This window comes from Paenibacillus melissococcoides (assembly GCA_944800085.1).
GTDB classification, from domain to species: Bacteria; Bacillota; Bacilli; order Paenibacillales; family Paenibacillaceae; genus Paenibacillus_B; species Paenibacillus_B melissococcoides.
The window spans coordinates 229,637-344,979 of the sequence record CALYLO010000003.1; the positions used below are offsets into that span (position 1 = coordinate 229,637).

At 56.9% G+C, this 115,343-nt stretch carries 112 protein-coding genes (2 of these 112 running past the window's edge); 79 read left to right on the forward strand and 33 right to left on the reverse strand.

The window, feature by feature from the left end; all coding sequences use genetic code 11:
• The 19 genes from OCY70_RS12715 to OCY70_RS12805 form a co-directional block, all read left to right on the forward strand.
• On the forward strand, positions 1-316 hold the 3' portion of the coding sequence (locus OCY70_RS12715; protein WP_213427000.1) for a DUF2569 domain-containing protein. It extends 212 nt beyond the left edge of the window; 316 of the gene's 528 nt are visible here — the last part of the coding sequence; the start codon falls outside the window, past its left edge; the stop codon is at positions 314-316.
• A 27-nt stretch (positions 317-343) separates the two neighbouring features.
• Positions 344-1,516 (forward strand): GNAT family N-acetyltransferase, encoded by a 1,173-nt coding sequence (locus OCY70_RS12720; RefSeq protein ID WP_213426999.1) that lies wholly within the window; start codon positions 344-346, stop codon positions 1,514-1,516.
• Between the two features lie 171 nt (positions 1,517-1,687).
• A complete protein-coding gene (locus tag OCY70_RS12725; protein WP_213426998.1) occupies positions 1,688-2,653 on the forward strand; it encodes an alpha/beta hydrolase in 966 nt (321 codons plus the stop codon).
• Between the two features lie 13 nt (positions 2,654-2,666).
• A complete protein-coding gene (locus OCY70_RS12730; RefSeq protein WP_213426997.1) occupies positions 2,667-2,996 on the forward strand; it encodes a hypothetical protein in 330 nt (109 codons plus the stop codon).
• 140 nt (positions 2,997-3,136) lie between these two features.
• Positions 3,137-3,775 (forward strand): class I SAM-dependent methyltransferase, encoded by a 639-nt coding sequence (locus OCY70_RS12735; protein ID WP_213426996.1) that lies wholly within the window; start codon positions 3,137-3,139, stop codon positions 3,773-3,775.
• A gap of 100 nt (positions 3,776-3,875) precedes the next feature.
• A complete protein-coding gene (locus OCY70_RS12740; RefSeq protein ID WP_213426995.1) occupies positions 3,876-4,475 on the forward strand; it encodes an HD domain-containing protein in 600 nt (199 codons plus the stop codon).
• Positions 4,476-4,517: 42 nt separating this feature from the next.
• On the forward strand, positions 4,518-5,588 hold the full coding sequence (locus OCY70_RS12745; protein ID WP_249724668.1) for a BadF/BadG/BcrA/BcrD ATPase family protein: 1,071 nt from the start codon (positions 4,518-4,520) through the stop codon (positions 5,586-5,588).
• A gap of 82 nt (positions 5,589-5,670) precedes the next feature.
• Positions 5,671-6,033, forward strand: a complete 363-nt coding sequence (locus OCY70_RS12750) for a DnaJ family domain-containing protein (RefSeq protein WP_213426994.1) — start codon at positions 5,671-5,673, stop codon at positions 6,031-6,033.
• 1,052 nt (positions 6,034-7,085) lie between these two features.
• Positions 7,086-7,418: a hypothetical protein gene (locus tag OCY70_RS12755; RefSeq protein WP_143801063.1), complete on the forward strand. Its 333-nt coding sequence runs from the start codon at positions 7,086-7,088 to the stop codon at positions 7,416-7,418.
• Between the two features lie 25 nt (positions 7,419-7,443).
• Positions 7,444-11,454, forward strand: a complete 4,011-nt coding sequence (essC, locus tag OCY70_RS12760) for a type VII secretion protein EssC (protein ID WP_213426993.1) — start codon at positions 7,444-7,446, stop codon at positions 11,452-11,454.
• Between the two features lie 18 nt (positions 11,455-11,472).
• Positions 11,473-12,318, forward strand: coding sequence for a hypothetical protein (locus OCY70_RS12765; protein WP_213426992.1), 846 nt, complete (start codon positions 11,473-11,475; stop codon positions 12,316-12,318).
• Between the two features lie 5 nt (positions 12,319-12,323).
• Positions 12,324-13,517, forward strand: a complete 1,194-nt coding sequence (locus OCY70_RS12770; RefSeq protein ID WP_213426991.1) for a WXG100 family type VII secretion target — start codon at positions 12,324-12,326, stop codon at positions 13,515-13,517.
• 42 nt (positions 13,518-13,559) lie between these two features.
• Positions 13,560-13,862, forward strand: a complete 303-nt coding sequence (locus tag OCY70_RS12775; protein WP_213426990.1) for a DUF4176 domain-containing protein — start codon at positions 13,560-13,562, stop codon at positions 13,860-13,862.
• A gap of 107 nt (positions 13,863-13,969) precedes the next feature.
• Positions 13,970-14,245: a WXG100 family type VII secretion target gene (locus tag OCY70_RS12780; protein ID WP_213426989.1), complete on the forward strand. Its 276-nt coding sequence runs from the start codon at positions 13,970-13,972 to the stop codon at positions 14,243-14,245.
• Between the two features lie 125 nt (positions 14,246-14,370).
• The gene (locus OCY70_RS12785; RefSeq protein WP_213426988.1) at positions 14,371-16,317 is read left to right on the forward strand and encodes a hypothetical protein; all 1,947 of its coding nucleotides are present in this window, start codon (positions 14,371-14,373) and stop codon (positions 16,315-16,317) included.
• Positions 16,318-16,356: 39 nt separating this feature from the next.
• Positions 16,357-17,109, forward strand: coding sequence for a vWA domain-containing protein (locus OCY70_RS12790; RefSeq protein ID WP_213427024.1), 753 nt, complete (start codon positions 16,357-16,359; stop codon positions 17,107-17,109).
• A gap of 17 nt (positions 17,110-17,126) precedes the next feature.
• Positions 17,127-17,951, forward strand: a complete 825-nt coding sequence (locus tag OCY70_RS12795) for a hypothetical protein (protein WP_213426987.1) — start codon at positions 17,127-17,129, stop codon at positions 17,949-17,951.
• Between the two features lie 146 nt (positions 17,952-18,097).
• Entirely contained in the window at positions 18,098-18,649 is a 552-nt protein-coding gene (locus tag OCY70_RS12800) for a DUF402 domain-containing protein (RefSeq protein ID WP_213426986.1), read from the forward strand.
• Positions 18,650-18,721: 72 nt separating this feature from the next.
• On the forward strand, positions 18,722-19,003 hold the full coding sequence (locus OCY70_RS12805; protein ID WP_213426985.1) for a hypothetical protein: 282 nt from the start codon (positions 18,722-18,724) through the stop codon (positions 19,001-19,003).
• Here the strand turns inward: OCY70_RS12805 and OCY70_RS12810 are convergent.
• The 3 genes from OCY70_RS12810 to OCY70_RS12820 are packed head-to-tail and all read right to left on the reverse strand — an operon-like array spanning position 18,981 to position 20,566.
• Entirely contained in the window at positions 18,981-19,184 is a 204-nt protein-coding gene (locus OCY70_RS12810) for a hypothetical protein (RefSeq protein ID WP_213426984.1), read from the reverse strand. The genes OCY70_RS12805 and OCY70_RS12810 overlap by 23 nt on opposite strands.
• Positions 19,181-19,492, reverse strand: coding sequence for a hypothetical protein (locus OCY70_RS12815; RefSeq protein WP_213426983.1), 312 nt, complete (start codon positions 19,490-19,492; stop codon positions 19,181-19,183). Before OCY70_RS12815 ends, OCY70_RS12810 begins: the two co-directional genes overlap by 4 nt.
• Before the next feature lie 51 nt (positions 19,493-19,543).
• On the reverse strand, positions 19,544-20,566 hold the full coding sequence (locus OCY70_RS12820) for a polysaccharide pyruvyl transferase family protein (RefSeq protein WP_213426982.1): 1,023 nt from the start codon (positions 20,564-20,566) through the stop codon (positions 19,544-19,546).
• A 264-nt stretch (positions 20,567-20,830) separates the two neighbouring features.
• Here OCY70_RS12820 and OCY70_RS12825 point away from each other — a divergent pair, with 264 nt between their 5' ends.
• Positions 20,831-21,667 carry an HAD family hydrolase gene (locus OCY70_RS12825; protein WP_213426981.1) on the forward strand — a complete coding sequence of 279 codons (837 nt, stop codon included), beginning with the start codon at positions 20,831-20,833 and terminating at the stop codon, positions 21,665-21,667.
• A 159-nt stretch (positions 21,668-21,826) separates the two neighbouring features.
• Here OCY70_RS12825 and OCY70_RS12830 read toward each other — a convergent pair whose 3' ends face one another.
• The 6 genes from OCY70_RS12830 to OCY70_RS12855 form a co-directional block, all read right to left on the reverse strand.
• Positions 21,827-22,786 (reverse strand): ABC transporter ATP-binding protein, encoded by a 960-nt coding sequence (locus OCY70_RS12830; protein WP_213426980.1) that lies wholly within the window; start codon positions 22,784-22,786, stop codon positions 21,827-21,829.
• Complete coding sequence (locus tag OCY70_RS12835; protein ID WP_213426979.1) at positions 22,783-23,775, reverse strand: ABC transporter ATP-binding protein; 993 nt, start codon at positions 23,773-23,775, stop codon at positions 22,783-22,785. Before OCY70_RS12835 ends, OCY70_RS12830 begins: the two co-directional genes overlap by 4 nt.
• A 19-nt stretch (positions 23,776-23,794) precedes the next feature.
• Positions 23,795-24,742, reverse strand: a complete 948-nt coding sequence (locus OCY70_RS12840) for an ABC transporter permease (protein WP_213426978.1) — start codon at positions 24,740-24,742, stop codon at positions 23,795-23,797.
• The gene (locus OCY70_RS12845) at positions 24,739-25,677 is read right to left on the reverse strand and encodes an ABC transporter permease (RefSeq protein WP_213426977.1); all 939 of its coding nucleotides are present in this window, start codon (positions 25,675-25,677) and stop codon (positions 24,739-24,741) included. The genes OCY70_RS12840 and OCY70_RS12845 overlap by 4 nt, the downstream gene beginning before the upstream one ends.
• A 121-nt stretch (positions 25,678-25,798) precedes the next feature.
• On the reverse strand, positions 25,799-27,502 hold the full coding sequence (locus OCY70_RS12850) for a peptide ABC transporter substrate-binding protein (protein WP_213426976.1): 1,704 nt from the start codon (positions 27,500-27,502) through the stop codon (positions 25,799-25,801).
• A 304-nt stretch (positions 27,503-27,806) separates the two neighbouring features.
• The gene (locus OCY70_RS12855; RefSeq protein ID WP_213426975.1) at positions 27,807-28,304 is read right to left on the reverse strand and encodes a copper amine oxidase N-terminal domain-containing protein; all 498 of its coding nucleotides are present in this window, start codon (positions 28,302-28,304) and stop codon (positions 27,807-27,809) included.
• A gap of 289 nt (positions 28,305-28,593) precedes the next feature.
• Here OCY70_RS12855 and OCY70_RS12860 point away from each other — a divergent pair, with 289 nt between their 5' ends.
• Positions 28,594-30,192 carry a hydroxysqualene dehydroxylase gene (locus OCY70_RS12860; protein ID WP_261944928.1) on the forward strand — a complete coding sequence of 533 codons (1,599 nt, stop codon included), beginning with the start codon at positions 28,594-28,596 and terminating at the stop codon, positions 30,190-30,192.
• Positions 30,193-30,246: 54 nt separating this feature from the next.
• On the forward strand, positions 30,247-31,509 hold the full coding sequence (locus OCY70_RS12865; protein ID WP_213426973.1) for a sensor histidine kinase: 1,263 nt from the start codon (positions 30,247-30,249) through the stop codon (positions 31,507-31,509).
• A 120-nt stretch (positions 31,510-31,629) separates the two neighbouring features.
• Here OCY70_RS12865 and OCY70_RS12870 read toward each other — a convergent pair whose 3' ends face one another.
• Positions 31,630-33,804, reverse strand: a complete 2,175-nt coding sequence (locus OCY70_RS12870; protein WP_213426972.1) for a HelD family protein — start codon at positions 33,802-33,804, stop codon at positions 31,630-31,632.
• 348 nt (positions 33,805-34,152) lie between these two features.
• Here OCY70_RS12870 and OCY70_RS12875 point away from each other — a divergent pair, with 348 nt between their 5' ends.
• From OCY70_RS12875 to OCY70_RS12985, 24 genes are all read left to right on the forward strand, one after another.
• Complete coding sequence (locus OCY70_RS12875) at positions 34,153-34,752, forward strand: hypothetical protein (protein ID WP_213426971.1); 600 nt, start codon at positions 34,153-34,155, stop codon at positions 34,750-34,752.
• Positions 34,749-35,396: a contractile injection system protein, VgrG/Pvc8 family gene (locus tag OCY70_RS12880; protein ID WP_249724666.1), complete on the forward strand. Its 648-nt coding sequence runs from the start codon at positions 34,749-34,751 to the stop codon at positions 35,394-35,396. The genes OCY70_RS12875 and OCY70_RS12880 overlap by 4 nt, the downstream gene beginning before the upstream one ends.
• Positions 35,302-36,138 carry a hypothetical protein gene (locus tag OCY70_RS12885; RefSeq protein WP_249724664.1) on the forward strand — a complete coding sequence of 279 codons (837 nt, stop codon included), beginning with the start codon at positions 35,302-35,304 and terminating at the stop codon, positions 36,136-36,138. The genes OCY70_RS12880 and OCY70_RS12885 overlap by 95 nt, the downstream gene beginning before the upstream one ends.
• Positions 36,135-36,779 carry a hypothetical protein gene (locus OCY70_RS12890; RefSeq protein WP_213426970.1) on the forward strand — a complete coding sequence of 215 codons (645 nt, stop codon included), beginning with the start codon at positions 36,135-36,137 and terminating at the stop codon, positions 36,777-36,779. Before OCY70_RS12885 ends, OCY70_RS12890 begins: the two co-directional genes overlap by 4 nt.
• Before the next feature lie 4 nt (positions 36,780-36,783).
• Complete coding sequence (locus OCY70_RS12895) at positions 36,784-37,293, forward strand: hypothetical protein (RefSeq protein ID WP_261944891.1); 510 nt, start codon at positions 36,784-36,786, stop codon at positions 37,291-37,293.
• A 132-nt stretch (positions 37,294-37,425) separates the two neighbouring features.
• A complete protein-coding gene (locus OCY70_RS12900) occupies positions 37,426-37,854 on the forward strand; it encodes a DUF4280 domain-containing protein (RefSeq protein WP_249724660.1) in 429 nt (142 codons plus the stop codon).
• Positions 37,855-37,933: 79 nt separating this feature from the next.
• Positions 37,934-38,725, forward strand: a complete 792-nt coding sequence (locus OCY70_RS12905) for a hypothetical protein (protein ID WP_261944892.1) — start codon at positions 37,934-37,936, stop codon at positions 38,723-38,725.
• 30 nt (positions 38,726-38,755) lie between these two features.
• Entirely contained in the window at positions 38,756-39,058 is a 303-nt protein-coding gene (locus OCY70_RS12910; RefSeq protein WP_213426895.1) for a hypothetical protein, read from the forward strand.
• Positions 39,055-39,465: a hypothetical protein gene (locus tag OCY70_RS12915; RefSeq protein WP_213426894.1), complete on the forward strand. Its 411-nt coding sequence runs from the start codon at positions 39,055-39,057 to the stop codon at positions 39,463-39,465. The genes OCY70_RS12910 and OCY70_RS12915 overlap by 4 nt, the downstream gene beginning before the upstream one ends.
• 535 nt (positions 39,466-40,000) lie before the next feature.
• On the forward strand, positions 40,001-40,765 hold the full coding sequence (locus OCY70_RS12920) for an ABC transporter ATP-binding protein (RefSeq protein ID WP_168178751.1): 765 nt from the start codon (positions 40,001-40,003) through the stop codon (positions 40,763-40,765).
• The gene (locus tag OCY70_RS12925) at positions 40,740-42,626 is read left to right on the forward strand and encodes an ABC transporter permease (protein ID WP_213426893.1); all 1,887 of its coding nucleotides are present in this window, start codon (positions 40,740-40,742) and stop codon (positions 42,624-42,626) included. The genes OCY70_RS12920 and OCY70_RS12925 overlap by 26 nt, the downstream gene beginning before the upstream one ends.
• Positions 42,627-43,245: 619 nt before the next feature.
• Positions 43,246-44,481 carry a metallophosphoesterase family protein gene (locus tag OCY70_RS12930; protein WP_213426892.1) on the forward strand — a complete coding sequence of 412 codons (1,236 nt, stop codon included), beginning with the start codon at positions 43,246-43,248 and terminating at the stop codon, positions 44,479-44,481.
• Positions 44,482-45,133: 652 nt separating this feature from the next.
• Complete coding sequence (locus tag OCY70_RS12935) at positions 45,134-46,063, forward strand: ABC transporter permease (protein WP_249724637.1); 930 nt, start codon at positions 45,134-45,136, stop codon at positions 46,061-46,063.
• 31 nt (positions 46,064-46,094) lie between these two features.
• Positions 46,095-46,991 carry a carbohydrate ABC transporter permease gene (locus OCY70_RS12940; RefSeq protein WP_197256784.1) on the forward strand — a complete coding sequence of 299 codons (897 nt, stop codon included), beginning with the start codon at positions 46,095-46,097 and terminating at the stop codon, positions 46,989-46,991.
• An 88-nt stretch (positions 46,992-47,079) separates the two neighbouring features.
• On the forward strand, positions 47,080-48,768 hold the full coding sequence (locus tag OCY70_RS12945) for an extracellular solute-binding protein (protein ID WP_213426890.1): 1,689 nt from the start codon (positions 47,080-47,082) through the stop codon (positions 48,766-48,768).
• Positions 48,769-48,942: 174 nt separating this feature from the next.
• The gene (locus OCY70_RS12950; RefSeq protein ID WP_213426889.1) at positions 48,943-50,523 is read left to right on the forward strand and encodes a response regulator; all 1,581 of its coding nucleotides are present in this window, start codon (positions 48,943-48,945) and stop codon (positions 50,521-50,523) included.
• Between the two features lie 15 nt (positions 50,524-50,538).
• A complete protein-coding gene (locus tag OCY70_RS36125; RefSeq protein ID WP_390905255.1) occupies positions 50,539-51,033 on the forward strand; it encodes a hypothetical protein in 495 nt (164 codons plus the stop codon).
• Entirely contained in the window at positions 51,018-51,920 is a 903-nt protein-coding gene (locus OCY70_RS12955) for a sensor histidine kinase (RefSeq protein WP_390905256.1), read from the forward strand. The genes OCY70_RS36125 and OCY70_RS12955 overlap by 16 nt, the downstream gene beginning before the upstream one ends.
• A gap of 91 nt (positions 51,921-52,011) precedes the next feature.
• A complete protein-coding gene (locus OCY70_RS12960; RefSeq protein ID WP_213426887.1) occupies positions 52,012-52,602 on the forward strand; it encodes a hypothetical protein in 591 nt (196 codons plus the stop codon).
• Between the two features lie 55 nt (positions 52,603-52,657).
• On the forward strand, positions 52,658-53,155 hold the full coding sequence (gene lepB / locus OCY70_RS12965) for a signal peptidase I (protein WP_213426886.1): 498 nt from the start codon (positions 52,658-52,660) through the stop codon (positions 53,153-53,155).
• 297 nt (positions 53,156-53,452) lie between these two features.
• Positions 53,453-54,028: a hypothetical protein gene (locus OCY70_RS12970; protein ID WP_213426885.1), complete on the forward strand. Its 576-nt coding sequence runs from the start codon at positions 53,453-53,455 to the stop codon at positions 54,026-54,028.
• Entirely contained in the window at positions 54,003-54,428 is a 426-nt protein-coding gene (locus OCY70_RS12975; RefSeq protein WP_213426884.1) for a hypothetical protein, read from the forward strand. The genes OCY70_RS12970 and OCY70_RS12975 overlap by 26 nt, the downstream gene beginning before the upstream one ends.
• A 463-nt stretch (positions 54,429-54,891) precedes the next feature.
• Positions 54,892-55,929, forward strand: a complete 1,038-nt coding sequence (locus OCY70_RS12980; RefSeq protein WP_213426883.1) for a Gfo/Idh/MocA family protein — start codon at positions 54,892-54,894, stop codon at positions 55,927-55,929.
• 90 nt (positions 55,930-56,019) lie between these two features.
• Complete coding sequence (locus OCY70_RS12985) at positions 56,020-57,081, forward strand: DUF4261 domain-containing protein (RefSeq protein WP_249724633.1); 1,062 nt, start codon at positions 56,020-56,022, stop codon at positions 57,079-57,081.
• Between the two features lie 151 nt (positions 57,082-57,232).
• Here the strand turns inward: OCY70_RS12985 and msrA are convergent, their stop codons facing one another.
• Positions 57,233-58,207, reverse strand: a complete 975-nt coding sequence (gene msrA / locus OCY70_RS12990; protein ID WP_213426882.1) for a peptide-methionine (S)-S-oxide reductase MsrA — start codon at positions 58,205-58,207, stop codon at positions 57,233-57,235.
• A 360-nt stretch (positions 58,208-58,567) separates the two neighbouring features.
• Here msrA and OCY70_RS12995 point away from each other — a divergent pair, with 360 nt between their 5' ends.
• Entirely contained in the window at positions 58,568-59,287 is a 720-nt protein-coding gene (locus OCY70_RS12995; protein ID WP_213426881.1) for a TerC family protein, read from the forward strand.
• 169 nt (positions 59,288-59,456) lie between these two features.
• On the opposite strand, the gene OCY70_RS13000 is transcribed toward OCY70_RS12995, so the two are convergent.
• The gene (locus OCY70_RS13000) at positions 59,457-60,341 is read right to left on the reverse strand and encodes a LysR family transcriptional regulator (RefSeq protein WP_213426880.1); all 885 of its coding nucleotides are present in this window, start codon (positions 60,339-60,341) and stop codon (positions 59,457-59,459) included.
• 402 nt (positions 60,342-60,743) lie between these two features.
• Between OCY70_RS13000 and OCY70_RS13005 the strand changes: the two genes are divergently transcribed.
• On the forward strand, positions 60,744-61,796 hold the full coding sequence (locus tag OCY70_RS13005) for a YeiH family protein (protein WP_213426879.1): 1,053 nt from the start codon (positions 60,744-60,746) through the stop codon (positions 61,794-61,796).
• Positions 61,796-61,918, forward strand: coding sequence for a hypothetical protein (locus tag OCY70_RS13010; RefSeq protein ID WP_261944893.1), 123 nt, complete (start codon positions 61,796-61,798; stop codon positions 61,916-61,918). The genes OCY70_RS13005 and OCY70_RS13010 overlap by 1 nt, the downstream gene beginning before the upstream one ends.
• A 114-nt stretch (positions 61,919-62,032) precedes the next feature.
• Here OCY70_RS13010 and melA read toward each other — a convergent pair whose 3' ends face one another.
• On the reverse strand, positions 62,033-63,331 hold the full coding sequence (gene melA, locus OCY70_RS13015; protein ID WP_213426878.1) for an alpha-glucosidase/alpha-galactosidase: 1,299 nt from the start codon (positions 63,329-63,331) through the stop codon (positions 62,033-62,035).
• A 174-nt stretch (positions 63,332-63,505) separates the two neighbouring features.
• Between melA and OCY70_RS13020 the strand changes: the two genes are divergently transcribed.
• Positions 63,506-64,378 (forward strand): AraC family transcriptional regulator, encoded by an 873-nt coding sequence (locus OCY70_RS13020; RefSeq protein WP_213426877.1) that lies wholly within the window; start codon positions 63,506-63,508, stop codon positions 64,376-64,378.
• A gap of 159 nt (positions 64,379-64,537) precedes the next feature.
• Here the strand turns inward: OCY70_RS13020 and OCY70_RS13025 are convergent, their stop codons facing one another.
• From OCY70_RS13025 to OCY70_RS13080, 12 genes are all read right to left on the reverse strand, one after another.
• Entirely contained in the window at positions 64,538-65,026 is a 489-nt protein-coding gene (locus OCY70_RS13025; RefSeq protein ID WP_213426876.1) for a hypothetical protein, read from the reverse strand.
• 20 nt (positions 65,027-65,046) lie between these two features.
• Positions 65,047-65,880 carry a hypothetical protein gene (locus tag OCY70_RS13030; protein ID WP_213426875.1) on the reverse strand — a complete coding sequence of 278 codons (834 nt, stop codon included), beginning with the start codon at positions 65,878-65,880 and terminating at the stop codon, positions 65,047-65,049.
• A 503-nt stretch (positions 65,881-66,383) separates the two neighbouring features.
• On the reverse strand, positions 66,384-67,523 hold the full coding sequence (locus tag OCY70_RS13035) for a glycoside hydrolase family 88 protein (RefSeq protein WP_213426874.1): 1,140 nt from the start codon (positions 67,521-67,523) through the stop codon (positions 66,384-66,386).
• Positions 67,524-67,585: 62 nt separating this feature from the next.
• Positions 67,586-68,344: a 2-dehydro-3-deoxy-D-gluconate 5-dehydrogenase KduD gene (kduD, locus tag OCY70_RS13040; RefSeq protein WP_213426873.1), complete on the reverse strand. Its 759-nt coding sequence runs from the start codon at positions 68,342-68,344 to the stop codon at positions 67,586-67,588.
• A gap of 65 nt (positions 68,345-68,409) precedes the next feature.
• A complete protein-coding gene (locus OCY70_RS13045) occupies positions 68,410-69,162 on the reverse strand; it encodes a DeoR/GlpR family DNA-binding transcription regulator (RefSeq protein ID WP_213426872.1) in 753 nt (250 codons plus the stop codon).
• A gap of 28 nt (positions 69,163-69,190) precedes the next feature.
• Positions 69,191-70,024: a 5-dehydro-4-deoxy-D-glucuronate isomerase gene (gene kduI / locus OCY70_RS13050; protein ID WP_213426871.1), complete on the reverse strand. Its 834-nt coding sequence runs from the start codon at positions 70,022-70,024 to the stop codon at positions 69,191-69,193.
• A 225-nt stretch (positions 70,025-70,249) separates the two neighbouring features.
• Positions 70,250-70,414: a hypothetical protein gene (locus OCY70_RS13055; protein ID WP_213426870.1), complete on the reverse strand. Its 165-nt coding sequence runs from the start codon at positions 70,412-70,414 to the stop codon at positions 70,250-70,252.
• 54 nt (positions 70,415-70,468) lie between these two features.
• The gene (locus OCY70_RS13060; RefSeq protein WP_213426869.1) at positions 70,469-70,828 is read right to left on the reverse strand and encodes a hypothetical protein; all 360 of its coding nucleotides are present in this window, start codon (positions 70,826-70,828) and stop codon (positions 70,469-70,471) included.
• 97 nt (positions 70,829-70,925) lie between these two features.
• Complete coding sequence (gene nhaC / locus OCY70_RS13065; protein ID WP_213426868.1) at positions 70,926-72,365, reverse strand: Na+/H+ antiporter NhaC; 1,440 nt, start codon at positions 72,363-72,365, stop codon at positions 70,926-70,928.
• 358 nt (positions 72,366-72,723) lie between these two features.
• Positions 72,724-73,194, reverse strand: a complete 471-nt coding sequence (locus OCY70_RS13070) for a RidA family protein (RefSeq protein ID WP_213426867.1) — start codon at positions 73,192-73,194, stop codon at positions 72,724-72,726.
• Positions 73,195-73,313: 119 nt separating this feature from the next.
• Positions 73,314-74,474 carry an alanine racemase gene (locus OCY70_RS13075; protein ID WP_213426866.1) on the reverse strand — a complete coding sequence of 387 codons (1,161 nt, stop codon included), beginning with the start codon at positions 74,472-74,474 and terminating at the stop codon, positions 73,314-73,316.
• A gap of 24 nt (positions 74,475-74,498) precedes the next feature.
• The gene (locus tag OCY70_RS13080) at positions 74,499-75,143 is read right to left on the reverse strand and encodes a helix-turn-helix transcriptional regulator (protein WP_213426865.1); all 645 of its coding nucleotides are present in this window, start codon (positions 75,141-75,143) and stop codon (positions 74,499-74,501) included.
• 158 nt (positions 75,144-75,301) lie between these two features.
• Here OCY70_RS13080 and OCY70_RS13085 point away from each other — a divergent pair, with 158 nt between their 5' ends.
• From OCY70_RS13085 to OCY70_RS13105, 5 genes are all read left to right on the forward strand, one after another.
• Positions 75,302-77,095, forward strand: coding sequence for a cache domain-containing sensor histidine kinase (locus OCY70_RS13085; RefSeq protein WP_261944894.1), 1,794 nt, complete (start codon positions 75,302-75,304; stop codon positions 77,093-77,095).
• 24 nt (positions 77,096-77,119) lie between these two features.
• On the forward strand, positions 77,120-78,817 hold the full coding sequence (locus OCY70_RS13090; RefSeq protein ID WP_249724629.1) for a response regulator transcription factor: 1,698 nt from the start codon (positions 77,120-77,122) through the stop codon (positions 78,815-78,817).
• 208 nt (positions 78,818-79,025) lie between these two features.
• Positions 79,026-80,366, forward strand: a complete 1,341-nt coding sequence (locus OCY70_RS13095; RefSeq protein ID WP_213426863.1) for an extracellular solute-binding protein — start codon at positions 79,026-79,028, stop codon at positions 80,364-80,366.
• A 90-nt stretch (positions 80,367-80,456) separates the two neighbouring features.
• Complete coding sequence (locus tag OCY70_RS13100) at positions 80,457-81,338, forward strand: carbohydrate ABC transporter permease (protein WP_213426862.1); 882 nt, start codon at positions 80,457-80,459, stop codon at positions 81,336-81,338.
• A 33-nt stretch (positions 81,339-81,371) separates the two neighbouring features.
• Complete coding sequence (locus tag OCY70_RS13105; RefSeq protein WP_213426861.1) at positions 81,372-82,256, forward strand: carbohydrate ABC transporter permease; 885 nt, start codon at positions 81,372-81,374, stop codon at positions 82,254-82,256.
• Positions 82,257-83,848: 1,592 nt separating this feature from the next.
• Here the strand turns inward: OCY70_RS13105 and OCY70_RS13110 are convergent.
• Positions 83,849-84,853: a LacI family DNA-binding transcriptional regulator gene (locus OCY70_RS13110; RefSeq protein ID WP_213426860.1), complete on the reverse strand. Its 1,005-nt coding sequence runs from the start codon at positions 84,851-84,853 to the stop codon at positions 83,849-83,851.
• A gap of 33 nt (positions 84,854-84,886) precedes the next feature.
• Positions 84,887-85,045: a hypothetical protein gene (locus OCY70_RS13115; RefSeq protein ID WP_213426859.1), complete on the reverse strand. Its 159-nt coding sequence runs from the start codon at positions 85,043-85,045 to the stop codon at positions 84,887-84,889.
• A gap of 263 nt (positions 85,046-85,308) precedes the next feature.
• On the opposite strand from OCY70_RS13115, the gene OCY70_RS13120 reads away from it, so the two are divergent.
• The 11 genes from OCY70_RS13120 to OCY70_RS13170 all read left to right on the forward strand — a co-directional run bounded on the left by OCY70_RS13120 (position 85,309) and on the right by OCY70_RS13170 (position 94,036).
• The gene (locus OCY70_RS13120; protein ID WP_213426858.1) at positions 85,309-85,632 is read left to right on the forward strand and encodes a UxaA family hydrolase; all 324 of its coding nucleotides are present in this window, start codon (positions 85,309-85,311) and stop codon (positions 85,630-85,632) included.
• A gap of 50 nt (positions 85,633-85,682) precedes the next feature.
• Positions 85,683-86,846: a UxaA family hydrolase gene (locus OCY70_RS13125; protein ID WP_261944895.1), complete on the forward strand. Its 1,164-nt coding sequence runs from the start codon at positions 85,683-85,685 to the stop codon at positions 86,844-86,846.
• A 97-nt stretch (positions 86,847-86,943) separates the two neighbouring features.
• A complete protein-coding gene (locus OCY70_RS13130; protein WP_213426856.1) occupies positions 86,944-87,738 on the forward strand; it encodes an SDR family NAD(P)-dependent oxidoreductase in 795 nt (264 codons plus the stop codon).
• A gap of 9 nt (positions 87,739-87,747) precedes the next feature.
• Positions 87,748-88,419, forward strand: a complete 672-nt coding sequence (locus tag OCY70_RS13135) for a cyclase family protein (protein WP_213426855.1) — start codon at positions 87,748-87,750, stop codon at positions 88,417-88,419.
• The gene (locus OCY70_RS13140) at positions 88,416-88,640 is read left to right on the forward strand and encodes a hypothetical protein (protein ID WP_213426854.1); all 225 of its coding nucleotides are present in this window, start codon (positions 88,416-88,418) and stop codon (positions 88,638-88,640) included. The genes OCY70_RS13135 and OCY70_RS13140 overlap by 4 nt, the downstream gene beginning before the upstream one ends.
• Positions 88,637-89,023: a D-ribose pyranase gene (rbsD, locus tag OCY70_RS13145; RefSeq protein WP_213426853.1), complete on the forward strand. Its 387-nt coding sequence runs from the start codon at positions 88,637-88,639 to the stop codon at positions 89,021-89,023. Before OCY70_RS13140 ends, rbsD begins: the two co-directional genes overlap by 4 nt.
• A 203-nt stretch (positions 89,024-89,226) precedes the next feature.
• On the forward strand, positions 89,227-90,000 hold the full coding sequence (locus tag OCY70_RS13150) for an SDR family NAD(P)-dependent oxidoreductase (RefSeq protein WP_213426852.1): 774 nt from the start codon (positions 89,227-89,229) through the stop codon (positions 89,998-90,000).
• Between the two features lie 81 nt (positions 90,001-90,081).
• Positions 90,082-90,933 carry a fumarylacetoacetate hydrolase family protein gene (locus OCY70_RS13155; RefSeq protein ID WP_213426851.1) on the forward strand — a complete coding sequence of 284 codons (852 nt, stop codon included), beginning with the start codon at positions 90,082-90,084 and terminating at the stop codon, positions 90,931-90,933.
• 105 nt (positions 90,934-91,038) lie between these two features.
• On the forward strand, positions 91,039-91,770 hold the full coding sequence (locus OCY70_RS13160) for a (Fe-S)-binding protein (protein WP_213426850.1): 732 nt from the start codon (positions 91,039-91,041) through the stop codon (positions 91,768-91,770).
• Positions 91,767-93,239: a LutB/LldF family L-lactate oxidation iron-sulfur protein gene (locus tag OCY70_RS13165; protein WP_249724626.1), complete on the forward strand. Its 1,473-nt coding sequence runs from the start codon at positions 91,767-91,769 to the stop codon at positions 93,237-93,239. Before OCY70_RS13160 ends, OCY70_RS13165 begins: the two co-directional genes overlap by 4 nt.
• Positions 93,239-94,036, forward strand: coding sequence for a LutC/YkgG family protein (locus tag OCY70_RS13170; protein WP_213426849.1), 798 nt, complete (start codon positions 93,239-93,241; stop codon positions 94,034-94,036). Before OCY70_RS13165 ends, OCY70_RS13170 begins: the two co-directional genes overlap by 1 nt.
• Before the next feature lie 16 nt (positions 94,037-94,052).
• Here OCY70_RS13170 and OCY70_RS13175 read toward each other — a convergent pair whose 3' ends face one another.
• Positions 94,053-95,189 carry a GNAT family N-acetyltransferase gene (locus OCY70_RS13175; protein ID WP_249724623.1) on the reverse strand — a complete coding sequence of 379 codons (1,137 nt, stop codon included), beginning with the start codon at positions 95,187-95,189 and terminating at the stop codon, positions 94,053-94,055.
• 209 nt (positions 95,190-95,398) lie between these two features.
• Between OCY70_RS13175 and OCY70_RS13180 the strand changes: the two genes are divergently transcribed.
• Positions 95,399-95,542: a hypothetical protein gene (locus OCY70_RS13180; RefSeq protein ID WP_213426848.1), complete on the forward strand. Its 144-nt coding sequence runs from the start codon at positions 95,399-95,401 to the stop codon at positions 95,540-95,542.
• Positions 95,543-95,555: 13 nt separating this feature from the next.
• On the opposite strand, the gene OCY70_RS13185 is transcribed toward OCY70_RS13180, so the two are convergent.
• The gene (locus tag OCY70_RS13185; RefSeq protein ID WP_249724622.1) at positions 95,556-95,789 is read right to left on the reverse strand and encodes a hypothetical protein; all 234 of its coding nucleotides are present in this window, start codon (positions 95,787-95,789) and stop codon (positions 95,556-95,558) included.
• A gap of 57 nt (positions 95,790-95,846) precedes the next feature.
• Positions 95,847-96,806, reverse strand: a complete 960-nt coding sequence (locus OCY70_RS13190; protein ID WP_261944896.1) for a CapA family protein — start codon at positions 96,804-96,806, stop codon at positions 95,847-95,849.
• A 196-nt stretch (positions 96,807-97,002) separates the two neighbouring features.
• Here OCY70_RS13190 and OCY70_RS13195 point away from each other — a divergent pair, with 196 nt between their 5' ends.
• The 4 genes from OCY70_RS13195 (at position 97,003) to ric (ending at position 99,922) form a co-directional block, all read left to right on the forward strand.
• Entirely contained in the window at positions 97,003-97,377 is a 375-nt protein-coding gene (locus OCY70_RS13195; protein WP_213426847.1) for a winged helix-turn-helix transcriptional regulator, read from the forward strand.
• A 141-nt stretch (positions 97,378-97,518) separates the two neighbouring features.
• Entirely contained in the window at positions 97,519-98,034 is a 516-nt protein-coding gene (locus tag OCY70_RS13200; RefSeq protein ID WP_213426846.1) for a cob(I)yrinic acid a,c-diamide adenosyltransferase, read from the forward strand.
• A 211-nt stretch (positions 98,035-98,245) separates the two neighbouring features.
• On the forward strand, positions 98,246-99,106 hold the full coding sequence (locus tag OCY70_RS13205) for a DegV family protein (RefSeq protein ID WP_213426845.1): 861 nt from the start codon (positions 98,246-98,248) through the stop codon (positions 99,104-99,106).
• Between the two features lie 129 nt (positions 99,107-99,235).
• Positions 99,236-99,922, forward strand: coding sequence for an iron-sulfur cluster repair di-iron protein (gene ric, locus OCY70_RS13210; RefSeq protein ID WP_213426844.1), 687 nt, complete (start codon positions 99,236-99,238; stop codon positions 99,920-99,922).
• Between the two features lie 98 nt (positions 99,923-100,020).
• On the opposite strand, the gene OCY70_RS13215 is transcribed toward ric, so the two are convergent.
• Positions 100,021-101,073: a solute symporter family protein gene (locus OCY70_RS13215; protein ID WP_213426843.1), complete on the reverse strand. Its 1,053-nt coding sequence runs from the start codon at positions 101,071-101,073 to the stop codon at positions 100,021-100,023.
• 297 nt (positions 101,074-101,370) lie between these two features.
• Between OCY70_RS13215 and OCY70_RS13220 the strand changes: the two genes are divergently transcribed.
• The 5 genes from OCY70_RS13220 to OCY70_RS13240 all read left to right on the forward strand — a co-directional run bounded on the left by OCY70_RS13220 (position 101,371) and on the right by OCY70_RS13240 (position 106,966).
• The gene (locus OCY70_RS13220; protein ID WP_213426842.1) at positions 101,371-102,081 is read left to right on the forward strand and encodes a response regulator transcription factor; all 711 of its coding nucleotides are present in this window, start codon (positions 101,371-101,373) and stop codon (positions 102,079-102,081) included.
• Positions 102,078-103,133, forward strand: coding sequence for a sensor histidine kinase (locus OCY70_RS13225; RefSeq protein ID WP_213426841.1), 1,056 nt, complete (start codon positions 102,078-102,080; stop codon positions 103,131-103,133). The genes OCY70_RS13220 and OCY70_RS13225 overlap by 4 nt, the downstream gene beginning before the upstream one ends.
• 245 nt (positions 103,134-103,378) lie before the next feature.
• Positions 103,379-104,158, forward strand: coding sequence for an ABC transporter ATP-binding protein (locus OCY70_RS13230; RefSeq protein WP_213426840.1), 780 nt, complete (start codon positions 103,379-103,381; stop codon positions 104,156-104,158).
• Complete coding sequence (locus tag OCY70_RS13235; RefSeq protein ID WP_213426839.1) at positions 104,130-106,070, forward strand: ABC transporter permease; 1,941 nt, start codon at positions 104,130-104,132, stop codon at positions 106,068-106,070. The genes OCY70_RS13230 and OCY70_RS13235 overlap by 29 nt, the downstream gene beginning before the upstream one ends.
• A 155-nt stretch (positions 106,071-106,225) precedes the next feature.
• Entirely contained in the window at positions 106,226-106,966 is a 741-nt protein-coding gene (locus tag OCY70_RS13240; RefSeq protein WP_213426838.1) for a hypothetical protein, read from the forward strand.
• Between the two features lie 102 nt (positions 106,967-107,068).
• Here OCY70_RS13240 and OCY70_RS13245 read toward each other — a convergent pair whose 3' ends face one another.
• Together OCY70_RS13245 and OCY70_RS13250 are read right to left on the reverse strand one after the other, a co-directional pair.
• Positions 107,069-110,230 carry an alpha-amylase family protein gene (locus OCY70_RS13245; protein WP_213426837.1) on the reverse strand — a complete coding sequence of 1,054 codons (3,162 nt, stop codon included), beginning with the start codon at positions 110,228-110,230 and terminating at the stop codon, positions 107,069-107,071.
• Positions 110,231-110,754: 524 nt separating this feature from the next.
• Positions 110,755-111,999 carry an IS110 family transposase gene (locus OCY70_RS13250; protein ID WP_261944499.1) on the reverse strand — a complete coding sequence of 415 codons (1,245 nt, stop codon included), beginning with the start codon at positions 111,997-111,999 and terminating at the stop codon, positions 110,755-110,757.
• Positions 112,000-112,406: 407 nt separating this feature from the next.
• Between OCY70_RS13250 and nirB the strand changes: the two genes are divergently transcribed.
• The 3 genes in view from nirB to OCY70_RS13265 are tightly spaced (at most 47 nt apart) and all read left to right on the forward strand, a layout consistent with a single transcriptional unit that may run on beyond the window.
• Positions 112,407-114,830, forward strand: a complete 2,424-nt coding sequence (gene nirB, locus OCY70_RS13255) for a nitrite reductase large subunit NirB (RefSeq protein ID WP_213427810.1) — start codon at positions 112,407-112,409, stop codon at positions 114,828-114,830.
• Positions 114,831-114,849: 19 nt separating this feature from the next.
• Positions 114,850-115,200 (forward strand): nitrite reductase small subunit NirD, encoded by a 351-nt coding sequence (gene nirD / locus OCY70_RS13260; RefSeq protein ID WP_213427811.1) that lies wholly within the window; start codon positions 114,850-114,852, stop codon positions 115,198-115,200.
• A gap of 47 nt (positions 115,201-115,247) precedes the next feature.
• Positions 115,248-115,343, forward strand: partial view of a formate/nitrite transporter family protein gene (locus tag OCY70_RS13265; protein WP_261944898.1) — the beginning only. The gene runs 687 nt beyond the window's last position; only the first 96 of its 783 coding nucleotides appear in the window; the start codon lies at positions 115,248-115,250; its stop codon lies beyond the right edge, outside the window.

The following is a 115,343-nucleotide window of genomic DNA, read 5'->3' on the forward strand; positions in this document are numbered from 1 at the left end:
ATACTATCACTCCATGTGGTCGGTGCTTATTATTTTCGAGACAGTAGCCAACCTGCTGACGCTGATGCTCCTGGTTATGGTCTTCCTTCTGTTCTACCGGAAAAAGAAGCTGCTGCCGACGATGATTATCGTGTTGTACATATGGAACATTTTATCGTCCTTTGCGGACTATTATTTGGGCAGCCTGATTCCGGCAGTTCAGGATGCCGATGGCGCGGGCACCCTCACCCAATTGGTGCGCAGCTCCGTCGTCGGCGTCATCTGGATTATGTATTTCATCCGATCGAAGCGCGTCAAGGCGACCTTCGTCCATTAGCACGGCGCGGCCAAGGGGGGACTGACAATGTCTAACCTGTTGATTGAGCCTCTCCAAATCGAAGCGCTAACCTTCAACCAGCCGTTCTGCGCAGGCGTCATCCTCGAACGGGAAGGTCGCGTCGTCATGACGCTCAATGCGGACATGGATGCCGGCGACGGCCAGGCCGCTAACTCGGATCGCGTCCTGCGCATCGGCGGCATCGGAGGAGGGCAGGAGCCGGGCGAGACGATGCCCGCCTGCGCGCTGCGGGAGGCGAGGGAGGAGCTCGCAGCCGAACGGGTACGGTTGAAGTCCTCGCCCGTAACGTATTTTCATGATATGGACACCGGAGACATCCGAACGATTACGGTGCGCGACGAACTGGCGCCGTTCCTGCTTCAGCGAGCCGCCAATCCGGCGCCGGACCAGCCTTATAAGCCGGGTCTGCCTGTCGGCCCCTACATCTATTACGGCATATATGCGGCCGAAGCGGATGAATCGGAGCCGCTCGCTCCTGGAGACGATGTCGCGGCGCTGCTGTCCATTCCGATCGGGGGCTGGGATGTGATAGAGCAGGGGGTGACCTTGTCCGAAGCGCTGGCGCACGGCTGCGCCGTAACGGAAGCGGTCCCGCTGCCTCGGGATACCCGGCTGCATGTGCCCGAGTCCGAATCGATGCGCATGATCATGCGGCTGTATCCCCAATTCAAGGAAGCCTCCGGCATCGAGCTCCGGCCGCTCGCGCTGACGGACGGCAGCGATATTTATGAGATGCTGCAGAAGATGGGGCCCGGGGAGAACGGGTTCTCCAACAGCGGATACGGCCTCCGCCCGACACGGTTCCGCTCCTACTTGAAATCCTATATACAGATGTCGCAGGGGCGCCGGCTTCCCGCGCATCTCGTTCCCCAGAACGTGTACTGGCTGTATGTCCAAGGCTGGCCGGTCGGCATCGGCAAGCTGCGGCATGCGCTGACCGATGCGCTGCGGGAGCGGGGCGGGCATATCGGCTACGCGATTCGCCCTGAAGCGCGCCAGCGCGGGTACGGCACGATCATGCTGCGACTGCTGCTGGCCGAGGCGAGACGGATTGGCTTGCGGGAAGTGCTTCTTACCTGCGATGAAGACAATACGGCTTCCAGACGCGTAATCGAGAAGAACGGCGGCCGGTTGGCCGGGTCTGCGGACGGCATCTGCAAATACTGGATTGTCCTCTGAGCATATTAGATCGTGAGTGCCGCAAGGACGGGATTTTCTGCCGTCATCTGGGTAAAAGTGGAAAAATTGGTCGCTCATAGCCGCCGAGCTCCGGTTATAATATGGAGTAAAGGCAATCCAATATGAATGAGTTTGAGTTCATGATATCGTTGCAAAAAAAGGGATGATCGTATGTGGAGTTATGTGGCGGCGGGATGCGTCCTGCTTATCGTAATCGTGAGTGCGAATCTGCTGGGAAGCCATGTGTTCCGGCGCATGACGCTGGGCAGGCGCTCTCTTCCCGATGAATCGTTCGCCACGGTAGAAGGGATGGGATTGATGTCGCGGGACGAATTCGAAGCGCTGCCGAAGGAAGAAGCCTCCATTATATCGAAGGACGGTTTCCGGCTGCGAGGATATTATATCGAACCGCACCCCGAAGGCCGGAAGGTTGTCATTATCGTGCACGGATATACGGCGAATCACGGCTATTCGTCCCAATTCATCCGTCTGTTCGCAGACGAGGGCTTCAACGTGCTGCTCATCGATCAGCGCAGCCATGGACGGAGTGAAGGACGTTACGCCACCTACGGCTATTTTGAACGGGAAGATCTTGACGCCTGGATCGAATGGGTCCGGCGCCGCGTGGGCGAGGACGCCTATATCGGCTTGCACGGGCAATCGATGGGCGGGGGCACCGTGCTGATGCATGCCGGGATGGACCCGGACATCCGCTTCATCATTGCCGACTGTCCGTACTCGGACCTGGAGAAGCTGATCCGGTACCAACTGAAGGATTTGAACCGGGTGCCGCTGTTTCCCTTCATGGGCATGCTCGATCGGAGGCTGCGGCGCCGGGCGGCCTTCTCCATGCGCGACGTCAAGCCTGTAGACCGGATTCGGGAGCAGGAAATTCCGCTGCTGCTCATCCATGGCGGCAAGGATGATTTCGTGCCCACCTCGATGAGCGTCGAATTGTATCACGCGAAGACGAAGGGCATCCGACGGCTGCATATTGTCGATGATGCCGTGCATGCGGCGGCCTATCCCACCGATCCGGAGGGGTACCGGGAGGCTGTGCGCCAATTCCTCGCCGAGGTGCGGGAGCAAGAGCGCCGGGGACGGCTGCCGGAGAGCGCGGCCGCGGTGGAAGGCTGAGATTCCCGGCCGCATGGCTCCGTCTGGCAGCGAAGCGACCATTCAGACCGTTCCACGATCTCCCGCGGATACAGCGGATGAACGGTCACAGCGGCCTGCTGATTACGGCCCGGTCGTCACCTCAACGGGGCCCTGTTCCCGAACGGCCATATGCGGCTTCGAGCGCATTGGCTTGCTGCACGCTGTTGCCCTGCCGCTTGCCGCTCAGCTCAATCGGAGCGGAAGCTTCCCTTCTCATCTCTTCTCTATCCCGATCATCGCCTTGTCCCGCATTGCCGCTGTCCGCCGCATTCGGTGCGCCTTTTCGAACGACAGCAGGGCGTTAGTTGACGCCAGGGGATGAAATATGCGATGCTTCTTGTCAAGAAACGATATATTGTCCGTCGTGCAGGTCGTGCAGGTTGGGCGGCTGCTCCTTATCCGGCCATTATGGATTTATGCGAGGCGCAGCCGCCGTTATTTTTAATTAGAGGAGGACTGCATATGCCCAACAGAGCGATTCCCGAAGAATTGGAACAATGGTGCGAGCAGGTGAAGGCGGATACGGAAGCGGCTTATTTGTCGTATGGTGCGGATGAGCCTTGGAAGCAATCGGGAATGTCAGGACCGGAACAGCGCTGGAAGGCGCTGCGCAAGCCGGTGGCCGATGCCGTCGAGCATTCCGGATCCTTCCTGGATATCGGGTGCGCCAACGGTTATTTGCTGGAATCTGTCATCGAATGGACGAAGGAGCGGGGCATTGCCGTTGATCCGTACGGACTCGATATTTCCGAGAAGCTGATTGAGCTGGCGAAGGAACGTCTGCCGGCCTACGCGGATCATTTCTTTGTCGGCAACGCCTTCGCCTGGATACCGGAGCGGCGCTTCGATTATGTGGCGACAATGCTCGATATTGTGCCGGAGAAGTACGAAGAAGAGTATATTCATTTTCTGCTGGAGAACCATGTGGCCCCGCAAGGCAAGCTGCTTTTGCTGAAGACCGGAGCTTACGAAGAGCCGGAAGTGTGGCTCCATAAGCGTCTGGGCCGCTACGGCATCATTCATGGCCGGATACTGAACGGCTATGATCCGTTCAACAACCGCCAGACCAGCGTTGCTGTCATTCACCGGGACGAACGGTAAGGGCCGAGGAGCACGGGACGCGGGGGCCAGCCGCCCCCAAGGGGAGGAGCGCGGTCGTGCTCTCTCGGGAAATACAGCCATTGAAGGAGATTGAACGACCATGGCATCCATGCAGGATAGACTGGAAATGCAAATCGAATTCATCAAAGAAGTGGATAAATTGAAATCGGTCTTACGGCAATCGTATTTGCTGGATCGGAGCCGGCATGAGAATGACGCCGAGCACACTTGGCATCTGACAGTGATGGCGTTATTGCTCCACGAGTACGCCAACGAGCGGAACCTGAACCTGCTGCGCGTGCTCAAGATGCTCATCATTCACGATATCGTGGAGATTGACGCGGGCGACACGTTTGCCTATGATGCGCAAGGACAGGAAGACAAATTCGCCCGGGAGTCGAAGGCCGCGAAAAGGCTGTTCGGCATGCTGCCGGAGGAGCAAAAGGATGAGATGATGCAGCTCTGGATGGAATTCGAGCAGCGCCAGACGCCGGAGGCGCAGTATGCGGCCGCGTTGGACCGGCTGCAGCCGCTGATTCATAACTATACGACCGAAGGGAAATCGTGGCGGGAGCATGGGGTCACCAGCGAACGGGTGCTGGCCCGCATCGCCGGAATCAAGGAGGGCTCGCAGCAATTGGGCAGATTCGCCGAAAAGCTGGTCCAGCAGGCGGTCGAGCGTGGCTATCTGGCCAAATAAGCGGTCCTTCGGCTTCATCATATGAATATGGGGGATGCATGAATGGGCAACATGGTCATCGGCATCGATGGAGGAGGAACGACGACGCGGGTCATGACGGCTTCCTTGGACGGCACGGTCATCGCCTACGCCGAGAATGGCTGCTGCAATCCGAACAAGGATGTGCTGGCGAAGCAGCATGTCAGAGATGCGCTGCAGGAGGCGGCGGCGCGTTCCGGCGGCGCCCCGATTGCCGCACTCTGCGCCGGCCTGTCCGGACTCGAATCGGAACAGGATATGGCATGGGCCGAGGAGTTCACGGATGCGTTCGGCGCTGCAACCGCGTCAATCGTGCGTCGGCATGTCAATGACGGGATGGTGGCGCATGCGGGCGCCTTTCTTGGAGAGCCGGGGATTATGGCTGTGTCCGGAACGGGTTCCGTCGTGTTTGGGGTGAATGAGGCGGGCAGCATCGTGCGCAATCAGGATTTTCACCACTATGCGACGGCCGCCCGCTTTTTAGCCTATGAAGCCGTATATAAAATCATTGCCGGGTACGCGGTTGAGGCGGATCAAGTCTGGGCAGGCGAGATCCTGCGCTACTGGGGAGCGGCAAGCGTCGCTGAGCTGAGCGAGATCGGAGCCGTCGGGTTCGTTCGCGACGAGCATGAACGAATGCGGCGCTTCGGCGAGATGGCGCCCTATGTTACGAGGGCGGCCGGGGCAGGGGTCCCGCTGGCCCGGCTCGTCTGCGACGAGGCTGCCTCCGCACTCGAAGAGGGGATACGCATTGTCGGCTCGCGCTTCAGCGAGGCGACCCTATCCGTTGCGTTCGTCGGCAGCGTCATTCGCGATCCGTACATCCGCCGCATCGTCACCGAGCGGCTGCAGCAGGCGGCTGCGCCCGATCGCAAGCGCTTCCGGGTCATCGAGCCGGCGCTGTCCCCCTTGGCCGGAAGCGGACAAGCTGCCTGTCGAGGAATGGGAGCGGATTCCCTTCTTCCTCCGATATCGAAGCATCTACTCGTATCTGTATCATCGGACGAGCAAGCGCCGGAGGAATGGAGCGATCAGGAGCAGGCGATTTTGGCCCGCATGCGGGAGGATATCCTGAGCGGAGCCGCCCATGTATAAGGCGTTTGCCTGGCCTGGCTTCTGCAGTGAAGCCGGAGCGGCATACATATCGGATTGAAAGCAGAGCAGAGGGGGAGCGGAAATGAGTGAGCGGCACGGGGACTGGATGGATGAGATTTTCTCGAATTATGCGAAATCCGGCGGCATGAACGAACTTCCCGGCAAGGGCAAGCCGCTGGATGTGGCTAGCGGGGATGCGCTTCACAGCGTCATGAAGGAGGCTCATGTGCTCCCTTCCTGGCTGGAGCTTCAAAAAAAGATTCGCAATCAGCTTGAGCAGATGCTTCGTCAGATGGAGGAGCTTGGAAGCGAGCCTCAAGATCAGGCGATCGAGGAGCTGAACCGGAGCATCCGGACTTACAACTCAATGGTTCCGAATGCGCTGCTGCCAAAAGGAACAATTACGAAAGAAAACATACGGGCGCAGCGGACGAAATGGGAATAATTGGATGTTGGGGCTTCCGCCAGCCGGGAGCTTTTTTTAATCGGTTCGGGGGGGGCTGCGATTCCTTATGCCCAATCTCCCATGCAGTCAGGAAAAAGAATATGCGCAGAAAATTCCTTTTGTCCAAAATCCCATCTTGTCAGGAAGAGTAAGAAGGGGAACTCCTTTTGTTCGAAATCCCAACTCGTCAGGAAGAGTAAGAAGGGAACACTCCTTTGCGCAATATCCCATCTTGCCAGGAAGAGTATGAAGGTAAGCTCCTTTTGCCCAGTCTCCCGTCCAGTCAGTAAGCAAGGTTGCAGTTTATTTGTGTTGTATGATGGACCCGATTCAAGGACAAGGAACGGTTCAGACTCACGAGCGATCGAGGAAGGAATCGGGTGGTGGAATTAGTAATTTCTTAAATAGGGCTAGCTAATATAGTGAGAGGCATTCTGAACGAAGGGGAGAGTGAAGCAGAAGGACTACTGCTAAACCTGACTGATTGGGATAGTGGAGATAAGTAGAGACGGACTGATTAGTTGGGATAGCGAATATAAGAAGGTATGGAATGAGTTATCGGGAGAATGGTAAAAAGAGGTGTTCCGACTAGTCTATTGGGAGGGCGATGGAAGGAAGCTCCGGAATGGGCAATTGTGATGAACCAAAACAAGGACCTGACTTAGTGGGATAAGGAATGGAAGCAGACTTGGGCAGGAACCGGATCTGAAATCTGAACAGGCCAGTCTCCCGGCTACTCAGCTCCCGGCCCCCAGCCCGTTCGGGCGGGAACCGGGAAATAGCGAATGCCAGATCCGAGGATGGCTTTGACATTGTTTTTGGAGTTCTGTCACGAATTCCGTTCTTATGGCTCATTGCAACCGGGCAATTCCAATATATACTAAGTACGGATATGGTATAATCATGTATACTAGTCTGTCGTAGAAGCAGTCCTGTCCGCCCCCGGCAATCGGCGCCGCATAGCCTTGCATTGACCGCTATCCGCCGCGGGTGTAGAGTAAAATGAGACAGGCGGAGCCGGAGCGGCTCTGATCCGAAGGAGGGCGCTTGCGATGATGCTTACCGTATCGTCAGGAAGACAGGGCCAGGAGTGGTTCGACATTGATGTGTCGGAGGATTGCACGGGCCTGCAATTGAAAGCTATTCTCGGATTGAAATTGTTCGGCGAGCCGCCGCGCAATGATGTGCAATATATACTCGAGGCGAAGCAACCGGAAGGGTTGTGGTTCGTCGTACAGGAACAACAGCGGCTTGCGGAGGCCGGGCTGCGCGAAGGGGCGCATATCCGCATCCAACGGGCTTACTCCACGACAACCGACTCGCTTCCTGCATATGGCAGACGAATGCTGTTTCAACCAGAGAAGGACAGGGTAGCGAATAAGTAGCGATTCAGACGAGGAGTTGTTCGCCGTGAACGTACTGTACCAGAGATCACCTAGAATCAAGCCGACGCTGCGCAAGGATAGGCTTGAGATTTTGCGCCCGCCGGCGGAACCGACCCGTCCTACATTTTCGATTATTACGATTATCATTCCGATTATTATGACGTTGGTCAGTGTCGGTTTTTACATATATATGTCGATGTCAGGCAAGATGGGCAACAGCAATTATATGATGTTCCAGATGTTGACCATTTTTATGATGCTTACGTCGTATACTCTTCCTTTTTTTATGTATTTGAACAATAAGAAGGTGTACGAGCGCCGCAAGGTGGAGCGCGATCGGATGTACCGCGCCCAATTGGATAAGCATCGGGAAGAACTGCAGGAGAAGACAAGGGAGCAATTGGAGGCGATGCAGGCGATCCATGGCGATCCCGAAGTATGCTATCAGATCGTCAAGAACCGGAGCAGCAATCTGTGGGAGCGCGGCCCGGCGGATGACGATTTCATGCATGTGCGAATCGGCACCGGCGCGGTGCCATTCTATATGGAGATTGAAGTGCCTCGCGCGGATGGCTATGAGCGCGATCCGTTGATCGACGCTGCCCGCGAAGTCGCCGAAGAGTTCGAGCGGGTGGAGCAGGCGCCTATCGCGCTCCCCTTGTATCCGGCCAAGGTCATCGGCATCGTCGGAGGACGGGAAGCGGTAATGAATGCAATTCGCGTCATCACGGCCCAGTTGTCTACCCGGCATTCGCCGGATGAAGTGAAGCTGGCCGCCTTCTATGACGAGCGCGAAGCCGAGGAATGGAGCTGGCTTCGCTGGCTGCCCCATACGTGGGATGACGAGCGGACGCAGCGGTATTTGGCGGATCGCCGCAGCGGAGCGCATCAGCTGGCGGACCAGCTGTTCAGCCTGCTGAACCGGAGGAAAAGCTTCCGCACGTCCGGTCAGAAGAAGCAGCATCTTCCTTGTTATGTCGTTCTGCTGTCCGACACGCAGCTGGTGGAAGAGGAGCCGCTGTATCCCCTTCTTCTCGAGGATGCGGGCCGAATCGACGCCTGCACGATTGTGCTCTCGGAGAGCAAGGAGCGCCTGCCGATGCAGTGCCAGCTTATCGTGGAAGTGAGCGAATCCGAAGGAACCTATACGCATAAGACGGAAGAAGAAGGCATCGTTCGGCATGCCTTTTCCGCCGATCTTATGTCGCTGGAAGGGACGGACACGCTGGCCCGCTATATGGCGCCCATTCGCCTGAAGCGATCGGCCGCGTCCGACATCCCTACCGTGCTGCCGCTGTTCGAGATGCTGGGCGTGAAGGAGATCGGCCAACTGGACGCAGCTTCCCGCTGGCGGAAAAACCGCTATCCCGATACGCTGCCCGTTCCGGTCGGCGTGCGCGCGGGAAGCAAGAAGATCATGCTTAATCTGCATGACAAGATCGAGCGCAAGGGACATGGGCCGCACGGCCTCATCGCGGGCACGACCGGTTCGGGGAAGAGCGAGGTCATTCAGTCGCTCATCGCTTCGCTTGCCGCCGAGTTCCATCCGCATGAGCTTGCGTTCATGCTGATTGACTACAAGGGCGGCGGCATGTCGAACACGTTCGTCGATCTGCCGCATGTCGTAGGGACGATAACGAATCTGGACGACAGCTTGATCGAACGGGCCAAGGTGTCGCTCCGGGCGGAGCTGATCCGCCGGCAGCGCATCTTGAACGATGCCGGGAATTTGCAGCATATCGACGAGTATTACCGATCGGACCGGCGTGCGGAGCATCCGCTTCCGCATCTGGTCATCATTATCGATGAATTCGCCCAGTTGAAAAAGGATCAGCCGGAGTTCATGGATGAGCTGATCAGCATCGCCACGATCGGCCGGACGCTCGGCGTCCACCTCATCCTGGCAACGCAGAAGCCGGCGGGCGTCGTGGACGAGAAAATTTGGAGCAATACCCGCTTCCGCATCTGCCTCCGGGTTCAGAGCGAAGGGGACAGCCGGGATATGCTCAAAATACCGAATGCCGCCTGGATAACCAATCCCGGGCGAGGCTATTTCCAGGTTGGCAGCGATGAAGTGTTCGAAGAGATGCAGTTCGCTTGGAGCGGCGCGCCTTATCTAGTGAAGCGCAAGGACGAGGACGCCTCGCCTGTCCAGATATATGAGGTCCGGCTGAACGGCAAGCGGGAACCGCTGCTGACCGGAGAGGAACTCTCCTCCGCGCTGATGGAGAAGGAACCGCCGAAGCAGCTTCAAGTATTCATCGACCATGTGGCCAAGACGGCCCGCCGCGAGGGGATTGAGCAGCTTCCGGGCCCTTGGCTGCCCCCGCTGCCGGAGCATCTGGAATTGGATGAAGTTCTGGCGCTGCGACGGGAAGAACCAGCAGAACCGTGGCAGACGGAGCATCCGGAGACCGGGCTGCGGGCTGTGGTCGGCTTGGTCGACGATCTGATGCAGCAGCGGCAGGAGCCGCTCCATATAAGCATGGAGCAGGGACATCTCGCTGTATACGGCATGCCGGGCACAGGGAAGACGACCTTCGTTCAGTCGCTGCTGATGTCGCTGGCGAAGCAATTCACGCCGGATCGGTGGCATGGCTATGTCGTGGACATGGGGCGGATGATGAAGGACGCCGCCCAGCTGCCTCAAGTCGGTTCGGTCATGCTGGCGGAGGAGGAAGACCGCATCAAGCGGCTGTTCCGCTACCTCTCGCAGCAGCTGGCCGAACGCAAAGAAATGATATCGGAAGCGGGCGTCAAGACGATTGCCTCCTACCGGAGAGCGGCTCGCGAACAGGTGCCGCATATCGTCGTCGTCATCGACGGGTATTTGAACTTCCGGACGACCTATCCGGAGGAGAACGAGCTGTTGGAATACTTGCTGCGCGAAGGCGGAAGCCTCGCCATCACGTTCGTCATTACGGCGAACCGCGTAACCGATATTTTCGAGAAGGTGCGCAGCAATATTCCGCAGGCGGTGTCGTTCGAGCTTGCCGATCCGAGCGACTACTATTTTGCGGTCGGACGGCCGACGAAGGCGCCGGCGCAGCTTCCGCCGGGGCGCGGGCTGGTGAAGGGAGCCGTCCCGCCGCTTGAATTCCAGACGGCGCTGCCGTCCAGCGGACCGGACGAGACCGAGCGGATCCTGCGGCTTCGCGCCGAGATGAAGTCGATCAAGGAGGCGTGGAGCGGCGAGGAAGCGCCGCCGATTCGGCCGCTGCCGGAGATTGTCCGGCTGCCGGAGCTGCTTCAGGAGCCCGAGAGACGGGCGCCGGAAGGCAGCGAAGGCTTGTACCGGGTGCCGGTCGGCCTCCGTTCGGACGATCTGGAACCGTTCCTTATCGATTTGAAGGAAGGCCCTCATTTCGTGGTAGCCAGCCCGATGGAGAGCGGCAAGACATCGTTCCTGTCGAGCTGGGTGCTGTCGCTGGCTTATCATGTCTCGCCGGAGCGGCTTCATATCTATGCGGTCGATACCCGGTTCGGCGGGGAAGGAATCAGCCGGTTGTCCAGTCTTCCCCATGTCAAAGGAGTCGCTGCGCGGGAAGAAGAGATTCCATTCCTCGTGCAGATGATATATGATCAAGTACAGAACCGGACGAAGGAAGCGCATGAACCGGCCCTCTTGCTTGTGATGGACGATGCCGATGATTTATGCAAACAGTTGACTGATTTTTCTGTAAAGGATCAGCTGTCTGCCATCGTGCGGCAGGGCCGGGATCGGAATGTTCATGTCGTGCTGGCGGGAGTTCCGTCGGAATTCCCGACCTTCGGCGTCGATTGGTTCAACGATGTGAAGGCGTCCCAATCGGGATTCCTGTTCGGAACGATCGACGCGAACGACCTGTCCTTCCTGCGCCTGCCGATATCCGAATCGAACAGCGGGAGCTCCGGAACGAAGATGCTGCCGCCGGGACAAGGATATTTTATGCGACGCAAATTTACCAAATTGAAAGCCGCTTTTCCATATACCGAGTCGTGGACTCCAAATGAATGGTCAGAACGAATTCGCGAACAATGGAATGTACCGGTCTGATGGGGGGTGCATGAATTGATGACGACAGATGATGTTGAAAAAAAAGAGAAAAAGATGAGAGATAGCATTACGCTGGATGCGAAAGAGTTGTACTTTCTGACCGGTATTATCGGTTCTGACCGTTTATTGGGCATCGAAGATCCGTTTCGCGGATATTTGACGGACGAGATCGCGGAAGAATGGGACCGGGCCAAGTCAGCTCTGCTGAAAAAGGGATATTTGATGGAAGAGCCGAACGGGGTGGAGCTGTCCATGCCCCCGCATGTGTTTTCCAGCGTAGCCGTTACCGGGTTGGCCAAGCGGTCGTGCTGGGTCAGGTACTCCCATGCGGGCGAAGCGTTCGAAGGGTACCTCCACATGACGGACGATATGGTCATCCAGCGCGTGCGGTGCAATGAAGATCCGGATAGGTATACGCTCTATGAGATCGGATCGGTGGAAGAGGCCTGCCATGAGCTTATCGAGAGGATGGGCTGGGCAGACCAGCCGGAGACGGATATGACCTCGGTGATTTTGTCCAAAAGGCATTTTCACAAGCTGTATGAGCAGGCACCCCAGTTGACGGTCGAGCAAATGACCTGCCAATTGATGACGTTCGACGGAGAGGAAGAAGGGGCGCTCGCCCTGGCCCGCTCCATGAAAAATAAAGTGGCGGAAGGAGAGTTCCTCTTCCTGGTCTGGAATGAGCAGGATTGGGACGTCCAGGGGCTGGCGTTCATCATTGGCGCTTCATGCAACTGGCTGATCCGCAAAAGCTCTAAAGGTGACGAAGATTGGTTGACGGCCACGCCGACGACAAAGGAGCAATTTGCCCGAATGTTCGTGCAGTGGGACCGGCAGCTCGCAAAAGATGAGGGAAGGTGACAACGATGCGTATTCTCGTATATCCGGATGCGCTCCGTGATTTGGGCCGTCAGCTTCAAATTGCGGCGGAACAAATGCAATCTATACAATCGTCTCTGAGTCAGGCGCTGCACACGTTGACGTGGGAGTCTTCGATCAAGACCTCCGTCATGGAAGAATGGCAGCAGGCGTCGCGTCTGTCTTCCCAGATTCACTTGCTGCTGTTCGAGCTGGGCAAGCATATCAGTACGAAAGCGGAGCAATTCCAGACGGCGGATCAGCAGACGAACAGCATATTGCCGCCAGGGGCTAAAATCGGATCGGCGACGGCCATATTCAGCGGCATCATGATGGGAGGGACGTCTCTCATCCTTCCCGGGGTTGCGCCAGGGCTTGGCACGATCTCGAATCCGAATTCGGCCGTTCGCGCGATGAACGGAGGAGGAACCGCCATCGGGTTAAGCTGGAAGCCGACGGAAGCCCAATTATACGGTTTCGCCAAGGGCGCCTATGACATGGTGGGCATGCACCGCGACAAATTCAACGTGAATGTGCGGGGAGACGGCTATGTCACCATTAGCGGAGCCCGCTCCGATTATGCGCTGTCCGAAGGGATTCGCGGCACACGGTATACCGCTTCGAACGCGTCCAATCATCACAACGTATGGAAGTTCGTCGACCCGGGCATCGCGATGAAGGAAGCCTTCTCGCTCAAGGGATGGAGCGCGAAGCTCGGCTATGCCGGCCTCGCCTACGACACAGGCACCTCCGTCATGACGGATTACGAAGCAGGAGGAGCCAGCCGGGCGGTGGCCAGCGGCGTCGTGAACGGTTCGCTCGGCCTGGGCACGATGGCGGCCAGCGCGGCCGTGGGCGCTTATGTCGGCTCCGTCGTCCCGGTGGGAGGGACCATCGTCGGGGCAGGCGTCGGATTGGCCGCGGGCGCGGTCATTTCCATGGCCTCGGAAGTTACGATTAACGGCAAGTCATTGAAAACCTACGCGGTGAACGCGGCAGACAGCGCGGTGAACAACGTATCCGACTCGGTGTCAGGAGGGGCGAAGTCGCTCTCAACAAAAGCGCAATCTGCCTCGGACACGGTAGCTGACGGAGTGAAGGCGGTCAAGAGCGGAACGACAAAGACAGCGAAGCGCATCGCCGATTCCGTCTCGGACACGTTCGGGGGGCTCGGAAAATGGTTCCCGGGCACCGGCACTTAACAGGTCAGAGGCGCAATTGATCAGAGAAGGGAAGGGTGCGATTTGAAGAATCAAGCAGAACAACTCCGTCCTGCGCATGAAAAGACGTTACTGCCGCTCGGCTCGGTCGTGTTGCTGCGCGACGGAAGCAAGAAATTGATGATATATGGCCGCAAGCAGCTGCAAATCAAGACGAATCGTCTGTTTGATTATTTGGGCGTCGTCTATCCGGAAGGGTACATAGACGAGAACTTTTCCTTTTTATTCAATCATGAGGATATCGACGTTGTCGCCCATGTAGGTTTTTCGAACTATGAAGAAGAAGCGTTTCAAAAAATACTTAAGGAAGTTTCACCAGCTAAGTAAAAGGTAATATGGAAATTAGGTCCAGGGCCTCTTACCGAGTAGGAATGGAATTCATGTACAATTGACCTAGCATTTATCCTATCCATTTCCAAAGGAGGAAGTTAATAATGGCAGGCCGTATCTTAATTACACCTGAACAAGTGGACCAGGTCGCAAATCAATTCAAGCAGGGCGGAGAGCAAAGCCAACAGGTGGTCTCCAGCCTGACGCAAGCGATTCAAGGCATGGAAGGTCAATGGGAAGGGATGACGAAGCAACGCTTCTTCCAGGAGTTCCAGGAAGCCGGCAGACAGATGCAGGCTTTCGTTCAGACGCTGAACGGCATCAGCGAAGAACTGCGCGCGATTGCGAACAAGTTCCGCACAATCGACCAACAGCGATAATACGGAATGCGGGGCTGTGCCGCCGCTGCGTATGAACCTGATAAGAAAACCGGGCGTTGTAGCGACTCCCGGTTTTCTTGCAGTATGCCGCATTAGGTAACCTGAATCACCACTGGGGGATGGGAATGTCATTTCAGCCGAATCCGGGAGATTCGATCCGGCTGTACGGAACCGATTATCTCATTGGAGAGCACCCGGCTGCTCCCGGTCTGGCTTATGCGCAGGCCGGAAGGCAAGGAATCGTATACCAATTGATCCCGCATGACGGCGACATGCAGGAGATGAAGGCGCTCAAGGTGTTCTTTCCGAAATACCGCATACCGGCCATGGTCTATCAGTCGGAGCAGCTGGATGCGTACAGCGCCTTGCCCGGTCTGAGCGTATGCAAGCGGCACATCTTGACTCCTGAAAAAAACGGAGGAATCATCCAGGCGCATACCGACCTGTTGTACGCGGTGCTGATGCCATGGGTACATGGCCCTACCTGGTTGGATATGATCGCAGCCCAGCGGGCCCTAACCCGGCGGGAAAGCCTTGAGCTGGCGACCTCCCTCGCGGAGATCTGCTCGGGGATGGAGCAAAAGGGATTGGCTCACTGCGATTTGTCTGCGCCGAACGTATTGCTTCCGTTTTTTTCGGAAGTTAACAGGCATCGCAGCGGATCCAAGATCGAGCTCGTCGACGTGGAGCAGATGTACAGCCCGAAGCTGGACCGGCCGGACGTGCTTCTCGCCGGTTCGCCGGGATATGCGGCGCACCGCACCGTTCAGAGCGGATTGTGGAGCGCGTATGCGGATCGGTTCGCCGGGGCGATCATTCTCGCCGAGATGCTCGGCTGGTCCGACGACAGAGTTATCGGGCGCGCATGGGGAGAGAGCTTTTTCGATCAGCATGAAATGCAGACCGCCTGCGAGCGGTACGGGTTAATGAAGCGCTCGCTGGAGGAGCGCTGGGGGACGAAGGTTGCCGAGCTGTTCGTCCGGGCGTGGGAGAGCCAGGACTTGAGCAGCTGCCCGACCTTCGGGGAATGGCTCATTATTTTGTCCGGCGTGTCCGCTGACGAGCCGGTCGAGGTGCAGCCGTCTCAGTCTGCTGGGGGAACGCCGGCGGGCAAGCCGGATTCCGAACCGGCCGGGCAAGACCCGGTTCCGCCGTTGGCCGCTTCGCAAGCGGCCGGCCGTTCCGATCCGAATGTGGTGGATCGGCTGTTCAACCAGGCCAGGGAGCTGGAACAGAAGAAGCAATGGCAGAGCGCGCTTGAGGTGTATCGTTCGGCACATCATTTCGTCTCTGCCGGAAGCCCGATGGAGGTCGAATTGGCAGCGGCCATCGCAGGCTTGGAGGAGCGGCTGCGCGCGGCGCAAGCCCCGCCGGGGAAGCGTCCGGGCATGCGCCGCAGAACCGCCGCGCTGCTGGCGGCGGGTATCGTCGTCCTGCTGCTGGGCGCGAGTCCGCTTGTGTATAACATGCTGCAGGCCGACGCGCTGAAGGCGAAGGATCAGCAGGAGGCGCTGGCCGCGAAGCAGCGGGAGGAGGCGGAGCTGGCCCGCAAGCAGGCGGAGGAGGAAGCCCGCCGCAAGCAGGAGGTAGAGGCGCGGCTGGCGGCCCAGCGGGAGGAACAGGCGAAGAAGGAGCAGGAACGGAAGAAGCTGGAGCAGCAGAAGCTGGCTGAGAAAAAGCGGGCCGAGCAGAAGAAGAAGGAAGAAGAGCGGAAGAAGCTTCAGGAGAAGTATGATAAGCAGGCGAAATATGAGAAGTACCTCCAGTGGAAGCAGCAGCAGGCCGAGGCGCAGAAGCGCAAGCAGGAGGAAGAGGCCCGCAAGCGCAAGGAGCAGGAGGAATTGAAGCGGATTCGGGAGCGGGATGCGGTCCTGCTCGTGGCCTCCTATAACATGACCTATAATTCCGCCAAGCGGGATAATCACGAGAAGGCCCGCAAGAGTGCGCTGGAATTCGCCAAGCGCTACGAGAAGGATCCCGATTATTTCAATAAGAAGCCTGACATGTCCGCCCGGGCGGGACATATTTATAAATATTTGAAAAATCGGGAGCATGAGCTTCCCGATATTTAATCCGGAAAGCATGAGAGAACAGAGGTGACACCGAAGCGGATGAACTACACGATTCAAGCTTCCCAACGGACGCCGGCGCTCATTATTTATCTCATTGACATCAGCGCTTCGATGAATATGCTGATGGACGGCAAGCGCCGGATTGACATTGTATACGAAGCGTTGTCCTTGGCCATTCGGCAGATGGTATTCCGGTCCACCAAGGGCAACCGGCTCACGCCCCGGTACCGCCTGGCCATCCTGGCCTACAGCGATGATGTATACGACCTGCTGAACGGAATCAAGGGCATCGACGAGATCGCCAGCCTTGGCTCGCTGCCGGATCTGACGCCGATCCGGTTCTCCGATTCGGCCAAGGCGTTCCGGCAGGCGGAACGGATCCTGGAGGCGGAGCTGCCGAATATGCAGGACTGCCCGGCTCCGCTTGTCTGCCATATGACCGACGGGGTCGCGACCGGGGAGGACCCGGAGCCGATCGCGAAGCGGATTATGCAAATGAGCGTGCCGGACGGCAATGTGCTGGTGGAGAATATTTTCATATCGGATCATATTATGGGCTCGCCGATTGCGGAGCCGCGCCGCTGGAAAGGGATTATGGCGGATACGCCATTCAAGGATGAGCATGCCGAGAAGCTGCGCAACATGTCCTCCGTCCTGCCGGAGAGTTACCGGGAGATGCTGGTCGAAGCGGATTATCATCTCGCTCCCGGCGCGCGCATGATGCTCCCCGGAAGCTGCGCGGAGCTCGTGTCCATCGGGTTCCAGATGTCGGCAGCTACGCCGGTTCGGTAGGGATGGGGAGATTGGGCATGCGAATTGGCCGAAGAAAATCGTCCCGACATGACACCGCGGTGCAGCGAATCCTGTGCTCCCAGCATAGCGAGCATCCCGTAACGACCATTGAACACCCGTACCGGTGCAGGTACGGCTATGCGCGGGCGGAGGAGACGGTCCAACAGCGCGAGAACGGGCAGGACTACCTCGGACTGCATCTGCAGGGCCACGGCTGCAGCTTCGTGCTGTGCGATGGAGTCAGCATGAGCTATCAGGGCGACTTCGCCGCCCGGTTCCTCGGCGAGCGGCTGCTCGGCTGGCTGGCAGACCTGGGCGCGCCGCCAAGCGAGCAAGCCTTCCATGCCTATATCGGAGGGCTGACCCTCCCGGCGACGAAGGCGGTAGAAGGTCTGCCGATACCCCGTGGCACGCCGCAGCTGCTGAGGGAAGTGCTCGAAGAGAAGCGGCGCCGCGGCAGCGAATCGATGTTCATCTGCGGCCGCATCGAGCGCGCCAGCCGCAGCGGGCTTCGCAAGGGCAGGCTGTGGCTCGCCTGGCAGGGCGACTGCCGTCTGCGCCTGTGGGTGAACGGCACGGAAGTGAAGGCGCCGTTCCAGGACAAGATACGCATCGGCGAGCGCTGGTCCACGTTAACCGGCCCGGTCGGCGGTGCGCCGCATTTGTTCACGATGGACCTGCCCCGCTCCGGGACGTACCGGCTGCTCTGTTACACGGACGGCTTGCGCGAGCTCGACGGATGCAGCGGAACGCCATCGGATGCGGAGCTGCAGCGGATGCTGGATCAGCCGCAGGGCGGCGCGCTGACGGATGACGCCTCCTTTATCGAGGTGTCGTGGTGAGCAGGCCGCTCTGTTTATCATACGCCAAGGAAGGACATCGGAAGCGATGTTCTTTTTTTTTGCAGATTTTCGGGTTAAATAACGGTATAATGGAGGAGATTTACGGAGAACGCGCATTTGGAGAAGAGAGAAGAAAGGTTGACTTCATGAAACGAAAACATGCTGACCGCAGCGATTGGAAACGGATTGAATCGCGTGATTTTGCTATGATGCATCAGGAAACCGAAGATTTCTCGGGTTATGTGACGCTGATCCATTTCCATGCGGTGCGTGCGCCGCTTGTCAAAAAAATGGACGGCCGGAAGCTCGTGCTGGCGGACGCCGGCTATTATTGGATGCAGCATTTCCCGCAAGGCAAGCGCTATTCCGTGACGACAATGCTGAATGACAAGGAAGAAGTGGTCCAGTGGTATGTGGACATCTGCGAGCCTTCCGAACTGGACGAACGCGGAATTCCGTATTATGACGATCTATACCTGGACGTCGTCCTGCTGCCGTCAGGGAAGGTCTTTTTGCTGGATGAAGAGGAATTGGCCGAGGCGCTTCGCCTGAGACGCATTTCGGAGGAACAGTACCGGTTGGCGTCCGAGGAAGCGCATGCTTTGATGGAGCATATAACGGAGCTGGCCGCCGTGCGGAACGGCATGCATGATTTCCGCAAGCTGAAGCCGCTGCTTCGCCCTTATCCGAACGGATAAGGCGGAGCAACTTGTGTCTTAGTGGTCGGCGGGGAAGCACGTACTGAATCATGACAGGCGGTGGTGTCTCCGATGGATATCGGATTCGTTTCATTTTTTGGATTTATTCCGCTTTTGATTTATACGTCGGTCATCGTCCTTGGCATCTACATCAGTATTTTGTTCATCCGCGCGCTGCACCGGACCATCCGCGCGCTGCACCGGACCATCCGCTGGCTGGACTTGTCCATTCGGGAGAAGGAGAGCCGGAACAACCGGATGGGCCGGGGGATGGTCCGAGAGTTTACTGAAGCGCCGGGGCGCACGTTTGCGGTGCGCCCCGGCGTCATCATCATTTTGCGGGAATGCGGATGACTTCGATGGCTTGCAGCGGAATGGCGGCGATGTGCCCGGAAGGCCCGTTCAGAATCGGGGAAACCTTAAGGGTGAGAGTGGAGCTGCCGACGGATTGCAGCGTCCCCTCTGTCACGCCATGAGCGGTCATGATCTCGACCGCAGTCCCGATATAACTTCGCAGCAGTTGGCGAAAAATCATCGCGAGATCTCCTCTCTGCTTGCCGATGATTGGACATAGGTCACTTTGGAAAACGGTATGAGGGCGCGATCGCCGGTTGTCTCCCTTAGCTGCAGAACGCCGGCGCCTACGCTGAGGAGCACGCCCCGCACCGCAGCGCTTGGGGTGCAGACCATGATCTCCGTTCCCACCTTGAACTCCAGGAACCGTTTTAATTCTTCATTAGGGCCCGAAGCCGCTTCATCTGCGCCGCGAGCCAATTCCTCGACTTTTTCCTCCAGTTGGCGAAGCTTGTTAACAAGCCGGCCGTACCCGAACCAGAAGCCCATCTTGCTTCCTCCTCTCTTACGATCCATCTGGTCAATCTGTTCCGACAGCCATCACAACCAGCGATGCCGCCGGCATCGCTGCTCGATATCCGCCTTCAGGCGGCGAAGCTGGCGCACGCTCTCGCGTTCGGCCTGGCGGATGCGGGGCAGGGCCGCCTGCGCCTTGGTCTGGCCGTGTTCAAGGAAATCCTCGATTCTCTGCCAATCGTCTTCTCCCTGCTCCTCATCGGAGCAGACATATTTCTCCATCCCGAACGGTCTGAGCAGGCTGCGGAGCTTATTCATCTTGCTGAAGGCGAACACGGGTTTTCCGGCGCGCAGCGCCACAAGCGACGGATGGAGTTTGCTTGAGATCAGCATGTCCATCGATTGGATGATGCTGTAGGTGACGTCGAGCTCCATAAGCAGCGGAAGCGGTTCGGCGGAGGCGCGGGGATGGCGAGCCTTCAGGGCTCGGTACAGCCGATTGCACATGTCGAAGTCGGAGAAGCCGTTCATCGGATGATTCATGACGGGGATAAGGGCAAGATGGAAGCCTTCGCTTGTCAACCGGAGGAAGAGCCGGAGCATTGCTTCGAACGGGAAGGCGGAACAGGCGGAGACGACGATGCCGATCGTGGGCCTGTCGGATAATCGCTTCACGGGGAACCGGGACTCCTGATAGCCGAAAGCGATGTCCGGAGCCATCGTCGGATAAGGGTGGAATCGGGCCCGGGAAGCGGCAGCAAGCGAATGGGCATCGCGGAATACGGCCTTGTTGGCCCGCCGTATCCGTTCCCGGTACAGCTTCACTTGGTCTTGCGGCCAGGTCTCTTCCGGCCCGTCATCGGCAATGCCAACACCATATACCCAGGTGGGATGATTGCGCAGCGCCGCCGGAAAGTAATAAGGGTTGAAGTAGTGCGGCGTGATCAGATCTCCGCCGCCGATGATGACGGCATCGGTCTCATCCGGATTCATATGCGGCAGCCAGGGGTAGACGGCATGTCCGTCGAAACGCTTCTGCAGCGTCCGCAAGCATAAATCGTCGCCGAAGTTCCCCATCCCGTAATATCCGCATACGGCAATATTCATCAATGCACCTCCTCTGCTTCAAAATGAACCAGCCGCTTGCAGCCTTCCTCTCTACCATATGCGAGATTGATAGAATCGAGATTCCGCCCTCGCCCTTTGCCTTGGAAAATCATTATTTGCCATGCGGCTTGCATGCCGCGTGCCGGCTCAGCTTCGCGGTGGAACGAAGCGATTTCTTTGAATCAAGGGCAGCTATGCTTGCCTAGTTCAGCAAGCCTATCCGGGAGGCCCCCCAAGTCCCTTTTTCAGGAAATGACTCTCTTCTTGCGAAACAGGTTTGCTATACTGGAAGTATTCTCGACGCTTCTCGACGGGATTGTGCAGCCGGCAGCCGGCCCGGACCCGTGCGGGCGGGCACAGGCGCGGCGCATTCATACGGAACATCGGCCGGAAGCCACACGGATAAGGGGATGGGACGTCATGGCGAAGTACAAGTCCCTGTTTATTAACTTCTATGGAACGTTGGCATGGGAAGATGAGAACATTTTGCAGATTGTGTTCCGCAATATCCAGGTGAATTCCCGCCGGGAATGCAGCCTGCAGGAGATTGGAAATTACTGGTGGCAGAGCTTATCCAGGCTGCTTCTCGAGAGCTACGGCCGCGCTTATCAGAGCCAGCGCCAGCTCGCGTGGGAATGCCTGGCCGAGACGCTCGTTTATTTCGATTCGTTCAGCCGGCCGGATGATCTGCTCGCGCTGCAGTACGCCAATTGGGAACAGCCGAATCTTTACAAGGATGCGAGACGGTTCGTGGAGCAGGCCCGCCAATCCTATCCGGTCTATATTTTGTCGAATACGGATCGGGCCGATATCGAGGCGGCTCTGCGCCTGCACGGTTTGGAGGTGGACGGGGTCATGACGAGCGAGGATGTCCGCGCTTACAAGCCGCGGCCGGAGATATTCCGCTGTGCTCTGGAGCAGTTCGGGGTAAAGCGGGAGGATGTGCTTCATATCGGAGATTCCTTGAGCGGCGATGTGGGGGGCGCGACGAACGTCGGAATCGATACGGTCTGGCTGAACCGGAAAAACAAGCTGGGCAGCTTCCCGCATATCCGGTTCATCTGCAGCGATCTGTGTCAGTTGTCCGCTCATTTGCTGTAAGCATACTGTCTTGCATCGCTGCTATTATCTTTCCTCCGGAAGGTTCATTGCTCTATCTAATTTAGGTAACCAGGAGGCTGAATGGAATGCGTTCGGCCTCCTGCCGTATCTTCTGCCATATCTTCTTCTGCTGTCTCTCCGTGGCGGCTCGCGGACGGCTTAGGCCAGATGGCAGGCGACATAATGTCCCGGCTTCGCTTCCCGGAACTCCGGCTTGCGCTCGGCGCAGGTCCCGTTCGCGTACGGGCATCGCGTCCGGAAGGAGCAGCCGCTCGGCGGACGCAGCGGACTCGGCAGCTCGCCGCTCAGCACGATGCGCTCCTTGTCGGCCTCGACGTCGGGATCGGGGACGGGAATGGCGGACATGAGCGCCCGCGTATACGGGTGAAGCGGCTCCGCATACAGCGTCCCGCTATCGGCCAGCTCCACGATCCGGCCCAAGTACATGACGGCCACCCGATCGCTGATATGCTTGACCATGGACAGATCATGCGCGATGAACAGGTAGGTCAGTCCAAGCCGCTTCTGCAGATCCTGCAGCAGATTGACGACCTGGGCCTGAATCGATACGTCCAAGGCCGAGATCGGCTCGTCGCAAATGATAAACTTCGGATCGACGGCCAGCGCGCGGGCGATTCCGATGCGCTGGCGCTGGCCGCCCGAGAACTCATGGGGATAGCGGGTGGCATGATCGGGATTGAGCCCGACCAGGTGAAGCAGAGCCTCGACCTGCTTCCTGCGCGCTGAACGGCTGTCGGCGAGACGGTGAATGTCCAGCGCCTCCCCGATAACGTCCATGATGGTCATGCGCGGATTGAGCGATGCGTACGGGTCCTGGAAGATCATCTGCATCTCGCGGCGGAACGCCTTGAGCTGGCGCGGCTTCAGCCGGTAAATATTCGTTCCTCCATACCAGGCTTCCCCCTCCGTTGGCTCGTACAGGCGGAGGATCGTCCGCCCCGCCGTCGATTTGCCGCATCCCGATTCGCCCACCATCCCGAGCGTTTCTCCTCTACGTACGGTAAAGCTGATGTCATGGACGGCCTTCAGCGTCTGGCCCCGTCCAAGGTGGAAATGCTTGCTCAGCCGGTTGATCCGGAGCAATGGCTCTATGCTCATCTGGCCACCTCCCGTGCCAGCGTATCCAGCAGCCAGCAGCTCGCGCCGTGGGTTCCGCTGATGGAGGTCGCTTCCGGCTGCCGTTCCTGGCAGACGCGCATCGCATCGCTGCAGCGGGCCCAGAACGGGCAGCCGGCCGGCGGCTTGGCCAGATCGGGCGGCGTGCCGTAAATCGGCACGAGCAGCTCATCCTTGCTCTGATCGATTCGCGGGAGGGACCGCAGCAGACCTCTGGTATAGGGATGCCGCGGCTGCCTGAATATTTCCCTCTTCGTGCCGGTCTCGACGATCTGGCCCGCATACATGACGATGACGCGTTCGCATAGATCCGCCACGATGCCAAGATCGTGCGTGATCAGAATGATCGATGTCCCGAAGTCGCGCTGCAGCTGCTTGAGCACGCGCAGAATCTGGGCCTGTATCGTCACGTCAAGCGCCGTCGTCGGCTCGTCCGCGATGAGCAGCGCCGGGCGGCAGGCCAAGGCAATGGCGATCATGGCCCGCTGCCTCATCCCTCCGGAGAACTCATGCGGATATTGGGAGAAGCGCGTGGCCGGATGGGGGATGCCGACCATCTCCAGCATCTCTATCGTCCGGCGCTTGGCTTCCTGCGATGTCAGGCGCTGATGCTTCATCAGCACTTCGGTAATCTGGCGGCCGATCGTCATCGTCGGATTGAGCGATGTCATCGGATCCTGGAAGATCATCCCGATATCCTTGCCCCGGATGGACTGCATTTCCCGCTCCTTCATACGAAGCAGATCTTTTCCCTGGAACCGGATCTCCCCTTGATGAATGCGGGCGGGAGGATGCGGCAGAAGACGCATGATCGCTTGGGCGGTCACGCTCTTGCCGCAGCCGGATTCGCCGACGATGGCGACGGCCTCGCCGGGCTGGATATGGAATCCGATGCCGCGCACGGCTTGCACCTCGCCGCCGCGGACATGGAAGGAGACACGGAGATCTTGGACTTCTAGCAATCGCTGCATGGGCGAACCCTCCTTGTCCTTATTTTTTCATCTTCGGATCGAGCGCATCGCGCAGCCCGTCGCCGAACAGATTGAAGCACAGCATCATCAAGCTGATGAACAGCGCAGGGAAGGCAAGGCGCCAAGGATGAATGATCATGGCCTTGAGCGCGTCGTTAATCATCGTCCCCCACGATGCGGCCGGCGATTGCACGCCCAGCCCGAGGAAGCTCAGCACCGCTTCGCTGAAGATGGCGGCCGGCACCGCCAAGGTCAAGGTGACGATAATCGGGCCCATGGCGTTCGGCAGGAGATGCCGGAACAGAATGCGCATGCCCGACGAGCCCAGGGAACGGGAGGCGAGGGCATATTCCTGATTTTTGAGCTGCATCATCTGCCCGCGCACGATCCAGGACATATTGATCCAGCCGGTTACGCACAGCGCCATTATAATCGTGCTCAGGCTCGGCTCGAAGACGACGCCGAGCAGAATCGCCACCAGCAGATCCGGAATGGAGTAGATGACTTCGGAGATTTTGTTCATCACCTCGTCGAGACGTCCGCCGATATAGCCCATGATGCCGCCGTAGATGACGCCGATGACGAGGTTGATGGCCGCGGCGGAGAAGCCGACGGTAAGCGAGATACGGGCCCCCATCCACGTGCGGGCGAACATGTCGCGGCCGAGATCGTCCGTGCCGAACCAATGCTCGGCGGAAGGCGGATGGTTCGTCTTCTCCAGATTATTGGAGTAGTAATCGTAAGGCGTCAGCATCGGGCCGATAATCGCCATGACGATGATGAGCAGCAAGAAGACAAGGCCCGTCATGGCAACCCGGTTGCCGCGCAGCCGCAGCCAGGCGTCGCGCCATGCGGATACGCTTTCCTGTTCGATCGCTTCCGCCGCATGTTCGCTGACGTTCGCCTTCCGGAAGTCTTCCGGGGCGAGAGGGCGTTCTTCGGCAGGGGAGGAATGGAACATGGTCATGCGGCCTTCTCCTTTCTCGAGACAAGAGTGATGCGGGGATCGATCAATCCGTACGCGATGTCGGTGATGAAGCGGGCGCACATCAGAATCAGCCCGTAAAATAGGGTGATGCCCATAATAAGCGAGTAGTCGCGGTTGCTGATGCTCGTCACGAATATTTTGCCGAGCCCCCCGATTCCGAAAATTTGCTCGATGATGAAGGAGCCTGTCACGACGTTGGCCGTGAGCGGCCCAAGATAGGTGACAACGGGCAGAATGCCGTTGCGAAGCACATGCCGGCGGATGATGGCGCCGCGGGACAAGCCTTTGGCCTTGGCGGTCTTAATATAATCGGCCGTCAACACTTCCAGCATGTTCGAGCGCGTCAGGCGCGCGATGAAGGCGATAGGCAAGGCGGAGAGCGCCAGGGTCGGCATAATGTAATCAAGCGGCCCGCTCAGGCCTACGACATGCAGCCATTTCAGCTTCACGCCGAAAATATATTGGAAGAAGGAGGCCAGGACGAAGCTGGGGACCGATACGCCCAGAACGGCGATGACCATCGAGGCGGAGTCGAGCAGCTTGCGATGCCGCAGCGCCGCCACCATGCCTAGGCTGACGCCGACGACGACGGAGACGATGATCGAGACGACGCCGAGCTTCAGGGAGTAGGGGAAGGCATCGCGAATGGTCTGGCCGACTTCGCGGTCCTGCATTTTCATCGAAATCCCGAGATCGCCTTTCGCCAAGTTGGACAAGTAGACGAAATATTGCTCATACAGCGGTTTATCCAGTCCGTATTGGGCCATGAGACGGGCGCGAATTTCCGGCGGAACCGCTTTTTCGGACATGAACGGGTCGCCGGGAATGGCCTTCATGAGCAAAAAGGTGACGGAAGCCAGCACCCACAGCGACAGGATGAGATAGAACAGCTTGGTCAAGGAGTACCGTATCATGGATGCATCCTCCTTCTGGTCAGGTTCATTCCGCCACGGATATGAAGAAGCGGGACGCACCGGCTACTGGGCCAAGTGCATCCCGGACGGACCTCATACCGGGCAAGCGCGAGCTGCGCCGTTATTCGAAGTAACCCCGGCTGTAGTTAATCATTCCTTGATAGTCGATAAACACGTTTTTGAGATTCGGCTTCTTCAACCCGACATTCGTGTAGTAGTACAGCGGAAGAATGGCCTGATCCTGCTCGATCAGCAGGCGCTCCGCCTTTGCCATCAATTCCATCCTTTCCTTGTTATCCAACGATTGCTTCGCGTCCCGGACGAGCTTGTCGAATTCCGGATTGCTGTACCCGATATCGTTGTTGCCGCTTCCGGTCATGTACAGATCGATGAAGGACATCGGGTCGTTGTAGTCGGTCGACCATCCGGCCCGGGCCATCTGATAGTTGAGCGCGGTCCGGTTCTTCAGGAAGACGCCCCATTCCTGGTTCTCGATTTTCACTTTGATGCCGAGATTTTTGCTCCACATGTCGGCGACGGCCTCGGCTACTTTTTTGTGGCTCTCATCGGTATTGTAGGCGAGCGTGATCTCAGGCATGGCGGACAGACCCAGCTCGCTGAGCCCCTTCTGCAGCAGCGCCTTCGCTTCCTCTATATCTTCCTTGAAATAATCATCCTTGTGCTCGGAGCGGTATTCTGCTTTCTCGCCTGCGATTCCCGGAGGAACGATGCCGAACGCGGGCAGCTGTCCGCCGAGAGTCACCTTGTCGGCAATGAGCTGGCGGTCGATCGCCATCGACAGCGCTTTGCGGATGTTGACGTTATTGAACGGCTCCTGCATATTGTTGAATAAATAGTAGTAGCTGGAGGCGATGCCCTTAATCTCTAGTTCGTCCGGCTTCGTCTCCTTCAAGATCGGAATTTGCTCGTTCGGAACGCGTCCGGTCGGCATGCCGGCGTAGTCGATTTGGTCGGTCTCGTACATATTCAGCTCCGATCCCGAATCGGCGACCATGGACATTTGCACCTTGGTGAATTTAATTTCATCCTTGCCGTAGTAATGCTCATTCTTCACCATCTCCAGCGAGCTTTGCTGCTTCCATTCGCTGATTTTGAACGGTCCGTTCGAAATAATGGTGCTCGCCTCGGAGGCCCATTTCGGATTGTCTTTGACGGAGGAATGTACCGGGAAATAGGTCTGGAAAGAAAGCAGGCTTAAAAAATACGGAGTGGAATGCTCCAGCTCGACTTCGAGCGTGTTGGCATCAACCGCCTTGATGGCGACGGAATTCGGATCGGCGTTCTGACCGGTGTTGTATGCTTCCGCGCCCTTAATATAGTACAGCTGATAAGCGTACGGCGGCGCCGGCTCGGTCTTCGGATCGAGCACCCGTTTCCAAGAGAACTCGAAGTCTTCCGCGGTCACGGGATCTCCGTTCGACCATTTCGCGTCCTTCCGCAAATGGAAGGTGTACTTGGTGCCGTCCGGGGATATTTCCCACTTCTCGGCGGTGCCCGGGACGGCTTCTCCGCCCTCGCTGCTCCGCGTCAACCCTTCGAACAGTCCGTTAAGCACGGCGTGCGCCACCGTGTCTTGCGCCAGTCCGGGATCGAGCGTCGGCGGGTTCGAATGCAGATTGAAGCGGAAGACCTGCTCCTTCGGCGCTTCGGTCTTGCCCCCGGGCGCCGGATCAGCGGGCGTTTCATTGTTCGCCGACGGAGGCGAGGAAGAGTTGGTGCCTTGGCCGCTGCCGCTGCAAGCACACATAAAAGCGCTTACAGACAGTAATAGTGTCAGCACGGCCAGCATGGATTTACGTCTCATTCGCATAGCGTACCCCTCTCTTGGTTTGAAGTGGTCCACCTGGCCGGGGGCAAGACGATGAAGCGGCAGCGATGCGGCCATCGGTGTATACCTATCATTCTATAAACATGCCAACTCGTCTCTATTTATTCCCATTTGCGATAAATTTTCATGAAGAATGTCATGGAAAGCGAGGATTCTCGGCGTGGAGCGGGGGGAGAAGCGGGCCTCTCGGTTCAGGTCAGGCGAAGAGCGCGAAGAAAACGGGACCGGAAGAGTCCGGTCCCGTTCGGCGTCCGCCGTCCTGCTGAGGGCGGCATACGGATTATTCGGAATAATAAGGCTGCGGCTCATACCAGAGCGTAACGGTTCTTGACTTGCCTTCCCAAGTAAAGTCGAACAGAAATACGTCATGCAGCAGTTGAATCGGCACATAGGTCTTCCCTTTGAGCACTTTGGGAAGCGTGGTCAGCTTCGTATCCTTGCCATTGACTTTCATCTTATTGGTAAGCGAGTTCCAGGCGATATCATCCTCGGGGCCATCGATATATACGGTGTGGCTGATAGCTTCCCACCGGACCTTGAACTGAAACGCTTCACTGATATCCATGATGGGCACATAGGTCTTGCTGTCGATCAGAAGTCCGTTCTCTGTTATCGGTTCGCCGTCCTTGTCGACGACCAGAACGCTGACGGGTTCGGGCGTGAGCTTCGCGGCCCCGGACTTGTCTTCCTCCTTGGCGGCCGATGCCGGAAGGCTGATCGATGCCACCAGAGCTCCTATTAATATAATCATGCCCAATGTACGAAGAGTAGCTTGCATTGAACCGACAACCTCCTTTACTACTAGTTTATAACGCGGATAACCCGAAAAAGTTACATGTTTCTTCAATTTTCTTGCCTTTCTCAAAAAAAATGTCGTCTTCAGGGCATCGAACGGCATTACATGCCCGGTATTTACCCGGAACGGAGACTTATGATTCAGGCAGCAGAGGATTGGATATAGGCGGGATGGCGGACGGGAAGGGGGCGCGTTCGAAGATGATGCAGTTGATGGCGGGGTGAACCGCCGGGTTGACAAGAGGAAAGAATTGCCGTTTTAGGGCGGCGGGATCGCCGGCATGAGTGCCGCGCAGGAGCTCATGGAGCGCGGATTCCACGTTACGGTATTGGAGTCGCGACGCATTCCCGGAGGGAAGGCGCGCAGCATGCCCGTGCCGGGAACGGGAATAGGGGGACGCCGGGATTTGCCGGCTGAACACGGATTCCGCTTTTTCCCAAAGTTCTACAAGCATGTCACGGACACGATGAAGCGCATCCCTTATCTAGGGGGGCGCCGCAGCGTCTATGATAACCTCATCGAGGGAACGAATCTGGGACTTGCGTTTTTCGACCGGCCGATGCAGCCTTTTCTGACCGAATTCCCCCAATCCATCAGCGGATGGAGAACCTTGCTCAAATCTCTCTTCAGGAACAATCTCAGACTCAGCGAGCATGATATCGACCACTATGTGTCTGCGCTATGGAAGGTGCTGACGAGCTGTGACGAGCGCAGATTGCTCGACTATCAGCGCGTCTCCTGGTGGGATTTCCTGCAGGCGGAGAAGCAGTCCCCCGAATTCCGGCACATCTTTACCGGCTTGACGCGCATTCTTGTCGCAGCCAGAGCCAGAGAAGTAAACGCTTGCACGGTCGGCACGGTCGGAGCGACGATCATGCTGGACATGGTGCTGCCGGGAGGCAGCGCCGATCGGCTTTTGAACGGGCCGACGAACGATGTATGGATTAACCCGTGGCTGAACTACTTGCGGCAGGGGGGCGTCGATTACCGCTTCGGCGCCAAGGTCGAGCATATTCACTGCGAGGACGGCCGGATCCAAGGGGTAACGGTAACCGAGAACGGCCAGTCCAGTCGGCTGACCGCGGACTATTACCTTGCGGCGCTGCCGGTGGAAGTGATGGCCGAATTGCTGAATGACGGTCTGCTTGCCGGCGATCCGCTGCTGGGCGGGTTAATTGAGCTGGCCAAGAGTGTCGAGTGGATGAACGGTGTCCAATTTTATTTGAAGGAGGATGTGCCGATCATTCATGGACATGTCATCTATATGGACAGTCCTTGGGCGTTGACCTCGGTATCGCAAGCCCAGTTCTGGCCCGAATTCCGGTTAAGCGATTATGGCAACGGTCAGGTGAGGGGGATTATCTCGATTGACGTGTCCGATTGGAAGGTTCCGGGCATCTTGTACGGGAAGCCGGCGATGGAATGCACGCGGGAAGAGATTAAGGCCGAGGTGTGGGAACAGATCAAGCGCAGCCTGAATCAGGACAAGATCGTGCTGTCCGACGAGATGCTCGTGGAGTGGAATCTGGATGAAGACATTCAATTTGAAGAGGGGCGGGCGACCAATGCGGAGCCGCTGCTCGTGAACCACGTGAACACCTGGAATCTGCGGCCGAACGCCTACACGGCGATTCCGAATTTGTTCCTGGCTTCCGACTATGTCCGGACGAATACGGATCTGGCTACGATGGAAAGCGCGAACGAAGCCGCCCGCCGGGCCGTCAACTGCATTCTGGAGCGCGCCGGCTCCGATGGGCCCCCATGCAAAATATGGGACATGTATGATTATCCGATCCTGTCGGCTTGGCGTTCCAACGATCGGGCCCGTTTCCACAAAGGCCTGCCCTGGAACGGGAAAATAATCGGTTAACTCGCTTTTCGCGTACGGCGAATGGCTAATACGTTCGGAAAGGAACGGTTAACTTTGATCGATTCTATACTATCCCAGGAATTCAAGGGACTGCTGTATATTATGTCCGCTTGTCTGATGTTTTTGTTGATCACGCCGCAGTTCATGTTCGCCAATTACCGGAGAAAGATGCTGTTCATCGGTATCCTTTTGGTGCTTACGTATTTCTATATTCGCTATGAGAAGATTCATCCGTTCGTGTACGGCGTTCATCTCACGCCGATCTCGCTGACGCTGGCGGCGATGTTTGAAGGCTTTTTGCCGGGGATCGTCACCTGGCTTGCCTTCAATCTGTGCACCGTGCTGCTGCTGGGAGAGAATGTGCTGGCGACCGCTGTCGGCTCGACGCTGCTGCTCGTGATGGGCCTTTATTTCCACTACCGGCATGTGCTTCAGAGCACCTATTGGCAGATTTGCCTGCTGGCCGTTACCTTGACGACGACCTATTTGCTCGGGTATTTGCTGTGCTTCACGCAATGGCAGCACCTGACCGGCGTCGATGCGGGAGTGGCGGTGGTCGGCACGTATTTGTCGGCGATGTACGTCAGTTATATTTATCATCATGTCAAAAATCAGGAAAAAATGCGGGAAGAGCTGTTCCGCGCCGAGAAGTATCAGGTCGTGGGCCAACTGGCCGCATCCATCTCCCATGAGATTCGCAACCCTCTTACCACATCCCAAGGCTTTCTTCAACTGATGACGAAGGAGAATCTCACCCCCGAGCAATTCGAGAACTATCACCGCCATGCCGTAGCGGGAATCGAGCAGGCAAATGCGATCATCACGGATTATTTGAACTATGCCAAGCCTGTCGTCGAGCTGGCCCGGCCGCTTCACGTTCAGAAGGAGGTGGATGATGTCGTCGCCATGATCGCGCCGCTGTGCGCCTTGTCCGAGGTCAAGGTGAACACCCAGCATCTGACCAAATCTCCGCGCTATGTGTCGGGGGAATCGAAGAAGCTGCAGCAATGTCTGCTGAACATTATGAAGAACGCGGTCGAGTCGATGCCAAGCGGCGGCGAGCTGACCGTGACGACATGGTCCGACAACGAGGGCGTTCATATCCATATCAAGGATACTGGAGTCGGTATGAGCGAGAGTCAGATCAAACGCATCGGCATGCCGTTCTACACGACAAAGGAGAAGGGGACCGGCTTGGGCCTGATGGTCGTCATCGGATTGATGAAGGCGATGAACGGCAAGGTATCCTACTACAGCCGGCCGGATGAAGGGACGACCTGCGTGCTGCAGTTCAAGCAGGTGAGGCTGTTCCGGTAGCCCCCGATTATGCCGGCTCCGCTTAATGCAGAACAGCCAAGAGCGTTGGATAGCTCTTGGCTGTTTGAGGCCGTCCCGAGGAGAGAATCAGCCTCCTGTCGGGACGGCTTTTATGCTGGCTTACGAATGCTCATGCACGGTCCATTCATCATCCGACTGCGGGAGCAGCGGGCTGAGGGCGCCGTCTGCGCACAGGGTAAGATGATGGAGCGCGCGCGTGCAGCCGACATACATCAGCCGCGCTTCCAGCGGGCTCATGCCGTAATGCGTCTCATTGGCATGGAGCAGAATGACGGCATCGAACTCAAGCCCTTTCGACAGATAGACCGGAAGAACCGAGATGCCGCCCGAATATTGCTGCTGCCGGCCGTCAATGAGATGCGCTTCGGCGCCCAGCGCCCGCAGCCGCTCATGCCATTCGCGCGCTTCCTCCGTCGTGCGGGTCAGAATCGCTGTCGTCTGATAGCCCTGCTCCCGGTGGCGCTCCAGTTCGCTGGCCGCCCAGGAAGCGGTCTGCTCGGGCGCCATATGCCGTATGCGGACCTTGTTCCCGCTGCGGAATACCGGCTCGGCGACCATGGTCGTCTTCACGCCGCGCTTCAGGATGGCGTTGGCGAAGTGGATAATCTCCATCGTGGAACGGTAGCTTCGCGTCAAGGCGTGATAGGCCGTCTCTTCGCCGGCGAAGGCGTTGCGCATCTCCTGCCAGTCTTCGATGCCGGCATAGGCATGAATGCCCTGGGACAGGTCGCCCAAGATCGTGAACGAGTGGCTCTTCGCGAGCCGGTCGAGCAGGGCGACTTGAAGCGGGGAGAAGTCCTGCGCTTCGTCGATGACGACGTGATCGAACCGGTGGGCGGAAGTCACGCCATGAAGCAGCAGGTGCAGATAGACGAGCGTGGCCACATCCTCCTGCCTCACGGTGCCGCGCTTCAAGCTCGCCAGCGTCTGCTTCCTCACGGATGCCGGGAGGTGCCCGGCATAGGCATCGTCCTGCAGCAGCTGCTTGTACACTTCCATGACCTCCGCCTTGGCCCAGCGCTTCAGATACGATTTCAATTTGGCGGAGCCTTTGCGCTTCTTCTCCTGCTGGCGGGACTTGCTCAGCTCCTGCTTCAGCTCCATCTCCAGCCAGCGCTGCATCCGGGCCGCCACGCGCTCCAGCCGCTTGGCCGGCTCATAGGAGCGGTACTCCTGCCGGAACCAGTGCGCGATCGTCGCGTGCGGAAGCAAGCCGCCTTCCCACGGGACGAAATCTTCTTCCGGTATCGCGCGCTCCACCCAATGCTGGACGAACTCGTCCAGCAGGCGCATCCATTCCAGCGAGCCCTTGAAGCGTCCCGGGCTGCCGCTGCTATCGAGCGGCCTCTCCGCGAGGGAGCCGTACCATTGCTCGATCTCGTCCATCGGCGAGGCGAGCTGCACGCGCTCCTCCAGCCCGGTCAGCTCCAACGCCCAATCGGCGAAGGTGCGCTGCTGGATATTGCCGACGCCCAGCTCGGGCAGCACTTCTCCAATATAGTCGAGGAACATGCGGTTCGGCGCAAAAATAATCATGCGCTCGGCATGAATCTGATCCTGATATTGATAGAGCAAGTAGGCGAGCCGATGCAGGGCGACGGTCGTCTTGCCGCTGCCGGCGACCCCTTGGATGAACAGCGCCTTGTTCTTCGGCGCGCGGATGATCGCATCCTGCTCGGATTGAATGGTCGAGACAATGTCGCGCAGCTTGTTGTCTTTGTTCTCCCCCAAGCGATAGATGAGGAATTCGTCGGTTACGCTCTCCTCTCCCTGCTCGCGGTCGAACGTATCGACCACCCGCAGGAGCTGTTCGTTGCGGATGACGAGGTTCCGCTTCAAGTGAACCTCCGCCGTCATCGTCCCCTCCGGCGCCTCATAGGATGCGGGCTCTAATCCGCCCGTGAAAGAGTAGAACAGGCTGGCGACGGGGGCGCGCCAATCGATGACGAGCGGGTACGGATCCGCGCCCGGCTTGGAGGCTGCCTGCTCCCTTCTCTCGCTGGCGTCGACGCCCTGCTTCCCGATGTAGATCGGAATCACCTGTTCGCGGCTTCCTTCCCGGACATCGAGGCGGCCGAAATAAGGCTCCTTCGCCGCCCGCTGCAGCTTCTGCCGCCGCTGCTCGCGATTGTCTTCCAATACTTGCTCGGTAAAGTCATCTCCCTTATAGACGGGAATTTGCCGCAGTGCTTCATACTGCTTCCAGATTTCCCGGAGTGTCGAATCAAGATGGTGCTGCTCTTCTTGATAGGCACTTTGAAACGTGTCAGTCACTTTCAGTTACCTCCTAAGAATGATCATATTGCTGGAAAATGGGAACCTAGCATACCATACGCTAGGAGCAAAAGCAATGACAGAAGGATGATTGCCGAAGCGGCAGAGGGAGCGGCTCCGCGGATGCCCAATGCGGTCTCTTCGTGATGACGGAATCTGTGGCAGGAGGAGAAACACTGGATGCAAACATCTGGTTGTAATTCGACAGACTTCGCTATCAACTGCCTATAATTCGGTGCGATAGACCTGCGGAGAAGACTCATTGACGCCTGATAGGCATTTTTTTATGATGTAGACAAAAAACGGGATATTTGGTGTGTTTATTCGAGCGAAGGGACGGTGAGTCGAATGGAATTTATGGACGAAAAAATTCAGGCGCTCCTGAACGAAGCGGAGAAAGCGAAGGAGCCGCATGACATTCGCACGGGACCGGTACGGGTTGGAAAGCGCTGCTGCACGTTCGAGGAGCAACCGTTCTTCGACGGCAAGCTGACGATGTATATCCCGCAGGATTTTACGGACATGCCGGAGCAAGTGCGGAACGTGAAATACCCGTATGAAGCGCGTCCGCCGATCGTGAAATCCGACGAGACCGGCAGTATCGCGTTCACCTTGAACCGGATTGACCACGATCTGGAGGAGGAATGGGTGGAGGAATTAACCCGCGGCATGAAAGCCGGCATCCGGCGGACGAACCCGGCCCATCTGTTCTTTTCCGACGGTGTGGAAGAGGCGAACGGCAATAAGGTCGGGTATTTCGAATTCAAGAGCTCCGCGTTGGACGGGTTTATGGATCAGCTTTTCTTTTTCTTCGTCTTCCACGGCAAAACCGGGATGGGGACCTTCAGTTGCCGCTATCAAGATTACGAGCTGTGGAGGGACATCGCGTTCCAAGTCATGCGGACCGTACACGTGCTGCCGCTGGATGAGGGAGAGGAGCAAGAATGAGCCGGAAGCAGACGGTGTATACAAGTGCCAACGTTGTCGTTGCCCCTTACCAATTGGAACGGCTGCTCGACTTGAGACTGATCAAGCAACTGAACGAGCATGTCAAGTTATCGGTAAGCGGGATTGTACCGGAAGAGAGGCTCGATCAATACGTCGACGAGGCCGACGATCAAGAGCAGCTGGAAGTGTATGTGCAAGACGGCGAACGCAAAATCGTCTTGTTTCAAGGCGTCGTTACCCACATGGCCGTGCAGGCGAACCGCAACGTCCGCACGTTAACGATCGAGGCGACAAGCGCCACCATCTTGATGGATCTTCGGAAAAAGAGCCGTTCTTTTCAAAACGCCGGTGTGGCTTACCGCGATCTGTTCGCGCAACTGACCAAGGCGTATGCGAACGGCGATGTCATCGATGGGGCTTCCGGGGGCCAAAGCATCGGACAGTTTATCGTGCAGTATCAGGAAACCGACTGGCAGTTTGCCAAGCGGCTCGCTTCCCATTTTCACGCTCCGCTCACGCCGATAAGCGCGCATGAGGGGCCGCACTATTATGTCGGGCTTCCCGATGTGGGCGAGCCGCTCAAGCTGCAATTTGAAGGACACCAAGCACCATGCCGCGAACGGCTTGTCGGGAGCGGACGGTGAGAGCGGTATCTGTTATGAAGTGACAAGCCATAAGCTGATTGAGCTCGGCTTCCCTGTTGAGTTTCGGCAACGGACGCTTTTTGTCGCGCGCGCGGAGACGAACCTTGAAGGCGGTATTCTTGTCAGTCATTACGAGCTGCGGGAAAAGGAAGGCGTAAGCTGCCTCACAACCTATGCCCATGCCTTGTCAGGGGCCTCGCTGTTCGGCAAGGTGCTGGACGTGTTCAAGGACCAAGTGAAGGTCAGCCTGCATATCGACAGCGGACATGATGCCGGGGCCATGTGGTTTCCCTACTCGACCGTCTATTCTTCCCCGGACGGAAGCGGCTGGTATTGCATGCCGGAAGCCGGTGACGAGGTTCGGCTCTATTTTCCCGATGAGAGGGAGCCTAACGCATTTGCCGCAAGCTCGGTCGACTTGGCCTCCTCCGACCCGGTGAAGCGCAGCGATCCGGCGGTCAAAAGCATTAGTACCAAATACGGCAAGCAAGTCGTATTCCAACCGGGGGCGATTGAAATTATCGGCAACGGCAATCTGCTGATGCGCCTGACGGATGACGGCGGCATTGAAATTAACAGTGACAAAAAAATCGTGCTGTCCGCCGAGGATGACATCGAAATTACCGGAGGAGCGCGCATCTTGCTGCAGGGCGAAGCCGGGATCGACTTGAAGCAAGCGGACGCGAATCTGAACATTGCCGAACACGTGACGTTAAGCGGCGGGAAGGTCAATATCGAATGATCCGGGTGATGAGTAAAGAGGAGGCGCTGCAAGATTTGCTGGAGCAGCATGTGTTCGACCGTTGGCAGTTCGATCTCCCGGAGCTCGACGAACGATACCGGCAGGAGAAGGAGCAGATCGAACGCCGTTTTTTGGCGGCCTTCGAAGCGGTATGCAAGCAAGCCGCCAAGCTGCAGGCAGAGGGGCGCAAGGGGAGCATTCGTTACGTGTATTTCTCCTTTTTGCGGACAAGCATCATGGCGAACACGGCTCTTTATCGGATCGACGCCTACGACGATAATTGGTTTCTCGATGTGGAGGAATGCGCATCTTCTTGGTCTGCTGATTTTATTTTCGCCCCGCTGTTCCGTCGGATGGGGGAGTTGGAGGAGAAGCGAAAAGCGTATGCGAGAAAGATCACCCGGATGGATATCGAGAAGATCAAGCTGATCGAAGCCTACAAGTACCACCTGTTGACGGTGGAATGGCTAAGAGGCTTCATCCCTTCGCTCATTGAAAGTGAAGCTTATCGCCGGATGGACAAGTCTGTGAACCTGCAATTATTCATTGGCGAATACAAGGATCGATGTGAGCTGCTGTATGAAACATCCGGCGGGGACGATGAGAGAGATGTAGAAGCAACTAACGATGGGGCGGTATAGGAACATGGACTATTTCTGGTTGAAGCAAGATGATCGTCATACGGACGTGCCGGTGGTGGAGCAGGTGCGAAGCAAAATCGATCGCAGAGACATCCGATGGCGGAGCGCGCATAAGATTCCGGACCCGATTGTATTCTACGTGACGGCAGGGCCGGAGAGCGAGTTCCTCGATGTGATGGAGCGGCAGCTTTATCTCGTGTCCGAGGAACTGATATATGAGCCGGAGGCGTGGTTTATATTTACGCCGCTGCTCGACCTGAAAGGGCAGCGGCAGAAACGCTATTTCCTTCCGATCTTTCCGGAGGACATGGTGCTCAGTCCGAGCAGCGAATGGTCTCCCGACAGGCGCTTCGTCAAAAAGCCGGTGTTAGCGGAAGAGAAGCTAAAGGGCAAAAAGATCGTCCGCGTCCAGGAGAGCGATTCGCCCCTTGTAGCGGTTCGTCTGGACGTGGCGGAGAGCATCTTGCGCCGGAATTTCACCGGAGTGCGGCTGGAGAAAGCGATTGTGGAATAAGACGGGGCAGCGGATGGCCGAAAAACCGGGCACAAGACAGAAGCACGCAGAGGGTGGGAGATGAGTGCCTGTCCTGTTCCACCGGTATGCGAAATGATGCAAGCAGGGAGAAGCAATAGAGAGGGGGGATTCATGTTGAATATGGAGATGACGACGCCGGAAGGGGCCGGGACTCCGCCGAGGTATGTGGTCAGAGGGGCGCGCATGCAATGCGCCTGCGGCAGCAACCCGCGGCGGATCAATCTGCCCAGGAGCCATGGGTCGTTTGTAAACGGCAAGCCGATGATGAATGAGACGGATTGCAAGCCGCATGAGAATATCCCGCATTTTGGAGCCTGTCAGGGAGAACGTAATCCGAGCGGTGAAACCGTGTATTTTATTGCGGAGAATGGAGAAACGATCGCGGGCAAGCCATGTATGCCTGAATTTTTGGAGACATGGGTCTACACGAAGGAGAATACGAAGGTGGAAGGTCAGCCGGCGCTGACGACCGATTCTTTGCTCGTGTGCAACTGGGGCGGCGTGATTTATTTCCTGACCGACGGGCAGCACGACGAGTAATCCAAGCGGAGGCTGACGATGATGAAAGGATTCGATCACATCCGGATTCAATCGCCGTACCGGCTGCAACGAATCGAGGATGTACGGCTGGCATGTCAGCGACACTTCGGCTTATATGTGGGATGCGTTTCGAGATACGACGATAGGAGCCGTATCCGGCGCCATATTTGGTCCCTATAGCGGGATTTGGGCTTCCATGGGCGGCCGCATGACGTTTCAAGGAATAGTCGGCACCGCCGAAAGCATCATGAGACAAGCGATGGACGGGAAAGAATTAAGCTGGAAAACGACGTTGTTGGATGCGGCGATAAGCTTTGGAACCGCAGGACTCCTTGATCCAAAGGTGCTCAAGACGGCAGGCGGACTGATCAAGACGCAAGTCGGCACTACGACCCGATGGATCTCGGACGGTGCAGGAGACATTTCCCGAAGATTCAGCAACTATATGGATGGCCTTAACGAGAACGGCAACACGTTAGCCCGCATCTATGTAGAACACGAACAAAAAGGGCTGGCCGGTATCGCAAAGGAGCTCGGGGAAGCGTTACAGAAAGATCTGATCCACCTTGGCAGCAATGCAAGAGAGCAACTGGAGAAGCTGAGAAATAGCTTGAGTCTTCCACCAAGTACCCAATTTGCGGGTATACCGCATGAGAACGCAGGCAATGGATTGAAGGAAAGCCTGGAAGGGTTGAAGAGTAAGCTTAATGTAATGAAGAGCAGTTCTGGTGGGAGTCATTTGCGGTCTGAGGGGGCGGGTAAACTACCAAATTGCATATACGATGAACATGGTAATCCCCTTCCTTATGGTTTTTCAAATGTGCAGCAATATAACGATTTTGTAAAATCTTTAAAAGAAGACCTCCCATAAGGAACGCAAATTCTATTCCAAGGAAGTTCAGTGACGGGAATTAGTCATAAAAAAGGTTTACCATTTGACCAAGGTAGAAAAAGTGATTTCGATGTTGCATTAGTTAATGATGATTTATTTCTGGAGGCATTAGAGATTGGAAGAGGTGGTAGGTTTAAAATGAAAACTGACCCCAATAGAATTGGACCACTGGATGAGAAACAACTAGATAGACTCGGATTGTTGGAAATTATAGAAAAGAAATCAAAGGAAGCTGGTCTGCCTGTAAGTTTTATGCTTTATGAAAGCGTAGAACAAGCTCTTAAACGACCAAGTTTAATGGTGACACCATGACAAATAGATATTTAAAGTTTGGTATAAGTATAGATGATATGGAACTTGTGAGTAGAGATTTGCAAAATCTTTTAAACATACGTTTTGAAGAGCATGAAAGTAGCTACTGGGGGGAGTACTGTCTTGCTCAATTATCTGAAACGGAGAGTATCAGGCTTATTTATTACTATATTGACGATGATTGGCAAGAAGAGGAATTTAAAGAATACCCATTATTACTTGAATTTAATCGGATAAATGAACCTGAACAGATATTGTTCTTTCTCTGTGACAACCTTTCGTATATTTTCCCTTTATACATGGATGAAATTGAAGCAAAGGTTTCATCGAAAAGATATACTTTTCAAAACGGTAAATTTAAATTAGAGTATGAGCATTTAACAAAGAAAAAAGATGAGCACTACTGAATTTTTATCGTTAAACAACACTGCTACATTATATTGGACAGGTCGATTATGGTGAGTTACCACCATGATTGACCTGTTTTTTGTTGTGTTCGTTTTCTTGCGGATTCTCAAAAAATGAGTGCGTCTGGTATATAACCCACCCCGATAGTGGCTGTGCGAAGGTCAACTCCTCATTGTATTTTCATAACAAACTGGAAGGTAGCTCTATATTATCTTGTCAGGACTTAAACGAACATTGTTCGCAACGATCTGATGATTGTAACGATGTTTACAGTGTAAGTGTAAGTAACTAATTGGATGAAGACCTATTTACATAAATTAGGTGAGGAAACGTCGCCTTCTTGTCTCTATAGCCGCTGTGAGGAAGCAAACAACGACAAAAGAAGGAGAAGCGTGCTACAACCCCTTGTTGGCTCTCTGTCACCAATTGTTACAATAACGAAAGCTTGGCGTAAGGAAGAAGAATGGCTCAATCCCCCATTTCGGCTTACAGTAAAAGCAACAAAACGATTGCGAAGGAGCGTGCAAGTTACACATGCTGGAAGTACGGAACGTATCCAAAGTATATGAAGGCAAGCAGTCCTATCAGGCGCTGACCAATTTGAATCTGAAGGTGAACACGGGGGAATTCGTGGGCGTGATGGGACCGTCCGGCAGCGGCAAGACGACGCTGATGAATGTCGTCTCCACGATAGACAAGCCGACCTCCGGCGAAGTCTATGTCGGGAACGAGCAGATGAATAAGCTGAGCAAGCGGAAGCTGGCGCTGTTCCGCCGGCGGGAGCTCGGCTTCGTGTTCCAGGATTTCAACCTGCTGCAGACGCTGACGGTCAAGGAGAACATTATTTTCCCGCTCGCCCTGGACGGCATCGGCATCAAGGAGCAGGATGCGCGGGTGAACGCGATTGCCGAGAAGCTGGGGATTACAAGCATCCTCAACAAGCGGACCTACGAGATCTCCGGCGGCCAATGCCAGCGCACGGCGATCGCGCGGGCGGTCATCCACCAGCCGAAGCTGATTCTGGCCGACGAGCCGACAGGGAACCTCGACTCCAAATCCGCCCAGGATGTGCTGCAGACGCTGGAAAGATTGAACAAGGAAGAGGGCGTGACAATGATGATGGTTACGCATGACGCGCAGGCGGCAAGCTACTGCGACCGGGTCATCTTCATCAAGGACGGCACGCTGTATCAGGAACTGCACAAGACGGGAAGCCGCCAGATCTTTTTCCAGGGCATCATGGATATCTTGTCGTCAATAGGAGGCACGCGGGATGAATATTCGCCAGTTCGCGCTTAAAAACGTATTTCGCAACAAACGGTTATATGCGGGCTATTTCTTCAGCTGCGCGTTCTCCGTCATGATCTTTTTCGTCTATTCGATGCTGGCGCTGCATCCGGCGCTCGACTTCAGCGGCAACGGCAGTTATGGCCGAGGCGCGCAAGCGGGCATGGATGTCGCTCAATATATCATCTATCTGTTTACGTTTTTCTTCATTTTATATTCGATGAGTTCGTTCCTGAAATCCCGCAAAAAAGAATTCGGCATCTGCATTATGCACGGCATGTCCGTTATGCAGCTGAGACGGCTCGTCTTTACGGAGAATATTGTCATCGGCCTGGCCGCGACCCTATCCGGCATCGGAGCGGGCCTCGCCTTGTCGAAATGGCTGCTCTTGATGAGCTCCTCGGTTCTGAATCTGGAGCAGCCGCTTCCGTTCTACTTCCCTGTGAAGGCGATCGCGCTGTCTGGCGGAGCGTTCGTGCTGCTGTTCCTGCTCATCTCGCTGTTCACCGCGACGATTCTGCGCAGCAGCTCGCTTATCGACCTGCTGAAGGGAACGATGAAGCCGAAGCCGGAGCCGAAGGCTTCCCGCTGGCTTGCCTTCCTGGCGGTCTTCCTGCTGGCGTTAGGCTACGGCGTTGCCATGTGGGTCAAAGGAGCACTCGTCATTTTCGCGCTGCTGCCTGTCGCCACGGTCGTCAGTATCGGGACTTACTTCCTGTTCACGCAGCTTAGCGTATACATTATTAACCGATTGAAGACCAAGAAATTGTACCGCCGCGGCACCAATCTGATTACCTTGTCGGATCTGGCTTACCGAATGAAGGACAATGCCCGCATGTTCTTCCTCGTCGCCATTATCTCGACGGTCGCGTTCACGGCGATCGGGACGCTCGTCGGATTGAAGGCGATATTCACCAATATGGCGACATCCGGCGCTGCGGTCATGAGATACGAATCCCATATGGGCAACAAGCTGGAGGCGAAGCATGCCGAGCTGATCGAGCAGTCGTTGAACAAGGCGGGAATCAGCTATGAGGCCGTCGTCTTCCCGGTGAAGTTCGTCGAGGATATGAAAACGGAGAAGCTCTATCAGGTGATTAGCGTGTCTGACTACAATCAGCTCACGAAGACAAATCTGGCCCTGCGCGATGAGGAAGCGCATCTGTTCTATCAGGTCAATCCGATGAACATCGAGCAGGAGAAAAGCGAGGAGACGTCGGTTGCTTTCGCTGCGGACAAGACGTTCGCGGTGACGGCCAATGAAGCGATGCCGGAAGCGATCACCCAGAATGTGGGCGGGCACAAAGTCATCGTGTTGTCCGACGCAGCGTTCCAGAGCTTGCCTGCCTCCGAGAGAGACGACATGATCTATACGTATTTGATCGAGGACTGGAAGTCGACGCTCGCCGTGGCGAAGCAGCTGAACAAGCAATTGGGCGACCCGGACGGCAATTATTTATTCGGTTCCCGAGCGCTGATGCTGAACGATGTGAATCAGGGCTTCGGCCAGATTTATTTGTCCGGACTGTTCATCGGCGCGGTATTTTTCGTCGCCGCCGGCAGCTTCCTGTACCTGCGCTTGTACTCCGATCTGGATCAGGATACGGTGCAGTACCGGGCCATCAGTAAGCTGGGGCTGACGGAAGGGGAACTGTCGAAGATTGTGTCCACCCAGATCGGGCTGTTATTCTTTGTTCCGATTGTCGTCGCTATCGTACACGGCGCGGTCGCGCTGAACTCGCTGCAGAACACATTCAGCATGAGTCTGGTGAAGGAATCCGCGATTGTCCTTGGATCGTTCCTGGCGATTCAGGTTATCTATTTCATCTTTATCCGCGCGAATTACGTGCGCAAGCTCAAAAAAGTGATCTAATCCTATCCGCAAGGGGCTGTCTCCGAAGCATTTTTTAGCTATAGTGAGACAGTCCCTCTCATTCTCCAAGCTAGACTTGCCGGAAAACTGAAAAAATGCAGTATTCCCTTACGGCGTTTTTTCCGTTACAGGAAATCCTGCACAACGGCATCAATTTTCTCCTTTACAATGGAGGTAAAGCAAAAATCGGCGAAAATAATGCGCTATTGCAGCAATTTAATAAAATATCGGATCAATTAGCGTAAATTACTGCATTCACGCAGGATTTTATTTCACTAGCTGTCGCAGCGCCTCGTTTCACTGCCTCGTTTCACTGCCTCGTTTCACTGCCTCGTTTCACTGCCTCCTTTCAGTGCCTTGTTTCACTGCCTCCTTTCAGTGCCTTGTTTCACTGCCTTGTCCATATACCGCCGCTTTTCCCGGCTTTATATTCTCTGTCGTCCGTCTTTCCCCCTCATCTTTTCGCACTGCCTATGGGGCAGCCTCCTTTTTGCTGCCAGACGGCAAACGGAGTTCCGAATTTTCTATGCGTTAGGCAGCAAAAATCCATATTCAACGGGACAAGAAAGGAGTAGACTGAAGCTGAACCAGCGTTGAACAAAAAGGAGCTGAGCGTCTGATGGGAGCTGTTCAATCTACCCCCCGTCTCGTCTTCCCGGTCATAAGCGATGTGCATATCGCGCCGACGGGCGACGAGTCTATCCATAAGTACGAGCAAGCGCTGCGGTACTTGAATGCGCGCGCGCCGCGGCAGGACGCCTTCGTCATCGTGGGCGACCTGACGAACAATGGCACCATTGAGGAATATGAGCGCCACATGGCTACGCTTCGCAAGCATAAGCAGGACGGAGCGGAGCTGCTTATTGCGATCGGGAATCATGATTACTGGAACGATCTGCCGGCGAAGGATGCGCAAGCGCGCTTTCTGGACATGACGGGCATGAAGGCGATGTATTATCATCGCGTCATCCATGGCTATCATTTTATTGTGCTGGCGACAGAGGATAAGCCGGTCCACGGCTACTTCTCTCTGGAACAGATCGAATGGCTGAAGCGGCAGTTGGAGGAAGCGGCCGCCGATGCGCCGGAGCAGCCGATCTTCGTCTTCCTTCATCAGCATTTGAAGGATACGGTGTACGGCAGCCAAGAATGGGGCATCCAGGAGAATATCGGCGAGCTGATGGCCGCCCTGGATCCATACCCGCAAGTAATAACGTTCTCCGGACATTCCCATTACCCGCTGAACGATCCGCGCAGCATTCATCAGAAGCGCTTCACGTCCGTAGGCACGGCTTCGCTTAGCTATATGGAAGTAGAGCGCGGAAAGCTTCAAGGCAATTTGCCGCCGGGGCATGAGAAGTTCAGCCAAGGCTGTCTTGTTGAAGTGTGCGAGGACAAGGTTGCGATTACGCGGATCGACTTTGCGCATCAACGGGAGATCGGGGACGCTTGGATGGTGCCGGTACCGGTAACTCCCGAGGCTTTCGTCTATACGGATGAGCGCGATCGGGAAGCACCCCGTTTCCCGGCGCATGCGGAAATTCACGTCAAAGAGGAGCTTGCGGCCTCGGATTCGATCGCGATCGTGTTCGACCAGGCGCAAGATAATGAACTGGTGCATTCCTACCGGATTACGCTGTCGGATGCGGAGACCGGAACAGAGCTGATGCAGTACTTCGCTTATTCCGAATTTTATCTTCACCCGATGCCGGAGAAGCTTGAACTGACATTGACGGAGCTGGAGCCGGATCGCGGCTATTGCATAGACGTTCACGCGATAGATGCCTTCGGCAATGTGAGTGAACAAGCGCTCCAGGCCTCTGGCCGAACTGCGTCGCTTTTTCCATTGGCCTGATGGATACCGGCGCTCGGAGTGAGTGCAGGTGTGAGCTTGAGCGGGTAAACGGCAGTTTGCCCGCTCATGTCACGCGCGGGACGATACGGGCTTGGCGAGCGGAAGTACCCGGACAGACTTCTCTCTTCTTTCTTTTTTTCCTCTTCTTTTACCGCTATTCGACATTTTCCGCAATTAATCTGACTAAAGTATTGATTACAAAGTCCTAAGCAAGACATATTGAAGTTCAAGGAAATATCTATTTATGATAAAGGGGGATTCCATACTCTATTTTTTACGAGAATAATACGACACCTTTCCTTGATTGGCTTACGCCATTCAAGGTTTTTTGTGGATTAGACGGTTTGGCGCTAAATGCGGTATAGGGCCGCTTTGAGGGAGTTTTCTCACAAGAACATCTTAAAGTATCAATAATCGTTGTTTTGTCATATATTCGTGAAAGCGTTTTCGAATGTAGAATGAAGGAAAACACAATTATGGAGGGAGAACATGGAAGAAGACACGGCATCAAGCCAGATATAGAGAGCTGATGCGAGGCGGAGCAACCGCTCTGCCGCTGTAAATTAAACCGCTTTACATTCAGCGGCATCAGGTAAGGAGGAGGGATTCACATATGGCGAAAGCATCTGCCGGGCTGGACACGGAATCACGCATGAATCTCGATAAGCATCGCAAAAGCGCGTTTAAACGGTTTTTCATGCAAATAGATATTCAACTGATGGTACTGCCTGCGCTCGTGTTTATCTTTATTTTTTCCTATATTCCCATGTATGGCGTTCTGATCGCTTTTCAGGACTACAAGATGGGTTCGAACTTATTGAACAACAATTGGGTTGGATTTAAGCACTTTGTCGCATTTTTCAATGCTCCGGAATTTTATCCCGTCATGCGCAACACGATTGTCATCAGCTTTTTGAAGTTTATTTTCGGGTTCCCGGCGCCGATTCTTTTGGCGCTCATGCTGAATGAAGTGCGCAAAATGTTCTTCAAACGGGTGGTACAGACCGTGACGTATCTGCCGCACTTCCTGTCCTGGGTCGTCATCGGGTCGATGGTGACATCGCTGCTGTCCGTGGACAACGGCAGTGTAAATATGCTGCTCGAGAAATTGAAACTTATCGACGAGCCTATCAATTTCCTGTCCATGTCGGAATATTTCTGGACGATACTCGTCACGACCAATGTGTGGAAAGAAATTGGATTCGCTTCCATTGTCTATTTGGCGGCGATTGCCGGGATCGATCCTCATTTATATGAGGCGGCCTCCATCGACGGCGCCAGCCGGTTCAAGCAGATGTGGCTGATTACGCTCCCGTGCATTATGCCTGTCGTCATCATTTTTATGATATTGGCTATCGGCAATCTGACGAATGCCGGCTTCGAAGATATTTTGATTCTGGCCTCCAACCCGGCATTGCGCGAGGTGTCGGATTCACTGGATGTCTACGTGGTTCGGGTCGGTATCGACAACTACAGGTACTCCTATGCGACGGCAATCGGCCTGTTCAAGGCGGTGGTCAGCGTCACGCTGCTTACATTTGCGAACTTCATTGCCAGAAAAACGGGCAATAGCTTGTGGTGATGAATCTTTCCAGAGACAGGAGGACTGAACGATGATACGAGACAGTATAGGAGACCGCATCTTTGTCGCCTTTATCTATGTATTTTTAACGTTGCTGGCGTTTTCCACCTTTTATCCGTTTTGGAACTCGCTCGTCATTTCCTTCAATGAAGGGCTGGATACCGCGAAGGGCGGGATTACGTTCTGGCCGCGGGAATTCACGCTCGAGAACTACCGCATCGTATTCGAGGACTCGCGGTTGATGAACGGCTTCGTCATTGCCGCCCTGCGGACGGTCATCGGCACCGTATCCGCGATATTGGCCACCTCGATATTTGCCTATGGCATGTCGAAGCGAGAGCTGATGGGCCGCAAATATTACATGATCATGTGCATTATTACGATGTATTTCGGCGGCGGGCTCATTCCGACCTATATGCTTATCCGCAGCCTTGGCTTGTTCAACTCGTTCTGGGTGTTCATTATTCCGGCCCTGATCAGCGTATGGAACATGATTATATTCCGGACGTTCTTCCAGGGGCTCCCGGCAGGCTTGGAGGAATCGGCGAAGATCGATGGCTGCGGCAACTGGGGAACGTTCTTCCGGATTGTGCTGCCATTATCCGGCCCCGTCGTGGCCACGCTGTCGCTGTTCACGGCCGTGGCGCACTGGAACGAATGGTTCGTGGCCAGCATTTATATCACGAATGAAGATCTGCTGCCTATCCAGACGGTGCTGCGGCAAATTCTGTTCTCGAATATCGCCTCGGAACAGATGGCCAATGTCGATATGAGCGCGATTGCGCATATGAATGCCGCGAAAAAAATCACGTCCAAGGCCTTGACGATGGCGACGATTATGGTTGCGACGGTTCCTATCGTATGCGTCTATCCGTTCCTGCAGAAATATTTCGTCAAGGGCGTATTGATTGGATCGCTGAAAGAGTAGTTACCTGGAGCAATACGGGAAGATTCGCTGGCGTTTAGAGCATCTCTGCTTTAAACATAGATTACAAATTGAAAGGGGAAAATATCCAGTGAAGAACAAGAGAAACCTCCTTCTTAGCGTGCTCTCTGTCTTTATGGTGTTCACCTTGGTGGTCGGGTGCAGCGGCGGCGGGAACACAAGCGCGCCTCCAGCCAATGATCCGGCAAAGCAGGAAGGGAGCGAAGGGCAAGAAGCTTCCGGTGAATCACCGAAGAGCGATCTGTACGAATTGGGCAAGGAAGAGCTGAATGTCTCGTTCTACGGCAACTATGGCTGGTACCAGATGCCGAAATGGGGCAAGGATCCCGCTTCCAAATGGGTTCAGGACAATCTGAAGGTCACGGTTACGGCTGTCAGCTCGGGCGGGAACAATGCGCAGAAGCTGCAGACGATGATCGCCGGCGATGAGCTGCCGGATATTATCTGGACAGACAGAGGCCCGGACGTTGAGCGGCTCCGCGAAGCAGGCATGCTCGTGCCGATGGACGAGTACATCGAGAAATATCCAAATTTCAAAAAGTCTCTGTCCGAACAGCATCTGGCGCTGCTCCGGTCCCCGGACGGCAAAATCTACCAGCTTCCGAACTATTATACGCAGCAGCCGAACGGCAACGCCGGATATGCAATCAATAAAAAGATCTATAAAGCGCTCGGCTCTCCGAAGCTGGAGACGACCGACGACTTGTACACTTATCTGAAAGCGGTCAAAGAAAAATTCCCGGATGTCATTCCGTTCGAGACGGGATTGGCCAAAGACGGTCATGGCATTGACCAGATATTCTCTTCCTTCAAGGAAAACAATTTCTCCTTCACGCGCTTCTTCGGCGTCCCTGACGGCGACAAAATCGTATCGATCTATAAAGATCCGGGATTCCGCGAATCCGTCGTCTTCACGGCGAAGCTGATGCGCGAGAAGCTGATGACGCAGGATGCGAATACGCAGACCGAGGACCAAGTAAGAGAAAAAGCGATGAATGGCAAATTTGCCGTTATTGCCACCTTTGACCCGATGAAGATGCTGGCGACCGCTGACTCCGAACTGAAGAAGAAGGATCCGGAAGACGGATACATGTTCATCCAGCCGATCGCCAAGGAGGGGCTCGATCGGACCAAAATCTACCCGGGAACCTATAATCAGTTAGGCTGGAACGTGGCTCTCATTACGAAGAACTCGAAAAATCCGGAAGCCGTGTTCGCGCTTCTCGATTGGATGACAGGACCGGAAGGCAGCATGGTGCTGAACTGGGGTCCTCCCGGACCGGACGGATATTGGGACGGCTTCGAGGCGGACGGCGTGACGCCGAAGTTCAATGAAGAGAAGTATTTGAATGATCCGGATACGCTTGCGGAAATTAACGGAAAAGCCGGCGACCTGGTATGGGTGGGCAACACAATGTTCCTCGATAACACGAAAAAGGAGATGTTGTCCAACGTTCCGGCTGATCAAATCGACTTCAGCAACCGTTGGCAAATGGAAATTACATGGGGCACGCAGGGCGATTTCACGGAGTTCCTCGGTTGGGAACCCGCTCCCGACAGCGAAGTCGGCATCATTAGACAGAGCATCAGAGATATCTGGCTGACCGCGAGAGCGAAAGCGATGTATGCCAAGTCCGACGAGGAAGCATTGCAGATTCTGGATAAGGCTCACGAAGATTCGATGAAGCTGGGCTATGACAAATTTCTTGAGCATGTAACCAACGTGTGGACGGAAAACAAGAAAGAGTTGGGCAAATAAGGAAAGCGCAACGAAGGCTCGCTGTACCGGCGGGCCTTCGTTTTTTGTTCGCTGCCGCGGGGCGGAACTGGCAGCCGCATACTGTTCAAACGGGACGGTTCATTGCTATACTTGGGATGGAAATGATTAGGCTGCAGGTAACGATGGACCGCATGTCCTGAAGGGAGATCTTTCATGTACAACGTGTTATTGGTGGATGACGAGATGCTTGATCTCGAAGGGATGAAGCAATTTATCCCATGGGAAGCTTTAGGCATGAAAGTGGCCGCGGCGGTGAACAACGCCTTTGACGCATGCGAGATTCTCGAACAGCTTCCGATAGACATTATGGTTAGCGACATCAATATGCCTAATATGTCGGGGCTGGAACTGGCGCGAAGAGCGATAGAGAAAAATTCTAATATTCGTGTCATTTTTGTAAGCGGTTACCAGGACTTCAGCTATGTGAAGCAGGCATTGTCATTGAAGGCTTATAGCTATGTGCTGAAGCCGATGGATGATAATGAGCTGATCGCGGCGCTGCAGAAGGTGAAGCAGGATCTGGAGAACGAGCGGAAGCGCCGTGACGTGGAAGAGGCGTACCAGCGCATGGTTCCGATGGCCAAAAACGACCTGTTGGTCAGGCTGCTGGAAGGGGAATGCGATCAGGACTATTTGCAAGACATGAGGAAGCTGATTCAGTCCAATGGGCTGGATCAGCTGGAATGGCCCGTGCGTGCCGCCGTCATGGAACTGGATGACATGAATTGGACGCAAGAGGCCGTCAGCCTGTCCGAGCAGATGATGTCGAAGAACTTCCTCTATGAAGTGAGCGAAATTGGGCACAAGCACGGCATGCGCCATGTCTGCAAGCTGTCCTCGCACCGGATCGCGCTGTTGATTGACGGCCAGCGGATGGAAGCGCTGATTCATGACTTGTACGAGGCGATTCAAGCCAACTTTCCGTTTACGATGACGGTTGGGATCGGAGAGCCGGTCTATACGCTCGAGCAGCTTCACATCTCGTGCAAGCAGGCGATGGAGGCCGTGGACGGCAAAATGTTTTTGGGCAAAGGCAAACTGATTATGTACGAAGAAGTGAGCCGGGAACCGGAAATGGTCGATGCCCGGACGCTCGATGCCCGCGTGGAAGCCTTATTTCATGCGCTGACCGAATACGATCTCGTCCGTATCTACGACGAGATCGAGCTATTGTTCGAATCCGTAAGCATGCTGAGATCGAAATTCACGGTGCATAATCTGGCCATGTTTATTATATGGAAGCTGGATCAGCAGTTGAAGGCAAGAGGCGAGAACTTGTTTGATATGCTCGGGATGGAGCTTCATAATCTGGATATCTTGCTGCAGTTCGATACGATTAGCGATATTCGTTCTTGGCTCGTGCGGAAAACGTTCGAAATATCCGAACAATTGCGAAGCAAATCAAGCTCCAAGAACAATAAGCTGATTCGGGAAATGATTCAAATGATGAAGGATCGGATGAATGACAATATCACCCTTAAGGATGTGGCGCATCAATTTTCTTTTTCTCCCAACTATCTCGGCTATATGTTCAAGGAAGAAACGGGCAAATCGTTCAGCGAAGTGTTGATTCAACTGCGGATGGAGCGGGCCCGCGAATTGCTGCATGATCCTTCGATAAAGATCTATGAAATAGCGAATCAGGTCGGCTACCGCTACCTGCCGTATTTCAGCAGACAATTCAAGGAAGCCTACGGCATGACGCCGATGGAGTACCGCAAGCGAGAAACGTGACAGGGGATGGCTGATATGAACGCGCCGGGGGCGAGGCAGAGGTATTTGCCGATTGGATACAAATTAATGCTTACTTATATGCTGTTCATCGTGAGTGCCGTGTCTGTCATCGGCTATGTGTCCCACTCCATGTACGATGAATCGATCCGGAAGCACACCAGGATGAATGTTCAGGGAACGTTGCTGCAGATACGCGATAATATCGAATATAAGATGCAGGATGTCGTCCGTATTTCCTCCCTTCTCTATGACGATTATGAATTGTACCGGCATCTGCGAAGCTATGAGGAGGGGTGGGAGAACTACGATCGCATGACGAAGGACGTCGTGCCCAAAATCGAAGCCGCGACCAAGTCAACCGGCATGAAGCTGTGGACCTCGGTCTACTTCCGCAATGAATCGATTTATGAAGTATATAAAAATAGGATCGAGGACAGCAACTGGTCGTACGATATTTATCATCTTAGCCGGATTACGGACAAGGAAGCGCGCTCGTGCCGGTCGCGCTGATCCAGCAGGACGCGCTGAAGGTCAGGCTGTTTATTTTTTTCGCTTGCCTGATTTGCGTTGTCGTCCTGTCTTTCGCAGGCGGGTTTATCTCCCGGTTCTTCTCGATTCGGATACATAAGTTTGTCTCCGTGCTGAATGCATTTCGCGAAGGAGATCTGCATAAGCGCATCTCCTATCGGGGCAATGACGAATTCTCGCAGATTGCGACCGCGCTCAACAATATGGGCGAGAATATCGAGTCTTTAATCAAGGAAGTGTACTTGACGCAACTGCAGAAGAAGGAAGCCGAGCTGGAAATGCTTCAGTCGCAAATAAATCCGCATTTTCTCTATAACACGCTGTCCTCGATCAGCCGCCTCGCCAAATTCGGGGAAAATGAGAAGCTGCAGCAAATGGTAATGGGACTGGCCAAATTTTACCGCTTGGCCTTGAACAACGGCAAGCTGATGATCCGGGTCCCGCAAGAGCTGGAGCAGGCGCAGGCGTATGTCGATATCCAGAAGATCAAATACGGCGATCGGCTGGATGTCATGTTCGATATCGACCCCGTCATTTGGCCATACAGCACTGTCAAGCTGATTTTGCAGCCATTTATTGAAAATGTCCTGGAGCATGCCTGGTGCGGTGATCGGATTCACATTCGCGTCGTGGCGTCCAAGGAAGGAGATAATCTGTTGTTCCGCGTCATCGATGACGGGGTCGGAATGACTCCGGAGCGCGTGAGCGATATTTTCCACGGCCGGGATCATGTCAATGCGGGCTATGGCATACGCAACGTCGATCAGCGCATCAAGCTGCAATACGGACCGGAGTACGGCGTGAGCATCCACAGCCGGCTCGGGATCGGGACCTCGGTATCCATCCGGATCCCGCCGAAGCATAGCTGATTCCCACGAACCCCCTAATCTTGTATAATAGAGGTTGCACTATACGCATTCATAGAGTTTGTATTTCTGAATCGGAGTGGGGGGAACTGGATTGAATACCCGATCGCTGGCCTATGTGGCGGTGCGGTTGCTGGCGCTGTATTTTTTCATTACCGCCATCGTCCATGTGTCTAACGTGGTGCAGGTCAGCTTGCCGAATCTGATGTCAATCAAGGATGCAGCCGCCAGCAGGCCGGATCAGATTGTGTTGTTGTTGGTGGTCCTGCTCCCGTCCATCATTATGCTGCTTAGCGCCTTCGTATTATGGACGGCGGCCTACCGCATCTCCGGACTGCTGTCCCCGGCCGTCCCGCCGCGGGAGGAAGCTGCGGCAGCAGAAGCGTCGGGGAGGGAAGAGCTTCCGCGGCGCTCGAGATCGCAGGAGCTGGCGTCACTGACCAAGCCCCTGCTGCAGACGGGACTCGGCATTTCCGGCCTGATTCTGCTCATTAATGGCATCCCGGACTTCATACATATGTTGATGACGATCACCTATGTCGATACGCACATGTACCCGGATCATATGCAGCGCGAATTAAGCGCGAACTTCGTGCAAGTCATCGTGAAGATGCTGCTCGGTCTCTCTCTGGCGATTGGGGCCGGCGGATTGACCCGGTACTTCACGCGCTCGTCCTCATCGTGACCGGGGACAGCGCCGACAATGGCGAATGTAACGCCTTCGAAGGAGGAATTGAACGATGCGAATGTCTCACATTATCAAGGGTTATGTTATTCCGATGATCATCGCGTTCGGCATCAGTCTGTTGATTCAGCAGGTCGCCTATGCGCAAGTCGTCGTGCAGCAGCATTCCATGCAGCATACGTATAATCCCGGGGATCGGCTCATCGAGAACAAATGGGTGTACCATTGGTTCGAGCCTGCCTACGGCGATGTCGTCATCATCGATCCGGCGTTCCAGGGAGAACGGTATATTAAGCGCGTCGTCGGCGTGGCGGGCGATACGATCGATGCCCGCGACGGGAAGCTGGAAGTGAACGGCCAGGTCGTCGACGAGCCGTTCGCAGAGGGAAGCACGCTGCCGAAGCAGCTTGACTTGCCGATTGTCGTGCCGGAAGGGCACGTATTCGTCATGGGAGACAACCGGGCCGTCAGCATAGACAGCCGGACATACGGCCCTGTTCCGCTGGAGTACCTGGAAGGCAAGGTCGAATTCAAAGTCTGGCCATGGTGGTAGCAGGCAGCAGAAGCGGGGAGCGGTATCGTTCCCCGCTTTTTGATGTCTGCGCGAGCACGTCAGTAAGCGCCGGGAAGCCCGCTTCGGCGTGTCCGCGCGCTCGCGGTAGTAAGTGTAATGGAGCCCGCTTCTTCATGCCTGCGCGAGCATGGCAGTAAGCGTAATATCCCCCGCAGTTGTATGCCCGCCCGTTCCCCTCAAGTTGCATGCCGGAAGGAGGCGCGCTATACTTGAACACGATGAACTAAGGCGTTGTCCCTTCCAGGACAGAGCACGAAAGGACTCGAATACACCACGATGTTGACAGAGAAGAAAGCGTTTAGACGAATCCAATGGGGACTGCTGTTTTTTATTGATTACTCGGTGGGAGGCGTAGATCTGCTGCCGGATATCGTCGGCTTGTTCCTCATCTTTACGGCGATTCGCGATCTGGAAGGGGTCGAGCCCCCATTCCGGCGTGCGAAGGCCGTGGTTATCCCGCTGATGGCGCTGGCTGTCATTGAGATTTTGCAGCCGTTCTTCATTCAAGCCATCCCGCGGGGGATATTGGCATGGTACGGAGTCGGGCGATCCGTGCTGGAGACCGGATTGAATATCGCGCTGATGGCCCTGCTGTGCGGCGGGCTGCGCTCGTTCATGCTGCGGAACGGACAGCCCGCGCTCGCGCACATGGCCCGCCGTCGGCTCATCTATTTCATTGTCGCGCTCGGATGCTCGTTGAGCATGATCGGCTTTGCCCTGGCATCGCCGATGCTGTTCGACGCGATGGCCGTGCCGTTCTTCCTGCTCTATATTATTGTCGTCATCATGTTGATGGGCTTGTTCGGGCAGGCGGCGAAGCGAACGGATGCGATGGGCGGAAGCATGGCATAACAATGGAATGAGGCCGGGGCGCGGCAGGCAGAAGACAGGCGAAGAGCTCGCCTGTCTTTTGCTGTTAGTGGAGGGCGGCGGCAAGCCTCGCTGGCAGGAGCAAGCACATGGGTGCGCGCTGCGCCATGGCGGGCCAACATTGGCCCGCGAGAATCAAGCGGGCCGCGGAGGGGCCTGGGCGGCCGCTGTGCCCTTGGCCTGCGGGAGGCCTGGGCCCGGCGATGTGCCCAAGGCTCGCGGGGCCCTCTGGCCGCCGGCGGGCTTCGGGCCGGCAGAAGCGCCTGCTGCGCGCCTGGCTCCACGCAGCAGGCGGAGGCGCAAGTGGCACCGGGGCGCCCTCATTTATAAAATCCTGCACACGAGCAGTAATTTTCGATGTGTGCACGGATTTGTCGCATGAATCCTGCAAAAGTGCAGCTTTTTCGCCTATTTTGCCTTTTTTCGGCCAATCAAGCGCGAAATTCCTGCATGTTTGCAGGATTGGCTTTCCGCCATAAGCAGCTCTGGACAAATACTGCATATTAGCAGTAATCTTCGGCGCTGGGCGGAACAATGCGCTCATCATGCGGGAGGATCGGAACCCTCGCAGGACAGGTCACACAGGCCCGCGCTCAGGCGGAAGCCTGCCGCATCGCGTCGACGACAAAGAGATATCAAAGCTCCAAGTGCTCCGCTGCGCTGTACCCAAAGCTCCCTACCGCGCTCAGCATGGCAGGACCAGTCCGTTCAGAAGCGTTTGAACGTCTGCCGCGCCAGGGCGGTTTGCACATTTTGACGTAACGGATCCATGAATCTATTCGCTACGGAACGGGATTGGGGTATAATCGTAACAAATCCTATGAAAACAAGGAGCGTGTCGCATCATGACAACATGGAAAGTCGTCGTGGCCGGATGCGGCCAAATGGCCAATACGTGGATCGAGTATGCCAGGGAGCGGGAGGATACGGCGATCGTCGGCCTCGTCGATATCCGGCCGGAAGCCGCCTTGCAGATGGCGGATAGGCACGGCCTGTCATGCGGGCTCTATTCCGATCTGCGGGAAGCGATTCGGCGCAGCGGGGCCAATCTCGTCTTCGACGTGACGACGCCGAGCGCGCATCGCGCAACCTCGGGGACGGCGTTGGAGATGGGCTGTCATGTGATTGCGGAAAAGCCGATGGCATCCAGCTTGTCCGCGGCGATAGAGTTGGCGGAGCTGTCGCGCAAGACAGGGTTGTCCCTGTCCATTATGCAGAACCGCCGTTACTTGCGCCGGGTTCGGGCGTTCCGCGACCTGGTGCAGTCGGGCGTCATCGGCCCGATCGGCTTCGTCGGGGCCGATTTCTTCCTGGCGCCCCGGTTCGGGGGCTTCCGCGAGCAGATGGCCAGCCCGCTCATTCTGGACATGGCCATTCATACGTTCGATCAGGCGCGCTTCATCACTGGGGCGGATCCGGTATCCGTGACCTGCCAGGAGTGGAATCTTCCCGGTTCCTGGTATAAAGGCCATGCCAGCGCCGTATGCACCTTTGAGATGAATGACGGGTCGGTCTTCAATTACCGCGGCTCCTGGAGCGCTCAGGGCTTCCCGACATCATGGGAGGCGGCTTGGCGCGTCGCCGGTAGCCAAGGCACCGCGATATGGGATGGCGAAGACCAGGTCGAAGCCGAATCGTTCAATGGCGCTGGGGAAGCGGTACGGACGGAGGCCCCGATGGATTGGTACGGCCGGGAGGGGCATGCCGGCTGCCTCGATGAGATCTTCGCCGCGATGGCGGAAGGGCGGCCGGCGGAGACTTGCGCGGCCGACAACGTGAAGAGCATGGCGATGGTATTCGGGGCCATGGAGAGCTCCCGCCGTCAAGCGACGGTGCGGATTGCCCCGCTGCTCCAGGAATACGCATCCTGTCGGGAGACGTAATGGGGATGTCCCGGAACACGGGACATCCCGGTGGAGCCGATAAAGGGAAGCTTGCCAAAGCTCGCTTCAAATACATAGGGAGAGTGGAGCATGACAAACAAGGGAGAGAATGGGAACGAAGAAGCCATGAATGGGCTTGGAAAGCAATCTGAACAACAAGAGAATTATGATCAACATAAGCAAGAAGATCAACATAAGCAAGGAGAGCAACATAAGCAAGAAGACCAGCATAAGCAAGAAGAGCAACATGAGCGAGATGAGCAAAAAGATCAAGATGAGCATGAGCAAGATCAATCCGGATTCGCCAATGTGTACGTCATTCAATTGCTGTACAAGGACAAGCCGGAGCTGGACCGGGAGACGCTGTATGGCAAAATGCAGCAGTATACCGGAGAGATTCATTGCGCTGAGGACGAGAAGGAAGCAGAAGAGCCCGGCGAGTCGCTGGCGGTATGGGAGAGCGAAGCTGCGGAAGCGGGCGAGATGATGCACTTCTTCCATCTCAATCATATGATTGAGTACCAGGAGGGGGCGCTGCCGGCACAGACATGCATCATGGCTTCGGATAAGCCGGTGGAAGAAGAAGCCTTCGCGGCGGCGCTGCAGCAAGCCTGGCATTGGCCGGAAGCGAGAGCGGCCGTGGCGGGCTGCCGCCATTCCCTGCTGCTGACCGATTTCTGCGCGCGCGGCCTGGACTACAAGCAGCGTCTGCAGCTCATCAGCGGCGCGCTTCGGGCTCTGCTGGAGACGGCGCCTTGCGAAGCCGTCTATTTCCAGGCCAGCGACAAGATCGTCCATCCCCAAGCCTATGCGGCCGCGATCGAAGCCGGCCAGCGCTTATACGGGGCGATGAATCTCCGCTTCTATAACGTGCACGGCAGAGACGAGATGATTCTGGATACATGCGGCCTGGCGGCGCTCGGCTTGCCGGATGTGCAGTGTCATTTCCGCGGGATGGAGCCGAATGAAGTGGCCTCGTGGGTTGGCGATATCGCGTACTACTTGTACGAGCACGGGGATATTATCCGGGACGGCGAGACGGTCGGCTCGGAGGAGATTCGCTGGCAATGCGAGCATCAGCTTGCTTTGGCGGCGCCGATGCGGCATGTGCTCGATCTGAATCCCGGGCCGGAGCACTACGCGGGCATCTAGCATCATGGCCAGGATCAGCGTCCCGAATAGCATGGCTTTCATCAAAGTGCCGCAATGACTTCAGACCGGCGGATGCCGATTGCGGGCCACACGGCAGCCGGCCCTTGATCCGAAGCGCGCGGCGGCGCTGGACCAAGGGCCGGTCAGACCATCAATCGGCAAATAGGACGGCATACTCGCCGTAGCCTTCCTCCTCCAGCTTCTCCTTCGGAATGAAGCGAAGAGCGGCGGAGTTGATGCAGTAGCGCAGTCCGTTCGGGCCGGGACCGTCGTCGAACACATGCCCGAGGTGAGAATCGCCATAGCGGCTGCGCACTTCGGTGCGCACCATGCCGTGGGACAGGTCAAGCTTCTCTTCAATATGATAAGACCGAAGCGGTCTCGTGAAGCTTGGCCATCCGCAGCCCGCATCATATTTGTCGCGCGAGCTGAACAGAGGTTCGCCCGAGACGATGTCGACATAAATGCCATCTCCCGCATGATCCCAGAATTCATTCTGGAACGGAGGCTCTGTTCCGTTATTTTGCGTGACATGCAGCTGCATGGGGGTGAGCCGTTCCTTCAGCCGGGCTTTATCCTGCTCGGTTACGCCCCAATGCTTGGCGATAAAGGCGTCGCGCCCGGAGCCGGTGCGGTACCGCTTGTAATGGGCCGGCTGCTTGCGATGATAGTCCTGGTGGTATTCCTCCGCCGGGTAGAAGGCCGCCGCCGGGACAATCTCGGTCGCGATCGGCTTGTCGAAGCGCCCGCTGCGCTCCAGCTCCCGCTTGGATTCCTCCGCTTCCTTCCGCTGCTTCTCGTTATGATAGAAGATCGCTGTCCGGTAGGAAGAGCCCCGATCGTGGAATTGTCCGCCCGGATCGGTCGGATCGATCTGTTGCCAGAACAGCTCCAGCAGCTTCTTATAAGGAAATACGGCGGGATCGAACGTAATCTGCACGGCCTCCGCGTGTCCGGTCCGGTCAGTGCATACCTCTTCATAGGTCGGATTTTCCGTATGCCCGCCGGTGTAGCCGGAGACGATCGAGCGGATGCCGGGCAACTCCTCGAACGGGGTCACCATGCACCAGAAGCAGCCGCCCGCGAATGTCGCTTTTTCCAGAGAAGGTTGGGGATGTTCGCTCATTGGATATCAACTCCTTTGCATAGCCATATCATAACCAAATGGAGGCCGCGAGACAACAAAGGCCGCTACAAAAATGGGCGGCCCCGCTGAAAGATGAGGGTTGTATATGCTGCCGATCCGTGCTAGTATGAATATATCGAAAACGATACTCGGAGTAGCTAGCACAGTATTCGTCGTCATTACGGGATCGAGTCGCCTCGTCCCCGGCGGTACTGGCAACGTACACGTTGTTTGCGAGACCTTTGCCACGGGTTGCGATGGTGAAGGTCTTTTTTGATCGTATAGAGCCGTCGCCTCGTGGTGACGGCTTGTTTTATTTTTCGTAGTATCAAGCATACTACCGTATGGGAGGAAGTCATTGTGGAACTATTTTCAATTGAATTCTGGACGGCATTGTTGTCGATCGTGGTTATCGACCTGGTGCTGGCAGGAGACAATGCGATCGTCATTGGCCTTGCCGCACGCAATGTTCCGAAGCAGGACCAGAAAAAAGTCATTATTTTGGGGACTGGCGGAGCGATTGTCATCCGTGCGATCGCCACCTTGCTCGTCGTCTACCTGCTGATGGTTCCCGGACTTCAATTGTTCGGCGGTCTTCTATTGCTCTGGATCGCAGTGAAGCTGATGATTGAAGAGAAGGAGCATAACATCAAGGCCGGCACCAGCATCGGTGCGGCCGTCGGCACTATCATCGTCGCTGACGCTGCCATGGGGCTCGATAACGTGCTGGCTGTGGCGGGCGCCGCCAAGGGACATCCGTTCCTGGTCATTCTCGGATTGATGATCTCGCTTCCGATCGTCGTCTGGGGAAGCACGATTGTGCTCAAGTTTATCGAGAAGTATCCGGTGATTATCGTGCTCGGCTCCGCCGTGCTTGCCTGGACCGCCTCGAAAATGCTCGTGGCCGAAAAATTTGTCGCTCCGTACTTCGCCAATCCGTTCATCAAATACGGGTTCGAGGCGATCGTCGTGCTGGGTGCCCTTGCCACCGGAATTCTCCTGAAGCGGAAACGGGCGCAGCGGGCACAGGAAGCGGACGATCATGCGGAACTTCATCACCATCGTGCGCAGGGCGAGTAACCGTCCGGGCATGACTCCAGCCGAAGGCATCGCCTTCGGCTTTTGCCATGAAGGAACATACACGGAGATCCGCGATAGGGAGCGATGCTCTTTCCCCATACAGAGTGTCCATTGGTATCATCCTATGAAGGGAGCGGCCGATTGGTGCCATTTTTTCCGTACGAATCGTTCAAGAGAGCTGCCGGACCTGCTGTATTAGCATTTTCATCGCCATGGTCGACGCTGCCTTCGTATCCTGCAAAATGAAGAACGGCCGAATGACGCGGCCTCCCTTCACATGAATGCGGCGCAGATCGCCCGCTTCCAATTCCTTGTGGATGACCCAACGGGAGAGCAGAGCGATGCCAAGACCGGCGAGCACGGCCTCCTTCACCCCTTGGCTGCTGTTGAACACATAGGTGCGCTTCGGCTCGACGCCGAGATCGCGGATAAATTGCTCGCTGTAGGAACGGGTCCCCGAACCGCTCTCGCGCAAAATCCATATCTGATCCTGAAGCATGGACGGCTCCAGCTTCGGCAGCGCCGTCAGCTCGTGATCCGCGGGAGCGACGAGAATCATCTCGTCCTCCATGAACGGGTGGTCCACCAAAATATCGGCATACTCGACCTTGCCTTCGACGAGCCCGACATCGAGCTCATTCGCCCGCACGGCTTGCGCGATTTCTTCCGTGTTGGCGATCATCACCTGGATATCGACCTGCGGATATTGACGGGCAAAATCCGCGATCAGCCGCGGCAAAATATATTCCCCGATCGTGAAGCTGGCCCCTACTTTCAGCGAACCGGTCACTTCATCCCGCAGCAGATGAATTTCCTCTTTGGCGTTCTCGTACAGAGCAAGCATTTGCTTGGCCCGCTGGTACAGGATATGCCCCGCGTCCGTCGTCTTCACATGCCGGGGAGAACGGTGAATCAGCTTGATCCCGAATTCGTTCTCCAGGTTCCGGATGTGCATGCTTACGCCCGGCTGGGACAGATTCAGTAATTTGGCTGCTCTCGAAAAATTGCACTGCTCTACGACGGTAACATACACTTTCAACGTGTCGACAATCATGTTCGAATCCTCCGGTATCCATCAAGCTGCACAGTCAATCCCGCTGATGGAATCGCTTGCTTTTATCCCCTCCCATTGTATCCCTTTCTTCCCACTGGAACAATCCGGGCCGTTCGGGCAAGCATAAGTTTTCCTAATCGTCCGGATAGCATATTGGTATTTCACATTCCGTTCCATTCGGCTTATAGTTGATTATGGAATCAGGATTCACATGCAGGTTGGGAGAAAGAGCCCGGAAGCTGCCGGGATGGAGAAGGGGAGCAAAGTGCAACAAGCGGCGTGATCCTGACATCGGGAACTGATGGGAGGTGCCGGAAGTTGCCGGAATGCGCTGCGCGTTCGATGCTTTATCGCCGCAATGCTGCAATGTGGGAATGCACCAGACAGAATTGGGGGAAAAACATGAGTCAGGGAGAAGGACTTGGCGCAAGCAAGGCCCGCAAGCAGCGGAACGGTCTTGGCTTTGCGCTTGGAATCGGATTGACGCTTGTCATCGCGCTGGCTGCCAAGTATTTGGCCGGGCTTCCGTTCCTTAGCATTATGGGTCAGCTTGTTATCGCTATCTTGATCGGCATTCTGTGGCGTGCCACGATCGGCGTGCCCGATCAGATAGTGGCAGGCACGAACTTTTCTAGCAAGAAGCTGCTTCGGCTCGGGATTATCCTGCTCGGGATGAGGCTGAATTTGATGGATATTGTGAATGCGGGGCCGAAAGTATTCCTGATTGCGGTCATCGTCATTATTTTCGCCATTAGTGTCGTCTATGGTTTGTCACGGCTGTTCAAGGTGGAGAAGCGGCTTGGCATTCTGACGGCATGCGGCACGGCGATTTGCGGCGCGGCTGCGGTTGTCGCCATCTCGCCGCAGATCAAGGCCAAGGACGAAGAGACGGCCATTGGCGCAGCCATGGTCGCGATATTGGGCACAATCTTTACTTTGTTATATACCTTTTTGTATCCGGTGCTCGGATTGACGCAGAACGGGTACGGCATCTTCGCGGGCGCAACGCTGCATGAGATTGCGCACGTCATTGCGGCCGCAGCCCCCGGAGGGGACGGCGCGGTCGATATGGCGGTCATCGTGAAGCTGACCCGGGTGGCGCTTCTCGTTCCGGTAGCGATCCTTATCGGCATTTGGGCAAGCCGGGCCGAGCAGCGGGAGAAGGGGACCAGCTCGAAGCTGTCCTGGCGCACGATACCGATTCCGTGGTTCATTCTCGGCTTCCTGGTCGTGAGCGGCATCAATTCGTTGGGCACCATCTCTGGCGATATCGCTTCCGCGATTGTGACGCTGGCTTACATGCTGATCGCGATGGCGATGGCCGGTCTTGGCCTGAACGTCGATCTGGTCGCCTTCCGCCGGCTCGGCCTGACCTCGTTCGCAGCGGGGCTTATCGGTTCGGTGCTGCTGTCCGGCCTTGGCTTCGCCCTGGTCCATCTGCTCGGGCTGGCCTAATGCCGCTTGAGCGGAAACGCTTCGGCGTCGAGAAGATTGTGGAATTGGATCTGCTCCCTCAGGAGCGGGAAGATTTGATGAACTCGGCCGAAGCGGTTCGGAAGCGGTTCGGACAAGCTTAGCTTGGCCTCCAAATGAACGCGTTGGCCCTCATCGGACGAAGACAGACCGTATCTCCTCATGTGGCAGGAGATACGGTCTCTCTGTTCGTCTGCGTCATTCAGACGGGCCGCAGCTTATCGGAACGCCGGGAGCCAGCTGCCATGCGCTTCAATCATATCGTCGCACAGCGATACGATATCGTCGAGGCTGAGCTCGGCGGATGTATGCGGATCAAGCATCGCCGCATGGTAGATATGCTCTTTTTTGCCGGTGATGGCCGCTTCGATCGTCAGGAGCTGCGTGTTGATATTGGTCCGGTTCAGCGCGGCCAACTGCGGCGGCAGATTGCCGACATAGGTTGGCGTCACGCCGCTGCGGTCGACGAGACATGGCACCTCGACGCAGGCTTCCGCCGGAAGATTCGGAATCAGCCCCGTATTCATGACGTTGCCGCCAAGCTTGAACGGCACCCCCGTCTCCATTGCCTCGAAAATATAGGAAGCATACTCATGCGAGCGGGAATGCTCCAGCCGGCTATCGTTCACCAGCTTCTCGCGCATCTCCTTCCAAGAGGCGATCTGATTCACGCAGCGGCGCGGATATTCATCCAGCGGAATGTTCAGCTCGTCGATCAATTCCGGATAGGCCCGCTTGATGAAATAAGGATGATACTCGGCATTATGCTCGGACGACTCGGTGACATAATAGCCGAATTTGAACATCAGCTCGTAGCGCACCATATCATAGTGCTTCTCCTTCTGCTTCTCCGCCGCCCGGCGCTTAATCTCCGGATAGAGATCTTGACCGTCCTTCGTCACTTCGAGCAGCCAGGCCATATGGTTGATGCCAGCGATTTTCGTCTGCACGCCCGTAGAATCCATGCCGAGATGGTCGAACAGCCAAGGCATGCATACCTGCACGCTGTGGCACAATCCGACTGTCTTCACGCCGCCATGCGTAATCATGACGTTGGTCAATACCGCCATCGGATTCGTATAATTGAGGAACCACGCATCCGGGCAGACCTCCTGGATATCTCTCGCGAAGTCGAGCATGACCGGGATGGTGCGCAGATTGCGGAAAATTCCGCCGATGCCGACCGTATCGGCAATCGTTTGGCGCAAGCCGTATTTTTTCGGAATCTCGAAATCGGTAATCGTGCACGGATCATACCCGCCGACTTGAATCGCGTTGACGATATACTTGGCGCCGCGCAGCGCCTCCTTGCGGTCGTGGTAAGCGACGACCCGGCACTTGCTGCCGGTCGATGCGACCAGATTATTCAACATCCGCTCGGAATCGCGGAGGCGCTCGTGATCGATGTCGAACAGCGCCAGCTCGAACGATTGCAGCGCAGGCGTCAGCATGCAGTCGCCCAACACATTTTTGGCGAACACCGTGCTTCCGGCACCGAGAAACGTAATTTTACCCATAGCAAGATCATCCTTTCGACGGACAGGAATAAAATCGCAAAAAATATTTTGCATGGTCTGATGCAACTTGCACGCAGATGCGTTACAATCAATGTATCTGATTTGACAAGAGAAGAGTATGGTTATTTTGGTCGACAGTATGGAATATTGTATCCTGATGAGGAGGATATGCCGATGGCGGAGACAGCGCATATCGCGATTAACGAGTACCCGTCCCGCGGGGAATTGACGATTCTTTTCAGCGGTCAGGCGAAGACCGAACCCCAACACCGCATCGGGCCCACGGTGCATGATTATTATTTGGTGCACAGCATTTTGTCCGGCAAGGGCACCTTCGTCATTCGCGGGCAGGAGTACCAGCTTCGCAGCGGCGACAGCTTCTTTATATTCCCGGGGGAAATGGTGCGCTATGAATCCGACGGCGAGGAGCCGTGGCAGTATAGCTGGGTCGGATTCCGCGGACAAGACGCCGACCGGATACTGGCCGAGATCGGGGTCGGGCCGCATGTGCCCGTCTTGCAGGGCTACCGCCACCATCGATTGAACGCGCTGCTTCGCAATGTAACGAAAGCGCTTCACCGCGGCGGCCATGCGGGGGATATGGAGGCGGAGGGTTATTTTCGGCTGATCCTGTCTGAATATGCGCGGGCCGCAGGCGCAGCGCTGCGCTCGGGGAAGGAAGACACCCGAACCGATATCGAGCGGCAGGTGGAACAGGCGGCCAGATGGCTGACGCTGCAGCATGACAAATCGATCTCGATCGACGAGCTGGCGCAGAAGCTCGGCTACCACCGGACCTATTTATCGAAAATGTTCCGCAAGCAGATGGGGGAATCCCCGATGCAATTTCTGCTGCGCATCCGGATGGAGCGGGCGCGGACGCTGCTGCTGACGACGAAGCTGACGATGGAGCAGATAGCCGCTTCCGTCGGCTATGAGGATGCATTGTATTTTTCGAAGCTGTATAAAAAATGGTATAAGCGCTCCCCAACCGCCCACCGTGCGGAAATGCAGAGGAACCAGGTCACCGAATGCGCTTATCGGTAAAGAGCATGCTCCGCACAGCTTAACCGGAGTTACCGGTGCCAAGGCGGCGATGGGGCGGGACCCCTTTAAGGTTCAAGGCGATACCGCCGATGGCCGGATACCGCAATGACAAAAAGGATAGTGCTTGTACTTGAGCACTATCCTTGCCACCCCATAATTCTACAAATAGCCGCGCAACTGGAGCAATTGAAGATATTTCACATAATAACTGTTGTCGAGTGAGCAATTTTCAGGGGAAATCCCGAGCATAATGGTAAGATCTTGAACCAAGGCGGTACAAATGCCTTGCACTTTGTAATTGCTCATCGTCTTGCCATCATCGCTTATCAGAATGACGCGGAGTAATTTACCGGAATTGATTTTACTCCATTCGGTCTCTAGTGAGTTTGACGATCTGCCATCTGTATATTCTTCATGCAACTTTTTATCTGCATTACTACATACACGCTGTAAAATCTTTTCGTCCTCAATCTTGAAACACTTGACTATCTTGTTGTAAGTCTCCTTCATCTCATAGTGTAAGTCAGTCAATGATGATTTAGGAATTTCCTCGGCCAAATACTTCACTTTTAGCATTTTTTCAACTTCATGAATTGTGTTTTTAAATGGAAGCCGGCGTGCAATGAATTTCCTGTGAAGTTCCTCCACTTGACTGCACCTCCGCTTGTTTAAAAGAAAGAGTGTCCGCCAACGCGATTCCAAGTGTGATAATGATAATAGAAACCGAACCCTAAGCCAGGACCTTCGATCTCCGGTCCTACAGGCTCTTTTCCTCCTCCTGCTTTCTTAGCTACAAGAGCAGCCTTGGACATAGTTCTTGACCAAACATCATTTCCTGAGACATCCTTGTCACCGTTAAAAGATACGAGTCTTGCAACAGCGACACTTTCTGAAATAGCTGGCCCAATCCATACGTCTCCTTGCATTATTTTAGCATAATAGTGATCATATCTGTTATTATTCCTAAGAGTTTCCACAACAGAGTCTGTTTTAGCAAATTCGATCTCATTTATAGCTACTACGGCTGCCGTTAAAAGTAAAGCTTCGATCAATTTTGTTCCTATTACTTCTACAAGAGGAACAACCCACACAAATCTTGGAGTTATTTCGTCGGGGTTCAACGTAGTTTCTTGTCCTGTTTCAAGATCTTGAAATGTTATATGAGCTCCAGAATCAGTAAAATCATTCAAGCTAAGAGAATAGTGTTTTATTTCCTCGTGGCTTGAAGTGTTTATGAAAAAAAGATTTGGATTGACTTTACTCGCTTTATATGTAGTCAAAGATAGCTCTTTTGTTGATTTGTCTTGTACCAAGATTCCAACTAAACCGTCAACTTCTGTCTTTAATCTGATCTCGTTCTCATTGTTTACGAGAACTTCTACTCCATCAAGTTTCTTGAGGCCGTCTGCCTGAATGAGAGAAAGATTAACAGGACTTATGAAAATCAATACAAACGTCAAGAATAGAACAATAAGCTTGCTTGAATTACTTTTAAATAGCATTTTCAGTCCTCCTTATTTAAATTAAAATCGAATATCTTTCAATTACCTCCTTAATTGTTTTATTTTAATTATACACAATATATTTTTTAAATAAAGAAAAATATTTACATAATTGTTTTTGGTGGGCCTTGTTGGATGGATATTGTATTAAAGGTAGTCACTGATAATCTCTTCTTGAGGGAACTTTTGATAATAAGTTTCCGTTCTTTTTTCATTTTGTCCTGAACGGTTTCTTCCGATGATGTTTGGTGGTATACGGCTTTTCTGATTTTTAGACGCGAAAGGACGACCGCGTTTGGATGGATGAAGCATGCAGGCGAGCACGGAAGCTCAGCTAAGGAGTAACATCGGGTGTCTGGGAACTATAACGGTGAACATCTATATTCATTTGGTCAGGCAGGTTATTATTCTATCGGAAAGCCATAGAAATGAATCTTAAAGCTCCTGCCCCGGATACAAGACGATTTTTGAAACACTGGGGCAGGAGTAATCATATAATCCCGTCAGGCGCGGTTATACCAGTAACCGGGCACGCCTCGTTCGAGGCGCATCAAGGCCTCCAAGTAATAATAGTCGCCCCAGATGACATAGTCGTCCGGGCTGTGGCCGAGCCGCACGGCATAGGAGCCGCGCCGCAGCAAGCCGTCCTCTTCCGGGAGCTGCATCGTCGAGTAGCGGCGGACGAGCGCTTCCATCATCTTCTCCATGCCGCTCGTCAGCCAACCGCGCTCCGGATGATCGGCCGGCAGATGCGCCAGCAGCTCCTGCAGCCCGGCGGCGGTAATCGCGGAGGCGGAGCTGTCCCTCGGGGTCGAGTCTTCGGCGGCCACATCGAAATCCCAGTAGACGACGTGATCCTCCGGCAGCCGTTCCAGGAAGTAGCGGGCCATGGGCCGGGACGTCTCCAGGAAATGATCGTCGCGCGTGTAACGGTAGGCGAGGGCGAACCCGTATATGCCCCAGGCCTGGCCGCGCGTCCAGGTCGATCCGTTCGTATACCCTTGATGCGTCGACCCGCCAATCGGCTGGCCGCTTTCGGGCTCGAAATGAAACGTATGGTACGAGGAATCATCGCCGCGCACGAGATAGCGTCTGCTCAGCTCGGCATGAATGCGCGCTACTTCGGCATAACGGTTGTCTCCGGTCATTTCCGTCGCCCAGAACAGCAGCGGCAGGTTCATCAGGCAGTCGATGATGATGCGGCCGCCGTTCTTCGGATCGCCCTTCGGGCCCCACGCCTGAATATAGCGTCCCTTTTCTCTCCAGCGGTTCATGAGCTTATCCGCCGCGCGGATCGTCAAGTCGCGCGCCGCCGAATCCTGCTCGATAATCCACTGCGCCTTGGAAGAGAGCGAATACAGAAAGCCGATATCGTGATGATCAAGCGCGATATCCCTCCGCAGCCGCTCATCGAAGCTTCGCACCGTTCGGCGGGCCGCCTCGGCGAAGGCTTCCTCTTTCGTATACTCATAGCAAAGCCATAAGATACCGCTCCAGAAGCCGTCGGTCCAGTCCGTATTGTCGTTCAGAAGATATGCCCCGCCATCCCGGCCGACATGGGGAAACCGATCCCCGAAGCGCTCAATGTTGGCTCTCGTCTTCGATACCGCGTCTTCAATGGCTTGCGCCCATAGCGTTTTCATCGTTCACAGCCCCTTTCCCGTATTGGAACGTGATCACAAGCGGGCTTTTTGAACAACCTCTATTAGCGGTTCATCCAGCCGCCGTCCACGCACAAAATATGACCATTCACGTAATCCGAGGCGGAAGAGGCGAGGAACACGGCAGGACCGGCCAAGTCCTCCGGCGTCCCCCAGCGCCCCGCCGGAATCCGGCCCAGAATCTCCGCGCTGCGCTTCTCGTCGTCGCGGAGCTGCTGCGTGTTGTCGGTCGCCATATAACCTGGCGCGATCGCGTTGACATTGACGCCGTGCTTCGCCCATTCATTCGCGAGCGCCTTCGTGATGCCGGCGACCCCATGCTTCGCTGCGGTATAGCCGGGCACATTGATGCCGCCCTGGAAGGAGAGCATCGAGGCGATATTGATGATTTTGCCGGATCCGCGCTGAATCATCCGCTTGCCGAAGGACTGGCACAAGTAGAAGACGGCATGCAGATTCAATTGCAGCACCTCATGCCAGTCCGGCAAAGGATGGTCCGCCGCGGGCGTACGGCGGATGATGCCGGAATTGTTCACCAAGATATCAACCTGGCCTCCGGCGGCTTCCAGGGATTGCCCGACAACGCTTTCAATTCCGTCCAAATCTTTCAGATCGGCCCGGATAAAGTCAGCCTTGATGCCGAGAGCCTGCAGCTTCTGCAGCGACTCCTGGTGAACGTTGTGAGAGACGAGAATCAGGTCGGCCCCTGCCCGGGCCAGACCCTCGGCGATGCCGTAGCCGAGACCGACGCCCCCGCCCGTCACGACGGCGGTGCGGCCCCGCAAATCGAAGATGGATTGCATAACCCTTCCTCCTTGGTAGCTATCATATTCGATGGTTGAATAGAGGGCAGATCCCGGACGCCGGCTTACAAGATGGCCGGGACTCCTGCCGCGATATAAGTCGATCTCGCTTCCTCGCTCAAGCCGCTGTCGGTGATGACGGCGGTCATCTCGGACAAGGAGGCGAAGGTCAACAGCGCCGATTTGCCGAACTTGGTATGGTCGACGACTCCGTAGGAATGCTTGGCCGTCTCTATCCAGGCGCGCTTCAGATCATACAGCTCGCTCGTATAGATCGTCAGGCCGTTCTCGGTATGAATTCCGGTGGAAGAGACGAACGCCTTCTGGATATTGAGCTTGCGCACGAGCTGCACCGCCTCGCTGCTGACGAGCAGATTGCGGTTGCGGTACCCGCCGGGAACGACGAGGCGGATGTGCGGCTTCCGTATCAGCTCGGCGATGATGAACAGGTCGTTGGTTACGACCGTCAACGACTCATGATCCAGACGCTTCGCCATTTCCAGCGTCGTGCTTCCGCCATCAAGCGCAATGATGTCGTCAGGCTCGATGAGGCGTACGGCTTTCTCCGCGATCTCGGCTTTCTCGTTCAGGTTCCGGCTGTTCGGCGCCTGCACGGGGAGCATTCCGAGATCGGACATATTTTTCAACACGGCGCCGCCGTGAACGCGGGTAAGCAGGCCTTGCGCTTCGAGCGCTTCCAGATCGGCGCGTATCGTCTTGCCGGTCACTTCCAGCCGCTCGCTCAGCTTGTTCACTTTGACTTCCCCCTGTTGAATGAGAAGCTCCATAATTTGTTGATGGCGTTTTACATTGGACATATTGTTCAAATCCTTTACTTCAATTCCTCTACTTCAAATCCTTCATATCGACCATATCCATATCTTCGAAGGTCTGGTTCTCTCCGGCCATGCCCCAGATGAACGTATAATTGCTCGTGCCGACGCCGCTATGTATCGACCAGCTAGGGGAAATAATCGCCTGCTCGTTCCGGACGACGACGTGGCGCGTCTCTTGCGGCTCGCCCATCAGATGGAAGACGACGCCGTCCTCCGGCATGTCGAAATAGAAGTAGACTTCAGAGCGGCGGTTATGGGTATGGCAAGGCATCGTATTCCACATATTGTTCGGCTTCAGCAGCGTCATGCCCATGACGAGCTGGCAGCTTTGCACGCCGCCTTTATGGATATATTTATAAATCGTACGCTCGTTGGAGCTGGACAGACTGCCGAGATGCTGCGGCGCAGCTTTGCTGATGGCCACCTTCTCCGTCGGATACGTCTTGTGCGCCGGCGTGGAGTTGAAATAGAAGCGCGCAGGTCGGGCAGCCTCTTTGCTGGCGAACGTCACATCCTTGCTCCCCATCCCGATATAGAGACAGTCGCGCGGCTCCATCTCATAGGCGACCCCGTCCACGGTGACGACGCCTTCTCCGCCGACATTAATAATTCCGATCTCCCGCCGTTCCAGGAAATATTCGGCGCCCATTTCTTTCGCGTCCGCTTCCAGCTTCACCGTCTTCGTCATCGGCAGGACGCCTCCGGTAATGTACCGGTCGACATGACTGTACACCATTTGAATCTCATTGTCGATAAACAGCTTCTCGATCAGAAATTCCTCGCGGAGACGGGAAGTGTCATAGCTCTTCGCGCTCTCGGGATGACAAGCGTAACGGATTTCCATGATACGATTTCCTCCTTCGGATGAGTAAATGATGAAATCTCTCGTGCATAGTATAGCTCAATGTTCATTTGTGTTCAATTAAATGTTCATATTAGTTTATTTTATAACAGATTATATGTGCGTTTTAGGAAAAAATGAACCTTGAATAGAACGCAGGCATAAAAAAACCTTTGCCCGCAGGGGATGAATCCCTTGCAGGCAAAGGCATTCGGCCGATGCGGCCCGCTACATCAAAAAGTATAGGGCGGCAATGATCGCGATCGATGCCGCCGTGAACCATAGGATATTGCGGATATCCCGGTTAATGACCTTTATATCGGTCTTCATTTGCGAGCCTTGCTTGCCGCTGTTCGCCGCAGGCTTGGCTTGCTCTGAACCGGTTGCCTTCATCTGTCACACCTCCTCGCCGCTTAGACTGCAGGTCCGGATTCGGACGCTCGCAATCTATTCGGCGAAGACGAAGCGCGAGGTGTATTTCAACGGCCGCAAGAGAAGCCTGCGGCGCAAAATCAGATACGGCGCGCGAAACCGGAAGCGCGGAACGGCGCTTCTGGCGAGAAGCAGAAGCAGGTACAGCATGAACAGGAGCTTCCACGTCACGAACGTGTGGATCTTCACCACATATTGATGAAGGGAGCCCACAACGGACTGGTAATGGTGATCATGCTGATAATAGGCGCTGCCTTCGTCCAGCCGCAACGGTTCCTCGGGCGCGGAGGGCAGCAAGGAAGAGGCGAGCAGGGCGATTACCGAGATGAGGATAACCGCGTAGCGGATCCATGATGGATACTTATGCTGAATCACTGCCGTCCTCCTTTCCTTGCCCCGCCGCCATCGTATGGCTCCGGGCCGATCTCTGCTATGAGATTACCATATTGTCAGGAAAGGGACAACATGCGGCCTACAGTCCGGTATTCTTCGCATCTCCGCGTTCCGATGCGGCGGACCCGAGGCCGAGCGCGCCGCGCTTCAGCCCCGGCAGCAGCACGAAGGCGAAGGTAACAAGCGGCGACAGCCAGAGGAAGAAGGCATAGGGCGCGTAGTCCAGGACCGGCAAGCCGATGGCGCCGGTCATCATCGCGCCGCTGACGCCCCACGGGATTAACGGGTTGACCAGCGTGCCGCAGTCCTCCAGCGTCCGCGACAGCGTCTTGCGCGGAATGCTCCGCTTGTCATACTCGTCGGCGAACAACTGGCCGGGAAGCAGGATGGACATGTACTGCTCTCCGGTAATGATATTCACGCCGATGGAGCTCAGGCCGCTGGCGACGACGAGCGATTCCTTCTTCCGGATAGGAGCGATGAGGCGCCGGAACAAGGCCGGAATGACGCCGCCATGCTGCAGCAGCCCGCCCATGCCGAACGCGATGGCGATAAGCGCGATCGTGCCGGCCATCGACTGCAGGCCGCCCCGATTCATAATGCGGGCAGTATCCTCCAGGGCGAAGCTGCCCGAGAATCCATAGTGCATCACGCTGATCCACTGCCGGATATCATGCGCGCCCTGAAGCAGCGCCGCCACCGCCAGGCCGGAGCCGATGCCAAGCAGCATCGTCAGCGCGACAGGCAGCCGCTTGAACGCGGCGATGAGCACGACGGCCAGCGGGAGCAGCGCCCACGGCGTAATATGGAAGCTCTGCCCGATATCGCGCTGCAATGCTTTCAACGCCTCCATATCGGGCGCGGAAGAGGAGCCGATCAGGGCGAAGGCGACGCAGGTCAGAATGAACGCCGGCACAGTCGTCTTCGTCATGTTGCGGATATGATCGGGGATCGATACCCGGGCCACGGCTGAGGCGAAGTTGGTGGTGTCGGACAACGGGGACATTTTGTCTCCGAAGCAGGCGCCCGATACGACCGCTCCCGCCGCGATCGCGGGATGGACGCCCATGGAGGCGGCCATGCCGACAAGGGCGACTCCGAATGTGCCGACGGTCGTAATCGAGCTTCCGACGAACATCGAGACAATTACGGTGAGCACCAGCGCGCTCAGGGTGAACCACTGCGGCTGGAACAGGGACGTGCCGTAAAAGAGCAAGGTCGCCACCGTTCCGCTCATCATCCATACCCCGATGAGAATGCCGATCAGCGTCAGCAGGAGCGCAGGCTGGACCGATGCCTGCAATCCGCGCACGAAGGCTTGCTCCACCTCGTTCCAGGATCGGCCGAACAGCAGCAGGAGTCCGCTGGCCGCAGCCGAAGCGGCAATCAGCGGAATATGCGGCTCCACCCGCCACCCGAGAATCGGAACGATAAGAATAAGCAGGATGGCAATGAAAATCGTAATGCTCTGCCCGAACCGGAGCATGTTCTCCCCGGCAGGGCTTGTTGATGAATTCATGACTGACATCTCCTTAATTGATAGGCGGAATAAGCCGGGCGCAAGACCGTCGGCAGCATGCAAGCCTCGCGGAATTGTCGCGCAAGAACGCATTTTTGCATGGACGCTTACCCGCTTGACTGCGATAAAGCAAAATAATAATACATAATCTACTTTATCGGGGGTTATCCGGATGGTCAAGTGAAGATACTGCCAGAGGCAGAAATGAGTGATTGCTCGACGGAGGCCCGATTTAGTGACAAGAACGAGAGAGTTAGACTGCGGGCTGCCAGGGACAAGAACGAGGGTGTGCGGCCCGTCAAAAGACAAACAGCCCGTTCCGTGGAACGCGCTGTCTTATCTTAGGTCTCTATCCCGCTTATGCTCCTTCCTTCACCTCGACGATTAGCTCAATCTCCACCGGCGTATGGAACGGCAAATCGCTCGTTCCGATAGCGGAGCGGGCATGGCGGCCCGCATCGCCGAATACTTCGATCAGCAGGTCGGAAGCGCCGTTGATGACATAGGGCTGATCCGCGAAGCCCGGGGCACTGTTCACGAAGGCGAGCATTTTGATCACCTTCGAGACATTGTCCAGCGTGCCCAGCTCATGCTTGATGACGGCCAGCGCATTGATAATGACTTGGCGCGCCGCTTCCTGGCCCTGCTCGATCGTCAAGTCCGATCCGAGCTTGCCTTCATACATCAAGACGCCGTTAATCCGGCAGTCCATGCCGGACGTATAGACGAGGTTCCCCGTGCGCCGGGATGGAATATAGGAGAACTTCGGTTCTCCGACTTCCGGCAGTTCAATCCCCAATTGCTGCAAGCGTTCTTCGATTTGTCCCATATGTTCATTTCTCCTTCATTGATAAAATGGTAATGATGGCAGCCGCACGTCCATGCCGCGTGCCCGGGGATGCTTGATGCGGTCGATCGCATCCATGACCTGGCCCCAGTTTTCTCCCGCTACCAACTGCATCCGCGCGCCGCGACAGACACCGGCATCACCCCGTCCGGAGTGAGATACTGGACCGAATTGTATAAGTTCAACGTGCTGCAAATATGATTCGGCACGATGTGCAGCCGATCCCCGACCTCCAGGCCGTGTCCCGGCGCGATCCGGATCATGCCATGCTCTTCCGACAGCCGCTCCAGCACCGCCTCGGGCGCTTCGAGCACATGCCCGAAGCCGCGCAGATAGAGGGGCGCGGTGTTCGGCTGCACGTCGGTCGCGAACGCTTTGCTGCCGCCGTCGACGATGACGGTGTCCTCCTCGGGGCAGCTCACGACCGTGACGACGACGGCTCCCGCACAATCCTTGAGACTGCAGCCGCCGAAGGCGACCTGCATCCGGTCCTGGAACACGTACGTGCCCGGCCGAATCTCCGTCACGCCCGGAACGGCAGCCGCATACGCGCCCGTCGGGGTCGATCCGACGCTGACATCCTGAATGTCGCAGCCGGCTTCGCGCAGCCCTTCGGCGATGCCGGCCATCCGCATGCCTTCGTCGAGTCCGGCGCTGCGGACATCCAGGGTCGCCTCCCCGTCGATCAGCGCGCCGCGGAACGTATAAATGCCGGTCAAGCGCAAGTGCGGACAGCCGGCGATCGCTTCCGCCACCGCCTTGACGTCCGCCGTGCGCACCCCGGACCGCTTGAGCCCGGTATCAATCTCCAGCCGCACCTCCAGGACGCCGCCGAATTGCTGCGCCTCCGCCTCCAGGACACGCGCGCCGGCCGCGCTGTCCACGCCCACGATAATGCGGGCGTCGGCCGTCAAGGCGAGCGCGTGCCGAATCTTGGACGGCACGACGAGTGGATAGGCGATAAAAATATCGCGAATGCCGTTCTTCACCATCACTTCGGCCTCGGATACCTTGGCGACCGTAATGCCGACGGCGCCATGCTGCTGCTGCAGACGGGCGATGTGCGGCAGTTTGTGCGTTTTCGCATGGGGGCGAAGCTGGACCCCGCTCTTGGCGGCGATGTCCGCCATATGGCGGATGTTCTGCTCCGTCCGCTCCGCGTCGATGAGCAAGAAGGGAGTTTCCGCCTCCCGAAGCTCTCCGGCACGGTCGCTCCAGGCGGACGCGATTCGCCGTTCGCGGCGTGTAATCTCGTTGGACATGCGTGCTAGCCTCCTTACGGCACGTTAGTTCGATGACTTCTTCACTTCATCTAAATAGTTATACAGCGTATACTTCGAGATGCCCAAATAAGCGCAAATTTTCTCGCCCGACTTTTTGATGAGGAAGGCCCCCTTTTCGTCCAGCAGGGCGATCATGCGCATTTTGTCCTCCTTCGTCATGACGGCGACCGGCTTGTCGATTCGTTCCTGCGCCTCCTGAATCAGCGTATCGAGCAGATCATTCACATTGGAGACGAACGACTCCTTCACTTTCGCCTGCATTCCAGTCATCGTGAGCGACTTCAGCGCTTTCTCCGCCAATGTCAGATCCGTAATATCATAATTGATGCACAGCGACCCGATGACGCGCCCTTCGCGGTTGCGCATATACAGCGATGTTGACCGCAGCAGGCGGCCGTCCCGGGTCTGCGTAATGTAATTGATCTTATGGCCGTCCTCCGTGCTGCCGCGCAGCAGCTCCAGCCCGAGGTTGGTCCCGGGATCGCCGATCTTCCGTCCGGTGATGTGCCCGTTCTCGTTGGCGACGATGGTCCGGTCATAGGGCAGCGTCAGATCGTGCAGCACGACCTCGCATTGATCGCCGAATTGGGCGGCGAGGCCCTTGACCAGCATTTGCAAAAAAGGAAATTCGTCTTGTACCGACTCCACATCGCTCCTCCTTCCAAGCATCGCCCCGCTGAAAAGGTTCACGAGGGTGCTTTTATCGTAGCACAATTTATTTCATGTTCAAAACAAAAAGTTTGTTGACCAAACAAAAATTATTATTGCATAATATGGATAAATTGACTCGAGTGAGGGGGAGCGCTATGCGCTGGATGACCCGATCGCTGCACCGCAAACTATCGATCCTGCTGATCGCCTGCATCATCATCCCTGTGCTGCTGCTCGGCTACGTCTCCTACCGGACGGCATGGTCGATTAGCGAAGAGAAGAGCAAGCAGGCCAGCCACAATACGCTGCGTCAGATCAGCGCCATTTTGGAGACGATCGCCCAGGACGTGGAGAACATGTCGGTATTTCTGATCGGACAGCATGATGTCCAGCAATATTTGGCCAAGGACCGGGCAAGCGCGAACGATTATTTGCGCATGGTCGGTTTTTTGACGAACCTTGCCTTTTCCAAAAGCTACATCGCAGACATCCGCATCATCCCGCTGAACGGCAACCCGGAGCTGTCCAATACGACGGTGCTGTCCTCTCATCTGTTCGGACAGGCCCCATCCGACGAGGCGTATTGGGAGGAACACCCGGTCTGGTGGTCGCCGCCGACGCTCAGCGACACGACGCTGGGCCAGAAGCGGACGGTCTCGCTCGTGCGTCCGATTCGCAATTTGAATAATTTCGACAAGCTCGGCATGCTGTCGATCGGGATTGACGGCGACGCGCTTGCCGAGAGGCTGCGCGAGGCGGCGGTGGATGGCGGCGGCAGTCTGTTCTTGCTGGATGCGGACGGCAATATCGTCGCCGCCAACGCCGATCCGGACGCGGCTGAGCAGTGGCCCGCGAAGCTGAGGGCCCTTGCCGGGCCAGAGGCGCCTCCCGGCGTCGCGCGCTTCTCGGAGATTGGGGAGGGCCGCGATCGCCACTTTGTCGTGTCGATGTCCGTGCCGATTGCCCCGTGGAGCGTATATGCGCTTATTCCCTATCAGACATTCAGCGCCCAGAACGGCTATCTGCTCCAATTCACGGCCGTGACGGTCGCGATCGTCATTGCGGTGATTGCCGCCGTGGCCGCCTATGTCGTCAAGCGGGTGACGAAGCCGATTATCCGGCTCGCCCGATCGATCGGCGCCGTGGAGCCGGAACGGCCGTTCCGGCCGCTGCCGATCACGTCCAGCGACGAGATCGGAATGCTCGTGCACAGCTACAACCAGTTAAGCGACAATATCCGCAGCCTGACGGAGCAGGTGAAGGAGAACGAGGCGCGGAAAAAGGAAGCGGATCTGCTGGCCCTTCAGGCGCAAATCCATCCTCATTTTTTGTACAACACACTATCATCGGTTCAATGGATGGCCTATATGGAAGGGAACAGCCGCATTGCCAGCCTCGTCGGCGCGCTGGGCGATTTCCTGCGCTTTAGCCTGAACCGGGGCCTGGAGACCTGTTCGCTGGAGCAGGAGACCGAGCATGTCGCGAATTACTTGGAGATTCAATCGGTGCGCTATCCCGGCCGGTTCGATTACCGCATTCATTTGCCGGAGGAGCTGAAGGAATTTACGATGCTGAAGCTGCTGCTGCAGCCGCTTGTTGAAAACGCTATCACGCATGGGCTGCTTCCGGCTTATCCGGCATCGGGAGGCCGTCTGCTCATCGAGATTGCCATGATCGACAACGGCCGAATCCGCTTTACGGTACTGGATAACGGGGGCGGTCTCGGCCCGGAAGAGCTGGAGCTGGTCAGGGAGCGGCTGAGCGCCCCGGAGCCGGCCGCAGCGAATGGCGAAGCATCCTGCTCGGGAGGCAGCGGTTACGGTCTGTTCAACGTTCAGCGCCGCCTGCTTCTCCATTACGGAACCGGATCGGAGCTGCACATGGAGAGCCGGCCAGGGGAAGGGACAGCGGTCTCCTTTTCCATTCCGGCGGACCGAAGCACCAGATGAAGTACGCGCAAAGGGGAGATATCCGTGAAAGTATTGATTGTTGACGATGAGGTCATCATCCGGACGGGGCTGGCCCAGGTCATTCCGTGGAACGAGCTTGGCTTCGAGGTGCTGCCGCCCTGCGCCTCCGCCGAGGAGGCGATGGAGGTGATCGGGACGGAGAAGCCGCATCTCGTGCTGACGGACATCCGGATGACCGGCGCCGACGGGATCGCCCTGGCGGCCTATATCCGCGAGGTCAGCCCAAGGACGGAGACGCTGATTTTGACCGGCTACGACGATTTCCATTACGCCCAGCGGGCGCTGCGGGAAGGGGTATGCGATTATTTGCTGAAAACGAGCCGCCCGGACGACATCGTGAAGGCGGCGCTGCGGGCGAAGGCGCGCATCTTGGAGAAGCAGGACGCGGCGGTGCATGCTTCGGCGAAGGAGGCGTCCCACCGGGAGCGCCAGGTGCTGAAGCTGCTGACCGAGCCGCTGCCTGCGGAAGATTGCCGCCGGATCGCCGCCGAATTGTTCCGCCGCGACGGCGCCCCGCAGGGAAGCGGAAGCGATGCGGCTTCGTATGAGGCGGCCGTCATCGAGGCCGACGGCTGGGGCGAAGCCCGGCACGGGCTGCTGCTTTTCGCGGCCGCCAATCTGTTGGCCGAGCTGCTTGGCGGCCCGGTCGTCCGGCACGAGCAGCGGCTGCTGGCGCTTCGCCGGACGGATCCGGTTCCCGGCCGTCTGCCGTGCGGCTGGGACGAGGCGCTCCGCCGGACGGAGCAGCTCCTCAAGTGCCGGCTCTTCGCCGGGATCGGCAGAGCCGCCGCGGATGCCGCGGTCATCGGCCGCTCCTGCCGGGAAGCTTGCAGCGCCGGGCGCTTCCGCTGGTTCGCGGCCGGCCGCCGCCTGCTTCATTATGGCGAGACGGCGGCGCGCGAAGGCCGTCCGTCGATCTGCTCGGCGCAGGAGGAGGACGGCCTGCTGCAGGCGCTGTCCTCCGGCCGGCCGGAGCGATTGCGCTGCTGGATTGGGGAGCGGGTGAAGGAACTGATCGCGCATCCGCACGCCACGCCGGATTCCGTCCGCTCCTATGGGCAATCCGCCTTGATCGCGGCGGAGCGTTGGCTGGAGCGGTGCGCGCAAGCCGCTGCACCGCTGAACCGGCCGGCAGCGGAGGCGTGGGACGGCTGGAGCTGGCAGCCGCATGCGCTCGCCGACCCGGCGGCTGCCGAGCCGGAGCAATGGGAAGGCTCGCTTTTCGCCGCGCTGCAGGAGGCGATGCAAATCTACCGGGACCGGTATGCAGACGACGCGGTCGCTTATATCTCCCGGGCGATGCGCTATATCCGGGAGACCGCCGACGGAAGCCTGACGCTGCAGCATGTCGCCAGCGTGGTGAACGTCCACCCGAATCATCTGAGCGATAAGTTCAAGCAGGAGACAGGCATGAACTATATCGAGTACGTTACCCAGGCCCGCATCGCCCGGGCATGCCGCCTGCTGCAGGACGGAGCGGCGCTGGTGTCGGATATCGCCCGGATGGTAGGGTACGAGGATTTGAAATATTTTTCTCAGCTGTTCAAAAAGCATATGGGCTGCACTCCCTCCGAATACCGGAGCAGCCGGAGCGGCGGAGCGGCAGGCGGCCCGGACAGCGTCTCCACACGGCTTGGACAACCTCTCCACGCGTTGAGGAGCGGGAAGGACGCGCGAGCGGGGGAGCACCCGGACAGGTGAACTATCCCGCCGGCGCGGCCAAGCGCCTGGATTCATGGCAATCGGCGAAAACATTCCCCCCTGCCGCTTAATTTCTTCCCTAACTCAAGAAGGAAGCGCTTTCGTATACTGGACGTACGCAGAGCGGTCCGGGTGGAAGCCCGCTCTCTCTGCCGGCCTTATTGCGATTGAATTACTCAACACGATAGATAAATGGAGGGGTTGTTCTATGCGTACACGATGGATGACGATGCTCGTTGTGCTGCTGGCTGTCTCCCTGCTCTCCGCATGCGGTTCAGGAGGCACGGATGCCGGGCAGAGCTGGCCTGGGGGCGAAGCGAAGGAAGAGGGCGAGGCGGAGAGGGTGAAGCTCTCTTTATGGCATAACTTCACGGGGGACGATCTTCGCGCCAAAGCGATACGCGACATCATCGAGACATACCAGCGGGAGCACCCGGATATCACGCTCGATATCCAAGCCATTCCGCCGGACGGCTACAAAACGCGCCTCAAAACGGTGGCGGCCGCCAATGAGATGCCGGATGTGTTCCTGATGTGGCCGGGCATGATGACCAAGGAATTCCATGGCGGAGGCTTGATTCAGCCGATTGACGATCTGCTGGACAGCAAGGCGGAGTGGAAGGGCGGCTTCCTGCCGGGGTCTTTCGACGACTTTACCATCGATGGCCGCATATACAGTGCTCCGATGGGATTGTCGCCGACTTCGATACTTTATTATAACGAGGAAATATTGAGCCGCTACGGCCTGCAGGTGCCGAAAACGTGGGATGAGCTGCTTGCCGCCGTGAAGACGCTGAATGAGAACAAGGTAACGCCGATTGCGCTCGGCAACAAGGCCGCCTGGCTCGCCCAGTCGAGCATTCTCAGCTCGTTCGCGGATCGGGTGACCGGAACGGAATGGTTCCTGAAGGCCGCGAATCAGGACGGAGCCAAGTTCACGGATCCGGAATTCGTGCGGGCCCTGGAGCTGCTGCAACAGCTTCAGCAGGCAGGGGCGTTCCAGATCGGCTTCAACAGCATCGACAATACACAGATGGAAATGATGTTCGCGCAAGGCCAGGCCGCGATGATGATCGACGGCGGCTGGGCCCTGACGAATCTGTCGGCCAATGCGTCGCCGGAAGCGCTGAAGAGCATGGGCGCGACAGTGTTGCCTTCGGTTCCCGATGGCAAGGGCGATCCGAATTCGACCTCCGGGGTCGTCGGCGTCGGGCTCGGTCTGAGCGCCAAGGTCGACGGCAAGCGCAAAGATGCCGCCTATGAGCTAATCTACGCCTTGTCCGGACCGGAGGCGCAAAAGCGCACATTGGAAGCGAATCAACTGGTCAGCTACAAGCTGGATCTCGATGAGGGCACCGTATCACCGCTGTTCGCCAAGGTATATCAGCTCGTGAATGAAGTGAAGCGGACGCCGGTCTATGACGCCGTCATGACGAGCGCAGGCGCCGACGCCGTCAATAACGGGCTGCAGGAATTGCTGATGGGAGGCAATCCGGAGGAGATCGCACGAAAGATTCAAGAGGCTCAGGCGAAATCGCTCGGCCGCTGACATGCCGTATGCTGCCGCATCGCTCTGCCCCTGACCGTTCAGGCCAGGCAGGGCGGCGGCCTCAACATTACAGAGAGGAGGCTGAGCCGAATGCGCGCGCACGCAGGGGCAAGCAAGCGGATATTTATTGCGGCGGGGCTGGCGCCGTCGCTTCTCATTTACGCCTTGTTCGTCATTGTGCCGATATTCTGGTCCGCTTACTACGGATTCTTTGATTGGAAAGGAATCGGCGAGATGCGTTTCACTGGCTTCGCCAACTTCATCGAAGTGCTGCGGGATCCGGTGTTCTGGCTCTCGTTTCGCAACAACATGATTATTGTAGGAGCTTCCGTCTTCGGCCAGGTCCCAATCGCATTGCTGCTCGCCCTGCTGCTGAAGCGGGGAACCTGGTTCCAGCGCTTCGTCCGCTCGGCGGTATTCATGCCAATGGTGCTGTCCTCGGTCGTCATCGGGATCATTTGGACGAATATCTATCACCCGCAGACCGGACTGGTGAATGCGGCGCTCGATGCGATAGGGTTATCCGATTGGAAAAGGGCATGGCTGTCGGAACCGGACATCGCCATCTGGATGATCGCCATTCCCGTCATTTGGAACTATATCGGACCGTATCTCATCATGTTCCTTGCCGCTCTGCACAGCATCCCGTCCGAGCTGGACGATGCGGCCGAACTAGACGGAGCGCGGGGAATGCGCAAGCTGGCATCCCTGACGCTGCCCATGATCTGGGACACGCTCAAGGTGGCGATCGTGCTGTGCATCTCCGGCAGCCTGAAGGCGTTCGACCTGATCTATGTCATGACGAACGGAGGTCCGGCTCATGCCACGGAGCTGCTCGCATCGTACATGTATAACAGCACCTTTACCGTCTACCGCTTCGGATACGGCAGCGCGGTTTCTACCCTCATCGTCATCATCAGCCTGCTGCTCGTCGCGGGTTCACAGCGGCTGATGCGCCGGGAAGCGCATTAGCATCCGGGCAAAGGACAGGAAGGAGGAATCGATATGGCATCATTGATAACCGCATCTGCAAGAGGAGACACGGTCCGCGCCGCTGGCTCGCGCGAAGGGTCGCGGGCGCTCAGGCTCCTCGTGAATGCCGGCTTGGCCATCTATGCGCTCGTCACGCTGTATCCGCTCATCTGGCTCTATCTCAGCGCCTTCAAGACCAACGAGGAGTTTTTCGCCCATCCCTTCGGACTGCCGACCACATGGCAGTGGGACAATTTCGTTAGGGCATGGGAAGTGTCGGGGATGGGGCGCTCCATGTGGAACTCGTTGTTCGTCACGACGATATCATTAGCGGCCACCTTGCTCCTCGGAGCGCTGGCGGCTTACATATTGGCCCGGTTCCGGTTCAAGGGGCGCAGCCTGCTGCAGGGCTTGTTCGTGCTCGGCATGCTGATACCGGTTCACAGCACGCTTGTTCCGCTCTTCATCATGATGAACAAGCTGGGCATTCTGAACACCCATGCGGCGCTCATATTCCCTTATACGGCGTTTGAACTGCCGATTGCCATTTTCATCGTGGCTGCCTATCTGGCCAATATGCCCAAAGAAATGGAAGAAGCGGCGCATGTGGACGGCTGCGGGTACATGGGGATTTTCGCCCGGATCATGCTCCCCGTCTCGCTCCCGGCGCTCTCCACCGTCGCGATACTCGGCTTTCTTCGCTTCTGGAACGACTTCGCGTTCGCGCTCGTCTTTATCAACAGCCCAGGGCTGAAGACGCTGCCGCTCAGCCTGTCCGTCTTCGCCACAGGCTACTCGACGGACTACAAACTGACGATGGCCGCCCTCGGCATGGCCGCGCTGCCGACGATCGCAATCTACATTCTATTCCAGGAGCAGGTCATGAAAGGGATGGCCGCAGGCGCCGTCAAAGGGTAACCGGATAGAAAACGAGAGGACGAGACATCCGGGAACGAACCACTAACCGCGGGATAGCCTCAAGAAACGGACGAACTGAAGCGTTCGGAGGCCGATGATTGCTTCAGCAAGGCCTTCGCCACAGAAGCACAACAGGAAAGAAAGCCGGCACCGAGAAAAGCAACTCCTTTGAGCGCGGTTGCCGGCTAAAATCATTGATGTGAACTTTCGTCTCCCCAACTTATGAACAACTATTGCCGTAGCGCAAGCGCAGGAAAGCGAGAAATCCGTACTGCCACGCACATGAGATATATCCTCTCCCACGCACATGAGAAACTTCCTCTTCAACGCCTTATGAGCAATATCCCCTTCGAGCAGGAACGGAGGCGAATCCGCGTCTTTTCTTACTTAATTAACGATATCCCCGTAACACAGGAACCCGAAATAAAATCTGTAGCTATCACGCATATGAGAAACATCCTCAACCACGCCTATGAGCACTATCCCTTTTGAGCAGGAACGGAGGCGAATCCGCATCTTTTCTTCCTTATGAACAATATCCCCGTAGCACAGAAACCCGAGATAAATCTATCTCTCCCACGCCTATGAGTAATATCCCCTTCGAGCAGGAACGGAGGAGTCGAATCCGTGTCATTTCTTCCTTAGGAACAATACCCCCGTAGCACAGAAACCCGAGATAAATCTATCTCTCCCACGCCTATGAGTAATATCCCCTTCGAGCAGGAACGGAGGAGTCGAATCCGTGTCATTTCTTCCTTAGGAACAATATCCCCGTAGCACAGAAACCCGAGGTAAATCCGTCTCTCCCACGCCTATGAGCAATATCCCCTTCGAGCAGGTAGCGTGTGAATCCTCGTCATCTTGCTTATGAGCGTTATCCCCGTCGCGTAGGACGGAGATATATCCTCCTTGCCGTCCTTGTTAGCAATAACTACGAGACGCGGGAAACTGAAGTAATGTTGTAAAGTGGAATTAGGCATGAAGAAAGTCTTATATTATGATGAATTGTAATTGAGAAAATATTGAAGAGGTAGACAAATATAACTCGCAGAGAGTCCACGCTACTTTCCTGACTAGATGGGAAAGTAAGCATAAGACGAATCGGTGCACCAGTCTGAACGGGAGACTCAGCATAAGGCAAGTCGAAGTACCTGACCCGATGGAGACTAAACATAAGGCAAGTCGAAGTACCTGACGGGATGGGAGATTGAACATAAGGCGACAGGAGGGTATCTGACCGGCAAGGGGGTTCTGTACATACGAAAAAAGCACTGAAAGGTGTGCCAATGTAACGATAGGGACGCATCATGGAAGAGTATGCACGGCTGTTAGTCGGATAGTGAAAGATGCAGCGTATATTCGCGGTAGTTTAGCGGCAATGACTGACCATGGGGCCTATGACCATGTGAATGTGCCTCCTTTAAAATGCAGAAAAGGAAGGGACGTAGGCCGTCCCTTCCCGGCATATAACGTTTATAACGGGAGACATGTGCAAATAACGGTTCAAGGGCGGCGCTGGGTTTGTTGGGGAACGGGTGAGTGATGTTCTGTCCTTCGCCCTATGTGTTGGTGCACCGCATTTGTGACAAAGCTTATATTCTCCCCACGGACTGCCGCATCAATATGTCGCAAGGGAGCACGATCTGGCGCGGCTGTTCTTCCCGGTTTTTAATCCGGTCGAGCAGCAGCTGCATGCCTTGCTCCCCGAATTCGTAAGCCGGCTGGGAGGCGACGGAGAAGAACTGGTTTGCTTCCTCCACCCATCCGAAGTCGTCGAAGCAGGCAATCGACAGATCTTCCGGCACGCGCAGGCCCAGGCTGCGGACCGATTTGAGCACGGAAAGGGCCAGCATATTATTGGCCGCGAAGATGGCTGTCGGACGTGTTTCCGGAGCGAGCTCCATCCAGTGTGCGACGGACAAGTCCTGCACGCGCGAATAGCTCGTCTGCATGACCAGCGATTCGTCGAATTCGATGCCGGCTTCCTGCAAGGCCTCGATATAGCCGGATTGCCGCTCGCGGGCGGTCGATACGTCCTGGGCGCCGTTCACGAGGGCGATGCGGCGGTGTCCGTAGCGGATCATTTCCGCCACCATCCGCTTCGCCCCGTCGCGGCTGTCGCCGAGCACGGCGTCGCAGTTGATGCCGGGTACCTCGCGGTCCAGCAGAACAAAGGGCACATTTTGGCGCTGCAGCCACTCCAGATGCTCCTTGGACTGATCCCCGCTCGGCGCGAACAGCACGCCATCCACGCGCATCGACAGAATCATTTCCACGTAATCCTTTTCCTTCGAGAAGCTCTCGTCACTATTTCCGAACATGAGACGATAGCCATGCCGCATGGCGGCATCCTCGGCGCCCCGCGCCATCGTCGTGAAGAACGGGTTCGTAATATCCGTAATAAGAAGCGACACGATTTTGCTCTCTTGCGTGACAAGGCAGCGGGCGACCGAGTTCGGGATGTACCGCATTTCCTCCATCACCTGCTTGACCTTGACGCGGGTCTTTTCGCTCACTCTCCCGGTATTGTTGATGACTCGGGATACGGTCATCGCCGAGACATTAGCTTTCTTCGCAATATCATAAATGGTAGCCATTGGCGTAATCTCCTACTATGATTTAATGGGCACTTACGGCACGCGCTGCAGTCGGCGTTGATCGAACGAAGCGCTGCGGGAAGGCGGCATCCGGGGCTGAAGCCGGGACAGCGGAGCTATCCGCAAGCCGGGCGCCTGCTGCGGCGGGAACCAACGGCGCAGCGAGGCGGAAGAGGCATGTCCTTTTTCCAATTAAGTTAAGAGGCGGCTCACGAAGTCCGCTTTTGGTTATGAAGCGAAATAGGAACGGGCCCGTTGTCGAGTCTTCTGCCCCTTACGAATCCTAATTATACCATTTTCGCCATAAGTTAAAAATAGATTATTCCGAATTATACCGATTATATTTTATGCTATAGAGAACATTGACATCAAGAGGGACCGCATGCTATTGTTGTGTTAACGATAACATTTCCAGTTAAAGTCATCTTATCGGGATAAATCAGGAGGGATCAGGCATGGGCGAGAAGGTAATGCAAAAAGGTGTAAGCGTTATCGTCATGGATGAACGCGATCATGTGGCGACGGCGCTGCGGGAATTGCAACCGGGAGAAGCGGTCACTTGCGAGGTTGCGGGAGCGACTCGTGCAATTGCGGTGAATCAGGCGGTTCCCTTCGGACATAAGGTGGCCATCGTACCGATTGCTGAAGGCGATCATGTGCGCAAATACGGAGAAGTGATCGGCCGGGCGACCTGCGGCATTCCCGTCGGCAGCCATGTGCATGTGCACAATATCGAAGGCATTCGCGGACGGGGCGATCAGGCGGCATCGGCCAATTGAGCGGGTGTCATTCTGACAGCTTGTCAACTTAGGGAAGGGGAATCGGATCAATGAGCATGACATTCCAAGGCTATCGGCGCCCGAATGGCGAGGTAGGCATTCGCAATCATCTGCTAATCATTCCAACGGTCATTTGCGCAAATCAGGTATGCAACCGCATTCAGCAGCTTGTTCCGAACACGGTCGCCATCCCGCATCAGCATGGCTGCAGCCAGATCGGCGCCGACAAGGAGCGCACGTTCGACGTGTTGGCCGGCACGGGGAAAAATCAGAACGTCGGCGGAGTAATCATCGTCAGCCTTGGCTGCGAGGTTGTGGATCCGGTGGAGCTCGGCGATGAGATTCGCAAGACCGGGAAGCCGGTCGAGGTGTTCGACATCCAGAGCGTCGGCGGCTCTGTCAAGGCGATCCAGCACGGCGTCGAACTGGCCGGCAAGATGCGGGCTCTGCTTGATGCGATGGAGAAGGTGGAGATCCCGCTGTCCGAGTTGAAGGTGGGCGTCAAATGCGGCGGCTCGGATGCGACGAGCGGCCTCGCTTCCAACCCGGCGCTCGGCGTGGCGGCGGATGCGCTTATCGGGGAAGGCGGGACGATTGTCATCGGCGAGACGACGGAGATCATCGGAGCCGAGCATGTGCTGGCCGGACGGTGCCGGACGCCGGAGATTGCGGACAATCTGTACCGCATCGTCGATCGCTTCGAGAAGGAGGTCGAGCGGATGGGGGCGGATATGCGCGGCGGCAACCCGAGCCCGGGCAATATCGCGGGCGGCCTCAGCACGATCGAGGAGAAATCGCTCGGCTGCATCAGCAAATGCGGCACCGCCCCGATCGAAGGCATTATCGAGTATGCGGAGCAGGTGCCGCGCGGCGGGCTTTATTTTATGGATTCTCCCGGTAACGATATCGAATGCGTGTCCGGCATGGCCGCGGGCGGCGTGCATCTTGTCTGCTTCACGACGGGGCGCGGCACGCCGACCGGGTCGGCCGTTATTCCGGTTATCAAGATTACCGGCAACCGCCTGTGCGCGGAGCGGATGGCCGACAATATGGACGTCGATGTCAGCGGCCTGCTTGAAGGGGAGTACTCGCTGCAGGAAGCGGGCAAGCGCATCTGGGACGAGATTCGGGCGGTCAGCAGCGGCAAGCTGATGACAGCCGAAGTGCTTGGCCATGCGGAGTTCAGCATCAACCGCATCGGTCCGAGCCTGTAAGGAACGACAGCAACCGGCCGGCAAGCTGAACGGCTGCGGGCCGCCTAACGGACGGGAACTTATTTTACATTGGGAAAAAGAGAAAGGACGTGCCAACATGGGTCGTTTAACAGGACGAATCGCACTGGTGACAGGAGGCAGCCGCGGCATCGGCGAAGCTATCGTCATCCGCCTGGCGGAAGAAGGAGCGGATATCGCGATCAACTATATGTCGGAGGCTTCTTATGACAAGGCGGTTAAGGTGCAGCAGCTGGTGGAGCAGCTTGGGCGCAAAGCGATTGTCGTGCAGGCGGATGTCGGCAGCAAGGAGGAAGTGAACCGCATGTTCGACGAAGTCGAGGCGAAGCTGGGCCATGTCGACGTGCTGGTCAACAATGCGGGCATCGCTCCGTTCGAGCCGTTCATGCAGGTGACGGAAGAGACATGGGATCGCACTTATAATACGAACGTGAAATCCATCTTTATGTGCTCGCAGCGGGCTGCGAAGCATATGATCGAGAACCGCTTCGGCAAAATCGTCAACGTGCTGTCGACGGCCAGTCTGATGGTGACCAGTCCGGTCATTCCGCACTACCAGTCGTCCAAGGCGGCTGCGCATATGCTGACGAAGGGGATGGCAATCGAGCTCGGCAAATTCAATATCAACGTAAATGCGGTCGGCCCGAGCACGGTCGATACCGATATGTGCACGGAATTCCTGGCTGCGCCGGGCATGCGGGAGAAGGAAGAGCAGGCCAACCCGATGAAGCGGCTCGGCACCGCGCGCCAGATTGGCGATGCGGTCGTCTTCCTCGCATCCGAGGAAGCGATGCAGGTCAACGGGCATTTGCTGATGGTGGACGGCGGCCTGACGGTGAAGGCAGCGCAGCCGGACGATCATATGGAACGGTAGGTGAGGCGGATGCTGAACATTACCCGGATGGTGGATCTCTCGCAGGAGCTATACCATTTGTGCCCGGTGCTGCCGGATTTTGAGCCGCCCAAAATGGATTATATCTGCGTCGGGCCGCGCGACGGCTGGAAGCTGGAGCAGGTGACGATGAACCTGCATACCGGCACGCATATGGATGCGCCGGCCCATTTGGGCGAGTATAGCAAGACCTTGGATCAATTCCCGGTAGATGCATTTCAAGGGCGGATGGTCTTCATCCCGCTTCAGGATCGGGGCAAGGGTTACCCGATTGGACGATCGGATCTGGAGCCGTACGCCGCACAGTTGAACAGCGATGCGATCGTGCTGCTATATACCGGCTGGGGCGAGAAGCGGGGCTGGACCAGGGAATGGATCTATGAATCTCCGTATCTGTCCAATGAGGGCGCCCGTTACTTGGCCGAGTGCGGCGTGAAGGCGGTCGGCATCGATCATTTCAGCATCGGCGGCACGGGCAAAGAGAACGAAGAGACGCACCGTATCGTGCTCGGCGCGGATATGTGGGTTGCCGAAGGGCTGCAGCTCGACGATCCCGCGCTGCGGGAGGGCGACTGGCATGTGATGGCGATGCCGCTCAAAATACGGGATTCGAGCGGAGCGCCTGCCCGGATCGTCGCGATCCAGTGGGAGGCTCGCTCATGAGTCTCGTCACGTGGGAGTATCGAATCGAGCATGATGCGGCCGCCTTGAACGAGCTGGGCCAATCCGGCTGGGAGCTGGTTGCGGTGACGGTAGTCGACGGCATCGAGCAGATGTACCTTAAGCGGCCCGGCCCGACGTTCCGGGAGCTCATTACGCTGGACCAACGCGAAGAAGTGGCTCGGATGGCGGAAGCCCACAGCCGGGAGGGGGAAGAGGCATGAAAAAAGGCGGAGTGCTTCACCCCCAACTGAACCGCATCCTGGCCGAGACGGGTCATACCGATATGCTGACGATCTGCGATCGGGGATTCCCGGTGCCGCTCGGGGTGGAGCGGGTCGATCTGGCATTGACCGATGATCTCCCGGGCGTCACGGACGCGCTGCGGGCCATTGCCGGCGAATTCGTGATCGATTGCCTTATCATTACCGAGGAAATGCAAGCCTTCAGTCCGGAGCGGGTCGCCCTGCTGAAGGAATTGATGCCGGATGTGCGATGGAAGGTGCTGCCGCATGTCCGGTTCAAGCAGCTGTGCAGGGAGTCGAGAGCGGTCATCCGGACGGGGGACACGACCCCGTATGCGAATCTGATTATCGTATCCGGATGATTGGCGTGACGAAGAGGCCGATTTTGCGCCGGCCTCTGCAGCTGCAACGCAGGATGAGGGAGCGGGCCGTCCCAGGCCTGTTCCCTTGTATGTACAGCTTGCGCCGGCATTCGTTGTAAAGGTTCCATCAAGAACGCTTCTTTTATGAACTTTTATGAAAATGCAATGAGTGACAAGGGAGATTGAGGGAAGGGGTCAACGGCATGCGTTTACAAGGGAAAGTATGCATCATTACAGGCGCGGGCTCCGGCATCGGCCGCAGCTCGGCGCTGCGCTTCGCGAGCGAAGGAGCGGTGGTTATCGTAGCCGACATTCAGCCGGATGCAGGCCAGGAGACCGTGAAGCTGATCACGGAACGGGGCGGAGCCGCTTCGTTCGTGCAGGTGGACGTCACCGTACCGGAGCAAGCTCAGGCCTTGGCCGACACGGTGATGCGGCAGTATGGGCGCATTGACGTTCTGTTCAACAATGCGGGGGTCAGCGGCGTAGGAAGGCTGCATGAGATCGAACCCGAGGCATGGGATCGCGTGATTGCGGTGAATATTCGCGGCGTCTTCCTCCCGAGCAAATTTGTCATTCCTTACATGATCGAGCAGCAGAGCGGCACGATTATCAACATGTCCTCTTGCATCGCCGAGATGGGGTTGGCGAACCGCGCGTCCTACGCGGCAACGAAGGGCGCGGTGCTGTCCTTGACCAAATCGATGCAGGTGGACTACGCCCCGTACAACATTCGGGTGAATGCGCTTTTGCCGGGAACGATCTACACCCCGTTCGTCGAGCAGTATCTGCGCAATTCATATGATGATCCGGAGCAGGCAATTGCTTCCATCAAGACACGGCAGTTGAGCGGCGAACTCGGCCTGCCTGAGGATGTGGCGGAAGCGGCGCTGTTCCTGGCTTCGGACGAAGCCAAATTCATTATGGGCTCCCCGTTGTACGTGGACGGCGGCGTCGTCTTCGGCAAAAATGCATAATCCGCGGCAAGAACGCGGACCCGGCACCACCGGACTCTGCCTGTCTAGTGCCCATTATATCCAGTAAGGGAGGAAATTACGGTGAAATTTATCACGTTCTATGATCACGATCAACGGCTGCGCGCGGGCGTCAAGACGGATCGGGGCATCGTCGACATCGGCGGCAAATATACAATCAGCGAGGTGATCTCGGGCGGCCGGGACGTCCTGCGGGAGATCGAGGCTTACGCCGCCGGCTCGGACGATGTACTCGATGAGAAGGAACTGGCCTACGGGCCTTGCGTCACGGACCCGCAAAAGATCATCTGTGTCGGACTGAACTATCGGAAGCATGCGGAGGAGACGAATGCTCCGATTCCGGAAGTTCCGATTCTGTTCAACAAATTCAACAATACGCTGGCCGGCCACGGCCATGATGTCGTGCTGCCGCGGGTCAGCCAAGCGGTGGACTACGAGGCCGAGCTGGTCATCGTCATCGGCAAGCCTGCCAAGGATGTAACGGAGGAGGAAGCGCTCGACTATGTGTTCGGCTACTGCAACGTGAACGACCTGTCGGCCCGCGATCTGCAGATGCGCACGCATCAATGGATGCTTGGCAAGTCCTGCGACGGCTTCAGTCCGCTCGGGCCGTATCTCGTTACGGCCGATGAGGTGGGCGATCCGAACCAGCTCGATATCCGATGCATCGTCAATGGGGAGACGCGCCAGCATTCGAATACGGCGGACATGATCTTCAACTGCAAGCAGATCATCAGCTATATATCGCGCCATATGACGCTGCTTCCGGGCGATCTCATTTTGACGGGCACGCCGGAAGGGGTCGTGTTCGGTCTGCCGGAAGCCGAGCGCGTCTACTTGAAGGATGGCGATCTGGTCACGATTGAAATCGAGAAGCTCGGCGCTTTGACGAACCGGATGGTGGCCGAACGGTAGATTCGACGGCGCTTGAAGGGGGCCGCTTCTTCAAGCGTTTTTTAGGCAGGCGGGAAGCGGATAATTGAGTTGATGATTCGATCCGAGAAGAAAGAAGGGACTTCGATGCGCGTATCTTTATTTGTCACTTGTCTGGCGGATACTTGCTTTCCCGACGTGGCGGAGAGCACGGTCCGGCTGCTGCACCGTCTCGGCTGCGACGTTGACTTCCCCCGGCTCCAGACGTGCTGCGGGCAGCCGGCGTTCAACAGCGGCTATCATGACGACGCGCGGGAGGTCGCGCGGCAGTGGCTGCGGGCGTTCGAGCACAGCGACTACATTGTGACGCCGTCCGGCTCCTGCGCCGGCATGGCGTGCCATTATTACGGGGATTTGTTCCGGGAGGAGCCGGCATGGCAGGCCCGGGCGGAGCGCGCGGCGCAGCGCACCTATGAGCTGTCCCAATTCATCGTGAAGGTGCTGCGGCGCACTGATGTCGGGGCCGCCTACGAAGGGACGGCGACCTACCATCCGTCCTGCCACGGCATGCGGCTGCTCGGCATCGGCGACGAACCGATGACGCTGCTGCGCCATGTGAAGGGGCTGAAGCTCGTCGATCTGCCGCATCAGGAGGACTGCTGCGGCTTCGGCGGCACGTTCGCCGTGAAGATGCCGGAGATGTCCGGCGCGATGGTCACGGAGAAGGCGGAGCATGTCGTATCGACGCAAGCGGAGATTCTGATCGGGACGGATATGGGCTGCCTGATGAACATAGGCGGCCGGCTCAATCAGGCTGGCAAGCCGATTCGCGTCATGCATCTGGCCCAACTGCTGGAGGAAGGAGTGAAGCGGGCATGAGCACAGAGACATCCTCCGCCCAAAACGGCATCGGCAGCGGCCTGAAGCAGCGGACGAAGGCGGTGCTTCAGGACGCGTTCCTGCGTCAGGCCGTGGCGTTCACGACGAACAAGCTCCGCACCGGCCGCTTGAGCGCTGCCGAAGAATTCGGCGACTGGGAAACGTGGCGCACCCGCGGTCAGGCGATTCGGCAGCATACGATCGAGCATTTGGACTATTATTTGGGCCAATTCGCGGAGAAGGCGGAACGGCGCGGCGCGCGGGTTCATTTCTGCGCGACGGGCGATGAAGCGGTGCAGGTCTTCCTGGCGATCGCGAAGGAGAAGCAGGCGAAGCTGGTTGCGAAGGGCAAGTCGATGGTGTCGGAAGAGATGCATCTGAACGAGCGGCTGCGCGAACAGGGCATCGACGCGATCGAGACCGACCTGGGCGAATATATTTTGCAGTTGGCGAAGGAGACGCCGTCCCATCTGATCATCCCGGCCATCCATAAGAACAAGTCGCAGATTGCCGAGCTGTTCACGAAGGAGGCCGGCAAGCCGCTTCCGCCGGAGACGAAGGAGCTGGCCGCGTTCGCCAAGCGGAAGCTGCGCCAATTTTTCCTGGAAGCGGATATGGGACTGTCGGGCTGCAACTTCGGCATCGCCGAGTCCGGCACGGTGACGATCGTCTCGAACGAAGGCAATGGGCGCATGGTGACGACCTTGCCGAAGACGCATGTCGTCGTCATGGGGATGGAGCGGCTCGTCCCGACCTTCGACGACGTCGAGGTGATGCTGAACCTGCTCGCCCGCAGCGCGACCGGGCAAAAGCTGACGACCTATACGTCGTTCATCACCGGACCAAGGCAGCGGGGCGATCTGGACGGCCCGGAGGAGCTGCACATCCTTATTCTCGACAACGGGCGTTCGGCGCAGCTTGGCGATCCGCAGTTCCAGCAGGTGCTGCACTGCATCCGGTGCGCGGCTTGCCTGAACGTATGTCCGGTCTACCGGCATGTGGGCGGCCATACGTACGGCTCGGTCTACAGCGGGCCGATCGGGGCGGTGCTCACTCCGCTGCTGCAGCAGGATATGAAGGAGGCGGGGACGCTCCCCTACGCGTCATCGCTATGCGGGGCATGCTATGAAGCCTGCCCGGTCAAAATTCCGCTCCATGACATGCTCGTGCATCTGCGCGCCCGCAAAGTAAAGGAAGGCTATACGCCGCAGGCCGAGCGGCTCGGGTTCCGGGTGTTCGGCAAGGTGTTCAGCCAGGTGAAATGGTACCGGATGGCGGGCAAAGCCGCTTATTACGGCCAGAAGCCGCTCGTGCGGGGCGGGGTGATCCGCAAAGGACCGGGCCCGCTCGGCGGCTGGACCGCTTCGCGGACGTTCCCGGCGATACCGAAGCAGTCGTTCCGCGACCGGTGGGATGAGCTGCAGGCGGAGTTGGCGCGGACGGACCGCGAACAAGGGAGGGATTCGTAATGGAGCGTCATGCGTTTCTCGCCGCGATTGCGTCCCGGCTCGGCCGTTCCGGACCGTTGACGGAAGCGCCGGCCCATCTGTACCGGGGCGTGCCGGGAGAATATCGGGAACGGATGGAGAGACTGAACGCCGATGAGCGCCTGAAGCTGTTCGTCAGCAACTGGACGGCGCTCACCGGGGAAGCGGTCATCGTGCCGCAGGAGGAAGCGGCGGCGGGCATCGAAGAGATGATTGCCCGCTTCCGTCATCGCGGCCCGCTGGAGCGCGTGCTCTATGCCGATACGGAGGAGCTGCGCGGGTACGGCGTGCCGCGGGTGCTGCAGGAGCAGGGCCTGAGCGGGGTTCCGTGGGCGGACGATCGGGACAATGAAGCCGAGCTGGAGCGATTGGGCCTCTCCGGGCCCGGCGAAGCGGGAGCGCTCGCCGGAGCGAAGTGGCAGGCGCGAAACCCGCTGCTGCGCGCCGCCGAGCGGTGCCAGCTTGGCATCGTCGCTCCCGCGGCCGCGATCGCCAACACCGGCACGCTGGCGGTATGGTCCGCCGGGCGCCAAGGCCGCTCGGTCAGCCTGCTGCCGGGCATGCTCCTCGCCATACTCCCGGCCGAGCGGATCGTGGCCCGGATGGGCGAGGCATTCGAGCGGGTGAACGGGATGGCGAACCGGGAAGGCGGCCTGCCGGCCTCGCTGAATCTGATTACGGGGCCGAGCCGCAGCGCCGATATCGAGAATGATCTCACGATCGGCGTTCACGGCCCGGGCGTGGTGGGTGTCGTCATTGTGACATCTTCCGGCACGTAGCGGCGCCGGTGCGGATTTAGATATAGTATAAGCCGGTCAGCGGCGGCAGCGGAACCGTCATGCGGAGATCGCGCGGCCATGATTCCGGCAGCGGAATGTCCGCCTCGGGCTCGAACAGCAGCCGTATTGTCTCTTCCTCGGACAATACGGCTGCTTCCGCGTCCGGGTAGCGAAGGCGGACCTGGCCGTCTCCTAGATCATCCGCTTCGATGCGGGCGGCAGGCGATCCGGTCGACTGCCACCAGTCCCGAAGCAGACGGATGAGCCGCGCCATGGAGGGAACATATACCGTGCCGTCATTGTGGCGGACATGGGCCGGGCAGGCGGACAGCTCGCGGCGCATGGCATCGTCCTGCCAAGGAACGATCACCTCCAGCCGCTCATAGGCCGGCATGCCCTGCAGCAGACGCACGAGCTGCGGAGCGTCGGCTCCGCCGTATTCGAGCACGATCGGCTGCCGATCGGTCTGGGAAGGCTTGGGCTTCAGCACGTAAGCATACGCCGTTAGCGCCCCGCCGCGTTCCAGCCCGTACAGCTTCGGCTTCATCTCCCGGCACGAGGCGTAGGCGGCGGCATCCTTCAGGCCGGCCAGATCCCAGACGCTCATGTCGAAGGCAGCCGTATGCCGCAGCGTCAGATCGTGGAAGGCGAAGCAGTCGAAGCTGGAGAGCTCGCGAAGGCGGGCATCGTTCGCCGCCTCTTCCGCCTTCGGCAGAGCGGCGTCCCGGCTCGCCTCGGCCGTAAATGTATACGCTGTCACGCGGCCGAACGAATAACAGCGGTTCCGGCGGTAAAGGGAACGGCCGCCCGAGATGAAGAGCAGCGCCGCTCCCATATCGTCGACATGGCGCATGACGCGGTGCAGCAGCTCGGTCGCGACTCCGCTGCCCCGGGCTTCCGGCTCGGTGCAGACGGAACCGAGCGAGAACACGGGCAGGCGGGCTGTGCCGATGCGCAGCTTGGCAGGCAGGAGCCCCATATGCGCGATAAGCTTATCGTCTTGAAATACGCCGTAAGAATGGGCATAGACGGGCGAGAACAAGTATGGGAAGCCGTGTTCCATTGAGATTTGCCGGCTGTTCCGGAACACCTTGTCCGACAATTGCACCGCCTGCTCGTAATCGAGCGGCTGCAGCATTCGTATTTGTTCCATGGTACTCCTCCTTATCGGGTTGCGGGTTAGTCAATTCCGGAGGCGGGAATGGCATGACGGAATGGATCCGTTTTTTGCCTCTGGCTCTTACTTTATTTCGATGAGGGAGGCAAGATACCTACTTGATGGCAGATTGGACATAAAAAAGACATAAATCCCCTTCGCCGCGCATCGCCGTGGAAGCTTGCGCAGGCTGGATATGGCCGGTAATGCCGAAGGGGCTTGGCGAGTACAAGCGAACGGCGGTCCGGCCTGCGGCCAATCCGCCGGACTTCGCATCGGACGGCTCCGGCCGTGAGAGCAAAAAAGCGGAGCATGCGCCCGCGCCACATGCTCCGCTCTTTTTTTCGTAATCCGGAAGACTGCTTAATGCTTGTCTGAAGCCGGAGGCTTCGCCTTTACCGCCTCGATCGCCTGGCCGGCGCCAATGGCCACGTCATAGGAGATGGACTCCAAATACGTCAATTGCCGTTTCACGTAGGCATCATCCTTCTTGATGATCTGATCCCGGTAGATTTGATACGGACGGAAGGACATTCGAATCTCGCCGTCGTCGATCGTCAGCGTGAGCAGGCCCGTATCCGCATTTTTCCCCTTCACGTAATCCGGAAAGAGAAAGTTGCCTATCGAATAGGCAATCGGCTTGCCATTGTGCCATTAGAAGCCTTGCAGCACATGCACATGGCTGCCGACGATGCCGTCGGCCCCGGCGTCAATCATCTCGCGGGCATAGGCGCGCTGCCAAGGCTCGGGCTTGTTTTTCTTCTCGACGCCCCAATGCATATAGACGAATAAATAATCGCAATCCCGGCTCTCCTGGCGAATGACGGGCAGCACGCTCGATTTGTTGTACGCCTCCGCGATGCCCGGCCGGTCATCCGCGGCGAACCAGTATGTCTGTGGAATGAAGCGGGAGAAGGCGAGGAACTTGATGCGCTTTCCCTTGATAGTCACTTCATGGGCGCGATACGCCTCTTCGCGGTTTTTGCCGCCTCCCATATAGGGCAGCTCGTAATGCTCCAGATTGGCGATCGTATCGAGAAAGCCTTTCTGCTTGAAGTCGATCGTATGATTGTTGGCGATCGAGACGAGATCGAAGCCGGCATTCTTCAATCCTTCCAGCGAGATCGGGTCGGATTTGAAATTGAACAGCTGGTTCGTATCTTTCTGGTCATGGAAGGTGACGGCGGTCTCCAGGTTGACGACAGCGAAGTCGGCTTCCTGAATCTCCTCGGCCACATGCAAGAACGGATAGTCCGGGCCTTTCTTCCGAATCGTCTCCTTGACCGACCAGTCCATGAGCGCGTCGCCCGCAAACACGAGCCGAATCGGCCCGTCTGCCGCGGCGTTGGCCCCGTCTGTGGGCCCGTTAACCGGGGGAAGCGGCCCCATCGCGCCGTTCCCGCGAGCCTTGCCCTGTATTGGCGGGGGCCCGTACGGAGCGGCTGCCGCCTGCTCTCCGCGGTCCTGCCGCGGTCCGTCCATCGCATGGAGGAGGATGCCGGCGGAGAACAGCAGGGCGGCGGCAACTATCGCGAGCGCCGCTGTCCATTTTCGCCTGCGGCGCTGCTTCAGCCGCCGATGGCGCTCGCGGCGTGATTCCCGAATTGTGCTCAATGGGCACCTCCTATGTATAAAGGTCAATTTCACCGCTTTCATTATATTCGTTAACATCAGGAAATAAGTTTCAAAATATTTGCAATATACTATAAATTTTGTTATTTAACTTGAGTCTTCCCCATTTTCTTTTTGAAAACGCTATGGTAAAATAAACTTGCTTACATTTTGTAAGCTATGAAGGAGGGATGATGATATGGAATCCCATCATTTGGGGATGTGTCCCCGTTTTGAATCCGCGTTCTGTATATTGGGGAAGCGCTGGAACGGGCTTCTCATTCAGGTCCTGCTCAGCGGACCGAAGCGGTTCAAAGATATTTCCGCGCTCATTCCAACAATGAGCGACAAGATGCTAAGCGAGCGAATGAAAGATTTGGAGGCAGCCGGCATTGTCGTGCGCAATGTCTATCCGGAGACGCCGGTGCGCATTGAGTACGAGCTGACCGACAAGGGGCTGGCGCTGCAGCCGGTCATGGAAGCCATCCAACATTGGGCGGAGACATGGGTGAGCGAGCCGGCGGATTGTGAACAGCCGGATGAATCCGCGGATTCCGATTCGGACGATTCCTGACAGGGTCGAAGCGGCGTTTCTCGCAATGTTCGGAAGATCGGGCGCTGCCGGAGGCGCGTTATGGCCATCATGCCCAAGGCATCGTATTTCGCAATGAATGAAGCAACGACTAACGGTTTATCACGCAAAGGAGAATGATGATTGGGTATTTACACAAGGATGGGAGACGGCGGCAAGACGAGTGTCATTCGCGGGCGGGTCGATAAGGATCATGCGCGGGTGGAAGCTTACGGAACGGTCGACGAATTGAACACCTTCATGAGCTCGGCTATCCGCCAGGCGGAGATCGACGGGGAAGCCGGGCTTGCGGCCGAATTGACGGGCATCCAGCAATATCTGTTCGATTGCAGCCATGATCTGGCCGTCGTCTCTCCGGAATTCCGGCCCTACCGGCTTGCGCCGGAGGCGGTCGAACAGCTGGAACGGCGCATGGAGGAGCATTCCCCGGCGCAGCCGCTTCAAGCCGGCTACCCGGATAACCCCCTGTCTGCCAAGCTGATGATGTGCCGCGGCGTATGCCGGCGGGCGGAACGGCGAATCGTCACCTTGATGCGTGATGAGATCGCCTCGAAGGTCGTATTGCAATATATCAATCGGTTATCAACGTACTTATGGTGGCTTGCGGACCGCGTGAGCGGGAAGCGGGGCAAGCGGTAGGCTTGCGGGCGAACGCCCTCGCCGGGCGGCACGGCGGGCGCGGCTCCGGAGGAGTTCTGTGCCCGTTTTTTTATGCCGGAAGGGACGCTGGGGGGCGGCGCCCCTTTTGACCGTTGTCAACCTTTCCTGCAGCCCTTATAATTAAGCGGAATGACAGGGGTAAATTTAAGAAGATTAACAATCACATTTCACTATGAGACAGGAGACTGACATGACCATTCACATCATCACGGACGGAAGCTCGGACCTGACGCCGGAGCTGGCAGAGCAATACGGCATCCACGTCGTTCCGCTGTACGTTCGATTCGGGCAAGATGTATTGACATCCGATATGAATACGGATTCTTTCTATGAACGGATGCGGGAGGAGCACGAGCTGCCGAATACAGCGAGTCCTTCGCCTGCCGACTTTTATCATATGTATCGATCGCTTGGAACCGAGAAGGACATTCTCGTGTTGTCGCTGACCTCTCAGCTGAGCAGCACCTACAATCACGCGCTGATGGCCAAGACGATGTATGAGGAAGAAGGGCATCCGAACCGGATCGAGGTGCTGGATACGAAGACGGCGTCGATGGGGCTTGGATTGCTGGCCGTGCGGGCGGCCCAATTGGCCCGGGCGGGGGAAGAGCTGCAGGACCTGATGGCGAAGATGGTTCATTTTATTAAGCATACACGGACTTATTTTACATTGGATACGCTGGAAAATGTCATCCGCGGCGGCCGGTTGAGCCGGATTAAGGGGACGGTCGCCTCGATGCTGAATATTAAGCTGCTCATGGAAGCAAGCGAAGAAGGCTCGATTGAAGTGCTGGAAAAAATCCGCGGCACCCAGAAGACGCTGCGGCGGCTGATCGACAAGGTGGGCGACGCGTGGCATCAGGTCGACAAGAACTGGATTGCGCTCGCTCATTCCAACTGCGAGGAGCGCGCCAAAGCGTTTCTCCGCGATTTGCTGGACAAGTATCCGTTCGATCAGGTGCTGTTCGTCAATATGGGGCCGGTAATCGGAACCTACGCCGGGGAGGGCGGCGTCCTCATTTCTTATCAGGAAGCGCCCGCACTGTCGTAGATTTGTCTATTTTCCGGTGATCGCAATCACTCTCCTGTTCCTATCCCGGGCGTATGATCGGGTTACAGCGCAAGCTTGGCGGCGATGAAGCCGTACCGAAGCGCTGGACGAGGAAGGGAGAGGTGTCACATGTTTACGGAGGAGATGACGGTACGCGATGCCGTGTTGAGCTATCCGGCGGCGAGCGATTTATTTAAACGGTTGAAAATCGATTTCTGCTGCGGGGGCAACCGGCCGATACGCGAAGCCGCCGCGGAACGGGGATATGCGGCAGAAGAGGTTATCAGCGAGTTGAAGCGGATGCAAGAAGCGGCTCCTGCGGCGGGAACGGGCGTCGACTGGAAGTTCATGTCTTCGCGCTCGCTGATTGAATATATCGTGAACAAGCATCATCGGTACTTGCGCGAGCAGCTGCCGGCCATCACGGCGAATGTGGCGCGCGTCTATCACGTGCATGGCGGAGATCAACCCCATCTGGCCAAGGTGCATGAGACGTTCATGCAGCTGAAGGCCGAGCTGGAGGCGCATATCGCGAAGGAAGAAGAGTCTCATTTCCCGCTCATCCTTCGGTATGAGGACGATCCGGAAGGGACGGCGGCGGAAGCGCGGGCCGTCGTAGCGGAACTGGCCGAGGAGCATGACGGAGCCGGGGCGCTGCTCAAGAAGCTGCGGGAGGCGACATCGGATTTCACGCCGCCAGAAGGCGCCTGCACGACCTACCGCGTCGCCTATGCGCGGCTGGAGGAGCTGGAGTCGATGACCTTTGAACATGTGCATTTGGAAAATAATGTGCTGTTCCCGCGCATTGCCGGTTAACAGATATCGAATAATGGACACAGGACAGAGGACAGCCACCGCGTCTATCGATGACGCCGGGGGCTGCTTCGCGTGGAGCGGCCGCGCGGCCGGGCTGGCTACATATGAATGCCGGTATTGGCTTTGACCAGGACCTCATCGAACTTCGCATCCGCATCCTTACTGCGGGATGACACGATCGTTCCGATCCAGGCGCCGATGAAGATCGCCTTGCCGGCCGGATCCCAGATGCTTGGGGAGACGGCGACGAGCGCAATCGCCGACAGCAATCCGGTCAGCATGCCGCTGATGGCCCCCGCCGTATTGAAGCGGCACCAGAGAATCGTGAACAGAATGACCGGAAGGTTCGCGCTGGCCGCGACAGCGAAGGCAAGGCCGACGAGGAAGGCGACATTCAGCTTCGAGGCGAGGAGCGCCAGGGCGATCGAGAGCACCGCTACGCCGATGGAGGCGTAGCGGGCGGCCTTCATCTGCTCGCGTTCATTGGCTTTGCCCTTGCGCAGGATATGGTTGTAGAAATCATGCGCGAAGGCGGAGGCGGCCGAGAGGACGAGGCCGGTGACGACAGCGAGAATGGTCGCGAACGCGACAGCCGAGATCAGGGCGAACTTGATGATCTGCACCCATGAGGTGGCATGAATGCCGCCGAATGCGACATACAGCGTCATAAGGCAGCCGACGATGAGGACGGCCCATATATAATCCATGCCGAGCAGCAGCTTGATGAGCGCGCCGGCCCCGACGAGCTGGGCGATCATGTAGAAGGTGGAGATCGTCACCGTGTTCAGCGCGGCGACGCCCCGGATTTTCATATTATTGAAGCGGGCGGCAATCATGTCGGCCAAGGTGAATTTGCCGAGATTGCGCAGAGGCTCCGCGACAAGATACAGGACGACGAGATAGGCGACGAGGAAGCCGATCGAATAGAAGAAGCCGTCGAAGCCGACGAGAGCGATCGATCCGGCGATGCCGAGGAACGAAGCCGCGGACATATAGTCCCCCGCGATGGCCAGCCCGTTCTGCCAGCCCTTCAGGCCGCCGCCAGCCGTGTAGAAATCCGATGCGCTGCGCGTCTTCTTCGCCGCTATATATGTAATGACCATGGTCAGCATTACGATGGCCAAGAACAAAATGAACGCCGTTGTGCTCATTCGCGTTCCCCACTCCATTCCTGATTGATTTCGGCCATCAGCTTATCGAATTTGGCCGCTCTGCGGGCGTAGAGGACACATAGGACCCGAAAAGTAAACGCTTACACCCCTTTCGAAATAGCGGTTCGTTGGTATGGCCGCGATGACTGTTTTCTATATATATAAGCCGTTCACCAAATTGTCAAATATTTTCCAAAATCAAGTAAAAAAACCGGCTGTTTGTCCGGCGGACGGTTTGTGATATGATGAAAAATATGCTAAGCATTGGTATATAGACAGACTCGGGGGATGATAACCATGTATCGGATTATGATTGTTGAAGATGATGACAAGATTGCTTCCATTCTGCAATCTTCGCTGGAGAAGTATGATTATAAAGTAACGCGGGCCACCGATTTCAAGGCGTTGAAGGAAGAACTGCTTGCGATAAATCCGGATTTGATTTTGCTCGATATTCATTTGCCGGCCTATGACGGATTCTATTGGTGCAGGCAGTTCCGGATGGTGACCAATGCGCCGATTATTTTCGTATCCGCGCGCACCGGAGAGATGGATCAGGTGATGGCCATCGAGAACGGGGGCGACGATTTCATCACGAAGCCGTTCCATCTTGATGTGCTGCTGGCGAAGGTGAAGGGCGTCCTGCGCCGGACCTACGGAGAATATGCTTCCAACAACGGCGGCGAAGAGCTGGTCGTGCATGGCTTGAGCCTCCACCGCTCCCGGAATACGCTGGAATGGAAGGGGAACCGCGTCGATCTGACGAAGAACGAGGCGCTGCTGCTCGCTGTGCTCATGGAACGCGCCGGACATATCGTATCCCGGGAGACGCTGCTGGAGACGCTGTGGGATGATGTCGATTTCGTGGACGACAACACGTTGACCGTAAATGTGACCCGCGTGCGCAAGAAGCTGGAGGAGATTGGCATTCATAAAGCGATCGAGACGATGCGCGGACAGGGATACCGCTTGCAGCCCTCGTGGACGGAAGACGGGGATTGGGCATGACCTTTTGGCGCTTCGTGAAGGATCGGCTGCTCCTGGTGCTGGCCTGCTTCGCCGCTCTGTTCGTCGCTCTGCTTGTCGTCTGGCTGGATCTCGGGATCGGGCAGCGCTATGTGTACAGCGGGAGCCTGACTTACGTATTCGTGCTGGGCGCAGCCGTTATCCTCCTTGGGTTAATCTATGACTATTCGCGGCAGCGGCGCTGGTTCCGCGAGATGAAGAACGCGGAGGAGAATGCGAGCAGCAATGATTTCACGCTCTGCCTTCAGCATCCGCAGACGCAGGAGCAGGAGCGGGTTCACGGCTTAATCAGCCGCCAGTACAGCGCCTATATGGACGAGCTGCTGACCGTGCAGAAGAACCGCGAGCAGCATCTTCATTTTACGAACCAATGGGTCCATCATATGAAGACGCCGGTATCGGTGCTGCATCTTATCTCGCAGCAGGCGCCTCAGCCGCTGTCGCTCGAGGAGACGGAGCAGCTTCTGCGCAGCATCGCGGAAGAGACGGATCGGCTCGCGCGCGGGCTCGACATGATGCTGCATACGGCCCGCATGGAGAAATTCGACCTGGATCTGCATGTGACGGGATTGTCGCTGCAGCACGTCATCCGGCAGGTCATCAATCAGAATAAGAAAGCACTCATTCGTTATCAGATCTATCCGAAGGTCACGCCCGGCGACACGATGGTCGAGAGCGATGAGAAGTGGCTGGCGTTCATTCTGACCCAACTGGTCACGAACGCGATCAAATATATGAAGGATAAGGAAGGGGCCAAGTCGATCCAGTTCACGGTACAGCAGACGGACGGCGCCGTGCAGCTCCGGGTGCAGGATGAGGGTGTCGGCATCGAGCCGCATGATATCCCGCGCATCTTCGATGCCTTCTTCACCGGGGAGAATGGACGAAGGGAAGGGGATGCCACCGGGATGGGGCTGTATCTGGTCAAGCAGGTGTGCGGGAAGCTCGGTCATACGATCAGCGTAGAATCGGAGCCGCATGTGGGCACGATCTTCACGCTTGGCTTCCATTCCGACGGCATCCATCGCATATGAGGCGGGCGGGACATTCACCCGCCAATTTCAATCACCGCTTGCAACGCGTGCATGGCAGCCGGCTGCCATACATGCGTTGTTTGCGTTGGCCGCGCTGCTCGGCGGGCAGCGGTTAGGCTGCCTTAGATGACAAGTTTGTAAGCTTGCGAAAGGCTTTTCCATGTCGGGCCCGCCCGAAAACGGTTATACTGAAGAAAAGAAACGAACGGATGATTCGCCTGCATGATGGGAAAGGAGATAGAAATATGGAGGTTCTAAGAGCGGAGCAGTTATCGAAAGTATACGGCACCAAGGGAAAAATGACGTACACGGCGCTGAAAGACATTCATCTGCATGTGGATGAGGGAGAATTCGTGGGCATTATGGGCCCGTCGGGGAGCGGGAAGACGACGCTGCTCAATATTCTCGCGACGATAGATAAGCCGACTTCCGGCAAGCTCTGGATTAACGGAACGGAGCCGACGAAGCTGAGCAACAAGAAGCTGGCCCATTTCCGCCGCCGGGAGCTCGGGTTCGTGTTCCAGGATTTCAATCTGCTGGATACGCTCAGCATTAAGGAGAATATTATCTTGCCGCTGGCGCTGGATCAAATCTCGGCGCGCGATATTGAGCAGCGGCTGGCCGATACGATTCGCTGGCTGGGGATCGAGCCGATTCTGGACAAGCGGACATACGAGGTATCGGGGGGACAGAAGCAGCGGACAGCCATTGCGCGTGCGGTGATTCATCAGCCTTCTCTGCTGCTGGCGGACGAATTGACCGGGAATCTCGATTCGAAGGCGGCGAAGGAAGTGATGAACGCCCTTCAAGATCTGAATGAGAACCAGAACCGCACCATTCTCATGGTGACGCATGATCCGTTCGCAGCGAGCTACTGCAAGCGGATTTTATTCATCAAGGACGGACAAATCTTTTCCGAGCTGCGCCGCGGTTCGAACCGGCAGACGTTCTTCCAGCACATATTAGACTCGCTCAGTCTGTTAGGGGGCCAATTCGATGACGTACCGACAGCTCGCTATCAATAATATTAAAGGCAGCTGGCATCGGTACAGCGCTTATTTTCTGAGCTGCGTCTTTGCCGTCATGATTTTTTTCGTGTACGCGTCGATCATTTACCATCCGGAGGTGGCGGACGGCAAGATCCAGGAAAGCGACTATGTGCGGCAGCTGATGATTGTATGCGAAGTTCTCATCATGGTGTTCTCGTTTTTTTTCATTCTGTACTCAAGCTCCGCTTTTCTGAAATCCCGGCAAAAAGAGCTTGGCCTGCTGTCGCTGTTCGGCTCGACCAAAGGACAGCTTCGCATGCTCGTATTCTACGAAAATATGCTCATCTCCATCATGGCAATTGGTGTAGGCATCGGAAGCGGCATGGTGCTGCTGAAGCTGTTCCTGATGGCGATGTCCCGGCTGCTGCGGGTGGACGCGCCGCTGAGCTTCTATATAAGCCCATCCGCGATCGGTCTGACATCCATCGGCTACCTTCTGCTGTTCGCCTTCATTACGCTCTTCTCGGTGCGCCATGTGAGCCGGGTCGAGATTATCCATCTGATACGGGCGGACAAGGAGCCGAAGTCGCCTCCCAAGTTTTCCTGGTTCCTCGTGTTCCTGTCGGTTCTAACGCTCGGCAGCGGGTACGGTCTGGCTTATGTGACCGATTTCAGACTGTTCGTTCTGTCGGCGATGCCGATTATCGGGCTGACTGTGCTCGGCACGTATTTTTTGTTCACGCAGCTCAGCGTGGCGATCATTCGGGGGCTGCAGAAAAATAAGCGGTTCTATTACCGGGGCACCCATCTCCTGAATGTCTCGCAAGCGGCCTTCAAAATGAAGGATAATGCCCGCGTGCTGTTCAACGTGTCGATACTCTGCGCCGTCGTGCTTACCGCCACCGCTACCGTATACGCCTTCGATCAAGGGACGCGGATCTCAATCAGACTCAACAATCCGTTCGTATTGACGATGTCCGCGGGCAAGGCGGATCACCCTCCGGTCACGCCGGAGCGCATCGAACGGCTGGCGGAGCAAATGGAGCATCACGTCACCTTCTCCGACAAGGCCCGCGTCGTCGATGCGAAGGTGACGGAGGGCAGGCTGGAGTATTATTGGGCACTCGTTGGGGAATCCGACTATAATCGGCTTGCCGGAGAGCTGGGGTATGACCCTGTCCGGATTGAGCAAGGTAAAGGGATTCTGGTCAATCAGCGCGATATGCTGCTTAATGCGGATTTCTCCGAGGATATGCGGGAAGGCGAGCGCCTTTCTGTTCGGGTCGAAGGTCAAGCGAAGCCGTTTCAGCTTGAGGTTCAGGAGGTGCATGAGAACCAGATCGTATTGACGAGGAGCGTCAGCTACCGTTTGTTCGTCGTTCCTGACGCCCTGTTAGAACGAGTGTACCGGCAGGCGCCGGCGGATCAGGCGCAGACGTTGTATGTCATGAACTGGACCGATTGGGAGGATGCGATGCCCCTGATGGAACGGATTCGGGAGATGCGGGATCCGGCTTCGGAATTCGAGATGTACAGCCGGACCGAGGATTGGAACGATACCCGGCAATCCTCCTCGCTCGGACTGTTCATCGGCTTGTTCATCAGTCTGCTGTTCTTCATCGCGAGCGGCAGCGTCATCTACTTCAAGCTGTTCACGGATCTGCAGGATGACCAGGCGCATTTCCGGGCGCTGACCCGCATCGGTCTGTCGGTCGCGGAGATTCGCCGCGTCGTGACCTTTCAGGTGGGGCTCATCTTCTACGCCCCATGCATCGTCGGCAGCATCCATACGCTGTTCGCGATGAAGACCTTGACCAATCTGATGAATATCAATGTGATGGGCTACGGCGTTACCGTGGTCGGCCTGTTCGTTCTGATGCAGACGCTCTATTTTTTGATGGCGCGGCGCGCTTATATGGACAAGATTTTGGAGGAGGCCGTCGTCTAGCTTGACGCGATCTTCCATCCGTGTCGAATGATGGATAACCCCGTTGTTATTGTTACTGGATTGATACTTTTTCTCGCCATCTTTCATGCATAATAGAGGCAGAGTGTCTCAAGTGAATGCGGTTAACGTGAAGGCGGGAAAGTGAGTTGACGGCAATGGGGAAACATCATGTCAGCTTCAGGAGGGGCAGCTGGCTCGGCTTGGAATTGCTTCTGCTGGGCGTTCTCTTTTTGGTGTCTTCAGCATGCGCTTCAAGCGTTTCCCACCGGGGAGAGCAAGAAGACGCGCAGCCTCCCGGCAAGGAAGTCATCGTCTCGATTGACGGAGGCACATTCGTTCCAACTTTGTCGGAGCGCATCGTTGTCAGCTATGAGCCATCCATGAAGCTTGTCGACGCGCTGAAGCAATCCGGAACCGTCAAAGTATCGGAAGACAAGTCCACCATCGTCTCGGTCGGCGACGTGGCTCTCGATCCGAAGATGGAATGGGGCCTGCTGCTGAACGGGAAGGAATATGTGCTGCCATTCGCGATGGAGAAGAAGCTGAAGCCTGACGATGTCGTCGGCGTCTTCATCAAGAAGCTGGGGGTCCGCACGAACCATGTGGCGGCTCCCGGCGTTACGCTTCGCATCGACGGCGGTACGGTCGCGCCGAACATTACGAATTCCTATCTTGTCCGTTGGACGGAGGAATTGACGCTCCAGGAGCTGGTTCAGAACTTAGCCCAGATCAGTCTGGACGAGGACCAGAAGCATGTCCTTCGCATCGGCGAGAAGGAACCGGAGGCCACGGCGGTTCTCACCTTGAAGCTGAATGACAAGAAGCTGAACTACAGTCAGGATGCCAAGCGGAAGCTGGAGCCTGATGACGAGATCGAACTCAAGATTACACCATAAATAAATGGGGTACAGACGGGACAAGCCCTTGCGACGCAATGCACGATTGCGGCGCAAGGGCTTGTTGACGTTATCCGGACGTGTCTGGTCTTGCCTGTCCGTTTATTTGATGACCGCGATCTCGACTTCCCGCGGCCGGTACACGGCGATCAGCTGGCCTTGGCAATCGGCAGCGAACATGACGGTGCGCTCGCTGGCCAGCTTGAAGGCGTACGTTGTTCCGTTGTCCGGCTGGACGATGCGGACGGTCTCGTCCTGCCCCGATTCGGACACGAACAGATAGAGCCGGCCCTCCGCGAAGGTGAGGCATCGTCCGTACACTCCCGGGCGGCAGCCGCCTTCCTCCCAGCGAAAATCAGGTTCGATGGACGCGGTCTGGATGGCATGCGCGTACAGCTCGGCGACGGAGGAATGCCGATCGTTCCATTCGATCGGGAGGCCGATCCAGAGCAGCTTGCCGCGTCCTATCGGCCGCTCCACGAGCGCGGGCGCGCTGCCGTCGGCATTCGTTTCTTTGAACACTTGCTTGATCTTGCGGCCGCCGAACGAGAGCGGAATCTCCCGCCCTTCGAGGAGGAAGCGCTCCTCGCGCACGACGCTGACGAGGCGGCGCGGGCCGAGCAGGCTGTCCATCCGCGCGGTCGCCTGCCAATATTCGTTGCGGCCGAGCGGGCCGGTAATGAGCAGGGTCGCGCCGGATCGCTCCGCGAAGGAGAGCAGGCGATCGAGGGCCGCATCGGTCAAATGGTGCGGAGACGGCACGATAATGAGCCGCGGCGGCATATCATCCAGCGCTTCAAGCTGGTATTCTCCCATCGCCCGGAACGGAGCCTTCAATTCATAGGCCAGCACGCGCGCCGCCGTTGACGTCGCTTCGGCCGCCATCCGCCGGTTCGACAGATCATTCGCTTCCGGGTAGACGACGACGATCGGTTCCAGCTCGCGATCCCGGAACAGCGGGGCTGCCGCCTGCATGAATGCGCCGAAGTCATAGGAGACATCGGCTTCCGGCTTCTCCGTGCCGTCCGCGCGCAGCGCGCCGATATTGGATTCATTCACGTTGTTCATATAGAAATTCGTGTTCCAGATCCATTGCACCGCTCCGGCGCAGCCGGTCGCGAACGCATAGGCGTATTTCCGTTCCAAAATGTTGCGCAGCTGCTCCTCCGTCCGCAGGGCGAACCCGTCCGGCGTCATGCCGTACATGATGCCCGTCTCCTGAATGAGATTGGGCTTGTACGGCGTTTTGGTGAACACGCCGTCCCAAATAAGCCGATCGTACAGCCACCATGAATGGTTCGACGTATAGTCGACGGACGCTTCATAGAAGAACGGGCTTGGCCGCTGCGCCGCCAGCGCCTCATCCTGGCCGACGCATACGAGCTGCTCCGGCTGATGGAACGAAATCGTGTCGCGCATCGCCTGCCCCCACCGGTTGAGCATCTCCATCGTGAACAGCGAATAATCCAGCCAACGCGTGCCTTTTTTCTCCTTAATCATATCCTGAGCATCGAAGTTGATCTCCTGCGGCTCCGGCGGCACAATCGCATGGAAGCCCGGCACCTGCTCCGGCGTCATGCCCCAACGCTCCTGGAGCAGGCGGATATCGCCGGCGTAGCGTTCCTGAAGCCACTCCCGGAAGGCCGCGATCTCATACTTGTCCTTCGCGCTGCGCGGTCCGGCGAAGACCCGCTTCGGATCGAACAGGGACGGCTCGTTAATCAGATCCCAGTGGACGAACGACGAGTGGCGGTGCCGCTCGACGACAGCCCCGATGAAACGCTTCTGCGCCTCGATGCTGCGCGGATCGAGATAAGGGTTCGAGCCTTCCCACAGCTCCGGCGCGAAGGAGAAGAAGTTGAAACATACTTCGATGCCGTGCTTCTTCGCGGTCAGGAAGAAGGCGTCCAGGGCGCACAGCACATCCTCCGCCGGATGTCCGTCCACATACATGATGTGGCGGTAGGCGGTCCAGATGCCGGTGCGGATCAGATTGATCCCGGCCTTCTTCATCTGGGCCATATCCCGATCCCACACTGCCGCGTTCGGCAGGAACACGAACTTGCGCGCCACATCGCTCGACATATACGTCATGCCGACGATGGGGACGGGAACGCCGTCGCGTTCGAAGTAATCCCGGCCCGCCTTCAGGAAGGAGCCGCTGCGCAGCAGAGCCTCGTCGCGGCACCAGAAGCCCTGCCGCAGCAGGCGGACCTCGCCGGTGCCGCTTACGAGCCGGGCATTTACCCGGTACATGCCCGGAGCGAGCACAGTGTCCGGCGTCAAGGTCAGCCGCTCCAGCTCCCGCCCGCAGCGGACGGCGAGCTCGCTGCGCCACAGCACCTCGCCGTCGTCCGCCGTCAGCTCGACGCTGGCCTGCCAGACGATTTCCGCTTCCACTGCGTCGGCCACGCTTCGCCGCGAAGCGGCCAACGGTCCGCCGGCGCCGTAGCTGCCGCGGGCCGCGGGCAGGAGCTGCGTCTGCAGGGTCAGCTTCGGACGCTCGCCCGGCTCATAGCAGGCCAGGCCCGGCTTCAGCCACCAATCGCTGACGCCGTACGAGCAATAGCGGGCCCATGCCAGGAGCGCCTCCGCTCCCGCCTGCTCGAGGAACGCCGCCGTCAGCGGCTGGTTCACGAACAGCCAGCGGGTGCCGGCGAACTCGCCCTTCGTGTTCTCGAGCAGCACGACGGGGGCGCCGACCTCCCGGCCATCGCGGTCCAGCGCGATCACGAGCGGAATGATGTGGGCATCCATCGGACCGGCGGAACCGTGTTCGCCGGGGCAGTCGTCGTGCCGGGTCACCCAGAGCACGAAGCTGCATGTCGGCGAGGCCGGCCACAGCGGCGCCGCCTGCTCGAACAGGGGGCGCTCCGCGTTGGCGGCGAAGCGCTCGAACCGTTCCGCCTGCACCGGCATGCACTCGTGGATGCGAAGGCGCTGGTGATAGGCCGTCTGCTCCGGCTCTGCCGTCCACCCGCCGCCGTCGCGGTAGACGGGAATGCGGAAGGGGGAGCCGCCGGCGCTGAGCAGATGTCCGCCCCGTTCGAGGAACGCGGCGATGGACGTCCACGCGCTCTTCGGGAAGTACGGGGCGTGCAGGTTGATAAATACGCCGCCCTGCTGCGCGTCCAGCGCCTCGGCAAGCTGATCCGCTTGCACGATATTCCATTCGGCGGCGAGGCGGTCCCGCATGCCGGAAGGGAGTGCGCCGCTGGCGGACGGGAAGGCTGGATCATATAGGCATACATAAGAAGTCTTCATTGCAGTAGCTCCTTTAAGTGCGTGTTCAAAAGGCCGCAGCGGACTTTTCGAACCATCTTTTTAAATTGAAATTTTTGAGTTGACGCTGTTCTCATTATAGGGGAAGCGGGCAGGACTGTCTTTATAAGAAATTCCCGTCTCATGGTTGGTGCTGAGGTTCGATGGCAACTGCAGCGGCAAAAGCCCCGGAGGGCGAATGGAGCGGCCTGAGCCACATGTGAACAAACCCGAGAAAAATTGACACATTTGCTGTGCGCGTAATCACTCGCTATGCTTCCAGTTAGAGGTAAAATACAAATATAAATGTATGTGAAAAAAGTAACAATACGTGAATAAGGATTTTCGATTGTGACAAGTCCAGCGGTATGATGTCAAGTCCCTGATTGATGAGAATTGGAAAATTTCCTTGGCGTGCAGCAGGATCAATCCCAAAAAAGGCATCACCAAACTAGACCCAGTCGAAAATTAAGTAAAATACCATAATTTAACTGGGAATTAGAGAAGAAAATTCATGAGCCAAGGCATTATTGCTCTGTCGGCTTCACCTTCCTTCTGGGCGTATAGAGTTGGTCGTTGCGTAGCAGCACATCGACCAGACGCACAAGTTTTCTTGCCGTTAAGACGAGGGCACGTTTGTGTTGATGCTTAGGGACTTCATTGAATTTCTTCCGGTAGTACTCCCCGAATTCCGGGTCGCGGTTTTTTACCGAGTTGGCAGCTTCAACAAGGTAGTAGCGAAGGAATCGGTTGCCGGAACGAATGCGCTTTGTATCTTCCGCCTCGAAGGAGCCGGATTGGTGCTTGCGCCACGTCAGACCCGCATACTTGGCCAAGGCGGCTTGATCCGTGAAGCGGTCGATGTCGCCGATCTCGGCCAGGATGCCTGCGGCATAGACCCGATCAATGCCCGGAATGGAACGGAGGCACTGGCTGCTGGAAATGCCGTCTAAAATGCGCTCAATCGCCTTGTCGAGCTCTTTAAGCTGACTCTGGATGCTCCGGATCGACTGAATTGAGGTGCCCAGCACCAAATCAATGGAATCCTCGACAACCTTCGAGAGACGGTACGAGGCCCGAGCCGCCTTTTGAATACAGCGGGCGACGTGTTCGGGATCGGGGAAACGATTTCTCCCCTTGTCCTTGAGATAGTCAGCCAAACGGGCGACATCCATATTCGCCATCTCATCCAGACTATACTTTTCCGAGAGCATTTCCATGATGGCATGGCCGAACACGGAACTGTCCACCTCCGCGCGAAAAGCATTGCACTTGTAGAACAGATTTTGCAAAAAGTATTGCTTCTCGCGGGTAAGGTTGTGTACGAGATGGAATCGCATGCGAGTGAGCCGCTGCAAGGCGATGTACTGTTCCTGCATCACGATAGTCGTCGTGAGTCTGCCAAAACGCAGGCGGTCTGCAATGATCCAGGCATCGATGCGATCGGTTTTGTCCAGGTCGGCATAAGCGTCTTTGAATTTGTTAATCAGCTTCGGATTAATGGTGAACACCTTGGCATTCAATTGTTGAAGGGCCTCATCTTCATGCAAGTACATGGCTGGATGCCAGCTGTAGACGGATGTGGCTTCAAGCCCGATATGAACCTCAGAGCAGGCTGTCTTGACCGCAGCAGAAATGATGCGATCCCGCAAGTAAGAGGCGCCGTGCAGATTGTTGGTGGTCTTGAAGGTCTCCAGGGTGTCGCCATCCGATTTCATCAAACAGGCTTCCAGTTCTTCGGAACTGACGTCAATACCGACAAAAAGCTTCAAGAGAATTCCTCCTTTCTATAAGGGATTCAGGGAACGGACTCTCCGGACTGTCTCCGGCGCACTCGCCGATCAATCACCCTCGCATATGAGAACACGCTTCGGTTCATGAGCTGCCCCGACGCTGCTACAGTCGGGCATGAGTTGCCGAAGGGAACAGCCAGCGGGTAAGAAGTGCAAGCGAGTACCGGAGAAACAGACTTAAAAAGTAGATTGGACTACAGGAGGGAGACGAATTTCCCCGAATGGAACCCTAAGTTCCATTGTCCAGAGACATTCCGGAAAGTCCAGTCCCCATATTAATTTTCAATGTGCAAGCTGGAAATTTTGAAGGCATTCTATGTTCCTATAAAGGACTGGAAAAAGACTCAAAACTGCCTTCAGGAAATACTATACGAGGAGGGACCACCATGGAACGAAAATGGCGGCTGGTCGTCGTAGGCAACGGCATGGCAGGCATCAATACGGTGGAGCAGCTGTTGAAGCTGACCGACCGATACGACATCACGGTCATCGGGGAGGAACCGCATCCCAACTATAACCGGATTCTGTTGTCTTACGTGCTGGAGGGCAGCAAGAAGCTGGATGACATCGTATTGAATCCGTATTCGTGGTATGAAGAAGCGGGCATTACGCTGCTGGCGGGCGAGAAGGGGGAGCGGATCGACACCGAACGCCGCGTCGTCCTGACCGATAAGGGCCGCGAGGTGCCGTATGATCGGGTCATCGTCGCGACCGGATCGACGCCATTCCGGCTGCCTGTGCCCGGCGCGGACAAGGAGGGCGTCGTCGGCTTCCGCAGCATCGAGGATTGCGATCGCATGATTGCCGCAGCGGGAACGTATAAGACGGCAGCCGTCATCGGCGGCGGTCTGCTCGGGCTCGAAGCGGCCAAGGGGCTGGTTCAACTGGGCATGGACGTGACGGTGGTCCATCTGCCTGATTATGTGATGGAGCGCCAGCTCGATATGACCGCGGCGCGCCTGCTTGAGCAGGAACTGGAGCGGCAAGGCATCCGGTTCGCGCTCGGCAAGCAGACGGTGGAGATTACGGGCGGCGAGCGCGTGGAAGGCTTGCGCTTCATCGACGGGACGGAATTGCAGGCGGAGTTCGTCGTGATGGCGGTCGGCATTCGCCCGAATGTCGGCATCGGCCAGGCGAGCGGCCTTAACGTGAACCGGGGCATCGTGGTGGACGACTGGATGCGGACATCCGCCGAGGACGTCTACGCCGTTGGGGAGTGCACGGAGCATCGCGGCATCTGCTACGGGCTCGTCGCTCCGCTGTTCGAGCAGGGCGCGGTGCTTGCCAAGACGCTCGCCGGCGTGGAGACGAAGCCGTATGAAGGCTCGGTCTGCTCGACCAAGCTCAAAGTGTCCGGCGTCGATGTCTTCTCGACAGGCATCTTCCTGGAGACGCCGGAATGCTCCACCCTGACCTTCCATGACGGGTGGAAGCGCACGTACCGGAAAATCGTGCTCCGGGACAATATCATCGTCGGCGCCGTGCTGTTCGGCGACACGGATGATGCCGCCAAGCTGGAACGCCTCGTGAAGCAGGGAGCGGCCATGACCGATGAGCTGTACCAGGAATTGACGGGTACGGGAGGCTGCTGCGGCTCGAAGGCGAATGCGGCCGCCGAGTTAGCGGATGACGATATCGTCTGCGGCTGCAATGGCGTGACCAAAAAGATGATTTTGGACGCCATCGCGAATAACGGCCTGACGACGCTGGACGAAGTCAAAGCATGCACCGGCGCTTCCCGCTCCTGCGGCGGCTGCAAGCCGCTGGTGGAGCAGCTGCTCCAGCATGCCCTCGGCGACGGCTTCGAGGCAGGCGCCGTCAAGCAAGGCATCTGCGGCTGCACCGAGCACTCGCGCGACGAGATTGTCGCCGCGATTCGGGAGCAGGGCCTCCATACGGTACATGAAGTGATGGCTGCGCTGGAATGGAAGCAGCCGGAGGGCTGCTCGAAATGCCGTCCCGCGCTGAACTACTATCTCGGCATGATCTGGCCGGAGAGCTACCGGGACGACAAAGCGTCGCGCTTCGTGAACGAGCGGATGAACGCCAACATTCAAAAGGACGGCACCTACACGGTCGTGCCGCGCATGTACGGCGGCATGACCTCGCCGGAGGAACTGAAAAAAATCGCGGATGTGTCGCTTCAGTATAACGTCCAGCTCGTCAAAATGACGGGGGGACAGCGGATCGATCTGATCGGCGTCAAAAAAGAAGATGTGCCGAAAGTATGGGAGGCGCTCGATATGCCGTCGGGCTATGCCTACGCCAAATCGCTGCGCACGGTCAAGACCTGCGTCGGCTCCCGATACTGCCGCTTCGGCACCCAGGATTCGCTGGCCATGGGCGCCCTGCTGGAGCGCAAGTTCGAGCGGATCGATTACCCGGCCAAGTTCAAAATGGCGGTGAACGGATGCCCGCGCAACTGCGCCGAATCCTGCACGAAGGATATCGGCATCGTCGGCAATGACGGCGGCTGGGAAATCTATATCGGCGGCAACGGCGGCATCAAGCCGCGGCTGGCGGATCTGCTGTGCAAGGTCAAGACGGATGAAGAGCTGGTCGAGATGACGGCGGCCGCCATTCAATATTACCGCGAGACGGCCAACTATTTGGAGCGGACGTCGGAATGGGTAGAACGAATCGGATTGGATGCGATCCGGCGTACCGTGGTGGAAGACAGCGAAGAGCGCAAGCGGCTCGTCGAACGGATCAACATCGCTCTCGCCCAGGCGGAAGATCCATGGAAGCAAGTATTGGATCAGCCGGATTTGCGGAGCAAGCTGTTCGAAGCCGTTACGTTGGAGCAATAGCGGAGAGGAGGAGACGAGCATGGCCAAATCAGTGGATGGAGCGTTTGTGCCGGTAGGGGAGATGGAGCAGTTTTTGCCGCGAGTGGGGCGCGTCGTGCGGATGAATGGCGCCGCGGTCGCAGTCTTCCGGACGGAAGGCGGATGGTATGCGCTGGAGGATCGGAGCCCGCATCCGAAGGGCGGCCCGCTCAGCGAAGGAATCGTATCGGGACATTATTTGTACGATCCGCTGTATGACTGGAAGATCGATCTTCGCGACGGCCGCGTCCAGGCGCCCGACAGCGGACAGGTAAAGACCTATCCGATCAAGGCGGAGAACGGCATCGTGATGATTGCGGCAGGCGGGGCAGGCCGTGACGGCAGCATATAGACAAAAGATCCGTTAGCGGCATAGAGAAGAGAGGAGAGGAGACGCGATTGTTCAAGGGATCCCTGGAAGCCGTCAATGAAGCGGTAGAGGCGAAGAAGAAGCTGATGCAATCGGGGCTGTCGCGTTATATCGTGTCGGCGATG

Coding starts and splice junctions, on each gene's coding strand:
- OCY70_RS12725 (WP_213426998.1), top strand. CDS start 1,688: ATGTGGAGTTATGTGGCGGCGGGATGCGTCCTGCTTATCGTAATCGTG.
- OCY70_RS13070 (WP_213426867.1), bottom strand. CDS start 73,194: ATGGGACAAATCGAAGAACGCTTGCAGCAATTGGGGATTGAACTGCCG.
- OCY70_RS13075 (WP_213426866.1), bottom strand. CDS start 74,474: ATGTCCAACGAGATTACACGCCGCGAACGGCGAATCGCGTCCGCCTGG.
- OCY70_RS13235 (WP_213426839.1), top strand. CDS start 104,130: ATGACGTACCGACAGCTCGCTATCAATAATATTAAAGGCAGCTGGCAT.
- OCY70_RS12765 (WP_213426992.1), top strand. CDS start 11,473: ATGACGACAGATGATGTTGAAAAAAAAGAGAAAAAGATGAGAGATAGC.
- OCY70_RS12915 (WP_213426894.1), top strand. CDS start 39,055: ATGACAAATAGATATTTAAAGTTTGGTATAAGTATAGATGATATGGAA.
- OCY70_RS13150 (WP_213426852.1), top strand. CDS start 89,227: ATGCGTTTACAAGGGAAAGTATGCATCATTACAGGCGCGGGCTCCGGC.
- OCY70_RS13225 (WP_213426841.1), top strand. CDS start 102,078: ATGACCTTTTGGCGCTTCGTGAAGGATCGGCTGCTCCTGGTGCTGGCC.
- OCY70_RS12840 (WP_213426978.1), bottom strand. CDS start 24,742: ATGACCATGTTCCATTCCTCCCCTGCCGAAGAACGCCCTCTCGCCCCG.
- OCY70_RS13140 (WP_213426854.1), top strand. CDS start 88,416: ATGAGTCTCGTCACGTGGGAGTATCGAATCGAGCATGATGCGGCCGCC.
- OCY70_RS12810 (WP_213426984.1), bottom strand. CDS start 19,184: ATGATTTTTCGCCAACTGCTGCGAAGTTATATCGGGACTGCGGTCGAG.
- OCY70_RS13030 (WP_213426875.1), bottom strand. CDS start 65,880: ATGCTATTTAAAAGTAATTCAAGCAAGCTTATTGTTCTATTCTTGACG.
- OCY70_RS12900 (WP_249724660.1), top strand. CDS start 37,426: ATGTTGAATATGGAGATGACGACGCCGGAAGGGGCCGGGACTCCGCCG.
- OCY70_RS13245 (WP_213426837.1), bottom strand. CDS start 110,230: ATGAAGACTTCTTATGTATGCCTATATGATCCAGCCTTCCCGTCCGCC.
- OCY70_RS12895 (WP_261944891.1), top strand. CDS start 36,784: ATGGACTATTTCTGGTTGAAGCAAGATGATCGTCATACGGACGTGCCG.
- OCY70_RS12930 (WP_213426892.1), top strand. CDS start 43,246: ATGGGAGCTGTTCAATCTACCCCCCGTCTCGTCTTCCCGGTCATAAGC.
- OCY70_RS13215 (WP_213426843.1), bottom strand. CDS start 101,073: ATGAGCACAACGGCGTTCATTTTGTTCTTGGCCATCGTAATGCTGACC.
- OCY70_RS12820 (WP_213426982.1), bottom strand. CDS start 20,566: ATGAATATTGCCGTATGCGGATATTACGGGATGGGGAACTTCGGCGAC.
- OCY70_RS13045 (WP_213426872.1), bottom strand. CDS start 69,162: ATGTCCAATGTAAAACGCCATCAACAAATTATGGAGCTTCTCATTCAA.
- OCY70_RS12885 (WP_249724664.1), top strand. CDS start 35,302: ATGTCGGGCTTCCCGATGTGGGCGAGCCGCTCAAGCTGCAATTTGAAG.
- kduD (WP_213426873.1), bottom strand. CDS start 68,344: ATGCAATCCATCTTCGATTTGCGGGGCCGCACCGCCGTCGTGACGGGC.
- OCY70_RS13005 (WP_213426879.1), top strand. CDS start 60,744: ATGAGTCAGGGAGAAGGACTTGGCGCAAGCAAGGCCCGCAAGCAGCGG.
- OCY70_RS12980 (WP_213426883.1), top strand. CDS start 54,892: ATGACAACATGGAAAGTCGTCGTGGCCGGATGCGGCCAAATGGCCAAT.
- OCY70_RS12800 (WP_213426986.1), top strand. CDS start 18,098: ATGAAACGAAAACATGCTGACCGCAGCGATTGGAAACGGATTGAATCG.
- OCY70_RS12770 (WP_213426991.1), top strand. CDS start 12,324: ATGCGTATTCTCGTATATCCGGATGCGCTCCGTGATTTGGGCCGTCAG.
- OCY70_RS13020 (WP_213426877.1), top strand. CDS start 63,506: ATGGCGGAGACAGCGCATATCGCGATTAACGAGTACCCGTCCCGCGGG.
- melA (WP_213426878.1), bottom strand. CDS start 63,331: ATGGGTAAAATTACGTTTCTCGGTGCCGGAAGCACGGTGTTCGCCAAA.
- OCY70_RS12785 (WP_213426988.1), top strand. CDS start 14,371: ATGTCATTTCAGCCGAATCCGGGAGATTCGATCCGGCTGTACGGAACC.
- lepB (WP_213426886.1), top strand. CDS start 52,658: ATGCGAATGTCTCACATTATCAAGGGTTATGTTATTCCGATGATCATC.
- OCY70_RS12730 (WP_213426997.1), top strand. CDS start 2,667: ATGGCTCCGTCTGGCAGCGAAGCGACCATTCAGACCGTTCCACGATCT.
- OCY70_RS13110 (WP_213426860.1), bottom strand. CDS start 84,853: ATGGCTACCATTTATGATATTGCGAAGAAAGCTAATGTCTCGGCGATG.
- OCY70_RS12750 (WP_213426994.1), top strand. CDS start 5,671: ATGAGTGAGCGGCACGGGGACTGGATGGATGAGATTTTCTCGAATTAT.
- OCY70_RS13105 (WP_213426861.1), top strand. CDS start 81,372: ATGGCATCATTGATAACCGCATCTGCAAGAGGAGACACGGTCCGCGCC.
- OCY70_RS12950 (WP_213426889.1), top strand. CDS start 48,943: ATGTACAACGTGTTATTGGTGGATGACGAGATGCTTGATCTCGAAGGG.
- OCY70_RS13170 (WP_213426849.1), top strand. CDS start 93,239: ATGGAGCGTCATGCGTTTCTCGCCGCGATTGCGTCCCGGCTCGGCCGT.
- OCY70_RS13095 (WP_213426863.1), top strand. CDS start 79,026: ATGCGTACACGATGGATGACGATGCTCGTTGTGCTGCTGGCTGTCTCC.
- OCY70_RS12780 (WP_213426989.1), top strand. CDS start 13,970: ATGGCAGGCCGTATCTTAATTACACCTGAACAAGTGGACCAGGTCGCA.
- OCY70_RS12855 (WP_213426975.1), bottom strand. CDS start 28,304: ATGCAAGCTACTCTTCGTACATTGGGCATGATTATATTAATAGGAGCT.
- msrA (WP_213426882.1), bottom strand. CDS start 58,207: ATGAGCGAACATCCCCAACCTTCTCTGGAAAAAGCGACATTCGCGGGC.
- OCY70_RS13180 (WP_213426848.1), top strand. CDS start 95,399: ATGCCGAAGGGGCTTGGCGAGTACAAGCGAACGGCGGTCCGGCCTGCG.
- OCY70_RS12720 (WP_213426999.1), top strand. CDS start 344: ATGTCTAACCTGTTGATTGAGCCTCTCCAAATCGAAGCGCTAACCTTC.
- OCY70_RS13085 (WP_261944894.1), top strand. CDS start 75,302: ATGCGCTGGATGACCCGATCGCTGCACCGCAAACTATCGATCCTGCTG.
- OCY70_RS13125 (WP_261944895.1), top strand. CDS start 85,683: ATGAGCATGACATTCCAAGGCTATCGGCGCCCGAATGGCGAGGTAGGC.
- OCY70_RS13130 (WP_213426856.1), top strand. CDS start 86,944: ATGGGTCGTTTAACAGGACGAATCGCACTGGTGACAGGAGGCAGCCGC.
- OCY70_RS12755 (WP_143801063.1), top strand. CDS start 7,086: ATGATGCTTACCGTATCGTCAGGAAGACAGGGCCAGGAGTGGTTCGAC.
- OCY70_RS13135 (WP_213426855.1), top strand. CDS start 87,748: ATGCTGAACATTACCCGGATGGTGGATCTCTCGCAGGAGCTATACCAT.
- OCY70_RS12805 (WP_213426985.1), top strand. CDS start 18,722: ATGGATATCGGATTCGTTTCATTTTTTGGATTTATTCCGCTTTTGATT.
- nhaC (WP_213426868.1), bottom strand. CDS start 72,365: ATGAATTCATCAACAAGCCCTGCCGGGGAGAACATGCTCCGGTTCGGG.
- OCY70_RS13240 (WP_213426838.1), top strand. CDS start 106,226: ATGGGGAAACATCATGTCAGCTTCAGGAGGGGCAGCTGGCTCGGCTTG.
- OCY70_RS12845 (WP_213426977.1), bottom strand. CDS start 25,677: ATGATACGGTACTCCTTGACCAAGCTGTTCTATCTCATCCTGTCGCTG.
- OCY70_RS13000 (WP_213426880.1), bottom strand. CDS start 60,341: ATGATTGTCGACACGTTGAAAGTGTATGTTACCGTCGTAGAGCAGTGC.
- OCY70_RS12850 (WP_213426976.1), bottom strand. CDS start 27,502: ATGAGACGTAAATCCATGCTGGCCGTGCTGACACTATTACTGTCTGTA.
- OCY70_RS13220 (WP_213426842.1), top strand. CDS start 101,371: ATGTATCGGATTATGATTGTTGAAGATGATGACAAGATTGCTTCCATT.
- OCY70_RS13160 (WP_213426850.1), top strand. CDS start 91,039: ATGCGCGTATCTTTATTTGTCACTTGTCTGGCGGATACTTGCTTTCCC.
- OCY70_RS13165 (WP_249724626.1), top strand. CDS start 91,767: ATGAGCACAGAGACATCCTCCGCCCAAAACGGCATCGGCAGCGGCCTG.
- kduI (WP_213426871.1), bottom strand. CDS start 70,024: ATGGAAATCCGTTACGCTTGTCATCCCGAGAGCGCGAAGAGCTATGAC.
- OCY70_RS13010 (WP_261944893.1), top strand. CDS start 61,796: ATGCCGCTTGAGCGGAAACGCTTCGGCGTCGAGAAGATTGTGGAATTG.
- OCY70_RS12970 (WP_213426885.1), top strand. CDS start 53,453: ATGTTGACAGAGAAGAAAGCGTTTAGACGAATCCAATGGGGACTGCTG.
- OCY70_RS13205 (WP_213426845.1), top strand. CDS start 98,246: ATGACCATTCACATCATCACGGACGGAAGCTCGGACCTGACGCCGGAG.
- OCY70_RS36125 (WP_390905255.1), top strand. CDS start 50,539: ATGAACGCGCCGGGGGCGAGGCAGAGGTATTTGCCGATTGGATACAAA.
- OCY70_RS12815 (WP_213426983.1), bottom strand. CDS start 19,492: ATGGGCTTCTGGTTCGGGTACGGCCGGCTTGTTAACAAGCTTCGCCAA.
- nirD (WP_213427811.1), top strand. CDS start 114,850: ATGGCCAAATCAGTGGATGGAGCGTTTGTGCCGGTAGGGGAGATGGAG.
- OCY70_RS12940 (WP_197256784.1), top strand. CDS start 46,095: ATGATACGAGACAGTATAGGAGACCGCATCTTTGTCGCCTTTATCTAT.
- OCY70_RS12935 (WP_249724637.1), top strand. CDS start 45,134: ATGAATCTCGATAAGCATCGCAAAAGCGCGTTTAAACGGTTTTTCATG.
- OCY70_RS12880 (WP_249724666.1), top strand. CDS start 34,749: ATGAGCCGGAAGCAGACGGTGTATACAAGTGCCAACGTTGTCGTTGCC.
- OCY70_RS13055 (WP_213426870.1), bottom strand. CDS start 70,414: ATGAAGGCAACCGGTTCAGAGCAAGCCAAGCCTGCGGCGAACAGCGGC.
- OCY70_RS12875 (WP_213426971.1), top strand. CDS start 34,153: ATGGAATTTATGGACGAAAAAATTCAGGCGCTCCTGAACGAAGCGGAG.
- OCY70_RS12985 (WP_249724633.1), top strand. CDS start 56,020: ATGACAAACAAGGGAGAGAATGGGAACGAAGAAGCCATGAATGGGCTT.
- OCY70_RS13195 (WP_213426847.1), top strand. CDS start 97,003: ATGGAATCCCATCATTTGGGGATGTGTCCCCGTTTTGAATCCGCGTTC.
- OCY70_RS12905 (WP_261944892.1), top strand. CDS start 37,934: ATGTACGGCTGGCATGTCAGCGACACTTCGGCTTATATGTGGGATGCG.
- ric (WP_213426844.1), top strand. CDS start 99,236: ATGTTTACGGAGGAGATGACGGTACGCGATGCCGTGTTGAGCTATCCG.
- OCY70_RS13230 (WP_213426840.1), top strand. CDS start 103,379: ATGGAGGTTCTAAGAGCGGAGCAGTTATCGAAAGTATACGGCACCAAG.
- OCY70_RS12975 (WP_213426884.1), top strand. CDS start 54,003: ATGCGATGGGCGGAAGCATGGCATAACAATGGAATGAGGCCGGGGCGC.
- OCY70_RS13035 (WP_213426874.1), bottom strand. CDS start 67,523: ATGAAAACGCTATGGGCGCAAGCCATTGAAGACGCGGTATCGAAGACG.
- rbsD (WP_213426853.1), top strand. CDS start 88,637: ATGAAAAAAGGCGGAGTGCTTCACCCCCAACTGAACCGCATCCTGGCC.
- OCY70_RS12745 (WP_249724668.1), top strand. CDS start 4,518: ATGGGCAACATGGTCATCGGCATCGATGGAGGAGGAACGACGACGCGG.
- OCY70_RS12835 (WP_213426979.1), bottom strand. CDS start 23,775: ATGCAGCGATTGCTAGAAGTCCAAGATCTCCGTGTCTCCTTCCATGTC.
- OCY70_RS12740 (WP_213426995.1), top strand. CDS start 3,876: ATGGCATCCATGCAGGATAGACTGGAAATGCAAATCGAATTCATCAAA.
- OCY70_RS12790 (WP_213427024.1), top strand. CDS start 16,357: ATGAACTACACGATTCAAGCTTCCCAACGGACGCCGGCGCTCATTATT.
- OCY70_RS12830 (WP_213426980.1), bottom strand. CDS start 22,786: ATGAGCATAGAGCCATTGCTCCGGATCAACCGGCTGAGCAAGCATTTC.
- OCY70_RS12925 (WP_213426893.1), top strand. CDS start 40,740: ATGAATATTCGCCAGTTCGCGCTTAAAAACGTATTTCGCAACAAACGG.
- OCY70_RS12920 (WP_168178751.1), top strand. CDS start 40,001: ATGCTGGAAGTACGGAACGTATCCAAAGTATATGAAGGCAAGCAGTCC.
- nirB (WP_213427810.1), top strand. CDS start 112,407: ATGGAACGAAAATGGCGGCTGGTCGTCGTAGGCAACGGCATGGCAGGC.
- OCY70_RS13175 (WP_249724623.1), bottom strand. CDS start 95,189: ATGGAACAAATACGAATGCTGCAGCCGCTCGATTACGAGCAGGCGGTG.
- OCY70_RS12735 (WP_213426996.1), top strand. CDS start 3,137: ATGCCCAACAGAGCGATTCCCGAAGAATTGGAACAATGGTGCGAGCAG.
- OCY70_RS12795 (WP_213426987.1), top strand. CDS start 17,127: ATGCGAATTGGCCGAAGAAAATCGTCCCGACATGACACCGCGGTGCAG.
- OCY70_RS12890 (WP_213426970.1), top strand. CDS start 36,135: ATGATCCGGGTGATGAGTAAAGAGGAGGCGCTGCAAGATTTGCTGGAG.
- OCY70_RS13120 (WP_213426858.1), top strand. CDS start 85,309: ATGGGCGAGAAGGTAATGCAAAAAGGTGTAAGCGTTATCGTCATGGAT.
- OCY70_RS13100 (WP_213426862.1), top strand. CDS start 80,457: ATGCGCGCGCACGCAGGGGCAAGCAAGCGGATATTTATTGCGGCGGGG.